The organism is Quisquiliibacterium transsilvanicum, assembly GCF_014202215.1.
GTDB lineage: Bacteria > Pseudomonadota > Gammaproteobacteria > Burkholderiales > Burkholderiaceae_E > Quisquiliibacterium > Quisquiliibacterium transsilvanicum.
The window spans coordinates 113048-225067 of record NZ_JACHGB010000001.1; the positions used below are offsets into that span (position 1 = coordinate 113048).

Consider the following 112020-nt stretch of genomic DNA (forward strand, 5'->3'; position numbering starts at 1 on the left):
CAGTGCTGCCGCCGGCCGCCGAGCACCAGCTGGCCGGGATTGTCGACCAGATGCGAGACCAGGTTCGGCGACACGTAGCGCGAGAAGGCATGGCGGATCCAGCGGTGACGCCGTTCGCTGCCCCGGTGCCGCACGAGGCTGCCGGCAACGAAGGTCAGCAGCAGCGCGATCACGGGGAGCGTCGGGTCGACGAGCTGGCGCCAGGCGATGAAGGACCACCAGGACGCGGCGGCGATCGCCAGCAGGGCCGCCAGGGTGGCGGAGGCGGAGCTCAGCGGACCGGTGCGCAGCGCCAGCGTTGCCACGAGCAGCCCGCCGATCGCGATGGCGAGTGCCTCGACCGCGGTGGCCCACGCGGGGCGCTCCAGGAAGTGCCCGGCATGGATCTGCTCCAGCAGCTGCGCGTGGGCCTCCACCCCGGGCATCGCCGCGCCCAGCGGATTGAAGCGCAGGTCCAGCAGGCCCTTGGCCGAAGTCCCGACCAGCACGATCCGCCCGCGCAGGGCGGTCTCGGGCGCGCTGCCGTCGAGGATCCGCCATGCCGGCAGGTAGCGCTGCGGCGCCGGACGGCTGTAGTGGATCCAGGCCTCGCCGTCCGGGCTGGTCGGTATCTGGTGGCGCCCGATCCGCAGGCTGCGCAGGCCGGGCCGCTCGGCCAGCCCGGTCGCCACGTAGTTGCGTTCGGCCAGGGACACCCGCAGCACCTCGGCGATCATCGACGGGACGATTTCCTGCGGCAGGCGGACCAGCATCGGAACGCGGCGCACGATTCCGTCGGGGTCCGGCTGGAAGCTGATCGAGCCGATGCCGGCCGCAGCGCTGCGCAGCGCCGGGATCGGCAGCGTCGCCGAATCGAACGCGGGCAGCGAGGACAGGGCCGCGTCGCCGCGGCTGACGATTCGATGGGTGCTCTGGCCCCCCGACGGCGCCGTGCCGCCGTTCTCGACGGTGAGACCGAGCACGACCCGCGCGCCGCGCATCGCCGCAGCGAATCGCTCGTCGGGGTCGGGCAGGGCGGCGATCCGCGCGGCGTCGGTGCCGCTGAGCCGCCATTCCGCGGCCATCGCCCGCGGTGCTGTGCGATCCGGCTCGGCGAAGACGACGTCGAACCCGATCGCGGTTGCGCCGGCCGCGTGCAGGCGCTCGACGAGGTCTGCGAGCCTCGTTCGCGTCCACGGCCACTGGCCCACGCGCGCCAGGCTCTCCTCGTCGACATCGACGATCAGCACGGGCGAATCCGAGTAGGGGCGGGGCTGCCAGCGCTGGTACTGGTCGAAGGCCGCGTTGCGCAGCGTCTGCACCGGGACCGGCGAGAGCAGGTAGAGCAGCAGCATCGCCGCGATCACCGTCAGCGGCAGCAGGAAGCCCAGCCTGGTGTTCGGCGAGCTCACCCGGCGAGCGCCGTTGCCGTCGCGGCAGGTCTTGCGGCGACGGCCGGCAGCGCCGGAGCGCAGGGTTCAACTCTCATGCGCATGCCCGATCACGCCAGCCCGCTCCGATCGGTTCGATCCTCATGCGCAAGTCCGCCCGCGCCCGCGGCGGTCGAGGCGCCGATCAGCCACGCCGGGCCATTCCAGCGATGAAGGGCCACACGAACAGGGCCACCACGCCGCCGAGGCCCGCGGCGATCGCGATCAGGTTGGCCCAGTCCACCCAGTAGCGCATGTCCGAGATGGAGGACTGCACCAGCGAAGGGAAGCCGAACAGCGCCGCGCCGGCGGCCAGGACCCAGGCCAGCAGCGCAGCGGGCAGGGCGCCGCGCCAGTTGGCGCGGCCGCGCAGGACCACGAAGGCCGTCAACGCCAGCCAGATCGCCAGGAAGAAGAGGATGAGCGGCAGGTTCGCCAGCGCGACCTCGAACAGCACGTTCAGCGCAAGCCAGATCTCGTACATGGATGATTTTTCCGGTTCGGTGCGCGGTCAGACATGGCCCTTGAGCACCGCCATGTAGGCCGGTTTCAGCAGCGCGTACTTCATCAGCCAGGCGAACCAGCTGTCCTGCAGCGGGTCGACCATCGGCAGCGAGGGCGTGAGCCGGCCCTCGTAGTCGAATTCGATCAGCAGTGCGGCGCCTTCGCGCAGCAGCAGCGGGCATGAGGTATAGCCATCGAAGCTCATCGACGGGTCGCGCTGCGCGACCGCGTCGGCCAGGTTCGCGGCCACCACCGGCGCCGATTTCTTCACCGTGGCCGCGGTCTTGCCGCGGGGGGTGCCGTTGATGTCGCCGATGCCGAAGACGTTCGGAAAGCGGCGGTGACGCAGCGTGAGCTTGTCCACCTCCAGCCAGCCTCCGGCCGCGAACGAACCGTCCTTCCAGGACAGCGCGCTGGCGCGCACCGGGTCGGGCGCGCGCATCGGCGGCACCACGTGGATGAAGTCGTAGCCACGCTCCTGGCGCTCGCCCTCGGGGGTGACGAAGGTGGCGCGCCGCGCGCCGATGTCGATCGCGGTCAGCTTGCTGTTGTACTCGACGCCGATGCCCAGGCCCTCCCAGCGCTCGAGGACGGCGGTGTTGACCGCCGGCACGCCGAACACGTTGCCCAGCGCCGAGTGGAAGCGCACCTTGGATTTGTCCCGGGTGCCGGCCTGGCGAAGCCGGTCGGCCAGCATGAAGGTCATCTTCAGCGGGGCGCCAGCGCACTTGAGCGGCGTGGCCGGCAGCGTCATCAGCGCCTCGCCGCCCTTCTGGCGGAAGGCGTCCATCGCGCGCCAGGTGGCCAGCGCGGCGTCGGGACCGTTGTAGACGCTGCCCATGCCTTCGGTGCCGATGGCCTTGGAGTCCATGCCCTCGATGCCCGCGTAATCCAGGTGCAGCCCGGTGGCGACGACCAGGAAGTCGTAGGGGATCTTCGTGCCGGCGTCGGTAGTGATCGAGTTCGACTCCGGGTCGAACTCCGTGACCATCTCGCGCACCCAATCCACGCCCGCCGGGATCAGGTCGGCGTTGCGGTCCGACACCTTGCCGATCGGCCAGATGCCGGTGGCCACCAGCGTGTAGCCGGGCTGGTAGTTATGCACTTCCTTGCGGTCGACGATGGTGATCTTCGCTCCGTCGAGTTCGCGGCGCAGCCGGCTGGCGACCGCCAGGCCGCCGGCGCCGCTGCCGGCGATCACGATGCGCGCCGAGGTCTTCATTGCCGCGCGCGCGGGTGCGCTCGCCATGCCGAGCGCGCCGGCGCTGCCGCCGGCCGCGGCGATCAGCGCTGGTGAAATCGCAGCGACCCTCAGGAAGCCGCGACGCGCCAGCGGCCCGGCGGGCCTTGCGGGATGCGGGTCATCGGGGTGTGCCCGCGCGCCGTCGCGGACCGGCTCGCTCCGGCCTGCTCCATCGTGTTGCATGGGTGCCTCCAAGGCTGGGCGCCGCCAGGCGCCGGACCGGCGCGACATCGATGCCCGAGCGCATTGTCGCCAATGCCTGCCGGGGTATCAACCTGCAGGGCGCACTCCCGCACCTTGCTAGACTGCCGGCCATGAACGATCTGATCCAGACCCTCGCGGTCTACGCCATTCCCGTCCTGTTCGCGATCACGCTGCACGAAGCCGCCCACGGCTACGTCGCGCGCATGTTCGGCGATCACACCGCAGCCATCGCCGGGCGCATCACGCTGAACCCGCTGCGCCACATCGACCCGATCGGCACGATCGTGGTGCCGCTGGGGATCCTGCTGGTGTCTTCGCTGGGCGGCGGCGGCTTCCTGTTCGGATGGGCCAAGCCGGTGCCGGTGAACTTCGGCAACCTCAGGCGCCCCAAGCAGCAGATGGTCTGGGTGGCGGCCGCGGGGCCGGGCGCGAACATCGTGATGGCGATCGGCTGGGCGCTGTTGCTGAACCTGCTCGCCACGCTCGGCGTCGACGAGCCCTTCTTCATGAAGATGGCCACCGCGGGCATCATGGTCAACATCGGCCTGATGGCGCTGAACCTGCTGCCGATCCCGCCGCTGGACGGCGGGCGCATCCTCACCGGCCTGCTGCCGGCCCGGCTCGCCTGGCGCTTCGCCCGCATCGAGCCCTACGGGCTGTTCATCGTGATCGGCCTGATGGCCACGCAGACCCTCGGCTTCTTCCTGCAGCCGTTCTACCGGCTCGGCATCACACTGGTGCGGCTCTTCGTCTGATCGCCATCAGGCGGCGGCTCGCCGAGCAGCTCGCCGATGCTGCGGTCCTTCTCGTGCCAGAGGTTCTGCAGCCAGCGCTGGACGCCTTTCCGGTAACCCGGGTCGGTGGCGTAATCGCCGTCGCTGAACTTGACCGGGATCTCGAGCGTCCGGACACGGACGATCACCTCGGGCATGCGCCCGCACAGGAAGTCCCAGAAGGTGGGCGGGCCCTTCGGGTAGACGATGGTCACGTCGACGAAGGAGCGGAAGCGGTCGCCGAGCACGCTCAGCGCCAGCGCCAGCGCGCCCGCCTTGGGCTTGAGCAGATGCCGGTAGGGTGAGCGCTGCGCGGCGTGCTTGGCCGGCGTGAAGCGCGTGCCCTCGGGGAAGTTCATCACGCTGGTCGGCACCAGGGCGAATTTCTCGCAGGCCCTGCGCGAAGTCTCCAGATCCTCGAAGCGCTTCTCGGGGTGCGCCTTCAGGTAGGCCTCGGAGTGCCTGCGCATGAAGGGGAAGTCGAGCGCCCACCAGGCCAGCCCCATCACCGGCACCCAGATCAGCTGCTGCTTCAGGAAGAACTTGAGCAGCGGGATGCGCCGGTTGAGCAGGTGCTGCAGCACGAAGATGTCGACCCAGGACTGGTGGTTGCAGTTGACCATGTACCAGCCGCGGTACTCCAGCCCCTCGATGCCTTCGACGTCCCAGCGGGCGCGCTGAGTGAGCCTCATCCAGGCGCTGTTGCCGGCGATCCAGCTGGCGGCGATCGTGTTGAGCACCGGGTCGATCGCGGTGCGGACCGCGCGCAAGGGCAGCAGCAGCTTCACCAGCGCGAAGGCGAACAGCAGCGTGCACCAGAAGATCGTGTTGATCGCCAGCAGCAGCGCGGCGAGGATGCCGCGGACGACGGAGGGGAGGAAGGCGAGCATCTGGTTCGTGGGGGGAAGGGGGAAGGGGGAAGGGGGAAGGGGGAAGGGGGAAGGGGGAAGGGGGAAGGGCAGTCAGCGTGCAACCCGCAGGCTTCGCGCCTTCTCCCCTGGCGGGTGAATTCTATTCCCCCGCTCCCGGCTGTCATTGACCTCCGTCAGGTGGGGCGGGACGGGTGCGGCGACGCTCAGGCCCGGATGCGGCGCCATTGCATGTAAGCCACGCCGCTGATCACGATCGCGCCGCCGATCACCTGCTCGGTCGTGGGAACGATGTCGAACAGCAGCGAGATCAGCACCGCGAACACCGGCACCGTGTTCTGCCAGACGGCGCCGGCGGCGATGCCGATCCGGTTGACGCCGATGTTCCAGGCGAAGCCGCCGAGCGCGGTGGCGAACACCGCGGTGACCAGCAGCCACAGGATGGCGTCGGGTCCCGGGTCGAGCTGCGGCGGGCCGACCAGGTCGGTGGCGCGGGCGAAGACCCAGAACACGAACAGCCAGAGCGCCGAGCCGACCAGTGCGGCGTAGGTGCGGCGCAGCTGCGGCACGGCCGGGTCGAACCAGCGCTGCGACCAGATCGAGTACATCGCCCAGCAGACCATCGACAGCAGGATCAGCGGCTCGCCGCCCTGCAGGGCGAGGGACTGGCCGGTGTCGCCGGCGCGGCCCCAGATGGCGATGCCGGCGCCGAGCAGGGTCAGCCCCGCGGCGACCCAGAAGCCGGGCTCGAGCGGGGTGCGAAAGAGCATGCGCAGGATCAGCGCCGTGTAGACCGGGCTGCCGGCCATGATCGCTGCAGCGGTGATCGTGTTGGTGTAGCGCAGCCCCAGGTTGTAGAGGATGTAGAAGCCCGCCATCGCCAGCGTCATCGTCGCCAGACGCCCGAGCGAGGTGCCAGCGCCCAGCGCACGCGGACCGTGAACCGCGAGGACGATCGCCAGCAGCACCAGTGCCCCGATGCTCACGCGCAACGGCGCCATGAAGATCGGGTCGAAGGTGCGGAAAAGGATCGCCGTCATCGGGATGTTCATGCCCCAGAACAGGCTGGCAAGCATGTAGCAGACGGTACCCACGAGCAGCGCCTGCGCGCTCCCGGCAGTGGCGTTCGGACCCGGTTTCATCGGCCGAGTATAGGCTGGCGCGCCCGCCGCCGGCAGCGCACCGGAGGGCCCCGCGGGAAGCCGCGTCGCCGCCGGCACGCGCCGCCCCGGTTTCCGGAATGACGCGGACGGTGCGCGCCGGTGGCCGGGGTCATCATCGCGGCCGACCCATCGTGCCCATGCCATCGCGCGCATGCGAATCCGGAGACCAAGATGATCGAATTCTTCTTCGACTGTTCCAGCCCCTGGACCTACCTCGCCTTCCACAACGTGCAGCCGCTTGCCGAGGAACTGGGCGAAGAGATCCGCTGGCGGCCGATCCTGGTCGGCGGCATCTTCAACACGGTGAATCCCAGCGTCTACGCCTCGCGCGAGCACCCGGTGCCGGTGAAGGCCGCCTGGCAGCTCAAGGACATGGGCGACTGGGCCCGTTCGGCGGGGCTCCAGATCCGCATGCCGCCGACGGTGTTCCCGGTCAACAGCGTGAAGGCGATGCGCGCCTGCCTGGTGCTCGAGCCGCAGGGCCGGCTGGTGCCCTTCGCGCGGGCGGTGTTCGAGGCCTATTGGGGCCGCGACGAGGACATTTCGAAGGACGAGGTGCTGGAGGGCATCTGCCGGCAGGTGGGCGTGGATGCGGCCTGGCTGTTCGGGGAAATCGCGCGGCCCGAGGTCAAGGACGCGCTGCGCGCCAACGCCGAGGAACTGATGCGTCGGGGAGGCTTCGGCTCCCCGACGATCTTCGTCAACGGCGACGACATGTACTTCGGCAACGACCGCCTGCCGCTGGTGCGCGAGGCGGTGCTCAGGCGCCGCCGCTGACCACCAGCGTCTGGCCGCTGACGTAGTCGCTGTCCGGGCTGCAGAACAGGTAGACCGATCCGGCGGCCTCCTCGGGCAGGCCGCCGCGCCCCATCGGGATCATCTGGTCGGCGACGGCCAGGCGCCCGGCCTGGATTCCCACCTTGATCTCCCGGCCCTGGACGTCGATGGTGCCGCCTTCGCCCTCGGCCAGCGCCCGGGTCAGGCGGGTCTGGATCAGGCCGAAGGCCAGCGCGTTGACCGTCACGTCGTAGCGGCCCCATTCGCGCGCCAGGGCCTTGGTCAGGCCGATCACGCCCGCCTTGCCGGACGAGTAGTTGGCTTGGCCCGCGTTGCCGTCGACGCCGGAGGTCGACGAGATGTTGACCACCTTGCGCACGATGCGCAGGCCTTCCTTGCGCTCGGCCTCCACCTGCGCCTTCAGGTGCGGGAAGAACGCGCGCAGCAAGCGGAACGGCGCGGTGAGGTGGACGTCGAGGATGGTGTGCCACTGCTCGTCGGTCATCTTCTGGATCACGCTGTCCCAGGTGAAGCCGGCGTTGTTGACGATGATGTGGCAGCCGCCGAAGCGCTCCATCGCGGTGCCCACGATCCGCTCGCCGAAGTCGGCGGCGGCGACGTCGCCGTTGCAGGCCACCGCCTGCCCGCCCATCGCCTCCACCAGCGCGATGGTCTCGCTGGCCGGCGCTTCGTCCAGGTCATTGACCACGATGCGCGCGCCGTCGCGCGCCAGGCGCAGCGCGATCTGCTGGCCGATTCCGCGGCCGGAGCCGGTGACGATCGCCACGCGTCCGTCGAGTTGCCCCATGGGTGCTCCCGTCAGGCGTTGCAGTGCAGCCGCAGTCCCGGCACCGGCCAGTCGTCGATCGCGACCAGCCTGCCCGAGCCGGACAGCGTCAGGTACGCGGTGCGCATGTCCGGTCCGCCGAAGCAGATGTTGGTGGTGTAGCGGTCGGGCACGGGCACGTGGCTGACCAGGCCGCCGTCGGGCGAGATCACCGTGATGCCGCCGTGCAGGATGGTGGCGACGCACACGTTGCCCAGCGCATCCACCGCCATCGAGTCGAAATACTGGTGGTGGCCGCCGGGCGAGGCGGTCAGCACGCGCATGCCGGGGGGTGCGGGCGGCTTGCGGCGGTCCACCATGCCGGGCCCGGCCAGGTCCAGCGCCCAGAGGCGCGCGCCCTCGGTCTCGGCGTAGTAGAGGGTCTTGCCGTCGGGCGAGAGGCCGATGCCGTTGGGCGTCATCACTCCAGGGGCCACGGTGCGGATCGAGCTGCCGTCGGGCTTCGCGTAGTGGATCGCGCCGCGGTCCAGTTCGCGCGCCCGGCCCTTGCCCAGATCGCTGAAGTAGAAACTGCCGTGCGCGTCGAAGACCAGGTCGTTCGGCCCGCGCAGCGCCTCGCCGTCGCAGGCCTCGTAGACGCGCTCGGCCTTGCCGGTGGCGAGGTTCACCCGCTCGATGCGTCCGCCGGAGTAGTCGTCGCCCTGGTGGCCGGGGCGCAGCTGGCCGTCGGGGCGGCGGTGCCAGTGGAAGCCGCCGTTGTTGCAGACGTACACCGCGCCGTCGGGACCGATGGCCGCGCCGTTGGGCCCGCCGCCGAGCTGCGCGACGACGCTCGCGCGGCCGTCGGGCGTCACGCGGGTCAGCGTGCCGCGCGCGATTTCGACCAGCAGCACCGACCCGTCGTCCATGGCGATCGGGCCCTCGGGAAACTCGAGTCCCGAAGCAATCTCGCGGATGCGCATCCTCGTTCTCCTCCTATGCCGGTGCAAGGGCGCGCAGCGGAGGAAGCCTCCGAACGAGACGCGCCCGGTCGCGGGACGGCGCGCCCCGCATCGCGGCTGACTATACTCGACGGGATGGAAACCGGACCCGGCGGCGCGCCGAGAATGCACAGATTTGGACCGGGTTCTCCCGGCGTGGCGACGCGGGTCGAACGAGGATGAAGGCGATGCTTGCGCGGGCGCGGGGGCTCAGGGAGCGCGCCCGCCAGATGAGTCCTGCAATGCAGAGCCTGTGCTGGGCTCTTGCCGCGGGCATCCAGTTCAGTCTTCTCAACACCATCGCCCGCAAGATGACCCTGGAGCTGCCGCCGATGCAGGCGCAGTTCCTGCGATATCTGATGGGCCTGCTGGTGATGCTGCCGCTGGTCTGGCGGGCAGGCATGAGGGCCTTCACGCCGAACGGCCTGGGCGGCCAGCTCTGGCGCGGCGTCGTGCACACCGCCGGCCTCATGCTGTGGTTCTCGGCCCTGCCGCACATCCCGCTGGCGACGATGACCGCGCTCGGGTTCACCACGCCGATCTTCATCATGGTGGGCGCGGCCTGGCTGCTGCACGAGAAGATTTCCGGCGCGCGCTGGGTTGCCGCGCTGATCGGATTCTCCGGGGTGCTGGTGGTCGTCGCGCCGCGGCTCACCCTGGACGGGGGCTTCTACACGCTGGTGATGCTTGCGTCCTCGCCGGTATTCGCGGCCTCCTTCCTGATCACAAAGGCGCTCACGAAGCGGGACAACTCCGAAGTGATCGTCGTCTGGCAGTCGATCACGGTGAGCCTGTTCACGCTGCCGCTCGCGCTCTACCAGTGGCAGTGGCCGACGCCCGTGCAATGGATGTGGTTCGCGATCGCCGGGGTGTTCGGCAGCGCCGGTCACTACAGCCTGACGCAGTCCTACCGGATGGCGGACATCTCGGCCACGCAGTCGGTGCGCTTCCTCGACCTGATCTGGGCCTCGCTGCTCGGGCTGATGGTGTTCGGCGACGTGCCAAGCGAGTGGTCGCTGGCCGGGGGGCTGATCATCTTCGCGTCGACGTTCTGGATCACGAGGCGCGAGGCCAGGCCGAAGCGCTGAGCCCGAGAAGGGCGGATCCGTTGTTGCGGCTCTCCCGCATGGACAACCGGTTGTCAACTCTGGTGAGCGGGCGCGCGGTAGTCGAGCGCCCGGCAGTCGAGCGCCCAGCAGTCGAGCGCCCAGCGGTCGAACTCCCGGTGGCCGTGCGCCAGCCAGGTGGCGGGCCCGGCTCCTCAGTTGCCCCCGCCGAAGAGCCGGCGCAGTGCCGCCCAGAGCCGCGCGAAGAAGCCTGGCGCGGCAACGGCGGCAGGCGCCGCCGCGGGGGGCGCGGCCTCCACGGCCTCCACCGCGGGCGGGTATTTCTCCTCGAGCACCTTCCTGAAGTTCTCGAAGAACTCGCCGGCCATCTTCTGGGCGGCCATGTCCACCAGGCGCGAGCCCACCTGCGCGATCTTTCCGCCCACCTGCGCGTGCACCGCGTAGTCGAGCATCGTTCCGCCCTCGGCGATCGGGGAGAGGCTCACCTTGGCGGTGCCCTTGCCAAAGCCGGCGGCGCCGCCCTGGCCGTCGAACTGCATCGTGTAGGAGGTGGGCGCAACCACGTCGAGCAGCCTGAGCTTGCCCTTGAACTTCGCCTTGACCGGGCCGATGGCGGCGGCCACCAGCACGTCGAAGCTGTCCTCACCGGTGGCGGTGATGCTCTCGCATCCGGGGATGGAGCGGCGCAGCAGTTCGATGTCGTTCAGGGCATCCCAGGCCTGCTGGGGAGTGACGGGGAGGGCTTGCTGGCTGGAGAGGTCCATATCTTGTCGTTCCGTGTTTCGGGTCTGGGACGGCGGCCGAAGGCCGACAGTGCCGACGCGAGTCCTTCGAGGCTGTCGAGATTGTGCACCGGCAGGTGCGCATCGACATGAGGGAGGATGGCGCGCACGCCGGCGGCCTTCGGTTCGAAGCCCCGGTAGCGCAGCAGCGGGTTGAGCCAGAGCAGGCGGCGGCAGGAGCGGGCCAGGCGCTCGACCTCGACGCCGAGCTGGCCGCCTTCGTCGCGCTCCAGCCCGTCGGTGACCAGCAGCACCATGGCGTTGCCGCCGAGCATGCGCCTGGCCCACTGCCGGTTGAATTCATGCAGGCAGCCTGCGATGCGGGTGCCGCCGGACCAGTCGTCCACCGTGCGCACGCAGGCCTCGATCGCGCGGTCGGGGTCGCGCTGGCGCAGCATGCGGGTGATCGGGGTCAGGCGCGTGCCGAACAGGAAGCTCTGGGTGCGCCGCTCGGCGCCGGTCAGCGCATGCAGGAAGTGCAGGAACATCCGGGCGTAGCTGCTCATCGAGCCCGAGATGTCGACCAGCGCGACCAGCGGCGCGGTCTCCTCACGCGGCTGGCGCCAGCGCAGTTCCGCGATCTCGCCGCCGCGGCGCGCACTGCGCGCAGCGAGGCGGCGCCAGTCGAGCCGGCGCCCGCCCGGGGAGGGCTCGAAGCGCCGGGTGAGCAGGGCGGGGAGTTCGTGGCGCCACTGCGCGATCAGCTTCTTCGCCGCCAGCCACTCCTGCGCGCTCATCGTCTCGAAGTCGGCCTTGCGCAGGATCTCCCGGCCCGAGAACGAAAGCGTGGCCTCGATCTCGAGCCGGCGCTTCGCGTCGTCCGGCGGCGCGTATCCAGGGCTTTCTGGGAACAGGGCGTCCGCGAGCCGCCGGTTCTCGCGCGGCTGCCGGGCGTGGGCCTGCGGTCCCTCGATTTTCGGCAGCATCATCGCCATCATGCGGCCCAGGATGTCCGGGTCGCGCCAGAAGATCTCGAATGCCTGGTCGAACAGGTCCAGGTGCTCGGCGCGGTCGACGAGGCAGGCGGCGAGCACCGCGCGGAAGTCGCGACGGCTCTCCAGCCCGGCGAGCTCCAGCGCGCGCAGCGCCAGCAGGATGCGGTCGGTGCCCACCGGGACGCCCGCGGCGCGCAGCACGCGGCCGAAGTGCATGACGTTCTCGGCGAGCCGGCCGCTGCGGGCCGGCGGCGTCTGCTCGCGCGGCGCGGCCATCAGCTGCCTGCGGCGCGGGCGCCCGCGGGGGGTGTGCCGGCCGCGGGCGCCGCCGGCGGCACGGAGGGCGCGCAGCGCATCCCGGTCATCCGAGTCAGCCCGTCGTCATCGCCGAGCGCACCTCGGCCAGCAGCCGCGCCGCCTCGGAGCCCTGCATCCGGGCGATGTCGTCCTGGTACTTGAGGATCACGCCCAGCGTGTTGTTCAGCGTCTCGGGGTCGAGGACGATGGCGTCGAGTTCGAGCAGGGCGCGCGTCCATTCGATCGACTCGGCCACCCCGGGGAGCTTGAACAGGTCCTCGCCGCGCAGCCGCTGCACGAAGGCGACCACCTGGCGCGCAAGCTCCTCGCTGACGCCGGGCACGCGGCGGCGGACGATGTCGAGCTCGCGGCGCGCATCCGGGAAGCCCACCCAGTGGTAGATGCAGCGCCGCTTGACCGCGTCATGGATCTCGCGGGTGCGGTTCGAGGTGAGGATGACGATCGGCGCCTGCTGCGCGCGCACCGTTCCCAGTTCGGGGATGGTGACCTGGAAGTCGGACAGCACCTCGAGCAGAAAGGCTTCGAAGGGCTCGTCGGCGCGGTCGAGTTCGTCGATCAGCAGCACCGGCGGTCCGGCCTCGGAGGGCTCCAGCGCGCGCAGCAGCGGCCGGCGGATCAGGAAGCGCTCGGCGAACAGGTCACGCGCGAGCGACTCCCGGTCCGCCTGCTCGCCCGCCGACGCTTCGGCAAGCCGGATCTCGAGCAGCTGGCGCGCGTAGTTCCACTCGTAGGCCGCGCTGGCGAGGTCCAGGCCCTCGTAGCATTGCAGCCGGATCAGCTCGCGGCCGAGCGCGGTGGCGAGCGCCTTGGCGACCTCGGTCTTGCCGGTGCCGGGCTCGCCCTCCAGCAGCAGCGGGCGCCCCAGCCGGAGCGCCAGGAAGATCGCCGTCGCCAGCTGCCGGTCGGGCAGGTAGTTGGCCTGGTCGAGGAGGGTGGCGGTGTCCTCGATGTTTCCCGGAAGCTCGCGCACCGGCGCTCAGCCCGCCTGCGTGACAGCGCGTCCGGCGAGCACCGGGATCAGGTGGGCCCGGTAGTCGGCGCTGGCGTGGAGGTCCGAATTCAGGCCCTCGGCCGGCACGCTGACCCCGGCGCAGGCCGCGGCCGACCAGTTGGCCGACAGCGCCTGCTCCAGCGCAGTCACCCGGAACACGCTGGGGCCGGCGCCGGTGACCGCAACCCGGACCCCGGCAGGGCCCTGGCTGACGAACACGCCCACCAGCGCGAAGCGCGACGCCGGCTGGCGGAATTTCACGTAGGCGGCCTTGGCCGGCAGGGGGAAGCTGATCGCGGTGACGATCTCGTTGGGCTCGAGGGCGGTCTCGTAGAGCCCCTTGAAGAAGTCGTCGGCGGCGATGGTGCGCTTCTCGGTGTGCACCGTGGCTCCGAGGCCGAGCACCGCTGCCGGATAGCAGGCGGCGGGGTCGTTGTTGGCGAGGCTGCCGCCGATGGTGCCCAGGGTGCGCACCGCGCGGTCGCCGATGCCGGCAGCCAGCGCGGCCAGCGCGGGGAGGGCGCGCTGCACTTCGGTGGAGGCGGCCACGGCGGCATGGCTGGTCATCGCGCCGATGCGGACGCTGCCGCCCTCGACGCGGATGCCCTTGAGCTCGCCCACCTGCGACAGGTCGACCAGGTCGCTCGGCGCGGCCAGGCCGAGCTTCATCGACGCGAGCAGCGACTGGCCCCCGCCCAGCAGCTTGCCGTCGGGCGCGCCCGAGATCAGCCTGGCAGCGTCGGCGACCGTGGCGGGGCGGTGAAAGTCGAAGTTGTTCATTCCGAAGGTCTCCAGGATCTCAGCGGCCGGCGCCGCGGATGACGTTCCAGACTACATGCGGCGTCGCCGGCATCGGCACCTCGCGCACCCCCAGGTGCGCAAGCGCGTCGACGACGGCGTTGATCAGCGCCGGCGGCGAGCCGATGGCGCCCGCCTCCCCGCAGCCCTTCACGCCCAGAGGATTGTGGGTGCAGGGCGTGCCCTTGATGGTCTCCACGGTGAAGCTGGGGAGATCGTCGGCACGGGGCATCGCGTAGTCCATGTACGACCCGGTGAGCAGCTGACCGGACTCCGAATCGTACACGCCGTGCTCGAGCAGCGCCTGCCCCAGGCCCTGCGCAAGGCCGCCGTGGACCTGCCCTTCCACGATCATCGGATTGATGACGTTTCCGAAATCGTCCACCGCGGTGAAGCGGTCGACGCGGACCACCCCGGTTTCCGGATCGATCTCGACCTCGCAGACGTAGGAGCCGGCGGGGTAGGTGAAGTTGGTGGGGTCGTAGAAGGCGTTCTCGTTGAGGCCCGGTTCGAGCTTGTCGAGCGGGTAGTTGTGCGGCACGTAGGCGGTGAGCGCCACCTGCGCGAAGGGCACCTCCTTGTCGGTGCCGGCCACCTTGAAGACGCCCTGCTCGAACTCGATGTCGGTGTCGGCGGCCTCCAGCAGGTGGGCAGCGATCTTGCGGCCCTTGGCGATCACCTTGTCCACCGCCTTGACGATCGCGGTGCCGCCCACCGCGATCGAGCGCGAGCCGTAGGTGCCCATGCCGAACAGGATCTTGCCGGTGTCGCCGTGGACGATGTCGATGTCCTCCAGCGGGATGCCGAGCTTGTCGGCGACCACCTGGGCGAAGGTGGTCTCGTGGCCCTGGCCGTGGCTGTGCGAGCCGGTGAACACGGTGACCTTGCCGGTGGGATGCACGCGCACCTCGCCGGCCTCGAACAGGCCCGCCCGCGCGCCCAGCGCGCCGGCGATGTTCGACGGCGCCAGCCCGCAGGCCTCGATGTAGCAGGAGTAGCCCATGCCGCGCAGCAGTCCCTTGCCCGCCGATTCGGCCTTGCGCGCGGCGAAGCCGGCCACGTCGGCGAGTTCGATGGCGCGGGCCAGGTGGGCCTCGTAGTCGCCGGTGTCGTAGGTGAGGCCGACCGGCGTCGGGTAGGGGAAGCTGCGGATGAAGTTGCGCCGGCGGATCTCGGCCGGGTCGAGCTTCATTTCGCGGGCGGCGGTTTCCACCAGCCGCTCGACGACGTAAGTGGCCTCCGGCCGGCCCGCACCGCGGTAGGCATCGACCGGCGCGGTGTTGGTGAACACCCCGGTGACCTCGCAGAAGATGCTCGGCGTGGTGTACTGGCCGGCCAGCAGCGTGGCGTACAGGATGGTGGGCACCGACGACGCGAAGGTGGACAGGTAGGCGCCCAGGTTGGCGGTGGTGTGCACCCGCATGCCGACGAAGCGGCCGTCCTGGTCCATCGCCAGTTCGGCGGTGGTGACGTGGTCGCGGCCATGGGCGTCGGCCAGGAAGGATTCGCTGCGTTCGGCGGTCCACTTGATCGGGCGGTTGACCTTCTTCGAGGCCCAGACCAGCACGGTTTCCTCGGCATAGAGGAAGATCTTGGAGCCGAAGCCGCCGCCGACGTCCGGCGCCACCACGCGCAGCTTGTGCTCGGGGATGCCGAGCACGAAGGCCGCCATCAGCAGCCGCTCGACGTGCGGGTTCTGGTTGGCGACGTAGACCGTGTAACTCTCGTCCGAGCGGCTGTAGACCGCATTGGCCGCGCGCGGCTCGATCGCGTTGGGGATCAGCCGGTTGTTGCGGAACTCCAGCTTCGTCACGTGGTGCGCGCCGGAGAAGGCGGCATCGGTGGCGGCCCGGTCGCCCACGGCCCAGGTGTAGCAGACGTTGTCCTCGGCGATGTCATGCACCGCAGAGCCCGCGCTGCGGGCCGCGGCCGGATCGACCACCGGCGGAAGTTCCTCGTAGTCCACCTCGATCAGCGCAGCCGCGTCCTTCGCCTGCTGCAGCGTCTCGGCGATCACCACCGCGAGCTGATCGCCGACGTGGCGCACCTTCTCCTCGGCCAGCAGCGGATGCTTGGGCTCCTTCATCGGGGTGCCGTCGACGCTGGTGATCAGCCAGCCGCAGGGCAGCCCGCCCACCGACGCGGTGTCCGCTCCGGTGAACACGTCGACGACGCCCGGGGCCGCCTTCGCGGCGGCAGTGTCGATCGAGCGGATGCGGGCATGCGCGTAGGGCGAGCGCAGGAAGTACGCGTAGGTCTGGCCCTGCAAGGTGATGTCGTCGGTGTACTGGCCGTTCCCGGTCAGGAAGCGGTAGTCCTCACGGCGCCTGACCGGCTGGCCGATGAAGCCTGCGGCGGGTGCGTTCATGTGCGTGTCCCTTCGAGATTCGCGTTGACCTGGCGGCGGGCGCTCAGAGGCCCATGTCCTGCGCGCCCTTCTGGACGGCGCGCACGATGTTCTGGTAGCCGGTGCAGCGGCAGAAGTTGCCGTCGAGCAGCTCGCGCACCTCGCGCTCGCTGCCGTGCGGATGGTTCTGCACCAGGTCGACCGACGTCATCACCATTCCGGGAGTGCAGAAGCCGCACTGCAGGCCATGGCACTCCTTGAAGGCGGCCTGCATCGGATGCATGGTGCCGTCCGGCGCGGCCAGGCCTTCGATGGTGGTGACCTCGGCACCGTGCAGCTGTGCGACCAGCACGTTGCAGGCCTTGGTGGCGCGCCCCCCGACCAGCACGGTGCAGGCGCCGCACTGCGCGGTGTCGCAGCCGACGTGGGTGCCGGTCAGGCGCAGGTGCTCGCGGATGAACTCGACGAGCAGGGTTTCGGGCGGGACGTCCGCGGTGACGGCCTTGCCGTTCACGCGCAGCGAAACGGGAATTCCCATGAGGTCTCCTTTGGGGGTGCGTGCTTACGCCTGTATCGGCCTGTACCGGCCTTTATCGGTCCGTACCGCGGCGCTGGCCGTATGCGATGGCCCTGCCGTCGTTTTCGGATGAAAATACCCGCCATCCCGGGCTTCCGCAAGCAAGGGGAAGCCCCGCCAGCGGAAGCCTCAACGACACATTGGACCAGGCATGGACAACATCGACATCCAGGTGCTGAAGGCGGCAGTGGACTGGGCCGCGCAGGGGCACCGTGCGGTGCTGGGCACCATCGTGCGCACCTGGGGCTCGGCGCCGCGCCCGGTGGGCTCCAACGTCGTGATCCGCGACGACGGCCTGGTGATGGGGTCGGTCTCCGGCGGCTGCATCGAAGACGACCTGATCGCGCGGGTGCGCCAGAAGGGCGTTGCCGCCGATGCGCCGGAGCTGCTCCGCTACGGGGTGTCGGCCGAGGAGGCCACCCGCTTCGGGCTGCCCTGCGGCGGCACCATCGAGCTGCTGCTCGAACCGGTGGCCGCGCATTCGCGCCTGCCGGAGCTGCTGGCGCGGCTGGAGGCCGGCCGCGCCACGCGGCGCATCGTCGCCCGCGCCAGTGGCGAGGTCACGCTGGAGGACGCCTCGGGCGCCGACGAACTGCAACTCGACGAGGAGCGGCTGGTTGCGGTGTTCGGCCCCAGCTGGCGGATGCTGCTGATCGGCGCGGGGCAGCTCAGCCAGTACCTGGCCGGCATGGCCGGCTCGCTGGGTTATGTGGTGACGGTCTGCGATCCGCGCGAGGAGTACGCGGACACCTGGCAGGCGGAGCTGGGGACGCTGGTGCGGACCATGCCGGACGACACTGTGCTGGAGTTCCGCCCGGATCGCCACACCGCGATCATCGCGCTCACGCACGACCCCAAGCTCGACGACATGGCGCTGCTCGAGGCGCTGCGCTCGCAGGCCTTCTACGTGGGCGCCATCGGCTCGTACGCGAACCAGCGCAAGCGCCGCGAGCGGCTGATCGAGCACTTCGAGATGACCACCGAGGAGCTGGACCGGCTGCACGGTCCGGTGGGCATCAAGAACGGCGCCCGCACGCCGCCCGAGATCGCGGTGTCGATCCTGGCGGAGCTCACCGCGGTGCGCTACGGCTACTGGATCCCGGCTCCGGTGAAGATGGACGGGGCGCAGCCGGCCGCGGCGGCGGCGGGTTGCGTGGCCTGAAAGCCCGCCGGCTGCGCGGCGGATCCGTCAGCGTCGCGCGATCACGATCTCCAGGTATTCGCCAGGCACCACCATCGTGTGGTCGCCCGAGCGGTTGAACTTCCCGGCGAGCTCGACGAGGTCTTTCCCGAGCGCCTCCTGCGCCGGCCCGTCGAGCGCGGCGAAGGCCTTGAGGACCGGTCCGTACCAGGTCCGGAAATAGTCGACCCAGTGCTGCGGCGACGGATATCGGAAGACGAACTGGCGCGGCGCCGCCTGGATCGAGCTGGCCTGCGCCTCGAACATCTCGGCAATGCGCGCAGGGGTGCCCCACAAGGCTGGCGAACGCGCCCCCGCCGCAGGCGGCACATGCCTGCCGATGGTCTTGAAGAGCTGGCCGATGAAGCCGTCGGGGGTCCAGTTCGCAAGCCCGATCCGGCCCCCTGGGCGGCAGACGCGCAGCATTTCGGCTGCGGCCCGGTCCTGGTCGGGGGTGAACATCACGCCGAAGGTGGAGACGACGACGTCGAAACGGGCGTCGGCGAAGGGCAGCGCTTCGGCGTCGGCTTCCTGGAACGAGAGCTCGAGTCCGTCCGCGGCGGCGCGCGCGCGGGCGCGTTCCAGCAGGGCGGGCACGTAGTCGGTGGCGACGACGTCGCACCAGCGTCGCGCGGCCGCGAGTGAGGCGTTGCCGTTGCCGGCAGCGACGTCGAGCACCTTCTCTCCCGGGCGCAGGTCGAGCGCCTCGCAGAGACTCTCGCCGACGATCTGCAGGGTGGTTCCGATCCGCGCATAATCGCCCGAGGACCATGCCAGTTGCTGACGGGCCTTGATCGCGGCCAGGTCGGGCTGGGCGGCTGCGGGTCGATCCTGGGTGCTGCTGGTGATGACGGTATCCATGGCGTTGGCTCCGTTGGGTCCTGGGGGTTGCCGCTCCGCTTGCCTGGGAGCGGTCACTTCGAGGTCCAGTCCTTTGAACGGATCGCGACCTCGGTGTTCAACGTAAGCCCCGAACGTGGAGGCGAGCGTGGTAAGCGGCGTGGAATCGAAGGCGGTCTGCGCAGCGGCTGACCCTGCGGGCGCAAGCGCCGTCGGCATCCGCCTGCGGATGCTCGGCCCGCTGGAAGTGTGGCGCGACGCCAGGCGTGTCACGCTGCCAGCGTCTCGCAAGGTCCGCGCGCTCCTGTGCTGGCTCGCGCTCTCCCCGCGGCCGGTCGCGCGCGGCCAGTTGTGCGAGCTGTTCTGGGAAGGGCCCAGCGATCCGCGGGGCGAGCTTCGCTGGTGTCTGAGCAAGATCCGGAGCGTCGTCGACACCCCGGGACGGTCCCGTGTCCAGGGCCTGGACGACGCGGTCGCTCTCGACCTGGCTGACTGCTTCGTCGACGCGATCGACGTCGCGCGAGAACTCGAGCACGGCGTCGCTGCGATCGACCGCGTGCGGCAGCGGGAGCTCCTGGCGCTCTTCCAGGGCGAGTTCCTCGAGGGACTCGAACTCGGTCGGAATCCGGGCTTCGATGCGTGGCTGACCGCACAGCGGCGTCGGTTCCGTTCCCTCCAGGCCGCCCTGCTGGATCGGATCGTCGGGCAGGCCGGCGACGACGAGGTGTTCGGGTACCTGGAGCAGTGGCTCAGGCTGTGTCCCTTCGAGGCGCGGGCGCATCGCATTCTTCTGGACACGCTCGCGCGGCTTGGGCGGGTGCGTGAAGGCGACGAGCACATGGCGGTGAGCGCGCGGCTGTTCGAGGCCGAAGGGATGGACTTCGGCCCCGTGCGCGACGCCTGGCGCTCGGCAAGGGGATCTTGCATCGAAGCTGGCATGGAATCCGGCCTGGAACCGGCCCCTGCACCGGTCCCCTGGCGGGAATCGGCCGACAGCATCGACGAAGGCGTGGCGCTCGCAACGCGTCGCGCGTCACTGGCGGTGATGCCGTTTCACGACGGCTCCGCTGTCGCCGGCGCCTTTCGCGGCGTCGGCGACGCGCTGGTCCACGACACGATCACCCGGCTCGCCAAGCTGCGCAGCCTGTTCGTGATTGCCGACGGTACTGTGTTCGCCCTGCATGAGCGAGGCGTCGCCGCACATGAGGCGGCGCGATTGCTGGACGTCGATTATTTCGTCGGCGGATCGGTCGGCTGGGCGGGCGATCGCCTGCGGGTTTCGGTGGAACTGGTCGAGACCGGAAGCGCCCGCATCGTCTGGTCGGAAACCTTCGTCCGGCGGGCGCAGGACGCCTTTTCGGTGCTGGACGAGATCAGCGACATGATCGTCTCCTCGGTGGCCGGCGAGATCGAGACCCTGGAGCGCAATCGCGCAATCCTTCTGCCGCCGGATTCCCTGGACGCATGGGAGGCGCACCACCGCGGCCTCTGGCACATGTACCGCTTCACGAAGGACGACAACGCCCTTGCCCGCCACTTCTTCGAGGTGGCGCTGCGGCTGGACCCGAGCTTTTCGCGTGCCTGGGCGGGACTGTCCTTCACGCATTTCCAGGACGCGTTCCAGGGCTGGTCGTCACGCGCGCCGGGAACGACGCGAGCGCTCGAGGCTGCCGCCCAGGGACTGCTGGCCGACGACCACGATCCGGCGGCGCACTGGGCGATGGGGCGCGCGCTCTGGCTGCGCGGCGAGCACGCGCCGTCGGTGCTCGAACTCGAGCGGGCGGTCGACCTGAGCCCCAACTTCGCGCTCGGCCACTACACCCTGGCCTTCGTTCACTCGCAGGCGGGCGACCCGCTCGCTGCGATCGCCAGCGCGGACCTGTCGCGGCACCTGAGCCCGTTCGACCCGCTGCTGTTCGGGATGCTCGGCGCGCGCGCAATGGCGCACGTGCGGCTTGGTCAGTTCGAGGAGGCGGCACGCTGGGCGGTCAAGGCGGCCGCCCGCCCCAACGCGCATCCGCACATCCTCGCGATCGCGGCGTTCAGCCTGGCGCTGGCGGGCACGCTCGGCGACGCCCGCGCGCAGGCCGCCGCGATCCGCCGCGCGCTGCCCCGTTACTCCTTCGCCGACTTCGAGGAGGCATTCCGCTTCGACGAGCCGGGCGCTGAGCTGTTCCGGGAAGGCGCCCGACGGATCGGGATGGCCTGACTCAGGCGCCGCTCAGCGCGCGCCAGACCTTCTCGGGCGTAAGCGGCATCTGCATCGCATAGGCCCGCTCGCCGGCGCCGGCGCGGGCCACCGCGTCGATCACCGCGTTGACCACCGCCGGCGTGGCGCCGATGGTGCCCAGCTCGCCCACGCCCTTGACGCCCAGCGGGTTGGTCAGGCAGGGCGTGGACTGGTCGAGTTCGGTGCGGAAGCCCTTGACCATGTCGGCGCGCGGCATCGCGTAATCGAGGAAGCTCGCGTTCAGCGGCTGGCCGCTCTCACGGTCGTAGACCAGGTGCTCGCAGAGCGCCTGGCCCAGGCCCTGGACCGCGCCGCCGTCGAGCTGGCCGCGCACGATCATCGGGTTGACCACGCGACCCACGTCGTTGACTGACGCGTAGGACGCGACCTCGACGACGCCGGTGTCGGGGTCGATCTCGACTTCGCAGACGTGGCAGCCGTTGGGCCAGCTGGGGCCTTCGACGCTGCTGGTCGAGTCGATGAAGACCTGCCGGTCGGGCTGGCGTTTCGCGAGCTCGAACAGCTCGATCGAGCGGTCGGTGCCGGCGATGCGGAACACGCCTGCCTCGTATTCGATGTCGCCGGGCGCGGCTTCGAGCGCGTCCGCGGCCAGGTCGGTCGCCTTGTCGACGGTCTTGCGCGAGGCCACCTGCACCGCCGAGCCGCCGGTGAACAGCGAGCGCGAACCGGCGCTGCCGAAGCCGGTGCCGCGGTCGGTGTCGCCCTGGACGATGCGGATCCTGTCGATGGAAACTCCGAAGACGTCGACTGCCAGCTGGGCGTAGCTGGTGGCGATGCCCTGGCCCATCGCCTGGGTGGCGGAGAAGATCTCGATGTAGCCGTCGCCCGAGACCTGGACGGTGACCCGCTCCTCGAATGCGTTGCCGCCGGTCCATTCGAGGAAGGTGGCCAGGCCCAGCCCGCGCAGCCGGCCGCGGGCGCGCGACTGCGCTTCGCGGGCGGCGAAGCCCGTCCATTCGGCCAGCGCCAGGCCCTGGTCCATCACCGACTCGAAGCTGCCGCTGTCGTAGGTCTGGCCCATCGCGTTCTTGTAGGGCATCTGCGCGGGCCGGATCATGTTGCGCCGGCGGATCTCGGTGCGGTCGATGCCGGTCTTGGCGGCGGCCGCGTCCATCAGCCGCTCGACGATGTAGATGTTCTCGGGCCGGCCGGCGCCGCGGTAGGCGCCGGTGGGCGCGCAGTTGGTGAGCACCGCGCGCAGGTCGAAGTCGATCACCGGGATGTCGTAGATGCTGGTGGCCACCCAGGGGCCGATCAGCAGCTGGATCGCCACGCCGGTGGCGGTGGCGTAGGCGCCGACGTTGGCCAGCGACTTCACGCGCATCGCCAGCACGCGGCCGTTGGCATCGAGCGCAAGCTCGGCGGTGCTGAGCACGTCGCGGCCATGGACCGCCGCGAGGAAATCGTCGCTGCGCTCGGCGATCCACTTGACCGGTCGCTGCAGCGAGCGCGCGGCCCAGGCGACCACCGCATCCTCGGGGTAGACGCCGGTCTTCATGCCGAAGCCGCCGCCGACGTCGCCGACGGTGACGCGGATCCTCTCCTTCGGGATGCCGAGCACATCGTCGGCCAGCGTGTTGCGCACCGCGGTGGGCATCTGGCTGCTCAGGCGGATGTCGATCCGCTCGGTGGCCGGGTCGAAGCTCGCCAGCACGCCGCGGGTCTCCATCGGGGAGGGGGCGAGCCGCTGGTTCTCGAGCTCGAGCGACACCCGGTGCGCGGCGGAAGCGAAGGCGGCTTCGGCCTTGGCCGCGTCGCCATGGCGCATGCCGGCGGCGAAGTTGTCCGGGATCTCGGGCCAGATCAGAGGAGCGCCCTCTGCGGTGGCGTCGCGCAGGTCGACCACGGCCGGCAGGTCCTCGTAATCGACGAACACCGCGTCGCGCGCGTCGCGGGCCTGGTCGCGCGTCTCGGCCACGATTGCCGCGACCGCCTCGCCGGCGAAGCGCGCGATCTCGTGCGCGAGCACGTGGCGCGGCGGCGAGGCGCCCGGCGAGCCGTCGGGACGCGGGAAGCCGGCCGACACCGGCAGCGGGCGCACACCGGCGGCGACCAGGTCGGCGCCGGTGATCACGGCGAGCACGCCCGGCATCGCGAGCGCTGCGGAGACGTCGATCGAGGCGATCCTGGCGTGCGCGTAGGGAGAACGCAGGAAGATGAGGTGGGTCTGGCCGTCGAGGCTCACGTCGTCGGCGAAGCGGCCTGCGCCGCTGACGAGCGCGGGATCTTCGATGCGGCGGACGGCATGGCCGCTGCCGAAGCGGCCGTAGTTGGCGTCTTTGCTCACGCGATGTCTCCGGGCGGGGTCAGCGGGGGCGGGCGACGGACTTGCCGGCCATCGTGGCCGACGCCTGGCGCACCGCCTCGACGATGTTGGTGTAGCCGGTGCAGCGGCACAGGTTGCCGTCGAGGGCTTCGCGGATCGTGTCGTCGTCCGGCTCGGGCGTCTCGGCGAGCAGCGCCGCGGTGGTCATGATCATTCCGGGCGTGCAGAACCCGCATTGCAGGCCGTGGCAGTCGACGAAGGCCTGCTGGATCGGATGCAGCGCCTGCATGCTGCCCAGGCCCTCGATCGTGGTGACCGAGCAGCCTTCGGCCTGCACCGCAAGCATGGTGCAGCTCTTGACGGCGCGGCCGTCGACCAGGACGGTGCAGCAGCCGCACTGGCTGGTGTCGCAGCCCTGGTGGGTTCCGGTGAGTCCCAGGCCGTCGCGCAGGACCTCGACGAGCAGCTGGCGGTTCTCGACATCGCGGGTGACGGCCTGGCCGTTCACTGTCATCTTGACTGTGGTCATGGCGGATCGCTGGAACGAAGGGTGGACGATGTTAACCCGGAAGGAGCGGGCGCCCGCATGCCCGCGGGGCGCCCCGTGGAATGCGCCCCGCCTCGGTTCCGTCGCAATCGCACGGCAGAATGGCGGCTTGCGGCGGGCGCCGGCGACCAGGGCCAACGCCGGCGGGCCCGGCAATCATCGAGGACGATCGAAGGCATGACATATCAGGCGAGGCGGATCGGGGTGCTGACCGGCGGGGGCGACTGCCCCGGGCTCAACGGGGTGATCCGCGCGGTGACCAAGACCGCACAGAACGACTACGGCGCGACCGTCATCGGCATCGAGGACGGCTTCGAGGGCCTGGTGGAGGGCCGGATGCGCGAGCTCACCCACCAGGAGGTGTCGGGAATCCTCGGTCACGGCGGCACCATCCTCGGTTCGTCCAACAAGGGCGATCCCTGGCACTACCCTGTCGAGGTGTCCGAGGGGCGCATCGAAGTGCAGGATCTCTCCTACCGCGCGCTGCGCAACGTCGAGCGCTGGGGGCTGGACGCGCTGGTGGCGATCGGCGGCGACGGCACGATGCACATCGCCAGCCGGATGATGGACGCCGGGGTCAACATGGTCGGGGTGCCCAAGACGATCGACAACGACGTGCCCGGCACCGACGTCACCTTCGGTTTCGACACCGCGGTCACGGTGGTCTGCGAGGCGATCGACCGGCTTGCCACCACCGCCTCCTCGCACCACCGCGTGATGGTCGTCGAGGTAATGGGGCGCTACGCCGGCTGGATCGCGCTGATGGGCGGCGTGGCCGGCGGCGCCGACGTGATCCTGCTGCCGGAGATTCCGTTCTCCTGGGAGCCGGTGTTCGGCAAGGTGCACGAGCGGCAGAGCCTGCACAAGCGCTTCACGATCGTCTGCGTGGCCGAGGGCGCGCGCCTCCCCGATGGCGACGAGGTGGTCGCCGAGATGGACAAGAAGCGCACCGACCCCAAGCGGCTGGGCGGGATCGGCGCGATGGTGGCGCGCGCGATCGAGGAGGGCACCGGGCACGAGACCCGGGCCACGGTGCTGGGACACCTGCAGCGCGGCGGCGCGCCTACGGTGGCCGACCGGGTGCTCGCCACCGGCTTCGGCGCGGCCGCTGCGCACTGCGCGGCACGCGGCGAGTTCGGCGTGATGGTGGCTTCCCGCAACGGGATCATCCTGCCGGTGCCGATCGCGGAGGCCGTCGCCGGCCAGCGCCGCGTGCCGCCGGACCACCACCTGGTCGCAGCCGCGCGCTCGGTGGGCACCTGCTTCGGGGACCGTTAGGGCCGCGGATCGCGTATCGTCCCGGTGTTGGCGGCGCCTCGCCGCCCTTCGAATGAGGAATGCACTTGGCAGCGAACCGGGACGACACGCAGAACATGGCCGTGTTCTGCGACTTCGAGAACGTGGCCCTCGGCGTCAAGGACGCCCGCTACAGCCAGTTCGACATCAGCAAGGTGCTCGAACGCCTGCTGCTCAAGGGCAGCATCGTGGTGAAGAAGGCCTATTGCGACTGGGAGCGCTACCGCGAGTTCAAGGCAGCGATGCACCAGGCATCCTTCGAACTGATCGAGATCCCGCACCTGCGGATGTCCGGCAAGAACTCCGCTGACATCCGCATGGTCGTGGACGCGCTGGACCTCTGCTACACGAAGTCGCACGTCGACACCTTCGTGATCATCAGCGGCGACTCCGACTTCTCGCCGCTGGTCAGCAAGCTGAGGGAGAACGCGAAGACCGTGATCGGGGTGGGCGTGAAGAACTCCACCTCGGACCTGCTGATCGCCAACTGCGACGAGTTCATCTACTACGACGACCTGGTGCGCGGCCAGCCGTCCGCCAGCCGCACGCGTGCGGCCGCCCGAGGCGCAGCGGTGCGGGCCCGTCCCGAGGCAGCGAAGGCCGTGGCCGGCAAGCCGGAAGCGGCCAGGGGCGATGCTCAGAAGGGTGATGCTGCCAAGGGCGATTCCGTCAAGGGCGATGCCGTGAAGGCCGACGCCCCCCGGCGTCGCGGCGCCAAGGGCACAGCCAGCAAGGCATCAGCGCGCAACGGAGCCGCAGCCGATCAGCCCGAGATCGAGAACGAACCCGAGGCCGCCGCCACGGTGCCGGCCTGGTATCCGACCATCGTGGAGGAGTCGCCAGACGCCGAAGCGCAGGGCGCCGAGGGCATGGCGGCCGGTGCCGAGTCCGGTACCGCATCCGGGACCGCATCCGGGACCGCATCCGGGACCGAGCCCGGGATCGAGCCCGGGACCGAGTCCGGGACCGAGTCCGAGCCCGGCGCATCGCATGAGTCCTCGCCCGAAGAGCGCGCGCAGCAGGCGCTCGACCTGGTGGTCGACACCATCGAGGCGCTCGCCGAGGAACGCGGCGAGGACGAGAAGATCTGGGGATCGATGGTCAAGCAGACCCTCAAGCGCAGGCGGCCCGGCTTCAACGAGACCTACTACGGCTACCGCTCCTTCAACCGTCTGCTCGAGGAGGCGCGCGAGCGCGGGCTGATCGAGCTGGAGCGCGACGAGAAGTCCGGCGGCTACACGGTGCGAAGCCTCGCCTGAACGGGCCGCGGCGCAGGCCGCGGCAATTCGAGACAGGGAGGCGCAGCCGGCAGGAGGCGCCCCGGGCCGTTGCCGGCGAGTGCGTTAGCATCGCACTCCTGTCCACTGCAAGAAGCTTCCAGCCATGCTGCCTGCACTCGAGATCGAGCGCATCCCCGACGAGGACGAGGCGCTGCGGCCCGCCATCCGGGCCTTCCTCGACGCGGAACTGCCCGGGACGTCCGCCGCCCAGCGCTCGCGTTCCTGGATGGGATACGACGAGGAATTCAGCCGCAAGCTCGCCCGCGCGGGCTTTGTCGGGATGATGCTGCCGCGCGAATACGGCGGCGCAGCGCGCTCGCCCTTCGCGCGCTTCGTGGTCGTGGAGGAACTGCTCGCACGCGGCGCTCCTGTCGCGGCGCACTGGATCGCCGACCGCCAGAGCGGTCCACTGATCAACCGCTTCGGCACCGAGTCCCAGCGCCAGTTCTACCTGCCGCGGATCTGCCGTGGCGAGGCCTTCTTCTGCATCGGCATGAGCGAGCCCGACTCCGGCTCCGACCTGGCCAGCGTGCGCACGCGCGCGGTGCCCGTGGACGGCGGCTGGAAGCTGAACGGCAGCAAGATATGGACGACCATCGCCCACCATGCGCATTACATGATCGCGCTGGTGCGCACCTCGGGCACGCCGGAGGACCGGCAGAAGGGGCTGTCGCAGCTGGTCATCGACCTGAAGGCGCCCGGTGTGAAGGTGCGGCCGATCTGCGACCTGGCCGGCGACGAGCACTTCAACGAGGTGCACTTCGAGGACGTGATGCTGCCGGCCGACGCGCTTGTGGGCGCTGAGGGTGCCGGCTGGGCCCAGGTAAACGCCGAGCTCGCGTTCGAGCGCAGCGGTCCCGAGCGGCTGCAGTCGAGCATCGTGCTGTTCGACGAGCTGATCGCATGGCAGCGCGCTCGCGGCGCGATCGACGCCGTGGCGGCGGCCGAGATCGGCGCCATCCAGGCGCGCCTGGTGGCATTGCGGGCGATGTGCCTGGCGGTCAACGGCAAGGTTGCGCGTGGCGAGCAGCCGCTGCTCGAAGCGGCAGTGGTGAAGGACCTGGGGACCGAAGTGGAACAGGCGATCGGCACGATTGCCGCGCGCCTGTGCGGCGCCGATCCGACCGATCCGCCGCCCGCATCGCTGATGGCGGCGCTGGCCTACGTGCTGCAACTGGCGCCCACCTTCTCGCTGCGCGGCGGCACTCGTGAAATTCTGCGCGGGATGATCGCCCGCGGGCTGGGGCTGCGATGAACCAACTGAACTCTCGACCGGACGACGAAACCCGGGACATGCTCGCCGGCTCGGCCGAGCGCCTCCTGACCGATCTCTGCACGCCTGCGCTGCTGCGCGCGGTCGACGCCGGCAGCGATCCAGAGCATCGGCGGCAGGCGTCGGCCGCGGGCCTGGGCGCCGCCGCACCGCTGTGGAACGCGATCGTCGACGCGGGCCTGCACCTTGCCACTGCGCCGGAAGCGGCCGGCGGGACGGAGCTGGGCTGGCGCGACGTGGAGCCGCTGGTGCGGCTGGCAGGACGCTTCGGCGCGCCGGTGCCGCTGGCGGAGATGCTTGCCGCGCATGCGCTTGCACGACTGGCGGGCGTGGAGTTGCCGGAGGGCATCGCCACGCTGGGCGTGGTGCAGGGCAAGGGCACGGCGTCGGGGGCGATCGTTGCCAACGGAGTTGCGTTCGCCGGCGCCGCCCGGACGGTGCTGGTTTCGGTGCCCGTTGGGGCCTCCGGAGCCCACAGGCTTCTCGTGCTCGAGCGCACTGCCGCTGCGGTGGAGCAGGGTCTGAACGTCGCCGGGGAGGAGCGTTCGCGACTGAGCTGGGAGCGCCCGGAGCCGCTGGCGTCCGGCCTGTTGCCCGAGGGCGTCACGGTGCTGCTGGCCGGAGCCGCGATCCGCGCGGCTCAACTCGCTGGCGCCTGCGAGCAGGTACTGCTGATGTCGACCCGCTACGCCAACGACCGCATCCAGTTCGGCCGTCCGATCGGGAAGTTCCAGGCGATCCAGCAGCAGCTGGCGTTTGCGGGTTCGTGGACCGGGCTGGCGGCGATCGCTTCGCAGCTTGCGCTAGCAGACCGATCGGTGAGCCTGGACGCGACCAGGGTGGCCAGCGCCAAGCATGTTGCGGCCAGCGCGGCAGAGTTGTGCGCAGGCATCGCCCATGCGGTGCACGGCGCGATCGGCGTCACCTCGGAATACGACCTGCAGCTGCATTCGCGTCGTCTTTACAGCTGGGCAGGCGAGCACGGCTCGGCGCTCTACTGGAGCCGCGTGCTGGGCGAGGCGACGCTTGCTGGCGACGCTGAGCGCAGCTGGGACGGGATCGTCGCCGCCACCACGGTCTAGGGCCGGGCGGCGGCGCGGCCCGCGTCAGTCGGAGAACTGCAGGCCGATTCGGCTTGCGGCGATGACCGCCTGGGTGCGGTTGCTCACGCCCAGCGCGCGCAGCACCGCGCTCACGTGGACCTTGACCGTGCCTTCAGCAAGGGCGAGCTGCCGGCAGATCAGCTTGTTGGGCAGCCCGCGCAGGATGAGGCGCAGCACGTCGACCTGACGCTCGGTGAGGCCCAGCCGGCGGGGATCGGCGCTGCGCATTGCCGCGTTGTGGTCGCCACGCAGGCGCAGCGGCTGCTCGCCGGCGAGGATCTGGGGCGGAACGTAGGCGCAGCCCGATGCCACCAGCCGCAGCGCGCTGCGCATCTCCGGGTCCGGCAGGATCTTGGGGATGTAGCCGGCGGCGCCGAGGTCCAGGCAGCGCACGATCATCGGGGCATCGGATTCGGCCGAGACGACCACGACGCGCGAATCGGGGTGCTGGCGGCGCAGCGACACCAGGCCTTCCACCCCCGCGGTGTCCGGCAGGCGGAGATCGAGCAGGATGAGATCGACCTTCTGCTCGCCGCGCAGCAGCCGAAGCGCGTCGTCGAGGCGGCTGGCCGACAGCACCTGGCAGCCGGGATCGAACTCGGCGAGATCCTGCGCGATGGCGCGGTGGATGATGGGATGGTCGTCGACGATCAGGAACTTCCTGGGCATGAGTGTTTCTCCCCGAGTGGTCCGGCCATGCCGGTGATTGTGTTTGTCCATGAAAATTATTCCCGCCCACCAACGAAGTAAAGTCTGCCGAATGGATGACCCCAAGCCGCTCGACCCCGCGCAGGACGGTGCGCACCGCTTCAGCGTTGCGCCGATGCTCGACTGGACCGATCGGCACTGCCGCTTCTTTCACCGGCAGCTGACCGGGCGCGCGCTGCTCTACACCGAGATGGTGACCACCGGCGCGCTGCTCCATGGCGACCAGCCGCGGCACCTCGATTTCGACGCTGCCGAGCATCCGGTGGCGCTGCAGCTCGGCGGCAGCGAGCCCGCGGACCTGGCGCGCTGCGCGCGCCTCGGCGAGCAATGGGGCTACGACGAAATCAACCTGAACTGCGGCTGCCCGAGCGAGCGCGTGCAGCGGGGCGCTTTCGGGGCCTGCCTGATGGCGGAGCCGGCGCTGGTGCGCGACTGCGTGCGGGCGATGTGCGACGCCGTGGCGATCCCGGTGAGCGTCAAGCACCGGATCGGCATCGACCGGGTGGAGGACTACGGTTTCGTGCGCGACTTCGTCGGCACCGTGGCCGAGGGCGGGGCGCGCACCTTCATCGTGCATGCCCGCAATGCCTGGCTTGCCGGACTGAGCCCGAAGGAGAACCGGGAGATTCCGCCGCTGCGCTACGAATTCGCGACCGCGCTCAAGCGCGACTTTCCCCACCTGTGCATCGTGCTCAACGGCGGGCTGCACACGCCCGGCGAGGCGCTCGCGCACCTGGGGCAATTGGACGGGGTGATGCTCGGTCGCGCCGCCTACCACGAGCCCTGGCTGCTGGCCGGGGTGGATCCGCTCTTCTTCGGGGCCCCGGCGCCTGCGACGGACCGCTTCGACGTCATCGACCCGATGATCGCTTACGCGCGTCGCCACGTAGCATCGGGCGGACGGCTGCGCGAAGTCACCCGCCATCTGCTGGGCCTGTTCAACGGCCTGCCGGGCGCCCGGCGCTGGCGGCAGCTGCTGTCAGACGCGCGCCGGCTTGCTGCCGACGATCCGGCGCTGATCGCAGAGGCGGCCGACTGCGTGGCGTCGCCGCGCCTGGCGACGTCGTAGCGGGGCTCCCTGGCGGGCGCTCCGGGCAGCCAGTCGCGGCAGGCGACCGCGTCAGGCGCGCCGAGCGCCGCTAGTCCCGGGGCAGTGCCGCGTGGGAAGGCACGGGGATGGCCGCCATCCGCAAGGCCCGCTGCTGGTCGAGGAGGACCTGGACCGCCTCGCGCGGGATGCCGCAGTGCTCGGTGACCGCGCCGGCCAGCTGCAGGCCGGCTTCGAGGGTCTCGGGAATCACGGTGGTCGCGCCGGCTTCGATCAGCGCCCCGGCGTGCGCTTCATCGCGGGCGCGGGCCAGGATGGGCAGGTCCGGCGCCGCCGCGCGGATCGCCCGTACCGCGCGCAACGCGGCCGGCGCATCGTCCATCGTGAGCACAGCTGCGCTGGCCGACTGCACGCGGAGCGCCTTGAGGAGCTCGGCGCGACCGGCATCGCCGACGAAGACCGGCAGACCGCGGCGGTGATGTTCGCCGGCAGCCGCGGCGTCGTTGTCGAGCGCAGCCCAGGGGATCTGGCGCTGCTCGAGGATTTCGGCCACCAGGCGCCCGACGCGGCCGAAGCCGGCGATCACGACGTGGTCCTGCAGGCTGGGCAGGTCCGGCATGGCGTCGGCGACGGCGGCCTGTCCGCGCGCGCTGAGGCGGCCCGCCAGCGTCCGGCCCAGGCTCGCCGCGAGCGGGGTGATCATCATCGAGAGTCCGACGACCAGCATCATGAAACGCGCAGTGGGGTCGGGCAGCAGGCCGCTCGCCAGCGCCACGCCGATCACGATGAACGCGAACTCGCCGCCCTGGCCGAGCATCAGCCCGGCCTCGAGCGCGGTGGCCCGCGGCAGCCCGTGCAGGACCAGCACGCCGGCAGTCAGCAGCGCCTTGATCGCGAACAGCCCGAGCACCGAGAGCGGCAGCCAGACCGGATCGCGGACGATCGCCATCAGATCGATGTTCATGCCGACCGACAGGAAGAAGAGCCCCATCAGCAGCTGCCGGAAGGGCTCGATCATCACCTCGATCTCGTGCCGGTACTCGGTCTCGGCGAGCACCAGGCCGGCGAGCAGCGCGCCCAGCGCCATCGACAGGCCGGCGAGCTGCGTCAGGCTGGCGATGCCGAGGGCGCACAGCACGGTGAGCGCCATCAGCACGTCGGGCTGGCGGCCGGATGCCATCTGCCGGAACACCGGCCGAACCACCCGGCTGCCCACGCCGTAGATGATCACGATCGCCGCGACTGCCTTCAGCAGCGACAGGCCCAGCGCCGGCAGCAGCGCGTCGGTTCCCTTGCCCAGCGCCTGGGCGAGAATCATCACCGGCACCACGGCCAGGTCCTGGAACAGCAGCACGGAGAAGGTCGCCCTGCCGAGCTGGGTGCCGAGCTGGCGCTGGCTGGCCAGCAGCTGGATCACGATCGCAGTCGACGAGAACGAGAGCACGAGGCCGAGCATCACCGCGGTCTGCGGCGGATTGCCGAACAGCCAGGCGACGAGGCCGACGGCGAGGCTGCACACCACGACCTGGGCGGTGCCGGCGCCGAACACCCAGCGGCGCATCGCCCACATTCGCCCCACCGACAGGTCGAGGCCGATCGCGAACATCAGGAACAGGACGCCGACCTCGGCGAGCGCCAGTGCGCCTTCCTCCCGCGGGATGGTGAACCAGCCGATCCAGGGGGCCTGCTGCGCGAAGGCGCCGAGTCCGAAGGGTCCGAGCGCCGCGCCGACCACCAGGAAGCCGAGCACCGCATGGACGCGCAGGCGCTGCAGCAGCGGGATGAGCAGCCCCGCCAGTGCCAGGAAGACGAGGGTTTCGCGCAGGTGGGGGAGGGTGGTGGCGTGCTCGGTCATCGCGGCGGCGTGGCCTGCGTGCCGGAGGCCGCCGCCCGCGCGGCCCGCACGAAGGCGAGGATGGCGCCGAAGGCCAGGCAGGACAGCGCGATCTCGCCGCCGGCCAGCAGCGCGCTTGCGCCGCCGTCGCTGGTGGCGCGCACCAGGCCCTCGGCGAGGTAGGCAAGGATGGCCATCGACCACCACTGATAGGCCCGGACCCGGCCGCGCGCGATGGCCGGGAGCGCGAGCAGCAGCGGCAGCACCTTGAGCGCGAGCATCGATCCGCCGGGGCGCAGCGGCGCCAGCCAGAGCTCCCATGCGAGGCCAAGCGCGACGAGCCCAGCGAAGGCGGCAACGGTGAGACGGCGGGCGGATTCCATTGAGTGGCGAGGCTATCATAGGCGCGCATGTCCCCTGCGCCCGCCACCTTTGTCCGTCGAGCGCGCGTCCTGGCGCTCGCCCTGGCGCGCCAGGGCGCCCGGCTGCAACTGCCCGAGACCGCCGCCAGCCTGGTGCTGCTCACGCTGCTCGCCCTGGTTCCGGTGATCACGATCGCGGTGTCGCTGCTCGGGGCGCTGCCGCTGTTCTCACCCTTCAGGGATGCGGTGCTCCGCTTCCTCGCAGCCAACTTTCTGCTGCCTTCGTTCAGCGACACGCTGGTGCGGCTGCTCGACCAGTTCTCGGCGAAGGCGAGCGAGCTTTCGGCGGTGGGCGCCGTGGTGTTCTTCGCCACCGCCTTCACTGCGCTGCTCACGCTGGACCGCACGATGAACAGGATCTGGGCGACGCCGCATCCGAAGTCGTTCTCGCGCCGCCTCAGCGTCTACTGGACCTTCCTCACCCTGGGCCCCTTGCTGCTGGCCGCCAGCATCGCGGTCAACGGGATGATCGTGAGCGAGCTGCTGGTGCCGGCCGGGATGCCCGGCGCCGAGCGCGCCTGGCTGCACGTGCTGCCCTGGCTGACCACCCTGGTGGGACTGACGCTGCTGTACCGGCTGGTGCCGAACGCGCCGGTGCGCTGGGGCGAGGCCTTTGCCGGGGCGCTGGCCGCGGCGATCGTGCTGGAGCTGCTCAAGCGCGGGCTCGCGTTCCAGGTGGCGCGGCTGCCGACCTACACGGTGGTCTACGGAACCTTCGCGGCGCTGCCGCTGTTCCTGATCTGGCTCTACCTGCTGTGGCTGACCATCCTCGCCGGGGCGCTGCTCGCGGCCAGCATCCCCTACTGGGGCGCCGGCATGACGGTGCACCTGGCGTCGAGCGTGGCCGACCGGTTCCAGATGGCCGAGGGCGCGCTCGATGCGCTGGCGCGGGCCGCGCGCGAAGGGCGTCCGTCGGTCTCGGTGGGCGAACTGCGCGAGCTGTTCGATGGCGATCCGGCGCGGGCCGTGGAGACGGCGCGGATGCTCGCCCGGCTGGGCTACATCGACCGCTACTGGCGGCTTGTCGAGACCTCCGGCGATGCCGAACGCGCCATCTGGGAGGAGCGCTGGGCGCTGGCGCCCGGGGCTGGCCAGCGCACCCTCAGGCCATTGTTCGAGTGGCTGTGGCGGGGGGAGCCCTCGGGCCGGGCCTCGCTTGCGGTGGAGGACTTCGACCTGGCGCGCATCGATCTGCCGCTGGCCGAGACGGCGAAGCCCGGCTGACCGGCGCTGGAGCCAGACGAACGGCGCTGGAGCTCAGGCCCCGACGGGCGCGGGCCGCTCCATCCCGGCGAGGAAGCCGCGCAGCGCGGCCAGCACTGCGTCGGGTCGCTCGTCTGTCATCGCGTGGCCGCAGCCCGGGATCTCGACGATGCTGGCGTCGGGCATCGCGTCGATCAGGCTGCGCGCTCCGCGCAGCGGCGTCATCATGTCGCGCGCGCCGAGCACGAACAGCGCGGGGCAGCTCATCGCCCCGGCGCGCTCCAGGCCGCCTTCGTAGGCGTTGCAGGCGTTGAAGTCGTTGAACAGCACGCCCGGCTTCTGGCGCTCCATCAGCCGCCGCCCCTGGTTCAGCACCGAGAAGCCGGGACCTGGAGACCCCGGCCGGTGCGTGATGCCGGTTCTCGACCACATGTTGATCATGTCGAATGCGCTGGCCTCGTCCTCGCGCGCCGCGGCGAGCAGCGCGTCGGACACCTTCATCGGGAAGGCGGTGCCCACCAGGGCGACGCGATCGACGCGCGAGGGCTCGCTGCCCGCGGCCTCGATCGCGATCAGCGAGCCCATGCTGTGGCCGACGATGGCCGCGCGCCGGACGCCGGCGGCGTCGAGCAGCCGCAGCACCCAGTCGCTCATCGCTTCGATGGTGGTCAGCAGGGGTCCTTCGCTGCGCCCGTGGCCGGGCAGGTCGACGGCCAGCACCGAATACCCGTGATGGGCGAGGTAGCGCGTCTGCAGGATCCAGATGCTGTGGTCCTGCTGTCCGCCGTGGACGAAGACGACGGTGGGTAGGGCAGGGTCGAAGATCCTGCCGCCCGTATAGGCATAGGCCTTGCGGCCCGCGACGTCGAGGAGCATCGGTTCAGTCTCCGGTGGCAGCGCCGGGAGGAGAGGGGGCGCGCGGCGCGCTCGCAGTCATCGCTTACCCGCCGCCTTGAAGGCCCGCTTGAGGTCGTCGACCAGGTCGTCCGGATCTTCCAGGCCGACCGACAGGCGCAGCGTGCCTTCGCCGATGCCGGCTGCGGCCAGCGCCGCCGCGTCCATCCTGAAGTGGGTGGTCGAAGCCGGATGGATCACCAGGGAGCGCGCGTCGCCGACATTGGCCAGGTGCGAAAAGATCTGCAGCGACTCGACGAAGCGCCTGCCGGCCGCTCGGTCGCCCGCGAGGTCGAAGCTGAAGACGGCCCCCGCGCCGCGCGGCAGCAAGCGCTTCGCGAGCGCATGGTCCGGGTGGGACTCGAGCATCGGGTGGGACACTTTCGAGACCATCGGATGGCCGGCGAGGAACTCGGCCAGGCGCATCGCGTTATCGACGTGGCGCGCCATCCGCAGCGGCAGCGTCTCGATCCCCTGCAGGATCTGGAAGGCGTTCATCGGACTGAGGCAGGCGCCGAAGTCGCGCAGGCCCTCGCGGCGGGCACGCAGCAGGAAGGGCGCGACCGTCGATTCCTCGGCGAACACCATGCCGTGGAAGCCCTCGTAGGGTTCGGTTAGCTCGGGGAACTTGCCCGACGCCAGCCAGTCGAACTGGCCGGAGTCCACCAGCAGGCCGCCGACCACCGTGCCGTGGCCGCAGAGGAACTTGGTGGCCGAGTGATAGACGAGGTCGGCGCCGTGATCGAAAGGGCGGATCAGCCACGGGGTGGTGAAGGTGGAATCGACCAGCAGCGGCACGCCGTGCCCGTGGGCGATTTCGGCCACGCGCGCGATGTCGAGAACGTCGAGCCCGGGGTTGCCCAGCGTCTCGCCGAACAGCAGCCGGGTTTCGGGTCGCAGCGCGGCGCGCCAGGCGTCGACATCGCGCGGGTCGACGAAGGTGGTGTCGATGCCGAAGCGGCGCAGCGTGTAGTCGAGCAGGTTGTGCGAGCCGCCGTACAGCGCCCTGGAGGCGACGATGTGCGAACCGGCGCCGGCCAGCGTCGCGATCGCCAGGTGCAGCGCCGCCTGTCCGCTGGCCGTTGCGATCGCGCCGACGCCCCGCTCCAGCGCCGAGATGCGCTCTTCGAGCACCGCCACCGTCGGGTTCGTGATCCGGGAGTAGACGTGGCCGGACTGTTCCATGTTGAACAGTGCGGCCGCCTGGTCCGAATCCTTGAAGACGAAGGCGGTGGACAGGTATATGGGGGTGGCGCGGGCGCCGTGGTCGGAGTCGGGCAGGGCGCCGGCATGCAGCGCGAGCGTGTCGAAACCGTGGTAATCGCGTTGGCTCATGCGGCGATCCTAGCATGGGGGGGGCGGGGTCCGAGGGGTCTGAGCCCCGGTCAGTGGCTCGGCTGGTGTGCCTCCGTCGGGGGGGCTGGCCGGCGCCGATCGTCGGGCGCGCACCGCCCCGATTGGCCAAACGCGACGGGAAGCCTTACCCTCCCCGGCCGACGCTGGGACAATACGGTCAGGTTGCGCGCAGTGCGTTCGCGTCGCCGCCGCCAGCCGCCCAAGCGAAGCAGGAGCGTAGGAAGATGAGCGAGAAACCGGTGTACAGGGTGGGGGCCGCGGGCCTCGATCCCCGCGACTGGCGGCTGATCGAGATCGTGTTCCGGCATAGCCAGTACAACCGGTTCGAGTTTCGGCTGGCCGCGCGGATCGATGCCGAGACGATCGACGTGCTGATCGCGAATCCCGCCGACCCGGATGGGGTGGAGGCCCTGGCCTGCATTGGCGAGGCGTCGCGGCGGATTCCCTTCGTCGAGGCGGTGCCGCGCGGCGCGTCGGCCTCGTCGCCGCACGCGATCTCGATCGAGCGCCTCACCCTCCAACTGCTGCCGGTTTTGAACCGGGTGGTCGAACTCGAACTGCAGGGTGCGGTGGCGGGTGCATCCGTGGATGCGGTGTCGACGGATGTCGGCGCGGTACCGGAGTCGGTCGCAAAGGCCGGGGTTCCAGCCGACGCCGGGGCCCTTGCCGGGACGGTTGCCGACCGCGGGACGGTCGCCGATTCCGGGACGGTCGCCGATTCCGGGACGGTCGCCGATGCCGGGACGGTCGCCCATGCCGGGACGGTCGCCGATGCCGGGACGGTCGCCGATGCCGGGACGGTCGCCCATGCCGGGACGGTCGCCGATGCCGGGACGGTCGCCGATGCCGGGGGCGACGCAGCCGCGGCATCGGAGCCGTTGCCGGAGCCCGCTGGGCCGTGGACCCCGGGCCGTCTGGAAGGCTCCCTTGCCGCGCCGCTGCTGCAGCGGTCCGCGAATCCGCTGGCGCCGCACGGATCGCTGCCACTGCGCGGTGAGGCGCCAGCCCCCTCCGAGCCCAACGTCGCCCGGCAAACCGCCACTGGCGAGCCCGCCCATCCGGCGCGGGACGCTGCGGTTCGCGCAGGAATGCACGCTTCCCGGCCGGCGCCTGCGGTCGCAACGGCCTCGGCAGCGCCCGCTGTGCCCTCGGCCGTGGCACCGCCGCCGGGCCGGCTCGCCGAGCAGCCGGCGCAGTCCCTCAACCCGCTTGCGCCGCGCCCCGATCAGCTCATGCCGGACACCGCAGCCCGTCCGCCCGCCGGGAGCTCGCCGGCTCCCCGGCAGCCGGTCCAGCGGCCGCAGCCCTCCAGGGGGGATGCCGCGGCGGCCGCGGCGCGCTCCAACCTGGTGAGCTTCCCGCGCCAGGGCGCCGGCGAGCGCGGCGCCACGACGCGGCTGCGCGTGCTGGTGGTCGACGACAGTCCGACAGTGCGCCGCCAGCTCGGGCTCGCCTTCGATCGTCTGGGGCTCGAGTGCGAAGCAGCGTCCAGCGCCGCGGAGGCTCTGCGCAGCCTGGACGAAGGCCATTTCGACCTGATCCTGGTCGACGTGGTAATGCCCGACATGGACGGCTACCGGCTCACGCGGGAGATCAAGCGCAACCGGCGGCTTCGCGGCCTGCCTGTGATCATCCTGACCAGCCGCTCCTCGCCTTTCGATCTTGCCCGCGGCGCCCTGGCCGGCTGCGACACCTACCTGACCAAACCGGTGCCGTTCCGGGCGCTGGAAAAGGCGGTGCTCAGGCAGTTGCGACGCTCGCTTGCGATCGACGATCTCGGCGCCTTGGTGCGCAGCGCCGCCGAGCCGGCTGCGCCGGAGCCCCCGGCGTCGACGGCAGCGCAGACGCTGGGGCGCGTCGCGCGCCTGTTCGGCCGCTGATGCCGCACTGCGGAGCGGCATGGTGACGCAGGCCCGGCTGGCGCTGGTAGTCGACGATTTCGCGCCCGAGCGCGAGCGGATCGGCGGAATTCTTGCCGGTGCCGGCTGGCGGGTGAGCGTGGCGGCGAGCGGCGAGGACGCGCTCGCGCGGGCTCGCCGGGAGCGGCCCGAGATCATCTTCATGGACATCGTGATGCCCGGCATGGACGGCTTCGAAGCCTGTCGGCGGCTTGCCGACGACCCCCACACCCGCGCGATCCCGGTCGTGTTCGTCTCCACCAAGTGCCAGCGTGCCGATCAGGTCTGGGCGCGAATGCAGGGCGGCAGGGAACTGATCGGCAAGCCGTATTCACCGTCGCAACTGGTCGGGGCGCTCCGGCATGCCGGCTGAGCGGCAGGCTGCGGCAGGCGCGCAGGCGCCCGAGCGCTTCGGCGTGCTGGTCGCCGGCGTTCCCCTGCTGCTGCCCGCGGTGGCGCTGGAGCACGTCGCGGCGGCCACGGTGTTCCCGCTGCCCGGCGCGGGCGAGCATGTCCTCGGGCTCATGCAGTTGCGCGGCCATCCGGTGGTGGTCCTGGACGCGGGGCCGGCTGCCGAGCAGCGCAGGGCGCCCGCGCACCGTGCGTCCCTGCTGGTGATCGGCACGCCGCCCGAGGCGGGCGCGCTGGTGGTCGACGGGGCGCCACGGGCGGTGCGCGTCGCAGCGGGCTGTCCGCAGGCGGGCCGGCCGCAGGCGTCCTTTGCCGACGCGCTCGGCGAGGCGCTTCAGGATGCGGACGACGGATCGACGCTCTGGTGGCATTTCGATCCCAGGAAGCTGTTCGAACTCCTGGCGGGGCGCTGAATGGGGCGGCCGCAGGCTCGAATCCGGACGGGGCCGATCGCGCTGCGGCTGGGCCTGCTCGTGCTCGGGGCGGCGCTCGCTCCGGTACTGCTGATGGCGGCCGTGCTGGCTGCCTCCGGCGCGGCGGCAGGGGGCGCGCTCTGGGTCGCCGTCGCCGCGGCGGCGCTGGCCGGCGCGGGTCTTGCGCTGGCGGTGGCGGGCTGGTTTTCGCGGCGCGTCGGCGCGCGGCTGGCGCGGGTGGGCGACGTTCTGCATGAGCTCTCCGCCGGTGTTTCCTCGGCGCGCACCGGGCTGGCCGACGATGACGAGGTCGGCGCGGTCGGCCAGGCCCTCGACCGGCTGTTCGACCGGCGCATCGAGGCCTTGCAGCGGGCGGCGCGCGACAGCGAGGAGCTCAACGATTCGGTGATCGAGATCATGCAGGCGGTCGGCACCATCGCGAGCCGCAAGGACCTGACGATCCGCGTGCCGGTGACCGAGAACGTGACGGGGGCGATCGCCGACGCGCTGAATCTGCTCACCGATGAGACGCGGCGGCTGCTGCTGAGCGTGCGCTCGGTGTCGCAGGACGTTGCGCGGGCGACCGTGGCGGTGAAATCGCAGTCCGACACGGCGGCTCGCGCGGCAGCGCGCGAGCAGCGCGAGGTGGAGTTCGCCGCCCGCGAACTGGCGGCAGCGGCCCAGGCGCTCGACGCGATCGCGGCGCGTGCGCGCGCCTGCAACGATGCGGCCGGCCGCGCGGTCGAAGCCGCAGGGGAGGCGATGCGGACGGTGGAAGGAACGGTTCAGGGGATCGCGCACTCCCGTTCGCTGATCCGTGAGACCGAGAAGCGCATCAAGCGCCTGGGCGAGCGCTCGCAGGAGGTGGGGCAGGTGGTGGGAATCATCCGGGACATCGCGGAGCGGACCGGCATCCTGGCGCTGAACGCGTCGATGCAGGCGGCAGCGGCAGGGCCGGCGGGGCGCAGCTTCGCGGTGGTGGCGGACGAGGTCAAGCGGCTGTCGGAGTCCGCGCGGTCGGCCACCGTCGAGATCGGCGACCTGGTCGGCGCGATCCAGTCCGAGACGGGCGAAACCACGGTGGCGATGAACCAGGCGATCTCGCGGATCGTCCAGGTGAGCAGGCTGGCCGAGGAAGCCGGCGCCGGGATGCTGCGCACCCGCGAGCAGACCGACGCGCTGGCGGCGACCGTGCGCGACATCGCCCGAACCTCGTCGGAGCAGGCCAAGGTGGGGGCTGCGCTCCAGGAGCGGGCGCGCATCATCCAGGAGGCCAGCAACGAGACCGCGCGGCAGCTTTCCCTGCAGGCGGCGGAAACCCTGCGGCTGGTCGAAAGCGCGAAGGCGCTGATGCGCGAGGTCAGCGTGTTCCGGTTGAGCGAGCGATGAGCGCCGGATCGATGCGCCCGGACGACGCAGCCGCCATTCCCTTCGAGCGCCTGAACGAGGCCTCGGTGGCGCTGCTCGACCCCTTGTTCGAGCCGCTTGCCGAGGCCGAGCCGCAGCGCACCGCTGCGCGTCTGGGCGACGCGATCATGCATTGCGCGCAGGTGGCCGATTCGCTGGGGCTGCGCAGCCTGAACTACCTCGCGACGCTGATGGTTCCCTACCTGCAGCGCGAGGCCGGCGGAGACGGGTGGCCAGGGACCCGGGATCGGATCGAAGGCTGGATCGGCCGGATCATCGCCTTCTGCGCCGGGCATGCGTCGCCGGAGGAGGCCACCCTGCTGGTCAACGACCTGCACTCCTGGCCGTCCTTTCCGGAGGTGCCCGAGCAGTTCGTGAACCTGATCGCAGCGCGGCTGCGCCAGGACTGCGCGCTGGTGGCGGAGCTGGTGGCGGAGCTGGCCAGTGCGCCTCCGATGGCCTCGGTGGCGCGCGACGAGCTCGAAATGCTGCTGGAGGCGGTCGAGGGCCTGGAGGCCGAGGTGATCGGGCCGCTGGCGGGCATCGGGCTGCCGCCGCCGCCGGCTGCGCTCGGCGCAGTGTCCGATCTCGTCGACCTCTGCCGCGAGCGGCTCGGCAATCTTGCCGGCGCGATGCGCTACGTCGGCCTGGCGCCTGCGGCGGACCTGCTTGAGCCGTGCCGGGAGAGCCTGGCGGCCTGGCGCGATGCCCCGGCCTCCGCCAGCCCCGAGGCCCCGGAGCTGCTGCACGGGCTGACCCAGGCCCTGGCGGCCTTCCTGCGCGATCCCGCCGGGCCTGCGCTCATGGCCCTCGAGGGCGCGTGCACCGACGCGCGCTGGCCGGTGCGCGGCGAGGGGGTCGGCGCGCAAGCACGGGCGGCGCTGCTCGGCCTGGAGGTGGTCGGGTCGCGCAGGATCGAGGCGCCATCCGGACAGCTCGACGCCGACGACGTTTCACTGGAGCTTGCGCCGGATGCCGACGCTTCGGTCCTGGGCCACCTTCTGCCCGAGCTGGCGGCGCTTTCGGCAGGGTTCTCCGAACAGATCGACCGGCTCGTTGCTGCGGCAGCGTCCGCGCAGGGCCGGTCCTGGCCTTCGGCCGAAAAGGTGGGCGAGGATGCGTGCGAAGAGGTGCCCGAAGAGGTGCCCGAAGAGGTGGCCGAGCCGCTGGCCGAAGCCCGGCGGATCGCGCACACGCTGAAGGGCGCTGCGAACACCGTCGGCATCCGCGGAATCGCGTTGCTGACCCACCGGCTCGAGGACCTGCTGCAGCTGCTCGGTGAGCGCAGCGGCACGCCGGATGCCGCCACCCGGAACGCGCTGACGGAGGCGGCCGACTGCCTCGCCGAGATGGCCGACGCAGTCGCTGGACTGGGCGAGGGCCCGGCGGATGCCCTCGGAGTGTGCCGCTCCCTCGGGGCGCACATCGACGCGCTGCTGTCTGCGGGGGCGCCACCAGACCGGCCAGAGGAGGCGCAGCCGCTGCCCGGCTTGCAGTCGGAGTCGTCCGGGCCGTCGCAGCAGGCGGGGCCCTCGTCTTCGCTCGAACCGCCGTCGACGCTGCCCGATGCCTGGGAGAGCGAGCCTTCCGCACCGTCGCCGGAGAGCGCGGCCTCTGCGCCGGCTCCCGCGCCGGCTCCCGCGCCGGCGCAGGTCGGCGAGCTGCTGCGCGTGCCGGCTTCGCTGCTGGACCGGATCCTCGATCTCGCCGGGGAGGCGGGCATCCTGCTCGCACGGGTCCAGGAGCAGGTCGATCAGCTGGGCGAAGTGCGCCAGGCCTTCCGCACCGACAGCGACCGCCTGCGGGTCCTGGCAGGGGAACTCGAGGGGCTGGTCGACATCCGCGGCGTGAGCCTGTCCGGCCGGCGCCCGGGCAGCGATTTCGACCCGCTCGAGCTCGACGACTTCAACGAACTCCACACCGTGTCCCGGCGCATCGCCGAAGCGGGCGCCGACGCCCGTGTGCTGGACCATCAGCTCGACCGGCAGGGGGCGGATCTTGCCGAGGCAGTGGGCCAGCTGGAGCGGGTGCAGACGGACCTGCGCGAGGCGGTGATGCAGTCTAGGCTGGTGCCGGTGCGGTCGGTTTTGCCGCGCCTGCAGCGGGTGGCCAGGCAGGCCGCGCGAATGGCCGGCAAGACGGTGGAGCTGACTGTTGCCGGCGAGGACACCGCAGTCGACGCGCGGCTGCTCCAGGGGCTCCTCGAGCCGATCGGCCACCTGCTGCGCAACGCGATCGACCACGGCATCGAGCCCGCGGCGGAACGCGAGCGCGCCGGCAAGGCGGCCGCCGGGCGCGTTTCGCTGCGCTTTGGACGCGACGGGCGCCGCCTGATCGTGCATTGCACCGACGACGGGCGCGGGCTCGATCTCGATGCGATCCGGGCGCGGGCGCAGGAGGCCGGGCTGATCGATCCCGCTGCGGCCCCGGGGCCGGAGGCGCTCGCCCGGCTGGTGCTGGAGCCCGGCTTCTCCACGCGCCGTCAGGCAACCCAGCTCTCGGGGCGCGGCATCGGGCTGGACGTGGTGCAGCGCGCGGTGCGGGCGCTGCGCGGCGAGATCGAACTAGCTGCGGCCGACGGCGCAGGCCTGGAAGTCCGGATCGAGGTTCCCGAAGGCATGGTTGCGATCCCGGTCGTGCTGGTGCGCACGCCCAGCCACGTGCTGGCGCTGTCGATCAGGGGCGTTGAGCGGATCCTCCCGGCAGACGGTGCGGTGCGCGACGACGCCGGCGCACTGCGCTTTGTCGGCGCCCACGGACTGGTGCCCGCGGTGCGGCTCGACGAGCTGCTCGGCCTTCCCGAAGGGTTCTTCGCGCGCGAGGCCGAGGCGGCGCGGCTGTCGGGGCGGCAGCACGCGGCGGCTGCGCCCGATCCGGGCGCGGGCGAGGTGGCGATGCTGGTGCGGGGCCTGGATGGGAGCAGGGTGGCGGTGCTCTCTCCGCCGCCCGGCCAGACCCGCAACGTGGTGGTGCGGCCGCTGCCGCCGTGGCTGCCGTCGACCTCCGCGGTCGAGGGCGCGACGGTGCTGGGCGATGGCGCGGTGGCGACGGTGCTCGACCTGCCGGCACTGGTGGCGCCCGGGGCTTCGCTGGCCGCCTCGCGTTTTCCGGAGCAGCAGATCCAGCGCCTGCCGGTGTGCCTCGTGGCGGACGATTCGGTCAGCGTGCGGCGCTCGCTGCAGCTGTTCCTCGAGGATCTCGGTTTCGAGGTGGATTCGGCGGCCGATGGCGTCGATGCGCTCGCGCTGGCCGCGCGCAGGGTGCCGGCGCTGGCGATCGTGGACCTGGAGATGCCGAGGATGAACGGGGTGGAGCTGTGCCGGGCGCTGCGCGCGGATCCGCGCACCCGCGAGGTGCCGGTGCTGATGATCACCTCGCGCAGCTCGGAGCGTCACCGGGCGCTGGCGCGGGAGGCCGGAGTCGACGTCTTCCTGACCAAGCCCTACGGCGAGGACGAACTGGCATCGGAGATCCGCCGCTGCCTTGTGGGCCGCACTGCACTGGGCTAGCATGGTCCGACGAGGCGCGTCGCGGGGAGGCGATCATGCAGGTCAGCGAGATTCTTCGGGTCAAGGGCAGCAAGCTGTTCACCGTGTCTCCGGACACCGCGCTGTCGGAATGCGTGGTCACCATGGCCGACCACGACATCGGCTCGCTCGTGGTGATGGAGCAGGGCAAGCTTGCCGGGATGCTCACCTTCCGCGAGGTGCTTCGGGTGCTTGCGGCGCGCCAGCGCGAGCAGCGCGCGGGGCCCACGCCGCCGGTGGCCGAGATCGTCGTGCGCAGCGTGATGAACCCGCAGCCGATGGTCGCAACCCCGCAGATGGAGGTCAACGAGCTGCGCCGGGCCATGCTGGAGACCCGCCAGCGATATCTTCCGGTGATGGACGGAACGACGCTGCTCGGCGTGATCTCCTTCCACGACGTCGCCCGGGCGATGCTCGAGGAGCAGGGCTTCGAGAACCGCATGCTGAAAGCCTACATCCGCGACTGGCCCGCGGAAGCCTGAGCCGGACAGCCTTCCGTGCCTGCGCACGGAAGGCTGCCTGCGAAGGGGCGAGCGCCTGCAGGCGCGAGCGCGGGCTGCAAGCCTGAAGCCCTGCGGCGCGGCGGGTCGGGCGGCCGGGATTCGTTAGAATCCGGGCATGAGAATCCTGGTCAGCAACGACGACGGCTATTTTTCACCGGGCATCGAGGCGCTCGTGCGGCGGCTCGAGGCTTTCGCTGACGTGACGGTGGTGGCTCCAGAGCGGGATCGCAGTGCCGCGTCCAACTCGCTGACCCTCGATCGGCCGCTGTCGGTGCGCCGTGCGGCAAACGGTTTCCACTACGTCAACGGCACGCCCACCGACTGCGTCCACGTGGCGATCACCGGGTTGCTCGAGAAGCGTCCCGACCTGGTCGTGTCCGGCATCAACGATGGCGCCAACATGGGCGACGATACTCTGTACTCCGGGACCGTCGCCGCGGCCACCGAGGGCTTCCTGCTCGGCGTTCCGGCGATCGCCTTCTCGCTGGCAGAGCGGGGCTATGCGCATCTTGACGCTGCCGCCGCGGCTGCGGGCGAGCTCGTCCGCAGGCTCGCAGGGCGGCTCGTCGAGCAGCCGATGCTGCTGAACGTGAACCTGCCGAGCCGGCCCGCTTCGGCGATGGGCGGGATCGAGGTCACGCGGCTGGGCCGCAGGCACGTTGCGGAACCGGTCATCCGCGGCCTGAATCCGCGCGGCGAGACCGTCTACTGGATCGGTCCCGCCGGCGCTGCGCGTGAAGCCGGGCCGGGAACAGATTTCCATGCGGTCGCGGAGGGCCGGGTCTCGGTGACCCCGCTCGACGTCGACCTCACCGGCGGGCGCTGGATCGAACCGGTCCGCGCATGGCTGGCCGATTGAAGTGGCGGGGCAGCCCGCCTTTCCCCATCCCGAACGCGCGCCCATGAACATCCGACGTACCGGCCCAACTCCTGCCTCGCCCGCCCGGCCGGCCGAGCTGCCCCCGGTGCCGGCCGGCGTCGGCCTGGCCTCCGACCGGGCGCGCAAGCGTATGGTCGACGCGCTTCGCGCCGCGGGCATCAGGGACGAGGGGGTGCTCGCAGCGATGGACCGGGTGCCGAGGCACCAGTTCATCGAGCCCGGGCTCGCCAGCCGCGCCTATGAGGACGTGGCGCTGCCCATCGGACACGGCCAGACGATCTCCAAGCCGAGCACGGTGGCGCGGATGATCGAGATCCTGGCCGCGCCGATTCTGCCGGCGCAGCGGCGGCAGGCGCGGGTGCTCGAGGTGGGGACCGGCTGCGGCTACCAGGCCGCAGTGCTGGCGGCAGTGTTCGGCGAGGTGGTCTCGATCGAGCGGGTGCGTGGCCTTCACGAGGCGGCCCGGACCAACCTGCGCACGATGCGTCTGCCCAACCTGCGCCTGGTGTTCGGCGACGGCAGGCTCGGTGCGCCGACCGCGGCGCCCTTCGACGCGATCATCGTCGCCGCTGCCGGCGACGCCATTCCCGACGAGCTGCTGACGCAGATGAGGGCGCCTTCCCGCCTGCTGGCGCCGATCGAGGAGGGTGGACGCCAGGCGCTGCACCTCGTCGAGCGCACCGGCCGCGACGTCTGGCAGCTGACCATCCTCGATTCGGTGCGCTTCGTTCCGCTGCGCACCGGCACGACCTGAAGGAGCGACCCCACACGATGCCGATGTTCGATCGACGTCTCGCCGCGTTCGTCACCGCCGCGCTGCTCGCCGGCTGTGCAGCGCCCGGACCTGCCCCGGTCGAGAGCCGCACGCGTCCGCCAGCCGTTGCAGCGCGATCGGCTCAGCCGAAGCCCGTGGCGCCAGTTTCCGCTGCCCCCGCGGCCCAGGCGGTGGCGGTCGAAGTCGAGTCCGCGCCGGTCCGGTCGTCCGGGCTGCAGGTGCGCCCGCTGGACCCGGCGCCGACGGGCCCCGCGCCGCGTGGCGGCCCGGCGGGCGTCAAGCGGCCGTACGCGGACACGGCAATGGCCGAGCCGAGCAGTCCGCCGGCGGAGCAGGCGCCTGCGCCGGCTCCTGCCGCGCCCGATGCCGCACCGCCGTCCGCGGCGGATCCCGCACCGAAGCCGGCCGAGCCGGCTGCGGTGTCGTCCTCCGGATTCGCATGGCCGGCGCGGGGGCGGGTGGTCCAGGGCTTCTCCGCGCCGCGCAGCATGGGCATCTCAATCGCTGGCTCGCCGGGCGATCCGGTGAGCGCAGCGGCAGACGGCAGGGTCATTTTCAGCGGACCCGGGCCGCGCGGCTACGGCAACCTCGTGATCGTCAAGCATGACGGCGAGACGCTCTCGGTCTATGCGCACAACCGCGCGCTGTCGGTGAAGGAAGGACAGAGCGTCAAGCGCGGCCAGAAGGTGGCGGAGCTCGGCTCCTCGGGAACCGATGCGCCGAAGCTTCACTTCGAGATCCGCAAGTCGGGCAAGCCCGTGGATCCGCAAAAGATTCTGCCGCCCCGCTGATGGCGCCGATCCTCGTCTTCGACCTCGAGACCGCCCCGGATGTCGCCGGGATCCGGCGATTGCACGACCTGCCGGCCGAAATGCCTGACACTGAGGTCGCCGAGCTTGCGTTCGCGAAGCGCCGCGAGAAGACCGGCAGCGATTTCCTGCCGCTGCATCTGCACCGGGTGATTGCGATTGGCTGCCTGTTCCGCGACGCTGACGGCGTCCGGGTGCGCTGCCTTGGGCAGCCGGACGAGCCGAATGAGGCGCGCCTGATCCAGGACTTCTTTCGCGTGGTGGACCGGCACACGCCGCAGCTGGTTTCCTGGAACGGCAGCGGATTCGACCTGCAGGTGCTGCACTACCGCGGACTGATCCACGGCGTGCAGGCGCCGCGCTACTGGGAGCAGGGCGAGGACGACCGCGAGTTCCGCTACAACAATTACATCAGCCGCTACCACGCGCGCCACACCGACCTGATGGACCTGCTCGCGCTGTACAACGGCAGGGCCAACGCGCCGCTCGACGAGCTCGCCAGGCTGTGCGGTTTCCCCGGCAAGCTGGGGATGGACGGATCGCAGGTCTGGCCCGCCTTCCAGGCGGGGCGCCTGCGCGAGATCCGCGACTACTGCGAAACCGACGTCGCCAACACCTGGCTCGTCTACTGCCGGTTCCAGAAGATGCGCGGCGCCTGGACCGACGAACACTACCGGACCGAGCTCGGGCTGCTGCGCGCCGCCCTCTCGGCGCTGCCCGGCGAACACTGGAGGCAATTCCTCGATGCGTGGCAGGACGACCCCGCAGCCTGAAGTCGTTCTCGACATCGAATCGCTCGATCTCGAGGCCAACGGCATTGCGCGGCTCGACGGCAAAGTCGTGTTCGTGCGCGACGCGCTGCCCGGCGAGCGGGTGCGCGCCGCCGTGGTGCGGCGCAAGCCCAAGTACGACGTTGCCCAGACCCTTGAGGTGCTGCGGCCCAGCAGCATGCGCGCAGTGCCGCGCTGTCCGCATTTCGGCGTCTGCGGCGGCTGCTCGATGCAGCACCTGGACGCGCGCACCCAGCTCGCGATCAAGCAGCGCGCACTGGAGGATCAGCTCTGGCACATCGGCAGGGTCCGGGCCGGCACCATGCTGCGTCCGATCGCAGGCCCTGCCTGGGGCTACCGCTACCGCGCGCGCCTTTCGGTGCGGCACGTGCCCAAGAAGGGCGGGGTGCTGGTGGGCTTCCACGAGCGTGGTTCGAGCTACGTCGCCGACATGCGCGAGTGCCATGTTCTGGATCCGCGCGCAGCGGCGCTGCTGCTCCCGCTGCGCGACCTCATCGGCGGGCTGGACATGCGCGACCGCATGCCGCAGATCGAGGTCGCCTCCAGCGCTGACGCGCTCGCGCTGGTGTTCCGCGTGCTCGATACGCCGACGCCCGGCGACCGCGACCGGCTGGTGGCCTTCGCTCGCGAACATCGGTTCGAGCTCTGGTTCCAGTCGAAGGGGCCGGAAACCATCGAGCTGATCCACGCGCCGGATTCGCCTCCGGATGCGCCGGTCTCGCGGCTGGCCTACGCGCTTCCCGAGTTCTCGGTGGTCATGCCCTTCCGGCCAACCGATTTCACCCAGGTCAATCATCGGATCAATGAGGTGCTGGTGTCGCGGGCGGTTCGCCTGCTCGACCCGCAGGCCGACGATCGTGTCGCCGATCTGTTCTGCGGGCTCGGAAATTTCTCGCTGCCGCTGGCGCGCCGCGCGCGGGAGGTGATGGGCATCGAGGGCAGCACGACGCTGGTCGCGCGAGCGCGAGAGGCTGCCGAGGCCAATGGCATCGGCGAGGATCGCACCCGCTTCGAGGCGGCGAACCTGTTCGAGCTCACGCCGGAGAACTGGCAGGCCCTGGGGCCCTTCGACCGGGTGCTGATCGATCCGCCCCGCGAGGGCGCGCTGGAGGTCTGCAAGGCGCTGGCGGCCGATCCCCGCAAGCCTGCAAGGATCGTCTACGTCTCCTGCAATCCGGCGACGCTGGCGCGCGATGCCGGGGTGCTGGTGAACACCGGCGGGTTCCGGCTGGTGGCTGCCGGGGCGGTGAACATGTTTCCGCACACCTCCCACGTGGAGTCGATGGCGGTGTTCGAGCCCGATCCGGATGCGCCGCTGGGCGACGCAATGGCCTCCGAGGCAACGGCGGCTGACGCAACGGCGGCTGACGCAACGGCGGCTGACGAGGCGTCGGCAGACGCAGGAAGGACTGACGATGAATGACGCAGCAGGCGATTTCCGCGAACTGCTGCCGCTGGCGCGGCAGCTTGGCGAGACCCTCAGGGCCCGCGGTGAGACGGTGGCGGTCGGCGAGTCCTCCGCAGGCGGGCTGATCTCCGCCGCGCTGCTCTCGGTGCCGGGGGCGTCGGCCTATTTCCTGGGCGGAGGGGTGGTCTACACCCGGCGCGCGCGCAGCCGCATCGCCGGCATCGCCCGCGAGGAAGTCGAGGGGATGCGCTCGTCGAGCGAGCCCTATGCGGCCCTGCTGGCGCGCCGCTCGCGCGAGCGGCTGTCGGCCACCTGGGGTCTTTCGGAGACCGGGGCAGCAGGGCCCGAGGGAAATTCCTACGGAGACCCGGCGGGCCACAGCTGCATTGCGGTTGCGGGCCCGTCCGAGCGGGTGATCACGCTGCGCACCGGCAGCGCCGACCGCGTCGCCAACATGCACGCGTTCGCGCGGCGCTCGCTGGAACTGCTGGCCGAGGCCATCGCGTCGGCGCCGCGCTGACTACGCCGCGCTGCGCCGCGCTGAACGCGGCAGCTGCGGCGGCGCAAGACGGACGCAAACAAGACGCAAACAAGACGCAAAAAAGAAGGGCCGCCCGAAGGCGGCCCGACGCTGCGTGCTGCGGGCTCGCGCCCGCCTGCTGCGGCCAGGGCGGCCCGTGGGCCGCCAGCCGCATCTCCCGATCTACTCGCGATCGCCGCCGAAGATTCCCAGCAGCATCAGCAGGTTGCTGAACACGTTGTAGACGCTCAGGTAGATCCCCAGCGTGGCGGTCACGTAGTTGGTTTCGCCGCCGTTGACCACCCGCTGCAGGTCCACCAGGATGAAGGCGGAGAAGATCAGGATGGCCAGAGCGGAGATCGTCAGCATCAGCGCCGGCATCTGCAGCCAGATGTTGGCGATGGCTGCGACAAAGATCACCATGAAGCCGATGAACAGCCAGCGGCCCATGCCGGAGAAGTCCCGCTTGGAGACGCTGGCCACGGTTGCCATCACCGCGAAGATGGTGGCGGTGCCGCCGAAGGCCATCATGATCAGCTGAGCGCCGTTGCCGAAGCCCAGCACGTGCCCTACGAGCCGCGAGAGCATCAGGCCCATGAAGAAGGTGAAGCCCAGCAGCAGCGCGACGCCGACGGCGCTGTTCTTGAACTTCTCGATCGCGAAGAAGAAGCCGAAGGCGATTGCGAGGAACGCGATCAGCCCCATGAACGGGCTGCCGGCGAAGAACGAGAAGCCGGTGCTGACGCCGACCCACGCCCCGATCACGGTGGGGACCATCGAGAGGGCCAGCAGCCAGTAGGTGTTGCGCAGCACGCGATTGCGCTGCGCGGCGCTGACCAGGCCTCCGAAAGCGCCGGGGGGGCGGGGCGCCAGCCGATCTTGTCCGAATGCCATCTGTATTTCTCCTGAAACGGTAAACAATGGGTTGCGCAAGGGGACAGAGCGCCGGTGACCTGACCCTGCAGCGTGGGGCCCGGGCCGTACCACCCGCACAGTCGGCGCTGCGCGCTCAACCTTTCATCCGCGGGGACGGAGCCGGAATCAGACGGCTATGTTAGAATCACCTGTTCAGAAAATCGCTGAATTACTCTTCTAAGCTTTTCTTTTTACACGACTTTTTCACCGAAGCCAATTCCTTCCGCCCGGGCCCTGCCCGGGGGCGGCCGGGCGGCGGTGAAACCGATCCAAGGATTCCGCCGCCATGGCCATCGAACGTACCCTGTCCATCATCAAGCCCGACGCAGTCGCCAAGAACGTCATCGGCCAGATCTATTCGCGCTTCGAGGGCGCCGGCCTGAAGGTCATCGCCGCGCGAATGATGCATCTGTCGCGCAACGACGCCGAGGCTTTCTATGGCGTGCACCGCGAGCGCCCGTTCTTCAAGGACCTCGTCGAGTTCATGATCTCGGGTCCGGTGATGGTCCAGGCCCTCGAGGGCGAGGGCGCAATCCTGAAGAACCGCGACCTGATGGGCGCCACCGATCCCAAGAAGGCGGCGGCCGGCACCATCCGCGCCGACTTCGCCGACAGCATCGACGCGAACGCGGTGCACGGCTCGGACGCGCCCGAGACCGCGGCAGTCGAGATCGCGTTCTTCTTTCCCGGCATGAGCATCCACTCCCGCTGAGGGAGTCTCGCCCCGGTGCAGGAACGATCTACAGCGCTGGTCAACCTCCTCGGTCTCGATGCCGAGGGCTTGGCGCGGCTGTGCGCCGACTGGGGTGAGAAGCCGTTTCGCGCCCGGCAGTTGATGCGCTGGGTGCACCAGCGCGGCGTGGCCGACTTCGCGGAGATGACCGATCTCGCGAAGGACTTCCGCGCCAGGTTGCCCGGCCGCGCCGAGGTGCGTGCGCCGGCGGTCGTAGCAGACCATGTCTCCGCCGACGGCACCCGCAAGTGGCTGTTGGACGTCGGACAGGGCAATGCGGTGGAGTCGGTGTTCATCCCCGAGGCCAACCGCGGCACGCTGTGCATTTCCACGCAGGCCGGATGCGCGGTCAATTGTCTGTTCTGCTCCACCGGCAAGCAGGGTTTCAGCCGCAACCTCGATGCCGCCGAGATCGTCGGGCAGCTCTGGTGGGCCAACCGGGCGCTCGGCGCCTCGCCCGAGGGTGAGCGCATCATCGGCAACGTGGTGTTCATGGGCATGGGCGAGCCCCTGCAGAACTACGCGGCCACGCTGACCGCGCTGCGCATCCTGCTCGACGACAACGCCTATGGGCTGTCGCGGCGGCGCGTCACGGTCTCCACGTCGGGCGTGGTCCCGATGATGGATCGGCTGCGCGACGATTGCCCGGTGGCGCTGGCGGTGTCGCTTCATGCGCCCAACGACGCGTTGCGCGACGAGCTGGTGCCGCTGAACCGGAAGTACCCGCTCAGCGAACTGATGCAGGCCTGCCGGCGCTATCTCGAGCGGGCGCCGCGCGATTTCATCACCTTCGAGTACGTGATGCTGGACGGCGTCAACGACTCGGACGCCCACGTCAGGGAACTGATCGCGCTGGTGCGCGACGTGCCCTGCAAGTTCAACCTGATCCCGTTCAATCCCTTCCCCGATGCAGGGCTGCGCCGCTCGCCCGACGAGCGGATCCGCCGCTTCGGGCAGATCCTGGTCGACGCGGGCATCGTGACCACGGTCAGGCGCACCCGCGGCGACGACATCGATGCGGCCTGCGGGCAGCTGGCCGGAGAGGTGCAGGACCGCACGCGCCTGCAGGAGCGCAGCAGCCGGATTCCCAAGCTGGTGGAGCTGCGCCGATGACGCCCGAGCGCGCCGGTTTCCCCGGCGGCCGCTGGGCGGTCCGCGCGGGCATGATGCTGGCCGCCGCCTTGCTGTGGGGGTGCGCTGCGCCCACCGGCGGCACGACGGATTACGGCGCGGCCACGAACTCGGCGCTGCCCGAGAGCTCCCAGGAGTCGGACATCCGCCGCCGGGCGCGGATCCGTCTGGAGCTCGCTGCCGGTTACTACCAGCAGGGCAACTACAACGTCGCGATCGACGAGCTCCGCCAGTCGCTGACCATCGACCCCGAGTTCGCTGCGGCCCACGGCATGCTCGGGCTGGTGTACATGGACCTGGGCGACCGCGTGCGCGCCGAGGAGAGCTTCCGCAAGGCGCTGCGCCTGGCGCCGGACGATTCCGAGCTTCACAACAACTTCGGCTGGTTCCTCTGCCAGACCGGGCGCGAACAGGCGTCGCTCGAGCATTTCCAGCTTGCCCTGCGCAATCCGCTGTATCCGACGCCGGCCAGGCCGATGCACAACGCCGGCATCTGCTCGCTGCGGGCGGGCGACGCCGCCGGCGCGGAGGCCTGGTTCCAGCGCTCGTTCCAGGTCGACCCGCGCAACCCGGTGGCCATGTATCACCTGGCCGACATCTACCTGAAGCGGCGCGACGCCGAGCGGGCGCGCTTCTACAGCCAGCGCCTGCTGGCCGGTTTCGAGCCCAGCGCCGAGGTCCTCTGGCTGGCGCTGCGCATCGAGCGCCTCGCGGGAGATCGCGACTCCGAGGCGAGTCTCGGGTCGCAGCTGCGCCGCCGTTTCCCCGCATCGCCACAGGCCGCGCTGCTGGCGGCTGGCAAGTACGGAGACTGATCTTGTCCGAACGCATCGCCACCGTCGAGGACCTGGTCGCCGCCCGCGAGGCGCGCGGACTGGGCGCCGACGACGTCATGCGTCAGCTCAAGCTGGCGCCGAGGCAGTTGCAGGCGCTCGAGCACGGCGACTGGGGCGCGCTGCCCGGCCACGCGTTCGTGCGCGGGATGCTGCGCGCCTATGGCCGCATGCTCGAAGTCGACGTGGAGCCGCTCGTCGAGGCGATGTCGTCGACGGTGCGCGCGGCCGACCTGAGGCCTGCGGCGTCGCTGGACGAGCCGCTGCCCAGCCGCAGCATGATGGGTTTCGGCAGCGGCGGGTCCGGCAGCCGTGTCGCCTGGACCGTTCTGCTGGCGGTCGGCGTGCTGGCCCTGGCCCTGTTCTTCGGCGGCGCGAACTTGGGCAGCGTGGGCTCCTGGCTGGCCCGCGACGCCGCTCAGGGAACCGATTCCGCCACCGGCCAGGACGCACCTGCCGATGCCGGTCCGGCCGGGACGACCACTGAAACCGTTCCGCTCGGACCGCTGACGCCGGCGCCGACCGACTCCGCGCCCGCCGAAGGTGCGCCGCCGGCCGCGCCCGTGTCGCCCTCCAGCGGGGCGCCCGGGTCCGGGTCGGCCGCGAATCTGGCGGCGGCTGCTGCTCCGACGGGGACGCTGGCCTCCATGTCGATGGTGGCCCAGCCCGCGGCCGGGCAGGGCGCAGCTCCGGACGGAACAGCCTCGGCCGATGCTGGCGCCAGCGCATCGCCGCCGACGCTGCGTCTCGTCTTCGAGCGTGACGCCTGGATCGAAGCCAGGCGTGATGGCAAGGTCATCCTCTCGGGCACCCAGGCTGCAGGCTCCGCCAGAGAAGTGCCGATCGACGGCCGGACCGCGCTCGTGATCGGCAATGCCGCCAGTGTCCGCGCGGAGTTCGCCGGCAAGCCGCTGGACCTGGCGACCCATACGCGCGGCAGCATCGCCCGGCTGTCGCTGCCCTGATCCGGAGCCTTTTGAGATGAGTTCGAATTCGATCGGCATGGCTGTCGTCGACCCGTTGCGCCCGGACGCAGCACTGGCGCTGCCGTGCCGCGCCGGGCCCCTGGGCCGCCGCGCCACGCGCGGCGTCGCGGTGCGCGCAGGCGAACGGACGGTGACCATCGGCGCTTCGGCCCCGGTGGTGGTGCAGTCGATGACGAACACCGACACGGCCGATGCCATTGGCACGGCGATCCAGGTGAAGGCGCTGGCCCAGGCCGGCTCGGAACTCGTGCGGATCACCGTGAATTCACCGGAAGCCGCCGCCGCAGTGCCTGCGATCCGCGAGCAGCTGGACCGGATGGGCGTCGACGTCCCGCTGGTGGGCGACTTCCACTACAACGGCCACAAGCTGCTGAGCCAGCATCCCGAGTGCGCGCAGGCGCTGGCCAAGTACCGGATCAACCCCGGCAACGTCGGCAGCGGCAAGCGGCGCGACGACAATTTCGCGCAGATGATCGAGGTGGCATGCCGCTGGGGCAAGCCGGTGCGCATCGGCGTCAACTGGGGCAGTCTCGACCAGGAAGTGCTGGCGCGGATGATGGATGCCAACGCGGCCCGTGCGCGGCCCTGGGAGGCCGCCGAGGTGATGCGCGAGGCGCTGGTGGTTTCCGCGATCGAGAGCGCGCAGCGCGCCGAGGAACTCGGCCTGCCGGGCAATGCGATCGTGCTGTCGGCGAAGGTCTCCAACGTCCAGGACCTGGTCGCCGTCTATCGCGATCTTTCCGCCCGCTGCGACTACCCGCTGCACCTCGGGCTCACCGAGGCCGGGATGGGCAGCAAGGGCATCGTCGCCTCGACGGCCGCGCTCGCGGTGCTGCTGCAGGAGGGCATCGGCGACACCATCCGGATTTCGCTGACCCCTGAACCCAACGGCGACCGCACCCGCGAGGTGGTGGTGGGCCAGGAGATCCTGCAGACGATGGGCCTGCGCGCCTTCACGCCGCAGGTCATCGCCTGCCCGGGCTGCGGGCGCACCAGCAGCACCTACTTCCAGGAACTCGCCGACCGCATCCAGCGCCACTTGCGCGAGCGGATGCCGGCATGGCGCGAGCGCTATCCCGGCGTCGAGTCGATGCAGGTGGCGGTGATGGGCTGCGTGGTCAACGGGCCCGGCGAAAGCCGGCACGCGGACATCGGCATCTCGCTGCCGGGATCGGGCGAGGCGCCGGTGGCGCCGGTGTTCGTCGACGGCGAGCGCAGCGTCACGCTGAAGGGCGATCGCATCGCGGAGGAGTTCCAGGCGATCGTCGACGACTACGTGGTCCGCCGCTACGGCGCGGCCGGACAGACAGGCCCCAGATGAGCAAGACCGACAAGATCCAGGGCGTGCGCGGCATGAACGACGTGCTGCCCGCCGACGAAGCCTACTGGCGCCGCCTGGAAGACGTGGTCGCCGACTCGATGCGCGGCTACGGCTACCAGCGCATCCGCACCCCGATCGTCGAGCAGACGCGGCTGTTCGTGCGCGGCATCGGCGAGGTCACCGACATCGTCGAGAAGGAGATGTATTCCTTCACCGACGCGCTCAATGGCGAGCAGCTCACGCTGCGCCCGGAGTGCACTGCGGGCGTGGTGCGCGCGGCGATCGAGCACAACCTGACCTACGACGGTCCCAGGCGCCTCTGGTACAGCGGCCCGATGTTCCGCCACGAGCGGCCGCAGAAGGGCCGGTACCGGCAGTTCCACCAGGTGGGCGCCGAGGCGATGGGCTTCACAGGGCCGGACGCGGATGCCGAGGTGATCCTGCTGTGCCAGCGGCTGTGGGACGACCTGGGGCTGGTCGGCGTGCAGCTCGAGATCAACTCGCTGGGCCAGGCGCATGAGCGGCGCGCGCATCGCGACGCGCTGATCGCCTATCTCGAGGCCAATGCCGGCCAGCTCGACGAGGATGCGCGCCGGCGGCTGCACAGCAATCCGCTGCGCATCCTGGACACCAAGAACCCGGCGATGCAGGCGCTGGTCGAGGGCGCGCCGAAGCTGATCGGCTTCCTCGGCGAGGAATCGCTGGCGCACTTCGACGGCCTGCAGGCGCTGCTGCGCGCGCAGAACCTTCCGTACCGGATCAACCCGCGGCTGGTGCGCGGGCTCGACTACTACAACCTGAGCGTGTTCGAGTGGGTGGTCGACGGGCTGACGATCTGCGGCGGCGGCCGCTATGATCCGCTGGTGGAGATGCTGGGCGGCAAGCCGACGCCGGCCTGCGGCTTCGCGCTCGGCGTGGAGCGCGTGATCGAGCTGATGCGGCGCGCCGAGCCGGAGCTCGCCGAGTCGCTGTGCGACGTTTATGTGGTGCACCAGGGCGCGCAGGCTGGCGTGGCGGCGCTGCAAGCGGCCGAGCGCCTGCGCGACAGCGGGCTGGACGTGGTGATGCATTGCGGGGGCGGCAGCTTCAAGTCCCAGTTCCGCAAGGCGGATGCCAGCGGGGCGTTCGCGGCAGTGGTGCTGGGCGACGACGAAGTCGCCGCCGGCGAGGCCACCGTGAAGTGGCTGCGCGCGGACGACGGCGCGGCAGGGAGCGGTCAGCAGCAGCGCGTGCCGCTCGAGCGGGTCGCCGAAGTCATCATCGGGTTCGTCCAGGACGAGGGCTGAGCCCCGGCGCGGGAATCCGCGCCGGGCGGCTTGCCGGACGCGCAGTCAAACAACAGGGGAGCGTTGGGCAATGGCCTACGACTTGCAGGAACAGGAACAGATCGACGAGCTGAAGGCCTTCTGGAACCGCTACGGGAACTTCATCCTGACGGTGCTGACGGTGGTCCTTCTCGCAATCGCGGGCTACCGCGGCTGGGGCTGGTACGAGGCGCGCCAGGCGGCCGCGGCGTCGGCGCTCTACGACGAGCTGCGCGTCGCTGCGGCAGCGAAAGATCCGGCCAAGGTCGGCCAGGCGGCCGGCACCCTCTTCGAGGACTACAGCCGCACGGTCTACGCCCGGATGGGCGCGCTGGTCGCCGCGCGCGCGCACGTCGAGGCGGGCGACCTGAAGGCCGCCAAGGCGCCCTTGCAGTGGGCGATCGACAAGGGCGGCGACGAATTCGCGCAGATGGCACGCGTCCGGCTGGCCGGCATCCTCCTCGATGAGAAGGCCTACGACGAGGGCCTGAAGCTGCTGCCGATGGAGTCGGCTGGCGCGTACGCAGGCGCCTACGCCGACCGCCGCGGCGACCTGCTGCTGGCGCAGGGCAAGGCCGACGAGGCGCGCGCTTCCTGGCGCCAGGCGCTCGAGAAGCTGCCGCAGCGCAGCCCGCTGCGGCCGCTGGTCGAGGTCAAGCTCGACTCGCTGGGCGGAGCCGGCGCATGAACGCCCGCCGCCTTGCAGGCGCATGGCAACCCGGGCCGGTCGCGCGCCGCGCGCGCCGCCTGCTCGTCCTGGCCGGCCTGGCCGGCCTGGCGGGATGCGGCAGCTTCAGCTTCAGCATCTGGCCCTGGTCCGGCGGTTCGGCGAAGATCCCCGATCCGCCCGCGGTCACCGCGCCGGTCGCGGCGAGCCAGGCATGGATCCAGCGGCTCGGACCTGCCGGGCCGGGCTTCGCGCCGGTGTTCGCGGCCGGCAGTGTCTTCGCCGCCTCGTCCAACGGCACGGTGGCGCGCGTCGATGCGGCCAGCGGCCGGATCGTCTGGCGCGTCGAGGCCGGCAAGCGGCTCAGCAGCGGCGTGGGCAGCGATGGCGACACCACGGTGGTCGCCGCCCGCGACGGCAACCTGCTCGCCTTCGACGCCCAGGGCCGCCAGCGCTGGAGCGCCCAGCTGGGCGGCGAAGCGGTCACGGTGCCCGCGGTCGGCATGGGCCTGGTGGTGGTCCGTTCCAGCGACAACCGGGTCAGCGCCTTCGAGAGCGACACCGGCAAGCGGCGCTGGTCCTTCCAGCGGCAGAACCCCACGCTGGTGCTGCGGCAGACCGCCGGCATCGCGATTGCGCCGGATGCGGTCTATGTGGGGATGCCCGGCGGACGCCTGGTGTCGCTCGGAATCGAGTCCGGAGCCCTGCGCTGGGAGGGCAGCATCTCCCAGCCGCGTGGCGCCACCGAGATCGAACGCATCGCCGACGTGGTCGGCACGCCCCTGCTGAGCGGGCGCGACGTGTGCGCGGCCACCTTCCAGGGACGGGTCGGCTGCTTCGATGCGCCTTCGGGGCGCCCGGGCTGGTCGCGCGACGTTTCCTCGTCGGCGGGCATCGACCTCGACGCGAGCCTGCTCGCAGTGGTCGACGACCGCGATCGCATCCACGCCTTTTCCCGCAGCGGCGCCAGTCTCTGGCGCCAGGAAGGGCTGTCGCGGCGCGGCCTGGCGGCGCCGCTGTCGCTCGGCCCGGTGCTGGTCGTCGGCGATTCGCTCGGCCTGGTGCACCTGGTGTCGCGCTCCGACGGCGCGATCGCCGGCCGCTTCCCCACCGACGGCAGCGCGATCGTCTCGCCTGCGGTCGCAGCCGGCCGGATCGCGGCGCTCCAGACCAGCGCTGGTGCGCTGGTCGGCATCTCCATCGACTAGCGCGCTGCCCGGCCTGGCCGGGCGCGCACTCCTGAACCCATCATCATCGAAGCCGTCCAACCGTGAGCAGCCTGCCAGTTGTAGCCCTCGTGGGCCGCCCCAACGTCGGCAAATCGACGCTGTTCAATCGCCTCACCCGAAGCCGCGCGGCGCTGGTCGCCGACCGGCCCGGGCTGACGCGCGACCGGCACTACGGTCGCGGCCGGACGGGGGAGATTCCCTACATCGTCATCGACACCGGCGGTTTCGAGCCGGTCGCCAAGCAGGGCATCGAGGTCGAGATGGCGCGGCAGGCCCGCCAGGCGGTCCTCGAGGCCGACGTGGTCCTGTTCATCGTCGACGGCCGCCAGGGCCTCACCGCGCACGATCGCGAGATCGCCGTCGAGCTCAGGCGCAATGCGCGCCGGATCATCCTCGCGGTGAACAAGGCCGAGGGCATGCAGCGCGAGGCGGTCGCGGCCGAGTTCCACGAGCTGGGCCTTGGCGACCCGCTGGCCATTTCCGCGGCGCATGGCGACGGGGTGCGCGAGCTGGCCGAACTGGCGCTGGCGCCGTATGCCGAGGAGTTCGAGCGCGAAGCGCAGCGGGCCCGGACGGAGGCCGAAGTCGAAGCCGAGCTGGCCGAGGCGGCGCGTGCGGTCCAGCAGGCGAGGGCGGCCGGGCTGACGAAGGGCGCGGGGACCGGCGCGGCGAAGGCGCCGGCAGGCAAGGCGGGCACGCCCGATGGCGGCGCACCGGATGACGCGGCCGTCCCGGAAGCCGAACCCGCCGATCCGCGCGGCCCGCGCCGTGTGAAGGTGGCGGTGGTCGGGCGCCCCAACGCCGGCAAGTCCACGCTGATCAACGCGCTGCTGGGCGAGGAGCGGCTGATCGCCTTCGACCAGCCGGGAACGACCCGCGATTCGGTCGCGATCGACTTCGAGCGCGGCCGCAAGCCATACACGCTGATAGACACCGCCGGCGTTCGCCGCCGCGGCAAGGTCACCGACATGATCGAGAAGTTCTCGGTGGTCAAGACGCTGCAGGCGATCGAGGACTGCAACGTCTGCGTCCTGATGCTCGACGCGCGCGAGGGCGTCGCCGACCAGGACGCCAACATCGCCGGCTACATCCTGGAGGCAGGGCGCGCGCTGGTGGTGGTGGTCAACAAGTGGGACGCGATCGACGAGTCCGAGCGCGAGCGCCTTAAGTCCGAGCTCGACCGCCGGCTGCACTTCCTGAGCTTCGCGCGGACTCACTACATCTCCGCGCTGAAGGGCAAGGGCCTGGGCGCGGTGATGCGCTCGGTCGACGACGCCTTCTCGGCGGCCACGCGCAAGCTGTCCACGCCCAAGCTCACCCGCGCGCTGCAGGAGGCGGTGGAGCGCCAGCAGCCGCCGCGCAAGGGGCCGCTGCGGCCCAAGCTGCGCTACGCGCACCAGGGCGGGCAGAACCCGCCGATCGTGATCATCCACGGCACGTCGCTGGACTCCGTTCCCGAGACCTATCGGCGCTACCTGGAGTCCTGGTTCCGCGATCAGTTCAAGCTCGAGGGCACGCCGCTGCGCATCGAATTCCGCACCGGGGCGAATCCCTACGCCCCCTGAACCCGGCCGGGAATCCTGATTTCCGCGCCTGCGCGCGAGCCCTCCGGAGCCTCGCCGCCGGCGCGCGATTGCGCGTATATTGGGCCGCGCAGGGGCCCGCTGGCCCTTGTGAATCCCGGCATCGCCCCAACAACACCTACATCGATCACCGGAGCTGAAATGAGCAACAAAGGGCAGCAGCTACAAGACCCATTCCTGAACCTGCTTCGCAAGGAGCACGTCCCCGTTTCCGTCTACCTGGTCAACGGCATCAAGCTGCAAGGCCAGATCGAATCCTTCGACCAATACGTTGTACTGCTGCGCAACACGGTCACGCAGATGGTCTACAAGCACGCCATCTCCACCGTGGTGCCGGCTCGTCCGGTCAACTTCCAGCAAGAAAGTCCCGAAAGCTGAGCGACACTCCTACCATCTTCCGCGCCCTCATCGTCGGCGTCACCTTCGGGTCGGCGCCGGCCAGCGAGCAGGCGCTCGACGAGGCCTGCGCACTTGCGGCATCGGCGGGGTACCTGCCCGTCGACCGTGTCGCGGTGCGCCGTCCCCGGCCCGATGCAGCGCTCTCCATGGGCAGCGGCAAGGCCGAAGAGATCAAGGCGCGGATCGAGGCCGAGGACATCGGCTTCGTCATCTTCGACAATCCGCTGTCCCCGGTGCAGCAGCGCAACCTGAATCGCCTATGGGGCGTTCCGGTGCTCGACCGCACCGAGCTCATCCTCGACATCTTCGCCCAGCGCGCGCGCAGCAACGAGGGCAAGCTGCAGGTCGAGCTCGCGCGCATCGAGCACCAGCTCACCCGCCTGGTGCGGGGCTGGACTCACCTCGAACGTCAGCGCGGCGGCATCGGCCAGCGCGGCGGTCCGGGGGAGAAGCAGATCGAACTTGACCGCCGGATGCTGGATGGCAAGGCGCGGCGGCTTCGCGAGCGGCTGCATCGCCTCGCGCGCCAGCGGCGCACCCGGCGCAGGGCGCGCGGGCGCAACGATGCCTACATGGTCTCGCTGGTCGGCTACACCAATGCCGGCAAGTCGACGCTGTTCAACGCGCTGACCGGGGCGGGCACCTACGAAGCCGACCAGCTCTTCGCCACCCTCGACACCCTGACGCGCCGCCTGCGGCTGCCCAACGGCGAGATGGTGGTGCTGTCAGACACGGTGGGCTTCGTGCGCGACCTGCCGCACCAGCTCGTCGAGGCGTTCCGCGCGACGCTCGAGGAAACCGCCCAGGCCGACCTGCTGCTGCACGTGGTCGACGTCTCCGCGGCGGATCGCGACGAGCAGGTCGAGCAGGTCGAGCGGGTGCTTGCCGAGATCGGCGCAGCCGAGGTCCCGACGATTGTCGTTTTCAACAAGATCGACGCCGCTGGCCTCACGCCGGAAGTGGGGCGCGACCCCTGTGGTAGCATCGACCGCTTGTGGGTAAGCTCCCGCACCGGCGAAGGGCTCGACCGGTTGCGCGCGGTCCTTGCGGAGCGGGCGGCGGCGAGCCGGACTGTCGGGCAGGCTGATGCCGGGCAGGCCGACGCCGGGTCGCAATCGCAGTTGCAGCACATCGACGGCGGCGCTCCAGAAGCCGAGCCCGCCGATCATCAACCCGTCGTGGTTCCCATGGCCGCAAGCGGCCCCTCCGGGGCTCGCGCCTGACCTGACCCCTCGTGGTTTCCGACATGTGGCATTCAATTCGCAGGATGTTCTCGCTGAACGACCCCGGCTGGGGGCGTGGCCAAGGGTCGGGCGGCGGCAACGACGACGACCGCCGGCCGCGTCCGAAATCCGGTGACGGCCCTCCCGATCTCGACGAGCTCTGGCGCGACTTCAATCGCCGCCTGAACGGCATGTTCGGCGGCCGCCGGGGCGGCGGGCCTTCGCCCTCCGGTTCCTCCGGCGGAGGCTCCTCTTCCGAGGGCGGGCCTTCGTTTAAGGGCGCAGGCAAGGGGGCGGGCGTGCTGGCGGTGGTCGCCGTCCTGCTCTGGCTGGCCAGCGGCTTCTACATCGTGCCAGAGGGCCAGGCGGCGGCCGTCCTGCGCTTCGGCGAGTTCAAGTACGTCAACGATCGCGCCGGCTTCACCTGGCGGGTGCCGTATCCGGTCGAAACGCACGAGCTGGTCAACGTCCAGCAGCTGCGCCAGATCGAGGTCGGTTACCGCGGCAACGTGCGCAACAAGTCGCTGCGCGAGGCGCTGATGCTGACGCAGGACCAGAGCATCGTCGACATGCAGTACGCCGTGCAGTACCGGCTCGCCGATCCGGTCGCCTGGCTGTTCAACAACAATCCCGGTCCGGCGCCCGAGGAAATGGTCCGCCAGGCCGCCGAGACCGCGATGCGCGAAATCGTCGGACGGCGGGGCATCGACCAGGTCCTGTACGAGCAGAAGGAAGCGGTCGCCACGGACGCGCGGGACCTGATGCAGGCCAACCTGGATCGCTACAAGCCGGGCGTCACCATCGTCGACGTCACCATCCAGCAGGCGCAGCCGCCAGAGGAAGTGCAGGCGGCCTTCGAGGATGCGAACAAGGCGGCGCAGGATCGCGAGCGGCTGATCAATGAAGGCCGTGCCTATGCCAACGACGTCATTCCCCGCGCAAGCGGTACTGCGGCCCGCCTGATGCAGGAGTCCGAGGGCTATCGCGAGCGCGTCGTCGCCACCGCCGAGGGCGATGCGTCGCGCTTCAGCCAGATCCTGGTCGAGTACAGCAAGGCGCCTAAGGTCACCCGCGACCGGATGTACCTCGAGACGATGCAGCAGGTGTTCTCGAACACCAGCAAGGTCTACGTGGACTCCCGCTCGGGCAGCAACCTGCTCTACCTGCCGCTCGACAAGCTGATGCAGCAGGGGGCCGCGGGCGCTTCAGACGCGTCCCGCAGTGCCGCACCCGCTGCGCAGACCCCGGCGCCTGCCGCCGCGCCTGCCGCAGCCGCCGATGCATCGCGCGCCCAGGAAATGCGCTCGCGCGACCGCGACGCGGCGCGCTGAGGAGACTGACCCATGCAGAAACTCGCACCCATCCTCCTGTTGGTGGTCGTGGCGCTCGCGCTGCTCTCCGGCACCATTTTCGTGGTCGACCAGCGGCAGTACGCAGTCGTCTATGCGCTCGGCGAGATCCGCCAGGTCATCGACAAGCCCGGCCTGCACTTCAAGCTGCCGCCGCCGTTCCAGAACGTCCAGTACTTCGACCGCCGCATCCTGACGATCGACACCGCTGACATCGACCGGTTCATCACCTCGGAGAAGCTGAACATCCAGGTGGACACCTTCGTGAAGTGGCGGATCTCCGATCCCCGATCCTTCGTGCGTTCCGTCCAGGGCAGCGAGCTGATCGCCGCCGACCGGATCACGCGCAGCCTGCGCGACGCGCTGAACAACGAGATCGCCAAGCGCACCGTGGCGGACGTGATCTCGGGCGAGCGCGCGCAGCTGATCGAGGGCGTGCGTGCCAAGGTCAGCGAGGACGCGCGCACGATCGGCGCCGAGGTGATCGACGTGCAGATGAAGCGCGTCGATTTCGCGCCCGAGGTCGCCGAGCGCGTGTACGACCGGATGCAGTCGGAGCGCAAGCAGGTGGCCAACGAGCGCCGCGCGATGGGCTCGGCCGAGTCGGAGAAGATCCGCGCCGACGCCGACCGCCAGCGTGAGGTGATCCTCGCCAACGCCTACCGCGATGCGCAGAAGGTCAAGGGCGATGGGGATGCCCGCGCGGCGGCGACCTACGCGTCGGCCTTCGGCCAGAACCCGGAGTTCGCCGAGTTCTACCGCAGCCTCGAGGCCTACCGCGCAAGCTTCCGCAGCCGCACCGACGTGCTCGTCGTCGATCCGTCGGCCGAGTTCTTCCGATACTTCAAGGGGTCGTCGGCGCAGGGCAAGTGAGCGGGTCCGATGGGGTCGGTGCTGCTGGCCATCGGCCTGGTGCTGCTCATCGAGGGGCTGTTGCCCTTCCTGGCGCCCAGGCAGTGGCGCAGCGCGATGCTGCGCATCGCCGAGCTGCGCGACGGTCAGCTGCGCTTCCTCGGGCTGGCCTCGATCGCCATCGGGCTCTTGCTGATCGTCCTCTGATTGGCCGAAAATAGCGGGTTTGCGCGCCGCAGTGCGGCGCGCGCACGCGCGTTGCACCCGCCGACGCGGGCCCCGCCCTCGACCACCGAACAAACGAACCAGGAACGCGACATGCCGCGCTGGCTTCTTCCCGAGAACATCGCCGATGCCCTGCCTTCCGAGGCCCGGGCGATCGAGGAACTGCGCCGGCGGCTGCTCGATCTGTACCGCTCCTATGGCTACGAGCTGGTGATGCCGCCGATGCTCGAGCACATCGAGTCGCTGCTGATCGGTTCCGGCCGCGATCTGGGCCTGAGGACCTTCCAGCTGGTCGACCAGCTCTCCGGGCGCACCCTCGGGCTGCGCGCCGACATGACGCCGCAGGTGGCGAGGATCGACGCCCACCTGTTGAACCGCACGGGCGTGGCGCGCCTCTGTTACGCCGGATCCGTGCTGCATGCGCGGGCCGCGGGCCTGTTCGCGACCCGCGAGCCGTTGCAGGTGGGCGCCGAGATCTACGGCCACGCCGGGATGGAGGCCGACGTCGAGGTGATCGAACTGATGCTCGCCTCGCTGGCCGCTGCCGGCGTCGAGCGCGTGCGTCTGGACCTGTGCCACGTCGGCATCGTTCCGGCGCTGCTGGCGATGGACCCTTCGATCGAGGAAGCGGAGGTCTACGCGGGCCTGCAGAAAAAGGATCGCCCCGGGCTCGAGGAAGTGCTGGTCGGCGTGGAGCCGAAGGCGCGCGACGCGCTGCTGGCGCTGGTGGACCTGTATGGCGCGGCGCGCGGACCCGCCTCAGTGATCGCTCGTGCGCGCGCGGTGCTGCCGGCGGTGTCGCCGATCACCGCGGCGCTGGAGGCGCTGGAGCGCCTGGTGGCATCGCCGATGTGGGCGCGGTTCCCCCAGGTGGAACTTTCGGTGGACCTCGCCGACCTGAGGGGGTACCGCTACCACACCGGAGTGACCTTCGCCGCCTATGTCGACGCGATTCCCAATGCGGTCGGCAGGGGCGGGCGCTACGATGACATCGGCCAGGCCTTCGGCCGGGCGCGACCGGCCACCGGCTTCTCGCTCGAACTGCGCGAGCTCGCCTCGCTGGCGGAGCCGGAACAGCCCGGGCGCGCCATCTGCGCACCCTGGTCTGACGACCCGGCGCTGGCCCGTCGTGTGGCGGAGCTGCGTGCCGCCGGCGAGATCGTCGTCCGGGCGCTGCCGGGACATGAACACGAGCAGCAGGAGTACGCCTGCGACCGCGAACTTGCGGCCGACGGGCAGGACTGGAACCTGCGGCCGATCTGAGCTGACGCCGCCCGCCGGGCGGCGTCCGCATTGACACTTGCATGGCCGGGATCAACCCGGCATCGTTCACGAGCGCGGTCAGTGCCGCGCGGGGATGGAGAGAAATGGGAAAGAACGTCGTTGTCATCGGCACGCAGTGGGGCGATGAAGGCAAGGGCAAGCTAGTCGACTGGCTCACCGAGTCTGCCCACGGCGTTGTCCGCTTCCAGGGCGGCCACAATGCCGGGCACACGCTGGTGATCGGCGACCGCAAGCAGGTGCTGCGGCTGATCCCGTCGGGCATCCTCCGCGCCAATGTCACCTGCTACATCGGCAACGGCGTGGTGCTCTCGCCCGAGGCCCTGTTCACCGAGATCGAGGAGCTCGAGCGCGCCGGCGTGTCCGTGCGCGACCGGCTGCGCATCAGCGAGGCCTGTCCGCTGATCCTGCCCTACCACGTTGCGCTGGACCAGGCGCGCGAGGCGAAGCGCGGCGAGGCGAAGATCGGCACCACCGGGCGCGGCATCGGCCCGGCCTACGAGGACAAGGTGGCGCGGCGGGCGCTGCGCGTGCAGGACCTGTTCTCGCCCGAGCGCTTCCGGACCCAGGTCGCCGAGGTGCTCGACCTGCACAACTTCGTGCTCGAGCACTATCTCGGCGCCAAGCCCCTCGACCCCGATCAGGTGACCGACGGCGCGCTGGCGCTGGCCGAGCGCATCGCGCCGATGATGGCCGACGTGCCCTCGCTGCTGGCAAAGGCGATGGCGCGCGGCGACAACCTGCTCTTCGAGGGAGCGCAGGGCGCCCTGCTCGACGTCGACCACGGTACCTATCCCTACGTGACCAGCAGCAACACGGTCGCCGGAGCGGCCGCCGCAGGCGCCGGCGTCGGCCCGCAGGCGCTGCAGTACGTGCTGGGCATCACCAAGGCCTACACCACACGCGTGGGCTCCGGGCCGTTCCCCACCGAGCTGTTCGACGACACCGGCAGGCACCTGGCCACGAAGGGCAACGAGTTCGGCTCGGTGACCGGTCGTCCGCGGCGCACCGGGTGGTTCGACGCCCCGGCGCTCAAGCGCTCAATCCAGCTCAACGGCGTGAGCGGCCTGTGCCTGACCAAGCTCGACGTCCTCGACGGGCTGTCCACCGTGAAGATCTGCACCGGCTATCGCGAGCGCGGCTCGGGCTCCGCCGAGGTCCACGACGTGCTGCCCTTCGGCGCGGATGCGGTCGAGTCGCTCGAGCCGGTCTACGAGGAAATGCCGGGCTGGACCGAGTCCACCTTCGGCGTGCGGACCTGGGAAGGGCTGCCGGCGAGCGCGCGCCGTTATCTCGAGCGGCTCTCCGCGCTGGTCGGGGCGCCGATCGACATGGTGTCCACCGGTCCGGACCGCGACGAGACCATCCTGGTGCGTCATCCCTTCGCCTGAACTGGCGCCGATGGGCGACCTGCGCGTCTCCTGGGACGAATACCACCGGCTCGTCGAGCGGCTCGCCGTGCGCATCGACGAGTCGGGCTGGTCCTTCGATGCCATCGTCTGCCTGGCGCGCGGCGGGCTGCGGGTGGGAGACGTGCTGTCGCGGGTGTTCCAGCGGCCGCTGGGCGTGCTGTTCGCCAGCTCCTACCGGGAGGACGGCGGCACGCGTCAGAGCACGCTGCAGATCTCGGATTGCCTGTCGAGTGCCCGGCCGCTGCCGGGCAGCCGCTGGCTGCTGGCCGACGATCTCGCGGACTCCGGCGAGACGCTGCTGCAGGTTCCGCCGCTGCTGCGAGCGCGCAATCCGCAGATCGCCGAACTGCGCACCGCAGTGATCTGGCGCAAGGGCTGTTCGGCCGCCGTGCCGGACTACTGGGTGGAGTCGCTGCCGACGAACCCCTGGATCTACCAGCCCTTCGAGGAATACGAGCAGCTGCGTCCGGCGGATCTCAGGGCGCGTCTTGGATGAGGAAGCCGGCGAAGCACGCGGGTGCTTCGCCTGCCTGCGTCGATTGCGCTGCTTGACGGCCGGGAACCCGGCCTGGAAACGAAGAAGGCCTGCTTTCGCAGGCCTTCTAAACTTGGTGCCCAGAAGAGGACTCGAACCTCCACAGTGTTGCCACCGCCAGGACCTGAACCTGGTGCGTCTACCAATTCCGCCATCTGGGCTGCGGTCTGCGCGAATAAGCGTGCAGTGCAGAAGCGCGAATTCTAGTGAACCGGTAGGATTTGTCAAATCGGCTTGTTGCACAATTCGCATCGTGCTGCTCCGGCCCGCGCGTCGAAGCCCCTGCAGGCCCCTGAACTCAAACCAAGTGGATCCCCATACGTGACCCAAAAAACCTGGGTGCTCCCCACCCGAGAGGAAATTCTCGGGGCCCTGCGCGAAGCGGATGGACCGTTGACGCCGCAGGAACTCGCGCTGCTGCTCGAAGTGCCGGCGGATCAGTTCGACATCCTGGGCAAGCGGCTCGGCGCGATGGAACGCGACGGACAGCTGATGCCCAACCGCAAGGGGGTGCTGCTGCTGGCGAGCAAGCTCGACTTCGTGGCTGGCCGCATCCAGGGCCATCGCGACGGCTTCGGCTTCCTCATCCCGGACGCGGGTGGCGCCGACATGTTCCTGCCGCCTCGCGAGATGCAGAAGGCGATGCATGGCGATCGCGTGCTGGTCAAGCGCGTGGGCTTCGATTCGCGCGGCCGGCCCGAGGGCAAGATCGTCGAGGTCACCGAGCGCGCGCACCCGAAGCTGGTGGGGCGCTTCCTCTCGGAGCGCGGCGTCACCATCGTGGTGCCCGAGGACCAGAGGATCAAGCACGACATCCTGATCCCGCCCGGCGAGTCGCGCCACGCGCAGCCAGGGCAGGTGGTCACCGTGGAGATCACCGATCCGCCGTCGCGTCACGCGGCGCCGATCGGCCGCGTGGTCGAAGTGCTCGGCGCGATCGACGACCCCGGCATGGAGATCGAGATCGCGGTGCGCAAGTTCGCCGTGCCGCACGAGTTCGGCGAGGCGGCGCTGGAAGTCGCGGAGAAGCTGCCTGCGACGGTGCGTCCGGCGGACCTGAAGGGCAGAGTGGACTTGCGCGACGTGCCGCTGGTCACCATCGACGGTGAGGATGCGCGCGACTTCGACGACGCGGTCTACTGCGAGCCTTTCGGCGAAGGGCGCGGTGCGGGCTTCCGGCTGATCGTCGCGATCGCCGATGTGTCGCACTACGTGCGCCCGCGCGATCCGATCGACCGCGAGGCCACGCTGCGCTCCACCTCCGTCTACTTTCCGCGCCGCGTCATTCCGATGCTGCCGGAGAAGCTCTCCAACGGGCTGTGTTCGCTGAACCCGCATGTCGACCGCCTGGTGCTCGTCTGCGACCTGATCATCAACGGACGCGGCCAGATCAAGGCCTACCAGTTCTACGAGGCGGTGATGCACTCCGCCGCGCGTCTCACCTACGAGGAGGTCTGGGGCATTCTGTCCGGCCGCGATGCGCTCGCCATCCGCAACCGGGCAGCGCTGGTGCCGCAGCTGCAGCACCTGCACGACGCCTACCGGGTGCTGGCGAAGGCGCGCGAAGGCCGGGGCGCGATGGACTTCGACACCGTCGAGACGAAGATCGTCTGCGACGCCGCGGGCCGCATCGAGCGCATCGAGCCGCGCACCCGCAACGAGGCGCACCGGCTGATCGAGGAGTGCATGCTGGCGGCGAACGTCTGCGCCGGCGACTTCATGAAGCGCAGCCGCCACCCCGGCCTGTACCGGGTCCACGAAGGCCCCACGGTCGACCGCTTGCGCAACCTGCGCGAGTTCCTGCGCTCGGTGGCGCTGTCGCTGGGCGGCGGCGAGGATCCGACCCCGCGCGACTACGCCGTGCTGGCAGCGCAGGTGAAGGGACGCCCGGACGCGCAGCTGCTTCAGACCATGATGCTGCGCTCGATGCAGCAGGCGGTGTACTCGCCGCACAACGCGGGCCACTTCGGGCTGGCCTACGAGGTCTACACGCACTTCACCTCGCCGATCCGGCGCTACCCGGACCTGCTCACGCATCGCGTCATCAAGGCGCTGCTGCTCGGCGAGCGCTTCCTGGTTCCGCCGGTGCGGCCGCCCGAGGACGATTTCGACGCGGTGCCGCCGGCGCGCTCGCGGGCGCGCCCTGCGGAGGCGACCGTCGCAGCGGTGCAGGCGTCGATCGAGACCTGGGAGCAGTACGGCATCCTCTGCTCGGCGAACGAGCGCCGCGCGGACGACGCCTCGCGCGACGTCGAGGCCTGGCTCAAGTGCCAGTTCATGCGCGAGCGGGTCGGCGAGCAGTTCGCTGGCCGGGTGACCGGGGTTGCGCCGTTCGGCGTGTTCGTCACGCTCGACGATCTGTACGTGGATGGGCTGGTGCACGTCTCCGAGCTTGGCAGCGAGTACTTCCAGTACAGCGAATCGGCGCACGAGCTGCGCGGCGAGCGCACCGGCCGCCGCTTCCGCCTCACCGACGAGCTCCACGTGCAGGTTTCCAGGGTCGACCTGGAGGCCAGGCGCATCGAGTTCCGGCCGGTGCAGCGCCTCGGTTACCGCGAGGTGGTCGCGGCCGGCGCCGGCGCCAAGGGCGGTGCGCCGACGCCGCCGCGGAAGGCGGCAGCGCCGAAGACCGATGAAGCCCGCCGGGCGAGCGAGTCGCGCCACGAGGGCCGCAAGACCAAGCCCGCGCCTGCCGAGGCTCAGAAACGTGGTGGCGCGGCCAAGCGCAAGCGCCGCCGCCAGGGATGAAACGACAAGGACCTCAATGCTGATCCATGGTTTCCACGCCGTAGCCGCGCGCCTGAAGCGCGGCGCCGAAGGCATCACCGAGCTTTACGTCGCCGTCGGCCGCGATGATCCGCGGCTGCGCGACCTCATCCGGGTGGCCGAGCGCCTGGGCATCCGGCCAAGCCAGGTCGACATGGCCAGGCTCGAGCGGCTGGCCCCCGGTCGCCGTCACCAGGGCGTCGTGATGTTCGCCGAGGGGTCCGCGCCGGTGGTCGACCTCGACGAGCTGCTCGACAGCGTCGACAAGCCGCTGCTGCTGCTGCTCGACGGAGTCACTGATCCCCGCAACCTTGGCGCCTGCCTGCGGGTGGCCGACGGCGCGGGTGCGCATGCGGTGGTGGCGCCCAAGGACCATTCCTGTCCGCTCACCGAGGTGGCGATCCAGACCTCCTCGGGCGCTGCGGAGAGCATTCCCTACGTGCTGGTCACCAATCTCGCGCGCACCATCGAGGAGCTGCAGGAACGCGGCGTCTGGGTGATCGGCACCGCCGACGAGGCCACGTCCACGTTGTACGAAGAGCCGATCCCCGAATCGGTGGCCTGGGTGCTGGGCGCCGAGGGCAAGGGCCTGCGCCGTCTGGTGCGCGAGCGCTGCGACGCGCTGGTGAAGATCCCGATGGCCGGGCAGGTCAGCAGCCTGAACGTGTCGGTGGCGGCCGGGGTGGTGCTGTACGAGACCGTTCGCCAGACGCGGCTGCAGCGGCCGCAGCCGGCCGGCTAAGGCTTAGCGCTGGCGCTGGCGCCGGCGCTGCTCCCAGGGCGGCAGGGGCTCTTCTTCGCGCCACAGGCCGAGCGCAGCTTCGCGAGCCCTGGCCTCGGCGCGCGAGTATGCGCGGCGGACCGCGGGTTCCTGCTCGGACTGGTAGCGGCGGAAGAACCAGGCCAGCCCGGCCTGCAGCTGCGCCAGTGCGATGTCCGTGTCGCCGTCGAGCACCCGCGCGACCCGGCGCCCGTAGCGGTCGATCTTGCGCACCTCGAGCCTGAGGCTGCGCTCGCGCAGCAGGCCGGCGAGATGCCGCCTGGAGACGTCGGCGAAGGGCTGTCCCTTCTCGGGCGCATCGATGCCTTCGATGCGGATGCGCAGCTTCTGTCCGTCGCCGGTGCGCAGGATGAAGGAGTCGCCGTCCTGCACGGCGATCGATTCGCCTTCGAGCACGGCTTCGACCCGGGCGACGCGGGAAAGGTCGACGCCCGGCGCTTCGGTGGCGAACGCTTCGATCGGGATCGGCGCCTCGATGCGGGCGGGGGCGCCGAGGCGGACGGGCGAGTCCGCGAGGGCCGCTGCGAGCGGTGCCAGGGCGCCGGCCAGCGCAATGGCGCCAGCCAGCAGGATGGGCAGCACCGGCCGCGTGGCGACCGCGGGAAGCGTGTCGATCGCCGACGCGATCCCGTTCACGGCGCGGTTGCGCGCGGGCCGGCGCATCAGCCGTGCGAGCAGCGCAGCACTGCGGCGCCCACCTGCCGCCCTGCGCGCAGGTCGTCCAGCGCCTGCCTTGCAGCGGCCAGCGGCACTTCGGTGAGCTCGGTGCGCAGCTTCGCCTGGCCGGCAATGCGCAGGAACTCCTCGCCGTCGGCGCGCGTGAGGTTCGCCACCGAGCGCACGCAGCGCTCGCCCCAGAGCAGGGCGTAGGGGAAGGACGGAATGTCGCTCATGTGGATGCCGGCGCACACCACCGTGCCGCCGGGCGCAAGCACGCGCAGCGCGGCGGGCACCAGCGAACCGACGGGCGCGAAGATGATCGCTGCGTCCAACGGCTGCGGGCCGGACTCGTCCGAACCTCCGGCCCAGGCGGCGCCGAGCCGGCGCGCGAAGGCCTGGGCGGCGGTGTCGCCGGGGCGGGTGTAGGCGTACACCTCGCGGCCCTGGCGCCCGGCCACCTGGGCGACCAGGTGGGCCGCTGCGCCGAAGCCATAGATGCCGAGCCGGCGCGCCTCGCCGGCCATCTTCAGCGCGCGGTAGCCGATCAGTCCGGCGCACAGCAGGGGCGCGGCCTCGAGGTCGTCGTAGAGCGCGGGCAGCACGAAGCAGAAGCGCTCGTCGGCCACCGCCTGCTCGGCGTAGCCGCCGTCGAGCTGGTAGCCGGTGAAACGCGCCTGCGGGCAGAGATTCTCGCGGCCCGACCGGCACCACGCGCACTCGCCGCAGGTCATCCCCAGCCAGGGCACGCCGACCCGCTGCCCGATCGCGAAGCGCGTGGCGCCCGGGCCGAGCGCCTCGACGATTCCGACGATCTCGTGACCGGGAACCACGGGGCGCTTCGGGGACTCGAGCTCGCCGTCGACGACGTGCAAATCGGTGCGGCAGACGCCGCAGGTGCGCACTGCAAGGCGCAGCTGGCCGGGCCCGGGGACGGGCGCCGGGAGCTCGCGCGCGGCCAACTCCCCGGGCCGGCCCTCGAAGAGCATCGCTCGCATCGTCGTTCTCCAGTGCTGCGCCACCTCGTCCTCGCAGCGGCCGACTATAGCGGATCGGGGGCGCGTGGCCCGCGGCCTAAGGCGTGGGGACGAGGGCGCACGAATCCAGGCTGTGGCACAGTCCATCGCATCGGGAACCACGGAGCCAAGGAGCGGAAATGCGGGATCGGCATGCGGCGCGTGCTGGCAGCGGGGCGCAGGCGCGCCGATGACCGGCCTGCTGCTGGGCGTGGATCTGGGCGGCACCAAGGGGCTGCTCGCACTGTTCGAGCCGGGCGCATCGCGGCCGCTGCTGCAGCAGCGCTACGCATGCGCGGAATTCGACGGTTTCGAGCCGATGCTGGGGCGCTTCCTGGACGAGGCCGCAGCTCAGCTCGGGCCGCTGGCGGCGCGGCCGGCAGCGGCCTGCATCGGCCTGGCCGGGCCGGTGGCCGGGCGACGGGCGACGCTGACCAACCTGCCTTGGACGCTGGACGCCGAGGGCCTGCGGCGGCGCTTCGCGCTCGGGCCGGTCCGGCTCGTCAACGACTTCGCCGCTGCCGCTGCCGGCGTCGCCAGCCTCGACGCGGATGGCGTGCGCACTCTGCAGGCTGGCGCGCCGATTGCCGATGCGCCGCGGGTGATCCTCGGGCCAGGCACCGGCTTGGGCGCAGCGACGATGTTCCCGGTGGGCAGCCGCTGGCGGATCGCCGGCGGCGAGGGCGGGCACCTGGGGCTCGCCCCGCGCAGCGAGCTCGAGGTAGAGCTGTGGCGCTGGCTGCATGCCCGGCATCGCGGCCGCGTGAGCGCCGAGCGGGTGCTCTGCGGCCCCGGCCTGGCGGATCTCTACCGATTCCTGGCCGAGCGAAGCGGCAGCGGCGCGCACGACCCGCTGCTGGCCGCGGACGATCCGGCGGCGGCGGTCTCGACTGCGGCGCTGGCGTCTTCGCCGGGAGCCGAGCCGGGAGCCATGCCGGGAGCCATGCCGGGAGCCATGCCGGGAGCCGCTTCCGCCGCGCGTCCGGTTGCGCAGCCGAGCGAGGACGCCTGCGCGGACGCCGCCCCCGTGCGCGCCCGCGCGACCCAGGCGTTGGACCTGTTCGCTTCGATGCTCGGCGCCTTCGCGGGCGACCTGGCGCTGCTGAGCTTGCCGCGGGCCGGTCTCTACCTGGCCGGCGGCGTTGCGCCACGGATCATGGACGCGCGGCGCGGCGCGTGCTTCCTGGCGGGCTTCGGCGACAAGGGCCGGCACGCGGGGCTGATGGCGGGCGTGCCGGTGCGGCTGGTCACCGATCCCGCGCTCGGAGTGCTGGGCGCGGGCGTACTGGCTTCCGGGCAGGCGAGGGTGCTGGGCAGCGGGCGCTGAGCCGCGGCCGCGCGTGCTTTTCTCAACGCTGCCGTCATCCGGATCGGGTACGCTCCGAAATGGAGGAGGGCGCGCGAGCTTCCGCGCATCCGGATCGCGGCTGCGCGCCGCTGCACGCTTCGGAGAACCGTCGGATGGACGAAGGCATGCGGGTCAGGCGCGGCGGACGCGCCGACGAAGGGGTGCGTTTCGCAAGCGAGCTGACGCGCGACGCTTACGCGATGGTGCTGGCCGGGGGACGGGGCAGCCGCCTGCATCAGCTCACCGACTGGCGGGCGAAGCCGGCCGTGCCCTTCGCCGGCAAGTTCAGGATCATCGACTTCACGCTGTCGAACTGCGTCAACTCCGGCGTGCGGCAGATCGGCGTGGCCACCCAGTACAAGGCGCAGAGCCTGATCCGCCACCTGCAGCGCGCCTGGAGCTTCCTCGACGGCCGCTTCGGCGATTTCGTCGACATCATGCCGGCCCAGCAGCAGGTCGAGCAGAACTGGTACCAGGGCACTGCCGATGCGGTCTACCAGAACCTGGGCGCGATCCGCGAGGCGCGGCCGCGCCGCGTGCTGGTGCTGTCGGGCGATCACGTCTACAAGATGAACTACGAGAAGCTGCTCGCCTTCCACGACCGCAAGTGCGCGGACATCACGGTGGCCTGCGTCGAGGTGCCGCTGGCGCAGGCGAGCGCCTTCGGCGTGATGAGCGTCGGCGCCGACTGGCGGATCGACGCGTTCACCGAAAAGCCGGCATCGCCCGCGCCGATGCCCGGCCGGCCGGACACCGCGCTGGTCAACATGGGTGTGTACGTGTTCAGCGCCGACTTCCTGTACGAGCAGCTCGAGCGCGACGCCGCCGATCCCGGCTCTTCGCACGACTTCGGCCACGATCTCATCCCGCATGCGGTGCGCCACCATCGCGCCTACGCGCAGCCCTTCTCCGAGAGCTTCGCCGGCGCGCCGGGCTCGCTTCCCTACTGGCGCGACGTGGGCACCATTGACGCCTTCTGGAGCGCGAACATGGAGCTCACCGGCATCACGCCCGAGTTGAACCTGTACGACGAGGACTGGCCGGTCTGGACCTACCAGGAGCAGACGCCGCCGGCGAAGTTCGTGTTCGACGACGAGAATCGTCGCGGCATGGCGATCGACTCGATGGTGGCGGGGGGAACCATCATCAGCGGCGCGATCGTGCGGCGGTCGATGCTGTTCACGCGGGTCCGGGTGCACAGCTTCGCGAAGGTCGAGGATTCGGTGCTGCTGCCCAAGGTGGAGGTCGGGCGCAGCTGCGTGGTGCGCAAGGCAGTGATCGATCGCGGCTGCGTGATCCCCGAGGGCATGCGCATCGGCGTCGATCCGGATGCGGACCGGGCCCGCTTCCGTGTCAGCGAGGGGGGCGTGGTTCTGGTCACCCCGGAGATGCTGGGCCAGGCCCGCGCGCCCGGAGGCTACTAGAGCATGGCCATCGCACGAGCGCGGCTCGACCTGGTGCTGCTGTGGCACATGCACCAGCCCGACTACCGGGACGCAGCCAGCGGCCGCTACCTGCTGCCCTGGGTCTACCTGCACGCGATGAAGGACTACACGGACATGGCGGCGCACGTCGAGCGCCATCCGGGAATCCGCTGCACCTTCAACTTCGTTCCGGTGCTGCTGGAGCAGCTCGAGGACTACGTCGTCCAGTTCGACGTGGGCCGCATCCGCGATCCGTTGCTGCGCCTGCTGGAGGTCGCCGACCTGGACCGGATCGAGCCGCAGGACCGGGCGCTGATCCTGGACAGCTGCTTCCACTCGAACCACGAGTCGATGCTGCAGCCCTACGTCCATTATCGCCGTCTGCACGATCTGTTCCGGCAGGTCGACACCGCCGACCGGCGCGGTTTCGACTACCTGTCGGGCGCCTACCTGGCCGACCTGCTCACCTGGTATCACCTGGTCTGGGTCGGCGAGACCGAGCGGCGCAGCGATCCGATCTTCGGCCGGCTGATGAGCAAGGGCACGGGCTTCAGCCACGGCGACCGCCTGCAGCTCTTCGACGCGATCGGCATCGCGATGCGCCGGCTCGTCGGGCGCTACCGGGCGCTCGCCGCCGAGGGACGCATCGAGCTTTCGACCACGCCCTACGCGCATCCGCTGGCGCCGCTGATGCTCAACTTCGGCGCCAGCCGCGAGGCGCTGCCGGAGTCGCCGCTGCCAGCCGAGCCCGGCTATCCCGGCGGCGCCGAGCGGGTGCGCTGGCATCTCAAGGAGGCCATCGAAGGACACCGCAAGCGCTTCGGCCTGGCCCCAGAGGGGCTGTGGCCGGCCGAGGGCGCGGTGTCGGAGCCGCTGCTCGACGAGGTGGCCGCGGCCGGCATCGGCTGGACGGCCAGCAGCGAGAGCGTGCTCGCCAACAGTCTCGGGCAGCCCGGCTGGCGGGACCAGGCGGCTCGCCGCAGCGCGCTCTACCGCCCCTGGTCGCATCCGCGGGCCCCGGACGTGAAGCTGCTGTTCCGGGATGAGCGGCTCTCCGACCTGATCGGCTTCGAGTACTCGAAGTGGCACGGGCGGGACGCCGCGGCACACCTGATCGCCGAGCTGGAGTCGATCGCGGCAGAGGCGCCCGAGGGCGAGCGGCCGCTGGTGCTGGTGGCGCTCGACGGCGAAAACGCCTGGGAGTACTACCCCTACAACGGGTTCTACTTCTTCGAGGAGCTCTACTCGGCGCTCGAGGCGCATCCCTTCATCCGCACCCGCACCGCAAGCGAGGCGCTCGCCGATGCCGGCGGCGCGACCGGCACGCTGCCGCGGCTGGTGGCCGGCAGCTGGGTGATGGGGACGCTGTCGACCTGGATGGGCGATGCCGACAAGAACCGCGCCTGGGACCTCCTGGCGCAGGCCAAGACCGCCTGGGACGAGGCGATGGCCGCCAACGCGTTCACGCCCGAGCGCCGCTTCGAGGCGGAGCGCCAGCTCGCGGCCTGCGAGGGGTCGGACTGGTTCTGGTGGCTGGGTTCCTACAACCCCGCGCATGCGGTGGAGCGTTTCGAGCGCGTCTTCCGCCACAACCTGCGCAGGCTCTACGAGCTGATCGGGCGCAGCCCGCCGGCCTCGCTCGACCAGCCGCTGGGACATGGCGGCGGCCGACCGGAGTCGGGCGGGACGATGCGCCGCGCCGCACCCTGAGACCTTAGCGAACCCCGACCCGGGCCCGCCCGGACCCGAGCCCTCCGAAATGACCGGCACTCCCTTTCGATGACCAGCTCCGAGCCCCTGCAATTCCTGTTCGGCGTCCATGCCCACCAGCCCGTGGGCAACTTCCCTTCGGTGATCGACGACGCGGTCGAGCGCTGCTACCGGCCCTTCCTCGAGACGCTCTCGCGCTATCCCGGGTTCCGCTTCGCGCTGCACCTGTCGGGCTGGCTGCTCGGCGACCTCGCAGCGCGCCATCCTGCGCTGGTCGAGCAGATCGCGCAGATGGTGTCGCGCGGGCAGCTCGAACTGTTCGGCGCCGGCGACTGCGAGCCAGTGCTGGCGGCGATTCCCGAGCGGGACCGGATCTCGCAGCTGGAGGCGATGAACGCGCGCCTGGAGCGCCACTTCGGCCTGCGGCCCGCAGGCGCCTGGCTGACCGAGCGGGTCTGGGAGTCCTCGGTGGTGCCCTCGCTGGTGCGGAGCGGGGTGCGTTACGTGCTGGTGGACGACTATCACTTCCTCTGCGCGGGCGTTCCTGCCGACGCGCTGGACCGCCATTTCGCCACCGAGGAGGACGGGCTGCGGCTGGACGTCTTCCCGATCTCGGAGGCGCTTCGCTACCGGCTGCCCTTCGCGCCCGCCGCCGACGCGCTCGGCCACCTGGAGTCGCTCGCCGCCCAGGGCCACGCCGCGGCGATCCATTTCGACGACCTGGAGAAGTTCGGCATCTGGCCCGAGACCCACGAGTGGGTCTACGGCCGCGGCTGGCTGGCCGCCTTCGTCGAGGCGGTGCTGGCGTCTCCGACGGTGCGCGCAGAGTCCTTCTCCGCCTTCCACGCGGGCCGGCGGGCGCGCGGGCTGGTCTACCTGCCGACCACCTCGTACATCGAGATGAACGAATGGACGCTGCCCCCGGCGGCGGCCAGGCGTTTCGCAGAACTGCAGCAGCGCGAGCGCGCGGCCGGCAGCTTCGAGGAGAGCAAGGCCTTCGTGCGCGGCGGCATCTGGCGCAACTTCCTCAGCCGCTATCCCGAGAGCAATTGGCTGCACAAGCGGATGCTGCGGGCCTCCGCCCGGCTCGATGCGCAGGGTGCGGCGGCCGCGCTGCTGCGTCCGCTGCTGCACGAGGCGCAGTCCAACGACGCCTACTGGCACGGACTGTTCGGCGGGCTCTACCTGCCGCACCTGCGACGCGCGGCCTGGAGCAGCCTGTGCGCGCTCGAGGCAGGGCTGGAGCGGCTGTCGCCGCGCGCGCCGCTGGAGCGCGTCGATCTCGACCTGGACGGCCGCGACGAGTGGCTGATCGGCGCAGGCGGGCTGCAGGCCGCGCTGCGTGACGACGGCCGCGCCGCGCTGCACGAGCTCTCGTCGCTGCCGCTGCTGCACAACTTCGGCGACACGCTGGCGCGGCGCGAGGAGGCCTACCATGAGCGCATCGGCGCCGGGTCCGGGCAGACCGCGCAGGGCGAGGGTATCGCGTCGGCGCACGACCGGATCGCCAGCAAGCACGCGATCGAACCCGAGGACCTCGAGCCGGATCTCGCGCCGCGGGCGATCTGCGTGGACCGCATCGTCGATCCCCAGGGCGCGGCCGCCCCGCTCGACGGTTACCGGATCATCGAAGAGGGCGCCGGAGTCGGAGAGGGCGCTGGCGCTGGCGCGCCCAGCCTGCTGTTCGAAACGGCGCTGGACGGCGCGCGGGTCGCCAAGCGGATCGCGGTGGGCGGCGACGGGGTGCGCATCGAATGGCGCTGCCAGGGCCTGGCCGGCAGACGGCTGGTCACCCAGCTCAACCTGGCGATGCCGAGCTGCGATGGCTATGGCGGCCGCTATGTGCTCGCCGACGGCTCGATTCCCGCAGGATTCGGGCAGCCGCTCGCGATCGAGGCGATGGAGCTGCTGACGCTGGACGACCGTGCGCTCGACGGGGCGTTGCGGCTGGAATGCCGCCCCGCCTGCCGGATGGCCGGCGCGCCGCTGCACACTGTCTCGCTCTCCGAAGGGGGATTTGAGAAAATCATGCAGGCGGCAGTCGTGGAGCTGACCTTCGAACTGAAGTCCGACTACGAAACCGTGAGGCTCGCGATGCTGCCGTCGCGCTGACAATTGCCCGCTGCAGGCGCTGCGCACCGCAGCCCCGCCCAACACCGTCCGCCCGACATAGTCCGCCCCGCGCCGCCCCGACCAACGCAGCCCCCGGAGTACCAATGCCCGGCACCGCATTCCAGCTGGAGGTCAGTCCGACACTGCCCGACCGGCTTTCCCGCCTCGAAGAGCTCGCCAACAACCTCTGGTACAGCTGGGACCGCCCCACGCGCACGCTGTTCGCCCGAATGAACAGCCGGGTCTGGGACGCGGTGGGGCACAGTCCCAAGGCCTTCCTCAAGCGCATCGACCAGCGCCAGCTCGATGCCGCCGCCGATGACCGCCCCTTCCTCAGCAACTACCTGAAGGTGCTGTCCGCCTACGACAGCTACCACGACAGCAAGGTGGGCATCAACGGCAACCGCCTGCTCGGCGACCAGGACCTGGTCGCCTATTTCTGCGCGGAGTTCGGCTTCCACGAGAGCCTGCCCATCTATTCCGGCGGGCTCGGCATCCTGGCGGGCGACCACTGCAAGGCGGCCAGCGACATGCGGCTGCCCTTCGTCGGCGTGGGCCTGCTGTACCGGCAGGGCTACTTCTTCCAGACCATCGACAGCCACGGCCACCAGCAGGCTGCCTACGCCGATTCCGACTTCACCGACCTGCCGGTGTCGCCGGTGCTCGACGCGCGCGGCGCGCCGCTGTGCGTGAACGTCGGCCTGCCGGGACGCGACGTGCGGGTCAAGGTCTGGGAGGCGCGCGCCGGGCACGTGCGGCTCTTCCTGCTCGATGCCGACCTGCCGGAGAACGGGCCGGCCGACCGCGACATCACCCACCGGCTGTATGGCGGCGACCGCACCACGCGGATCGAGCAGGAGATCCTGCTGGGCATCGGCGGCGGGCGCGCGCTGGCGGCGATGGGGCTCAAGCCGACCGTCTGGCACATCAACGAGGGACACGCGGCCTTCCTGGTGCTGGAGCGCGTGCGCCGGATGATCCACGACGGGCTGCCCTTCGGCGCTGCGCTGGAGGCGGTTGCCGCCAACACAGTGTTCACCACGCACACCGCGGTGCCGGCCGGGCACGACCACTTCTCGCGCGAGATGATCGAGCGCTACTTCACCGGGTGGTGCTCCGAGACCGGCGTGCCGCCGACGCATCTGTGCGCGCTAGGCGAGGCCGTGGGCTCGCACGACTTCAACATGACCGCGCTGGCCATCCGCGGCTCGCGTTTCCACAACGGGGTCTCGCAGATCCACCGCGGCGTGTCGGCGCGGATGCTCGCGCCGCTGTGGCCGCAGATCGAACCCGACGAGAACCCGATCGACGGCATCACGAACGGTGTGCACATCCCCACCTTCCTGGCCGACGAATGGGGCGAGCTGTTCTCGCGCCAGCTGGGTTCCGGCTGGACGGCGCGGGTCACCGATCCGGCCTCCTGGTCCGGCGTCCACGAGATCCCCGACCAGCAGTTCTGGAGCGTGCGGCAGTCGCTCAAGTCGCAGATGCTGCACCTGGTGCGCCACCGGATCGCACGGGCGCATTCCCGCAACCTCGGCTCGGACGCCCACCTCGACCGGCTGCTGCGCCACGCCGATCCCGATAATCCCAACGTGCTGACGGTCGGGTTCGCGCGCCGTTTCGCCACCTACAAGCGGGCGATGCTGATGATGGAGGACCTCGACTGGCTGCGCGAGATCGTCTCCGATCCCGCCCGCCCGGTGGTCTTCATCTTCGCGGGCAAGGCGCATCCGGCCGACGAGCCCGGGCGCGAGATGATCCGGCGCATCCATGAGGTGGCCGCGATGCGCGAGTTCGAGGGTCACATCCTGCTGGTGGAGGGCTACGACCTGCGGCTTGGCCGGCGGCTGGTGCAGGGCGTGGACGTCTGGCTGAACAACCCGATCTATCCGCTGGAGGCCTCCGGCACCTCGGGCATGAAGGCGGCGCTGAATGGAGTGATCAACCTGTCGGTGCTCGACGGCTGGTGGGACGAGGGCTACGACGGCGACAACGGCTGGGCGATCAAGCCGGTGCACGACGGGCTCGACGAGGCCGAGCGTTCGCGCGACGAGGCGCGCACCCTCTACGAGATCCTGCAGGACAAGGTGGCGCCGCTCTACTACGCGCGCGGGCCGATGGGCTACTCGCCGGGCTGGGTGGCGATGGCCAAGCGTTCGATGGCGACGATCGCGCCGCAGTTCAACGCCGAACGCATGCTGCGCCAGTACCTCACCCGCTTCTACGCGCCGGCGGCCGAGCAATGGCGCCAGCATTCGGTGGACGGCTTCGCCCTGTCGCGCAGGCTGGGCGAATGGAAGGCCCGGGTCCATGCAGCCTGGAACGGCGTGCGGCTGCGCCGCGTCGACAGCGCAGCGCAGCGCATCCGCTTCGGCGAGGGAATGCGCTTCGAGGTGGCGCTGCAGCTCAACGGACTCGACCCTGCCGACGTGGCCGTCGAGGTGGTCTTCGACCGCCGCGAGTTGACCGGCGACCCCCAGGAGCGCCGGCTGATGGGGCTCAAGCCCCAGCACGCGCTGGACACCGGCGAGCACCTGTACGCGATCGAGCTGGACCCCGACTGGTGCGGGCGCATGGACTACCGCTTCCGTGCCTATCCGTTCAGCGCCAGGCTCACCCACCGCTTCGAGATGGGACTGATGTGCTGGCTGTGACGGACGGGGCGCGACGGTTGCGGGAGCCGGCGTGATGCGGGTGCTGTTCGCCGCCTCGGAGATCGCGCCCTGGGTGAAGACCGGCGGGCTGGGCGACGTGGCAGCGGCGCTGCCCCGTGCGCTCGCAGCCGAGGGCTGCGACGTGAAGCTGCTGCTGCCGGGCTGGCCCGCGCTGCTGCAGGCCTTCGAAGATCGCCTGGAGGTCGCGGCGCGGCTCGATCCGCCGGGCGGGGCGCTGCCCGGCGCGACGCTGCTGCGCGCGCGGCTGGAGGCCGGACCCGAGGCTCGCGCCAAGGCCGCCTCCAGGCCCGCCTCCAGGCCCGCGTCCAAGCCCGCGTCCAAGGCCGCGTCCAAGGCCCGCCGGGACACCGGCCCCGGCACCGCCCCCGCCCCCGGCCCCGAGCTGCTGCTGCTCGATGCCCCCACGCTCTACGGCCAGCCGGGCAACCCCTACCTGGACGCCTCCGGACGCGACCACCCCGACAACCTGCGCCGCTTCGGGCTGCTGTCCCGGGTTGCGGCGCTGCTGTCCGCACAGGGATCGCCGCTGGCCTGGCGACCGCAGGTCCTGCACTGCAACGACTGGCAGACCGCGCTCGCGCCGGCGTTCCTCCACTTCCTGCACGCGGGCCAGGGCGCGGCCAGCCTGGTCACGATCCACAACCTGGCCTTCCATGGCGTGTTCGGGCACGAGGCGCTCGCGGTGCTCGGCCTGCCGGAGCAGGCCTTCCGCTTCGACGGCGTCGAGTTCCACGGCCAGCTGTCCTGCCTGAAGGCGGGGCTGCAGTTCGCTGACCGCATCGCCACGGTCAGCCCGAGCTACGCGCGCGAAATCCTCACGCCGGAGGCCGGCTTCGGCCTTGACGGGCTGCTGCGCCATCGCGCCGACAGCTTGCGCGGCATCCTCAACGGCATCGACACCGAGGCATGGAACCCGGCGAACGATCCCGCTATCGCCAGCCCCTATGACGTCGCTTCGCTCGAGCGCAAGGCGGACAACCGCCGCGACCTGCAGCGGCGCCTGGGCCTGGTCCAGGACGGGGCGGCGCCGCTGCTGGGCGTGGTCAGCCGCCTGACCGGGCAGAAGGGGCTGGACCTGCTGCTCGAACTGGCCGACCGGCTGTGCGGCCGAGGCGTGCAGATCGCGCTGCTCGGCTCCGGCGAGCGCTCGCTGGAGCAGGGCTGGCAGGCGGTCGCCGCGCGCCATCCGGGCCGCTGCTCGGTGCGGATCGGCTTCGACGAGACGCTGGCCCACCGCATCGAGGCGGGCGCCGACCTGTTCGTGATGCCCTCGCGCTTCGAGCCTTGCGGGCTCAACCAGATGTACAGCCTGCGCTACGGCACGCCTCCGGTGGTGCGGCGCACCGGCGGCCTGGCCGACACGGTCGTCGACGCCGACGAGGCTGCCGCGCGCGGCATCCAGGGCAACGGCTTCGTGTTCGACGCGCCGCAGGCCGACGCGCTGGCGCGGACGCTGGAGCGCGCCTTCGCGGCCTTCAGAGACCCGGTCCGCTGGCGCGCGATCCAGCGCGCAGGCATGTCCGCGGATCTCGGCTGGACCTCGGCGGCGCGTGCCTATCGGGCGCTGCTCGAGGAGGCAGTGGTGCAGGCAAGGTCGCGGACGCCGTGACGCCGCATCATTTCCGCTGCCCGTCCACCGCGTGAAGGGAGGAAACGAATGGCCGTCGAGAAGCCCAATTCCTGGTCGAACCCCGGCCAGTGGAACCTCTGGTACCTGGCGCTCGCGCTGCTGGCGATCACGCTTATCAACGACGCCTGGCAGTCCTGGCGCACCGTGGGCCCGCTCGCCTGGAGCGAGTTCGTCCAGCAGCTCGACGCCGGCAACGTGGCCGAGGTGGTGGTCTACCCGGACCGCCTGCATGGCGAGCTGCGCCAGCCGCTGCCCGGCGGCCGCCGCCAGTTCGTCACGCTGCGCGTCGAGCCCGACCTGGCGGGCAAGCTCACCGAGCGGGGCGTCAAAGTCACCGGCGGCGTGCAGAACACCTTCCTGCGCGACGTGCTCGGCTGGGTGCTGCCGGCGCTGATCTTCGTCAGCCTCTGGCTGTTCCTGTCGCGCCGGCTCGCCGAGCGCGGCGGCTTGGGCGGCGGAATGATGTCGATCGGCAAGAGCAAGGCGCGCGTCTACATGGAGACCGACATCAAGGTCACCTTCGAAGACGTCGCCGGGGTCGACGAGGCCAAGGAAGAGCTCGAGGAGATCGTGGGTTTCCTGAAGGACCCGCGCAGTCACAGCCGGCTCGGCGCGCGCATCCCCAAGGGCATCCTGCTGGTGGGTCCGCCGGGCACCGGCAAGACGCTGCTGGCGCGCGCGATGGCGGGCGAGGCGGGCGTGCCCTTCTTCTCGATCAACGGCTCCGAGTTCGTCGAGATGTTCGTCGGCGTTGGCGCGGCGCGGGTGCGCGACCTCTTCGAGCAGGCGCGGGCGCGCGCGCCGGCGATCATCTTCATCGACGAGATCGACGCGCTGGGCCGCGCCCGCGGCGCGTCCGGGCTGGGCGGCGGGCACGACGAAAAGGAACAGACGCTCAACCAGCTGCTCGCCGAACTAGACGGCTTCGACCCGAGCGTCGGGCTGGTGCTGCTGGCCGCCACCAACCGGCCCGAGATCCTGGATCCGGCGCTGCTGCGCGCCGGACGCTTCGACCGCCAGGTGCTGGTCGACCGTCCCGACAAGCGGGGCAGGGTGCAGATCCTCAACGTCCACCTGCGCAAGATCCAGCTCGCGCGGGACGCCGATCCCGAGAAGATCGCCGAGCTCACTCCCGGCTTCTCCGGGGCGGATCTCGCCAACCTGGTCAACGAGGCGGCGCTGCTGGCCACGCGGCGCAGCGCCGATGCCGTGGGCCTGGCCGACTTCACCGGCGCGGTCGAGCGCATCGTCGCGGGCCTCGAGAAGAAGAACCGGCTGCTCAACCCGATGGAGCGGCGCACGGTGGCCCACCACGAGATGGGCCATGCGCTGGTGGCGCTGGAGCTGCAGCCGCACGAGAAGGTGCACAAGGTGTCGATCATCCCGCGCGGAATCGGCGCGCTCGGCTACACCATCCAGCGCCCCACCGAGGACCGCTTCCTGATGACCCGGCGCGAGCTCGAGAACAAGATGGCGGTGCTGCTGGGCGGACGCGCCGCGGAGGCCATCATGTTCGGCGAGGTGTCGACCGGCGCGGCCGACGACCTGGCCCGCGTCACCGACATCGCGCGCAGCATGGTGATGCGCTTCGGCATGGACCCTGGCCTGGGCAACGTCGCCTACGAGCATGAGCGCGCGCCGATGCTGGGCACGCAGTTCATCGGCGCCGAGGCGCGCGAGTATTCGGAGGACACGGCACGGCGCATCGACAGCGCCGTGCGCGAGCTGGTCGCGCAGGCCTTCGAGCGCGCCCGCGCGCTGCTGCTGACCCAGCGCGCACGCCTGGAGACCGGCGCGCGCTGGCTGCTGGAGCGCGAGACGCTCGGCGAGGAAGACCTGCGCAGGCTGCTGGACGAGCTTGCGGTGAACGGCGCGCAGGCGCCGGCACAAGACTGACGGAATCCGCAGCGGCGGCCAGCATGGGCCGCCGCCGGTAGAACCAGGAGGAGACAGGATGAAGATTTCGATGGAAGGGCGGCGCGTGGTCGTCGCCGGGGGCAGCCGCGGCATCGGGCTGGCGATCGCCAAGGCATTCGCTGACGCCGGGGCGAGCGTTGCGATCTGCGCCCGTGGCGAGAGTGGCCTGCGTGACGCCGAGCGCGAACTGCAGGGGCGCGGCGGCGCAGTGCATGCAGCGGTCTGCGACCTCGCCGACCGCGCAGCGGTGGCGCACTACGTTGGAGAGGCTGCACGCGTGCTCGGCGGAATCGAAGTGCTGGTGAACAACGCTTCGGGCTTCGGACGCACCGACGACGAGACCGGCTGGGCCGCCAGCATCGACATCGACCTGATGGCCACGGTGCGCGCCTCGCAGGCCGCGCTGCCCCATCTGCAGCGCGGCGCCTCGATCATCCACATCTCTTCGATTTCGGGCCTGCAGCCGAGTGTGCGCACGCCCCCATACGGCGCGATCAAGGCCGCGCTGATCCAGTACACGACCACCCAGGCCCTGGCGCTGGCGCCGCGCGGCGTTCGCGTCAACTGCATCGCCCCCGGCTCGATCGAGTTCCCCGGCGGTGTGTGGGACGAGGCGCGCAAGAACAACCCGACGCTCTATCAGGGCATCGTCCAGTCGATCCCGTCCGCGCGCATGGGCCGCCCCGAGGAGGTGGCCTCGGTGGCGCTGTTCCTCGCGAGCGACATGGCGAGCTGGGTGACCGGGCAGACCATCGCGGTAGACGGCGGGCAGATGCTTTCCTGAGGATGGCGCAGCGCGCTAGCCGGCGGGCAGATTTCCGTCAGGCTGCGGTCCGGGCGGTCCGGGCGGTCCGGGCGGTCCGGGTGGTCCGGGCTATTCAGCGCGCTGGCATCATCGGTGGCGAGGCCACGAGGAGAATCCGATGACTGCCTGGCGCGCAGCCCTGCTGGGCTTCGATGAAGAAGGCCAGCCCTGGCGGATCGATGACGGCCTGCTGCTGGTGGAGCAGGGCCGCATCATCGACCTGGGGCCCTTTGCCGAGGCGACGGCGCGCCATCCCGGCGTGGCGATCGTCGACCGGCGCGGCCTCACGCTTGCGCCCGGCTTCATCGATGCCCACGTCCACTACCTGCAGATCGACATGATCGGCGCGCCCGCGCCCGGCCTGCTGCCCTGGCTACAGCGTCATACCTTCCCGCTCGAAGCCAGGTTCGACGACCCCGCACTGGCGGCGCGCACCGCCGACTTCTTCCTCGACGAGCTGCTGCGCAACGGCGTCACCACCGCGCTGGCCTGGGGCAGCGTCCATCCCCAGTCGGCCGAGGCCCTGCTGGCGCAGAGCCGGGCGCGGCGCATGAGGATGATCGTCGGCAAGTGCCTGATGGACACCGACGTGCCCGAAAGCGTGCGCGACGACGCCCGCGGCGGGCTGGAAGACACCGCCGCGCTGATCGCACGCTGGCACGGCGTCGACCGGCTGGGCTGCGCGATCACCCCGCGCTTCGCCCCGAGCTGTTCGCCAGCGCAGATCGCCGGCGCCGGAGAACTGGCGCGCGCCCACCCCACGGTCTGGGTGCAGTCGCATGCCGCCGAGAACCCGGACGAGTTCGCACTGGTGCGGCGACTGCATCCCCGCGCCCGCAGCTACCTGGACGTCTACGACGCCGCCGGCCTGCTGCGCCCGCGCAGCGTCTACGCCCACTGCATCCACATCGACGACCACGACCGGCGCAGGCTGGCGGACAGCGGGGCCGCCGTGGCGGTCTGCCCGAGCTCCAACCTGTTCCTGGGCAGCGGGCTGTTCGACTTCGACGCGGCCGGGCAGGCCGGCATGCGCTGGGCGCTGGCGAGCGACGTCGGCGCCGGCACCTCGCTATGCCCGCTGCGCACCATGCTCGCCGCCTTCGAAGTGGCGCGGCTGCGCGGCGCCACGCCCACCGCGGCGCAGCTCTGGTGGCACCACACCGCCGGGGCGGCCCGCGCGGTGGGACTCGAAGGCCTGGTGGGCAATCTCGAGGTGGGGCTGGAGGCGGACTTCATCGTGCTGGATCCGCAGGCCACCCCCTTGCTGGCGCGTCGCACCGCGATGGCGGACAGCCTGGAGGAGTGGCTGTTCGCGATGATGGCGCTGGGGGACGATCGGGCGGTTCGCGAGGTGGTGGTGCTGGGGGAGGGCGCGGTGGGGTCCAGGTGATCCCGGCGCGGGCGAAGGCGCGGGCGTCCCCTTGGGGGCGGCGGCGGGTGCTTGCCCCTGCTGCGCAGGGGTGCCCTGTGGTGCTCGGATTGCCGGCCTGCGCGGCGAACTCACTGCGCGCGCGTTGCGCGCTCCGTTCAAACAGGCGTCGCGAGCTTGATGAACGAAGCGCGCTTCGCGCGCAGGCCGGCAACCCTGCGCTCCCCGGCTGCGCACACGCCCCCGCCCCCAAGGGGCCGCCCGCGCCTTCGCCGGGACGGTGGCCGCGTGCGCAGGACGCGCACGCGGCGCAAGCGTGGTGAACGGACATCGATTCGCTGCGAACGCGAGTTGATCGAACTCGACATGGCCGGCGAACCCCTCACGAGCGTCACCGCACTTTCGAGGAGTGGACGCCTGCCGCTCCGCGCTGCGCCGCGCAGCACCACCTCACGTCGGGCTCAAGCGATGAGCCCGCCTCCCTTCAGTCCTCGCCTGCAGCGGCGAAGCCGTGTCGAAGCCCGGCGCCGCCACGCCCGTTAACCCGACGAAGCCGCCGACGCGTGCAGCCATGCCTCCAGCCCCGCCGCGTTGAGCACGATGTCGCCGGAGAAGAGCTCGAGCACCTGATCCTCCGGCAATGCCCATCGCTGCCGCGCGGCCTCGTCCAGCACCAGCCCCCGCACCCCGCCGCGCAAGCCTGCGGAGCGCTCCTCGGGTCCGGCGCCGCGCCAGCGCTCGGCGAGCGCGGCGTGCGCATCGACCAGCCGGTGCAGGTCCGCGCCCAGCCGCGGGATGTCGCGCACCTGCCCGAAGTGGGTCAGGTAGAGCGCATCGGGACGCAGCGCGAGCAGGCGGTCGATCGAGCGGTGCAGCGCGGGCGGATCGAACTGCACCGGCGTGGTCGACGGGAAGACGAAATTGCGCCCGCCGTCATCCAGCTCCCGGTACGAAAGGCCGAAGGTGTCGCCGGTGAAGGCGTGGCCGGTGCGCGTGTCCAGGTAGCAGACGTGGTGCCGCGCGTGACCCGGGGTGTCGAGCACGCCGATGGCGCGGCCGGCGAGGGCGATCTCCGCGCCGTCGCCCACCTCGACGATGCGCTCCGCAGGCACGGGAACCAGCTCGCCGTACATCGCGCGCGCCTGCGCTTCGCCGTAGACCTCGATGGTCCCCTGCATCAGGCGTGCGGGATCGATCATGTGGCGCGCGCCGCGCGGATGCACGGCGATGCGGGCCTCGGGAAGCTGCGAGAGCAGCAGGCCTGCGCCGCCGGCGTGGTCGAGGTGAACGTGGGTGAGCAGCACCCAGTCCACACGATCCAGGGGGATGCCGCGCACGTGCAGCGCCTGCACGATGCGCGGGACTGAGTCGTTGCAGCCGGTGTCAATGACAGCGGCGCGCCCGTCCTCGATCATCAGGTGCACGGCGTCCAGCATCGGGCGGCCGTAGCCGGAGTCGATCGCGCTGATGCCGTGCTCGTAGTCGATCGCGGTGTGCTGCATCTGCTGGGCTCTCTTGGGCGGCGGTCGTTCAGGGGTGGGTTGAGTCGATTCTTTCATGCCTGTGCTGGCGCGGGCGAAGGCGCGGACGGCCCGTTGGGGGCGGGGGCGGGTGCTTGCCCCTGCTGCGCAGGGGTGCCCTGTGGTGCTCGGATTGCCGGCCTGCGCGGCGAACTCACTGCGCGCGCGTTGCGCGCTCCGTTCAAACAGGCGCCGCGAGTTTGATGAACGAAGCGCGCTTCGCGCGCAGGCCGGCAACCCTGCGCTCCTCGGCTGCGCACACGCCCCCGCCCCCAACGGGCCGCCCGCACCTTCGCCGGGACGGTGGTGATGTGCGTTGGACGCGCACGCGACGCAAGCGTGGTGAATGGACATCGATCCGTTGCGAACGGCCAGCGACGGTTTGAGCGAATCGAAGCTGGGTGAATCGAGGTCGATCAAGCGGTGCCGAATCAATCGACTTCGATATGGCCGGTGAACGTCTCCCGAGCGCCACCGCTACCGCGAGGAGGGGCAGACATCCTTTCGGCGCGCGATGTCCGCGGCGCCGAGCAGCGCAGGGGAGTCGGCCCGCAGGGCCGACCGCCGCAGCCATCGCGCGCCGAAAGGGTGTCTGCCCCTCCCCGCCGGGCGCAAGCATTGAGCCTCGCCGAGAAATCAGCCGATCAGGCGAACAGCCCCTCGAACCCCGACACCGGCTCGAACCTCCCCTCACGATGCCGCAGCCGCGTCGGCCCCGGCATCGCCCGAACCTGCACCGAATGCAGCGGATCCCCCGGATACACGATCACCCGCTGCCCGTCCTCCTCGAACGACTCGGGCTCGATCAGCGGCGGCAGCCGCCCGCGCGCCTCCTCGAGGACGTCCGCCGCGCGGGCATGCCGCGCCAGGTGCGCCAGGCTCTGGATCTGCGGCGGCGCAAGCACGATCTCCCGCTTCCAGTAGCGCTCCAGCGCCGCGCGCGGGCGCAGCCACACCGCCTCGGTGGCCTCGTGGTCGTCATGCTGCGCGGCGATGCCTTCCGGCACCTCAGCCACGAAGAAGCGCGTGTCGAAGCGCTTGGTCATCACTGCGGCCATGCGCGGCGTGATCCAGCGGGTCCAGGGGACGAGGCCGCTGGTGCGAATCCGCAGCTGCAGTTCGTCGATGATCTGCGCGAAGCTGGCGCCCTCGCGGGCCCGCTTGAGCGCAAGCTCCACGCCCTCCTGGCCGATGCCGTGCGCCATCAGGATGCCGCACTCCTCGAAGGTCTCGCGGGCAGCGGCGACGAACAGTGCCGCGGCGGTGGCCGTGTCCAGGTAGGGCTCGCCCAGCGCCAGGTGCAGATCGTCGGCGAGGGCGTCGATGCGCTGCGTGATCGCGATCTCGGTGTCGGCCGGGTCCAGCTTGCCGCCGGGGAACACGTACGCGCCGCCCAGCACGTCGGACTGCGCGTGCCTGCGGATCATCAGCACCTCGATGCCCTCGTCGCCGTCGCGCAGCAGCAGGACGGTGGCGGCGGGCCGCGGCGGGGTGGTGATCTCGGTCTTGTTCAGTTCCATCGGGTCGTGCTCCTGGCCGGAGCGGCTGGGAGGGCCCCGGGGTTCGTGAGGGCCGCCGGGGCGGCGCGCCGCGCTCAGCCGCGGGCGTGCCCGCTGTCGGGGTGGCGGGCCAGAAAGGCCTTGTAGCTGGCGAAGCCGGGCTGGTCGACCGCGAGCTTGTCCAGCGTCACGGTCCAGAGGTGATCGGCGAAACCGGGGGCTTCTTCGTCGATCTCGCCGCTGGCGATGCGCTCGCACAGGCGGCGGTTGAGGGTCTCGAGGTCACCGGTCTCGCCGAGCAGCTTCTCGAGCCGTTCCTTCTCGGCCGCCAGCGATTTCGGCGACAGCGCAAGCTCGCGGCGCACGATGTCCAGCGCATTGGCGGCCACGCGCGCGTGGAAGGCGGTGTGGCCGGGAAGCCGCGGCGCGGCCTCCTTGCGCATGAACTCGGCAATGATGTCGAGGAGGGCGTCGACGCTGGGCTGGTTGTGCATCGTGGGGTTCCGTTGTCGGCGACGCGCGTTCAGCGCGGCAGCAGCAGGTTCAGCAGGTCGATCTCGGTCTCGGAGGAGCGGCGGCCGATCGCGGCGCGCTCCACGTTGCGCTCGCCGGCCAGGAAGGCGGCAGCCATGCCTTCGCACATCACGCCCCACTTGAGCGTGCCGAGCACCTCCCAGAAGCGCACTTCCTCGGGGTTCACGCGCATGCCGCCGGCGGCCTCGTAGGCCTGGAACAGCTGCTCGCGGGTGCCGAAGCCGCCAACCGGCATGTCGGTGCGGCCGAAGCGCCAGGAGTTCACGCAGATCCAGCCGAGGTCTTCCATCGGGTCGCCCAGGTGGGCGAGTTCCCAGTCGAGCACGCCGCGCAGGCCGTCGGTGCCGATCATCAGGTTGCCGTGGCGGAAGTCGCCGTGGACCAGCGCCAGGCGGGCCTTGGGCGCGGGCATGTTCCGCTCGAGCCAGCGGAACGCGAGCTCGAACACCGGCTTGGGCACGCCGTAGCTGCGATGGCGTTCGCGATAGGCGGCCACTTCGCCGGCGGCCGGCGCGGTGCGCAGCGGCGGCAGCCTGTCCAGTTCGATGCCGTGGATGCGCGCCAGCGCCGCGCCGCACTGGGCCGCGAGGCCAGGCAGCATCGGCGCGAAGGCCGGATCCTTGAGGATCTTCTGGGGCAGGGTCTCGCCCGCGAGGCGGGTCATGATGAACCCGATGCCGATGTCGTCCTCGCGGGTGAGCACGTGGCCCACGCCGGGTACCGGCACGCCGGCCTCGCTGGCCAGGCCGATCAGCCTGGCCTCGACCTCCAGCCCGCATCCCATCGAGGAGCGGGTGTCGACGCCGGGCGGCGAGCGCCGCAGGATCCACTTGCTGATGGAGGTCTCGCCGGAGGCGCCAGGGGCGGCCACCTCGAAGGCCCAGGTTTCCTGGCTCGCGCCGCCGGACAGGCGGTCCAGCCTGGGCACGCCGGTGGCGCCAGGAACCAGCTTCGGAGCGATCCGGGCGAGCCCGGCGCGCAGCGCCTCGACTGCGGCCAGCGCCTGCGATTCGGTCTGTGCGCCGGCCATCACTTGATCACGATCACGTCGGCGCCCGGGGGCTCGGCGTAGAGCTGCTCCACCAGGGCCTTGCGGCGATCGAGCGACGCGCGCTGGTTGATGTAGCCCTTGTCGGTGAGCTCATGGCCGTCGATCGAGGGCGGCTCGGTCATCAGCAGCACCCGCGCGATCCGCATGCTCGAGCCGGTGGACGCGTCGTTGTGCGCCTTCAGGCCCTTGCGGATGCACTCGATGACGGCGGGCTCACGGATCAGGTCCTCGACCGGCGCATCGGGCTTGCCGACCAGCTGGCGGCAGGCCGGGATGTTGGGCCAGGCCAGCAGCGCGATGTACTCGCGGTCCTGGCCGGCCACCAGCGCATCCTGCATCACCGGCGTGGCGGCGGCGATCGCGGCCACGCGCAGCGGACCCACGTGCACGAAGGTGCCGGTCATCAGCTTGAAGTCCTCCACGACGCGGCCGGCGAAGATCAGGCCCTCGCGCGGGTCGTCGGGGTTCATGAAGGTGGCGGCATCGCCGATCTTGTAGAAGCCTTCCTCGTCGAAGGCGGCCTCGGTGAGGTCGGGGCGGCCGTGGTAGCCGGGGGTGACGATGACGCCGCGCAGCCGGCACTCGAACTTCGGGCCCACCGGCACGAGCTTGAGCTCGACGCCCGGATGTGGCAGGCCGATCAGTCCCACGCGCTCGGTCTCCCAGTAGGTGGAGGTGGCGGTGGGCGCGGTCTCGGTGGAGCCCCAGCCCGTCGTGAAGACGATGCGGTTGCCGGTGTAGCGCACGGCCAGCGCCTGCATGCGCAGGTAGAGGTCGTCCGACAGCGTGGCGCCGCCGTAGGCGAGCAGCGAAAGCTGGCGGAAGAAGCTCTGCGCCAGCGCGTCATCGTTCTCCAGCGCGGTGGCCAGCATCGCGTAGCCCGACGGGGCGTTGGCGTAGTAGGTGGGCGAGATCTCGCGCAGGTTGCGGATCGACTCGTCGAACTGGCCGGGAATCGGGCGGCCGTCGTCGATGTAGAGCGTGCCCCCGTCGGCCAGCAGCGGATTGAACAGCGCATTGCCGCCCATCGTGTGGTTCCAGGGCATCCAGTCCAGGATCACCGGCTTGGGATCGGTCGGGAAACGCTTGCGGCACTGCTGCGTCATCGCAGTGTTCGCGCACATCATTTCCTGCGTGTTGATCACCGCCTTGGGCATCCCGGTGGAGCCGGAGGTGAACAGCAGCTTGGCGACGGTTTTGGCCGTGATCGCGTCGATCGCCGCCGGCACCGCGGGCGTGGCCGGCGTGGCGACGAGATCCGACCAGGCGGTGCTCTCGAAGCCCTCGGGGGCGCGGTCGACGTGGACCAGCTTCACGCCGGTCAGGTCGAGCGCCTGCAGCGCGCGGCCGAACTGCACGCCGTCCTGGACCAGGATCACCGCGGGCTTGATCAGGTCGAAGATGTACTTCAGCTTGGCGTGGTCCTGGCTCAGCAGCGAGTAGGCCGGCGAGACCGGCGCCGCGGGCGCGCTGGCCTGCTGCGCGGCCAGGGTCATCAGCGCGTGCTCGAGCGAGTTGCCGCTGAGGATCGCCACCGGGCGGCCCGGGCCCGCGCCCATGTCGAGCAGGGCCTGGGTGATGGCGTCGACCGTGCGCTTGGCCTCGGAATAGCTCACCTTGCGCCACTGGCGCTCGGCGCCCTTGCGCTGCGCGAGCCAGACGTTGTCGGGCGTCTCGGCGGCCCATTTCGCCAGGAAGGACGGAATGTGCTTCGCGTAGGGTTGCAGCGGCACGTTCGAGCGCAGGACCATGACGCCGTCCGGCCGGCGCTCGAGCGTGACGTCGCGCTCCAGCCAGTCGATCTTCTTGAACGGTACCTTGCCCAGTGCAGCGGCGTCGGTCGATCCCATGGTGTGTCTCCTGTGACTCGAAAGCGCGGCCGCGCCGGAACCGGGCGCAGCGCCGGGCTCCCGGTCGGCCCCGGGGGAAAAGGGGAAATGATACCGGCAGGGATGACGGCGCCCGGCCGGGGGGAGACTGCCGCGTTTCGTTCCGTGGCGGGTGGCCGGGGTGCGGGCGCGGCGGCGCCGGACTCTTCAGCCGCTGTTGGGCGGCTGGGTCGAGGCCGCGCCCTGCGCGAGGTGGCGGCGGATGGTTTCGAGCAGCTCCTTGCGCTGGATCGGCTTGGCGACGTGGCCGTTCATTCCCGCGGCCAGGCAGCACGCCTGCTCGCCATCGACCGCGAACTCGACCTCCATCCCGGCCGACGAGAGCATGAGCTGCAGCACCTTGCGGTTGACCGCGTTGTCCTCGGCCACCAGCACCCGGCGACTGGGCAGCGCCTCGTCGCCCGGCGTCCCGGTCGCATCGCTCGCATCGGTGGCGGGTGCCAGGGCAGGGGCCGGGAGCAGGCGCGCCCCTGAACCGCAGCGCACGCGGAAGCTGAACGTCGCGCCCGCGCCCGGCACGCTGCTCACCCGGATATCCCCGTTCATCGCGTGGCAGAGCTCCTGCGAGATCGCAAGGCCGAGGCCGGTTCCGCCGAACCTGCGGGTAGTCGCTTCGTCGGCCTGCGTGAAGGCGGCGAAGACCATCGACTGCAGGTGGGCCGGGATTCCCGGCCCGGTGTCGGCCACCCATACGTCGACGCACAAGGAGTCGGGGTGCGCCGGGTCGATCAGGATGCGCGCGCGCACCGTGACGCCGCCCGAGCCGGTGAACTTGATGGCGTTGTCGACCAGGTTGCGCAGAATCTGCGCGATGCGGTTCGGGTCGCCGACCGCGGTCCTGTTGGGCCCGAGGAACTCGGGCAGGTCAGGCTCATGCAGAGCGCTTGAGCAGCCAGTCGCGCGCGCGGCGCATTTCCTCGCGCGCCTCATCGGCGGCGGCCTTGCCCTCGCCTGTGAGCGGCAGCCCCAGGCTGGACAGCAAGGTGAGCATCTCGGCCAGCGGCTTGTCGGCCACGCCCAACTGCTCCAGGTCGACCAGCAGCGCCTGCGGCTTGTCACGGTTCATCACCACGACCATGTCGTCCTCGTGCGCGGCGGCCAGCGCCGTGCTGGGGTTCGTCTTGAGCTGGCGGATGTTGACGGCCTTCACGATGATCCTCCGCAGAGGGCCGCATGATGTAGGAACATTGCCAGTCTAGCTGACTGTGCCGGGGAATGATTCAACGTCCTTGTATCAGTCCTCGAACAGCTCGGAGTGTGTGCCGGCCCGCACGAAGATGATGGTGCCGCCCTCGAGCCTGTAGATCAGCAGGAAGTCGCCGCCGATGTGACATTCGCGGTGGTCGACCCAATCGCCCTTCAGCGGGTGATCAAGCCCGCCTACTGCTGGCGGGCTTTTTCGAGGTCATCGATCAGGGCGTCAGCAGAGCCAAAACGGGCGGCGCGGGCCTTGGCAATGAGCAGGATGCGCACGGCATCAGACACCGACAGCCCCATGGCAGCCAGTGCCTCGGTAGCCTGCGTCTTGATTTCCTCGTCCACACGGACGTGCAGCATGGTGGAATGGGCCATGATCAGATCCTCCGCTTCCGCAAGCATGTATCTCTATTGAGATACTGGCGAGCAGTCGCTGAGCGACGCGGGGATATTGGGAAGAAAGCGGGCCCGGGGATTCTCCGAGCCCTTGTGTATGCCGGCGGACGCTTGATTCCGTACCGACTGGCCACCCGAGTTCGCGAGCCCTCGTGCCGGCTGGCCGGGGGTGAGAGGAGATCAGGCCCAGCACCGGTATCGCGCAGGCTAACCCAGCGACTGCGCCATCGAGCGCATCGGCAAGAACAGGCGGCTCGGATGGGCAACTCGTCCAGCCGCGCTAGGAGATCCCAGTCATCCAGCCAGCGGACCGCCTGTCCGGCGGGAGCCTCTTGCGGCCGGTGCCCGGGCTCGAGAAGCATAACTGCCCCTGCGCATTCGCCGCCGATGCCGTCGAGCAGGGCGAAATCGTTCTGGCGCGACACCTGCAGCGCCTGGGCGACCAGCTTGCGCATGTTGCCTTCGGGGAGCAGACCGGCGAAGAAGGGGCGCGCGGCCTTGTCGTCGATGGGCTCTGCGCGCAAGGGTTCTGCTCATTTCCCCGCCCCTGTAGCTTCGCTGCCGTCGCCCGGTCCGTCGATGCTCAGCATTGCGCCGAACAAGTGGAGAACGCTCAGGACGTTCTCCAGTCGGGAAATTCCGATGTGCTGGATCGTGCGGCGCAATTGCGATACATTGCACCCATGAAAACCGCGACCATCCCCTCGGTGCGTGTCGAGCCCGAGTTTCGGGCCGAAGTCGAGTCGGTGCTGGCCGAGGGCGAGAGCCTCTCGGAGTTCGTCGAGGCTTCGGTGCGCGCCAGCGTCGAGCGCCGGCGCGTCCAGGCCGAGTTCATCGCCCGTGGCCTTCGCTCGCGAGACCAGGCCAAGCGCACGGGCGACTATGTCGATGCCGACGATGTCGTCGCCGCGCTGCAGCGCAAGCTCGACGCCGCGCGTGCTCGCCTGGCCAAACCTCCCACGACTCGCAAGTGACCTTCAGGGTTCGACTGACCCGCGAGGCCGAAGCCGACGTCGAACGCCTGTTCGACTTCGTGCTCCAACGCGAGCTTGAGCGAGACGGCGGGGATTTGTCGTTGGCTGAGCAGGCCGTTGCCGCCATCCGCGCGGGATTCGCGACGCTGAAGACTTCGCCGTTCACGTGCCGAAAGGCCGGACCGAGCCCGTTCCTGCGCGAACTGATCATCCCCTTTGGGCGGTCGGGCTACGTCGCCCTCATCGAGATCGAGTCGGCGACCGAAGTGGTGGTTGTTGCGGTCCGCCACCAGCGCGAAGACGACTACTACTGACGCAGTGGGCTGGGGCAACTGCCTGCCAATTGCCACCCGCACCCGCGGCCTACGGGTCACGTCCCGGGACGTGACCCTGGCCGGTCTATGCCGACTCCTCCGGTGCTGAGGAATTCCGTGCGATCCAGGTCCTTGCCGACGAAGTTTCATTGATCCCGTGACGGCCATTGTCTGGCCGCATGCAGCACACGTAGCATTCGCACCAGTTCGCCGGTTACGTCATAGATCAGTACGTAGTTGTGGTGCGCTACCAGCTCGCGGGTGCCGGAGACACGACCTGGCCGGCCAAGGCCCGGGTGAGCGATCAGGTGGCCAGCCTTCTCTTCAAACAGCTCATCGAGAGCCAGAGCAGCGCTTGGGTTGTCGGCCTCAATGTAGTCGTAGATCGCTTCGCGGTCCTGGATGGCTTCGGGCGTCCAGCGCAGTTCGATCATTCAGACCCTTCAAGCCGGCGGCGAGTGGCGGCGCGACGGGCGGCGAACTTGGCTTCGACCTCGGCGCTCGGTACCAGGCGCCCGGCGTTGGCCGAATCCAGTCCGGCTTGCACCTGGCGACGGAACCAGGCGTCATGTTCGGCCGCTTCCTGCTGCTGCTGAACGAACTCACGCATGAAGTCGCGCAGAAGCTGCGCGCCGGTGCGGTCTCGGGCCTTCGCGGCCGCGGCGAACTCGTTCTTCAGGGTTTCATCCACCCGAAAGGTGAAGGTTGTTTCGCTCATGGCGCCGCCCTCGTGTGTTACAGGTTATGTATACCGTAGCACAGGGTCGCCCTCGTCGAGATCGAGTCGGCGACGGATGTGGTGTTCGTTGCCGTCCGCCACAAGCGCGAAGACGACTATTACTGACGCAGTGGGCTGGGGCAACTGCCTCCGTCCGAGCCTCAACCCGCCCCGAACACCCCCTTCATCCGCTGGTAGTCCTTTTCGTACCGCCCGGCCAGGCCCACCTTCTGCGCCTCCGTCAGGATCTTCCCCGACACCTGGAAGAACTTGGTTTCTTCCTCGCGCAGGTGGTGGTGAACCTGGTGGGACAACTCCTTCGCCTTGGCGAGCCAGCTTCCGCCCTCGTAGTCGGCCTTCTGCAGTTCCTCCACGCATTCGTCGATGTCGTGGTGCTCGGACAGGGCGTGGCGGGAGGAGTTCAGTCCCATGTCGTGCATCAGGATGGGCGCGTACAGGAAGCGCTCCTCGGCCGCCGCGTGCGCGGCCAGTTCGATGCGCAGCTCGCGGAGCACCTCCTCCCGGCGGCCGCTCTCGGGCTTCGCCCTGAGCAGACGCCGGCAGAGGCTGCGTTGAAGCTCGTGGCTCTCCCGCAGCGATTCGTAGATGTTCTTGGCCATCGATACCCTCCAGGACGTTGAGCTGACTGCCGTGACTGCATGCCTCCAAGCACTAAACCGCCGGCGGGTCTGTTTCCCGCTCCGGATGCCGGTGCTGTTCCAGCGCCTTGATGAATGCGTCGTTGCTGGCGCTGCCCGCGCTGTCGGGGAGCACCAGGCCCTTGTCCTTGCGGTCGACGGGGATGCCGGCTTCTTCGAAGAGCCGGCGGGCGTCGCCGATGGCCATCATCGGCTTGCCGTGCCTGAACTGGTCGCGCACGAATTCCAGTGCCTTGCCGTCCTTGCACAAGGCTTCGATTGCGGACTTGCCGTTCGGGACGGCCACTGCGTCGAAGAGGGGGGACGGGCTGTTCGAGAAGGATGCGTCGGCGTCGACGTGGCCGTTCCCGGCGGTGGGTATCAGGGCGATTCGCGGCCCCACCAGTCGCACGACTGCGCCCTTGGCGATCAGGGCCTGGGCGACGCTGTCGACGCTTGCGCCGTCCACCCCGGGCGCGACCATCACTGCCACCTTGCGTGTGCGGATGCCGGTCTCGCCGGGGCGAGCCGTCAGCGACAGGTGCTTCGAGCGCGTGAGCTCGGGCTTGATCGCCTTCTCGTGAGCCTTGGGCAGCGGGTCGGGCAGTTCTTCCATGCCCAGGTTGGCGGCAACCGCTGCAGCCAGGGGCTCGGACACGTTGCGCAGCATCGCAACCGTGCGCTTGCGGATGCCGGGCACGGTCACCTTGCTCAGTTCGAACGAAAACGCGTCGACGATGTGGCGCTGCTCGAACTCGGTCTGGCTCTCGTAGAACAGTGCGGCCTGGTTGTAGTGCTCGGCGAACTTCTCAGGCTTGCCCCGCAGCTCCACGTCGGACACCGGCTCGGGGAAGGGCACGTAGCCTGCCGCGCCGGCCTGGAACGGACAGCCGCCCGCCAGCGAGTTGGGCTCGTAGGCGACCCGGCCGCGATGGATCGCCTGCCGATGCATGCCGTCGCGCTGGTTGTTGTGGAGCGGGGCGAGCGGCGCATTGATGGGGATTTCGTGGAAGTTGGGCCCGCCCAGGCGCGACAGCTGCGTATCCACGTAGGAGTGGATCCTGCCGGCCAGCAGTGGATCGTTGCTGAAGTCGATGCCGGGCACCACGTGCGCCGTGCAGAAGGCGACCTGTTCGGTTTCCGCGAAGAAGTTGTCCGGGTTGCGGTTCAGCACCATGCGCCCGATCGGCCTGACCGGCACCAGTTCCTCGGGAATCAGCTTGGTGGCGTCCAGCACGTCGAAGCTGAACTGCGCCGCCTGTTCCTCGTCGAAGACCTGCACGCCCAGCTCCCATTCCGGGTGCTCGCCGGCTTCGATGGCCTCCCACAGGTCGCGGCGGTGGTAGTCGGGATCGGCGCCCGAAATCTTCACCGCTTCTTCCCAGACATGGGAGTGCGTCCCCTGCTTCGGATTCCAGTGGAACTTGACGAACCTGGCCTGTCCCTCGGCGTTGACGAAGCGGAAGGTGTGCACGCCGAAGCCCTGCATCATCCGGTAGCTGCGCGGGATGCCGCGATCCGACATCACCCACATGATGGTGTGGATGCTCTCGGGCATCAGCGAGATGAAGTCCCAGAAGGTGTCGTGCGCGGACGCCGCCTGCGGCATGCCGTGATGGGGTTCGGGCTTCACCGAATGCACCAGGTCGGGAAACTTCATCGCATCCTGGATGAAGAACACCGGGATGTTGTTGCCCACCAGGTCCCAGTTGCCCTCATCGGTGTAGAACTTCACCGCAAAGCCGCGCACGTCGCGGGCGGTGTCCTTGGAGCCGCGCTCCCCGGCCACGGTGGAGAAGCGCACGAACACCGGCGTGCGCTTGCCGGCCTCGGCGAACAGGGACGCGCAGGTCAGCTCGGTCAACGCTTCGTGGCACTCGAAGTACCCGTGCGCCGCGGACCCTCGCGCGTGGACGATGCGCTCGGGAATCCGCTCATGGTCGAAGTGGGTGATCTTCTCCCGCAGGATGAAGTCCTTCAGCAGCGCGGGACCCCTCAGCCCGGCCTTCAGGGAGCTCTGGTTGTCGGCAACCGGCACGCCCTGGTTGGTGGTCATCGCCTGGCCGCTGCCATCGGCACGGACACGCGGCAGCGTGCCGTCGGCTGCGTTGACGCCGGCGGCTGCCTTCTCGCCGGTCTTCGCCGATTCGTTCGCCTCGGACAGCGTGCTCGCCGCCACCGACTCATCGGCCGGTTCGACTGTCTGGCCCACTGGAGGATTCGCCGCGGCCTTGCCATATTCGGCGGGCTTGTTCGCGTTGGCCGGCATGCCGTCCACCGTCTCCCCGGTGGCGCGTGCCTTTTTCAGGGCGGGATGCCTGGACTTGCTCGACGGTGGCAGCGCCGGTGCGCTGTCCGTGTTGAAGTAGGCTGTATCGACCGCTGCCTGCTCCTCGGGTTTGGTACTCCGCGTCTTGCCTTTGGCCATGGCTGTCTCCTTCGGGGGCGGTTCAGTAGATCGGTGTGCGTTGCTCCGGAAACATCGGTGCTGAAAGAATTTTCAGTCGGGCTGCATGCCGGCGAGGACCATCGTCCTGCCGGCTGCGTTACCGATCTTGCACAACTATCGGCCTCGCCGCCACCCCGGCGCCATGTACGCTAACGAACAGACTTTCCATCCCGCGAGGCGTATGAAGGCGCATACGTTGCGAGAACTCGCGAGAAAAGGCAGGCCACGACACTCATGAAGATCCGAGTCGGTTTCGAGATGGAGTACCAGTGCCCCGGCCCGACGCCGATGATCCTGGCGCTCAGCATCCACTATTCGCGGGCGTCCGACCTGGTGTATCCGGATTACCTGATCACCAGCCCCGCGGTGCCGGTCACTGCCTATCGTGACCTCTTCGGTAACTGGTGCAGCCGCCTGGTCGCGCCGGCGGGGCGCTTCGTGCTGAGCACCGATGCCGTGGTGAAGGACAGCGGGCTGGTCGACGTCGTGGTGCCGGACGCCGCGCAGATTCCGGTGGAGTTCCTGCCCGAGTCGACACTGGTCTTCCTGCTGGGCAGCCGCTACTGCGAGACTGACCTGCTGTCCGACATCGCCTGGCAGCTCTTCGGCGACGGCCCCACGGGCTGGGCGCGGGTGCAGGCGATCTGCGATTTCGTCCACCAGCGCATCGAGTTCGGCTACCAGCACGCACGGCGCACTCGCACCGCATGGGAGGCCTTCAACGAGGGGCAGGGCGTCTGCCGCGACTACGCGCACCTGGCCATCGCGTTGTGCCGCTGCATGAACATTCCGGCCCGCTACTGCACCGGGTACCTGGGCGACATCGGCACCGAGCCGCCCTATGGCACGATGGATTTCGCCGGCTGGTTCGAGGCCTACCTGGGCGACCGCTGGTATACCTTCGATGCGCGCAACAACACGCCGCGCATCGGGCGCGTGCTGATCGCACGCGGCCGCGACGCCTGCGACGTCCCGCTCTCGAGCACCTTCGGGTCCAACACGCTGGAGCGGTTCAAGGTCTGGACCGACGAAGTGGCGTGACCCGGGTGCCGTCATCGACACCGGCCTGCGCCGGACCAGATTCCCTGAGGTATCCCCCATGACCTACTGCGTCGGCGTCAAGCTCGGCGAAGGACTGATCTTCGCCAGCGATTCGCGCACGCATGCGGGTGTCGACAACTACGCGAAGTTCTGCAAGATGACCGTGTTCGAGCAGCCGGGCGAGCGTGTGCTCGTGCTGCTCAGTTCCGGCGGGCTGGCCGCCACGCAGACGGTGATCAACGTGCTGCGCCAGCGCGCCACCGCCGAGCCGCACCACCTCTGGTCGGTGCCCTCGATGTTCGACGTGGCCGTCCTGGTGTCGGACGCGATGCGCGACATCGAGCGCCGCGACGGGCCTTTCCTCGAAGCGGGCGGCCTGAAGTTCAATGCGTCCTTCATCCTCGGCGGCCAGATCGCGGGCGAGGACATGCGCCTCTTCCGGCTCTATGCCGAGGGAAACTTCATCGAGGCTGGCGTGGAGACGAACTTCCTGCAGACCGGCGAGGCCAAGTACGGCAAGCCGATTCTGGACCTGGCCGTATCCTCGACCGCGACGATGGAGGACGCCACCAAGTGCGTCCTGGTGTCCTTCGATTCGACGATGCTCAGCAACCTCTCGGTCGGCATGCCGATCGACCTGCTGTGCTACGCGCGGGACAGCCTGGAGGTCACGATGAAGCGCAGGTTCGACGAAGGCGATGCCTACTTCGAAGCCTTGACTCAGCAATGGCTGAAGGGGACGCGCAGGGTGTTCCAGGAGCTGCCGCCGCTGGAGTGGTAAGCGGCTTCCTGCGTGGCCACTCGCTCATCGTGGCGAGGTTCCGGCGCAGTGATCCGAGTCGCCGAAGTTGTCGCCCGATGCGTCGAGCATGACCGTCGCCAGGGCTTCGACCAGCTGCGCCCGAAGCTCCTCCCAGGGCGCGCCGCCGCGCTCGACGAAACGCTGGTTGACCTCGAGTTCGACTCCCACGTAGCACTCGTCCGGATGGCGCCTGCGCAGCAGCGCGGTCAGCCCGTCGTCGCGGCCGCGGTACGGGTAGTTGCGCCGCACCCGCAGGTCGGGCCTGAGCCGTGCGAAGGCGGTCATCCAGTCGCGCGCAAAGGCGCGCTCGCCCGCACGCCGCGGGTCGTACAGCCAGGCGACATCGGCGCGACGCTCCTCGCCTTGCAGCGTCGGGGTGAAGCTGTGCGACGCGACGTGGATCACGCGACTGCCAGAGGCGATGCGGCGGCCGATCTCGCCTTCGACATGCTCGCGATGGGGCCGGTAGTAGCGGTCGACGATCGCGTTGCGCTCCGCGCGGGGCAGTGGTCGGGTGGCCTCTGAAAAAAGATGCGGATGGCCGATCGATCGGTTGAGGTCGACCAGCAGCCGGGACGTGGTGGCCGCGTGCAGCGGCGCGTTCAGCGCGGCGGCCAGCTGGCGCGCCAGTTGCAGCGCGCCCGGATCCCAGCCGCGATGACTCTCGAGCTGCGCCTCCAGGCCCGCGAAGAGCGGCGCATAGGGGCCGGGCACCTCGTTTCCGCCATGCTCGCAGCTGATGACGAGGAGGGGCCTGCGCGCGGCGCTCAGGGGCTCTGAAATCGGTGATCCTGCGGGTGGATTGGGGTGTGTCGATCATACCGGCGTGCCGATGATGTCGCGAAGCTGCGCGTGCGCGCAACGGAGACCGCCACCAGGGGGCGAGCACCGCGGCGGAGCTCCTCGTGGACATGACCTGTCCCCGTCATCCTCGGCCCCGAGTTCGCCGCCCGCCAATGACCCCGCAGGTAATGGCGACGGCGCCCGGCCGGCGCTAGCATCGCCTCATGAACGAATCCCGCCGCTCCGCCTCATGAACGAATCCGTCGTATGCGCAGCCGCCTTCGGTGACCAGCTTCGGCAGTGGCGCCAGCACCGCAGGCTCAGTCAGCTCGCGCTGTCGCTGGAGGCCGGAATCTCCGCGCGGCACCTCAGCTTCGTGGAGACCGGCCGCTCGCAGCCCAGCCGCGAGCTGGTGCTGCGGCTGGCCCAGCGGCTGGAAGTGCCGCTGCGCGAGCGTAACGCGATGCTGATGGCCGCGGGTTACGCCCCGATGTACCCGCAGCGTTCGCTGGACGACCCGGCGCTGTCGGTCGCGCGTGAGGCGGTGGAGCGGGTGCTCATGGCGCACGAGCCACACCCGGCGCTCGCGATCGACCGGCACTGGAACATGGTGATGGCCAACCGGATGATCGCGCCGCTGCTGGCGGGCGTGCCATCGTCGCTGCTGGTGGCGCCGGTGAACGTATTGCTGCTGAGCCTGCATCCCCAGGGGCTCGCGCCCCGCATCCTGAACCTGCCCGAGTGGCGCGCGCACCTGTTCGAGCGGCTGGGTCAGCAGATCGCGGTGACCGCCGATCCGCGGCTGCGGGACCTGCTGGCCGAGCTCGAGGCGCTGGACGCACTTGGCGGCGCACTTGGCGGCGCGCTTGCCGAGCCGCGTCCCGCCCGGCATGCGCTCGCGGTGCCGCTGCGGCTGGCCACTCCGCTGGGCGAACTCGCCCTGATCAGCACGACGACGATTTTCGGCACGCCGGTCGACGTCACCTTGTCGGAACTGGCGATCGAGTCCTTCTTCCCTGCGGACGCCGCGACCGCGCAGCGCCTGCGCGCGCTCCATGCCGGCCTGGCCGGTGAGCGCGATGCTGCCGGCGGCCGATGAGTTGGCGCAAGCGCTGGGCGCGCAACTGGGAGGAGGTGCGCTACTGCTCGGATGCCTGTCGCAGGGCAGGGCGCGCCGCCCGCTGAGCCTCTTCCCGCGCGGTGCAGTCCCGGCCCACCGCTGCCACTCCGAACACCGTGCCGTCGTCGCCGCGCAGCATCGAGAAGCTGATGTCCACGTAGAGCCTGGCGCCGCTCTTGTGCACCGCCCGGGTGGTCATCACGCGGCCTGCGTGCTTTGCGTGGCCGCTGTCCACCGCCCGCCGGAAGCCGGTGTCGTGCGCCTGCCAGAGCCGCTCCGGGACGATGGCCTCCAGCCCCCCGCCAAGCATCTCGCCCGACGAATGTCCGAACAGCGCCTCGGCGCTCGCATTCCAGATCCGCACGATTCCTTCGCGGTCGACGACGATCACCGCCTCGTTCATCTGCTCCACCACGGCGCGGTGGATGGCCGGACCATTCCAGTCGAACATGTCTTCCTCCTGCATCTTTGTGGTGCAAGTGTCCATGCACAGCGGAGAAGGAGGCGCGATGTCCCCGTCGCGGCGATGGTGTTCGGAGGCGAGGCCCCGCCGCCGCTGTCGTTCTCGCCTTGCCGCTGCTCTCGGCTCGCCCCAGAATGCCGGGCATGTCCGAGGAAAACCAGGTCGTCGTCCCCCAGTCGTTCATCGCGCTCTACGTGGAGCCCGGACGCAGCAAGCCGCGCGCCTCGCGCGCGGAGATCGCCGCCCGCTACGAGCTTTGCGAGGACCTCGCCACGATGCTCACCGAGCACGCGGCCACCCGCCGCTGGGAGCTGGGCGTGGCCGAGGACGATGTGCTCGATCGCGTCCACCAGGGGCTGCTCGGCGAGGCGTCGGGCGTCGATGCCGCGGAGGCGGAGTGGGTGATGCGCCGGCTGGCGGAGCTGCTCGACTGGCGGGATTCGCGTTTCCATCCGGGCGCCCTGCGCCCCGGGCCATAGGGTCGGCCACCACCGCGCGTCCGGGCACACATTTCCAGGGAGCCCCAAATGCAGGGATTCGTTCGTGACTGGCTGCGGCTCGCGCTCGCAGTGGTTCTCGTGGCTTTCGTCGCCGGCTGCGGAGGCGGTGGAGGAGGTGGAAGCGGGGACCCGGTGGCGGAGGAGCCGCCCGCGCTTCCCGTCGGCCCCGGGGAGCTGAAGTCGGCGGTGCAGCTGCGCACCCTCCCGGCGGCCGAGATCGCCGCTGCGCTGGCGGACCAGGGCGTGCCGCCGCAGCTGGTCGCGCCGCGCTACGACGTCGCCACCTATCGGCTGGAGCACCTGACCACCGACGCGCAGGGCAGGGAGATCCTGGCCTCGGGGCTGGTCGGAGTGCCGGTCAAGGCTGCCGGCGCGCGCAGCCCGGTGCTCGGCTGGCAGCATCCCACGCTCTTGCGCGACGCCGAGGCACCGGGCAACAACGCGGTTCCTTCGGAGCTGGCGGTGATGTTCGCCTCGCTGGGCTACGTCGTCGCGGCGCCGGACTACGTGGGCTACGGCGCCTCGCGCGGAGCGCCGCATCCCTACCTGCTGGCCGCGCCGTCGGCGGCCGCGGTCGTCGACTTCCTCACGGCAGCGGCCACCTGGCGCCGCATCAACGGCGTTGCGGACAACGGCCAGCTGTTCCTGGCGGGCTACTCGGAGGGCGCCTACGTGAGCATGGCCGCGCATCGGGCGCTGCAGGCGACGGGGTCGCCGCTGCTGGCGCAGCTGCAGGGCGTGGTGGCCGGCGGCGGGCCCTACGACGTGCACGCCGCGCTGGACGGGCTGCTGGACCTGGTGAAAGACGAGCAGCCAGTGCTGGGCGCGCTGCTGGACCCCGGGCTGCTGCGCTACCTGGGTTCGAGCCTGCGCGAGGAAGTGCGTGAGGAACTGCTCAAGCACCTGCTCCCGGACGACTCGGACGTGGTCTTCGATACCGGCTTCATCGACCGCTACCTCGCCGACGACCGGGCGGCGATCGAGCGGCTCAGCAGCGTCCACGACTGGCTGCCCGCACATCCGGTGCGCCTGTTCCACGGCCGTGACGACCGCACCGTGCCCTACCGCAGCGCGACCGGAACGCTCGAGGCGATGCGGCTGCGAGGGGCGGGCGGCCTGGTCACGCTGACCGACTGCACGGCCACGCCCTCGAGCCACCTGGGCTGCGTGCCAGAGTTCCTGGCCTTCATGCTCACCCGACTGGCCGGGGTTGCGCAGGATCTTTGAGCGCGGGCGGCAGGGCGGGCCGGACGCGGCCGGCCCCGCTGCGGCTCACTTCTTCGACGCGTTCCGCTCGTCGCGCTCCATGTTCCTGATGAAGAAGCGGATGAAGAACACCGCCATTCCGAGCATGAACAGGATGACGAACACGCTCATCAGGCCGAAGTCGGTCGAGAACAGCACATCGAAAGCGCTCACGCGATACTCCATGACGGGAAAATGGTTATCTGGAGTGTAAGTCGTGAGGAGGCTGCAGCGATAGTGCGCCGCCCGGTTTCGTCGCTTGGGGCGCGTCGAAACCGGGCGGGTGAGGGGCCAGCCGCCGCCTCAGCGAAGCGGTGGTGCCGGTCACCGGATGACCCGTTTGCAGCGGGCCCGCGCGCGGCTCACGCGGCGGCTGCGGCCCTCCTGCCGCGGTTGTCCCGCCAGACCAGCGCGATCAGTACTGCGCAGACGATGCCGGCCACGATGGTGGTCTTCAGGCCGGGGAAGCTGAAGGCGAAACCCGCAGCCACCAGCGGCAGGCGCAGCCATGGCTTCACCATTCCGACCCCGAGCAGGTAGCCCTCCAGCCCGCCCGACAGCACGGTGATGCCGATGATGATCGAGGGCAGCACGTAGATCAGCGGCGTCAGGTCGCCCTGAAGCACCAGGGCCGGCTGGAACAGGAAGAACAGCGGGACGAAGTAGATGACGATCCCCAGCCGCATCGCGGTGATCGAGGTCTGCATCGGCTTGGCGCCGGCGATGGTGGCAGCCAGGAAGGAGGCGGCCGCGACCGGTGGAGTGATCGCCGAGAGCATTGCGTAGTACAGGATGAAGAAGTGCACCGCGATGACGTTGAGCCCGCCGATTTCGATGATCGCGGGTGCCAGCGTCACCGCCAGGAAAATGTAGGCGACGATCGACAGTCCAGCCATGCCCATGACGAAGCAGGCCACCACTCCGAAGAAGATCACCAGGAAGAGGTTGCCGCCGCCGAGGCTGATAAGGCCGGAGGTGACGGAGCCGGTGACGCCGGTGATCGTGAGCGCGCTGACGACGAACGCGATCGGCAGGATGATCGCTGTCGTCTGGGTGACCAGCACGCCGATCTGCCGCACGGTTTCCACGAAGCGTCGCGGCGTCATCCGCGTCTCGGCCCGCAGGAAGGACAGTGCGATCATCAGAACGGATGCGTACCAGGGCGCGTAGTACTCCCAGCGCTTGTAGAGCAGCCCCCAGACCAGGAAGATCAGCACGAGCAGGAAGGGCCAGCCCGTCTTCAGCACGGCGAGCGCCCTGGGCAGCGTCGCGGGGTCCTCGCCCTTGAGGCCCTTGCGCGCCGCGTAGGCATCCACCTGCAGCAGCAGCCCGAAGTAGAAGAGCAGCGAGGGCAGGATGGCTGCGATCATCACGGTGGCGTAGTCGACGCCGATCGTGATCGCCATCACGAAGGCGATGGCGCCCATCACCGGCGGCATCACTACGCCTCCGGTCGACGCGCAGGCCTCGATCGCCCCGGCGTAGTGCGGCGGATAGCCGACCTTCTTCATCGTCGGGATGGTGATCGAGCCGGTGCCGGCGATGTTCGAGAAGATGCTGCCCGAAAGGCTGCCGAAGAAGGCGCTGGCCACGACGGAAACCTTGGCCGGGCCGCCGCGGTAGCGGCCGAAGCCGGCGTTGGCGAGGTTGATGAAGAAGGTGCCGGCGCCGGTGGCAAGCAGCACGCCGGCAAAGACCAGGAAGCCCAGGATGATCTCGGCCACGATCTTCGTGGTGATGCCCATCATCCCCTCGGTGCGGAAGATGTGGGCCTCGATCATCCGGTCGAAGCTGTACGGGATGCCCATCAGCAGGCCGGGCAGGTAATCGGCCACCAGCGGGTACAGGCCGAGCACGATCACGACCAGCAGGAAGGGGGTGCCGCCGCTGCGCCGGGAGAGTTCCATCATCAGCAGCCAGATCACGATCCCCAGCGGCAGGTTGAACCAGCCGGCCTGGACCATGTCCCAGGCATTGGTCGCGAAGTAGATGCTGATGGCAATCACCAGCACGGCCGCGATCAGGTCATAGAAGGGGATCTTCTTCTGTCCGGCATATGCGGGCAGCGCAATGAAGGCCGCGGCCGAGAACAGGCCGATGAAGAGCCAGTAGTACTCGCCCTCGAGCAGGCGGTCGCCACCGAGGGTGAATCCGAAGATGTACGCGAGTCCGAGCGCCAGGCCGCCGGTGCACAGGACGATGAAGACGATGCTCTGCCAGGAACCCAGCGCGCCCAGGCGCGTGGCTTCGGAGGCGGGGGTATGGTCCTCGGGCGCGGGTGCGCCGGCTGAAGTCTCGGGGGTGTTCATGGATCCGCTGCCTTTCCGATCGGGGGCGCATGGCTGCCGGACGCGTGCACTGCATGCGTCCGGCAATGCTGGGTGGCCGGCGGCCTGCGCCGGCGCAAGACAGGATCAGAGCCGGGTCTTGAAGCCCTCGAGATCCTTGGTGTGCTTGTCGTGGATCTTCATGAACGCCTCGTCGTTGAAGTCGATCTTCACGCCGGCCTTGCGGGCTTCGTCCAGCGCCGCCTTTCGCGCGCTCACCCAGCGGTCCATCTTCTCGATCGCTGCCTTGTTCCAGGCGTCGTCCTTGTCGGTCCAGGCGCCGATCTCGCGAAGGTAGCGGACGGTGCCCTCGTGGACGGGGATGGGGGTGCGGTCGAGATACCCGCGGAAGAGCTCCAGGGACATCCGCGCGGCGAGCGGATGCGTTCCCTTGTAGGCGTCAAAGGACTTGTGCATCCACTTCGCCATGTTGTAGGCGAACTCCGCGTCGGTCTCGGGCGTCACCGCGTAGATGAAGTTCGAGACCGCTCCCGGCACGTTCCGCGCCGTCGAGACCCCGAGGGCCATGGGCGCCGGAATGAGCATGGGCCGATGCACGAGGTAGCGCGCCCAGTTCTCGGTTTCGCTGGCCGGCATGGGGATCCACCGGATTCCGCCAGGCGCGCCCTCGATTTCCGAGGTCACCGAGCTGATGGGCGAGCAATAGCTGATGTCGGCCTTGCCCTCGACCACGGAACGGCAGTTCTCGGCGTAGCTGCTGGCGGGGACGAAGGTGAACTTCTTCTGGGCTTCCTCCTCGGTCATGCCGAGGTAGGCGGGCAGCGCCCTCGTCACGGTGAATACCATCGGCGGGGAAAACACTCCCTGCGTGATCCGGAAGCCGCCCTTCTTCAGGTCGTCCATCGACTTGATCTTGGAATCGCCCGAAACGACGTAGCCCCACGGGGTGTCGTTGTGATGCCAGAGCATGCGCTGCGCGGCCGGGGCGGTGGCTGCGTAGCCGCCGATCCCCTGGATCTGGAAGCGCATCTCGGCTGCGGACACCGAGGTGATCGCGATGTCCTTGCGCTCGGTGAGCCGGCGATAGCGCATCGGCTCGTTGTCCTCGGGAACGACACGGATCGTCGTGCCGACTTCCTTCTGGAGGATCGGCGCCCAGCCGTTGGTGGAGGCGAAACTGCCGGAGTTGGTGCCTGACGTGCCGATGACCAGCAGGCGGGGCCACTTGAACTCGGCGGCCTGGGCGATGCCGGCGCCGGTGGCCGCAAGCACGGCGGCTGCGGAGACGGCGGTGGCGAGGGTCTGGCGGATCGTGGGCTTCTTCACGTTTGCTCCTCCTTTGATGGTCGTCTCGCCCGGTGTGGGAGGGGGCGCGAGCGTCGTGCCGCCGGCCGGGAACCGGGGACGGCCAATGATGTGGTCTACCAAGACCGTCGCGCCTTGTAGCTGCGGTCGAGACCCTGTGCGACGGCTCAATATAGGCGGCGCCCGGACGACGTGACAAGGCGAAACGGGACGCGTTTCCTCCGGGATATCCATGAGGAGCGGGCGGGGAGGTCGGGAAAGCCCGGAGAGGGCGGGGGAGCATCGGCCGATTTCGGAACGGCCGGGGCCGCAGAGGATGGCGCGGCGTGGCAGGGCCTACCCTCGAAGCCATCCCGGACCCTGCGGGTTGCCGTTGTCGACATGAAACTTTACAAGCCGTCGAAGCGGCGCAGCATCTTCGTCGCGCGCCAGGCCGAAGCAGGCCATCGCATTGGCACCCAGCACTTTCTCCGCCGCCCCTGGGGGAGCGCTGATGCCCCGCAGCAACCCGGCAACTGCCTGGGCGTAGAGCTCCCATCCGGGAACCCTGCTCAGCATCAGCCAGTCGCTTCCGTACATCACACGGTCGGCCACCGACTCGCCGCCGGCAAGGCCAACGGCCAGAGCCCTGGTCAAACGGGACCGGGCCGCCTGCGAGCCCACGAGTTCATCCCAGTAGCCAAGGTCGCCATAGACCCGCAGGCCGCCCTGACGTCCCATCAGGTCGATGAAGCCGTCGGTCCAGTCATCGTCATTTCGCTGACGCGCGCCGCCGAAGTGGCCTGCATTCACCTTCAACCGCTCTAGCGCAGGCGCGCCGTCGAGAAGCGCGCTCCAGCCCGCCGGGCCGCCAAGGGCGTCATGCGCGAGATCTCGTCCCATCGACTCGTTCGCATGGGCCATGACGGGTGCACCGAGCTCATCGCACAGCTCGTAGAGGGTGCGAAGCTTCTTGTCCAGCTGCGCCAGATCGGGTCTTGGCTCAACCGTGTGGACTTTGAAGCCTGCATTGCCGTAGGCGAAGAACCCCATCGGCGGATAGATCTTCACGCCGACGCATCCGCGCTCCTTCAGCGCGATCTCCACCAGCCTTATCGCGGCGTCACCCTCCTTGATGTCGACCCACGGGTTGTAGGCCGCCAATGGCATCAGGAACCCGCCGGAGAGAACGGCCAACAGCTCGTGCAGGCGCAACTGGTCCTGCAGGTTCGTCGCGCGCTCGGGGCAGGCGAGCCAGTAGTTGAAGTCGACCATCGACGCAAAACATCCCGACAGTGGAAGGCCGGGCGAGTGATCGGCATATCGGCGGATGTACGTGCGCAGGTTGTGGTGCCGCGGCGAGAGCATGAAGCGCACGAACTGCAGGGCGCCGCGCATGGACGCCACCGTCGTCTCCTCGGCAGACATCCCATTGGTGGTTTGCGGCACCAGCTTGCCAGTCGCCCGCTCCCGGTAGCCGCCACCGTCCTTAAAGGCCTCGATGACCAGATCCTCGCTGAAGCGGCCGACCTGGTTGCGCAGCGCGCTGGCGCTGCGGTCTTTGGCCCGTTGGGCGGCTTCATCGAAGAGGCGGGGTATGTCGGATCCGCGCCGTAGGATTTCCCTGTAGAACTCACCGGCACGCTTGTCGCTGAGTGAATCGATTTGCTTATCCAGTTCCGCCGTGTCCTCGGCGAGGGACTTCGCGCGCTGGCCGTCCGACAGGCCGCGCTGGCACAAAGCGACGTGTTCGTCCC

General features: G+C 70.3%; 102 protein-coding genes, 1 tRNA gene and 1 pseudogene (2 of these 104 only partly in view). 59 read left to right on the top strand and 45 right to left on the bottom strand.

Translation table 11 applies throughout. The features are described from left to right. From HNQ70_RS00495 to HNQ70_RS00505, 3 genes are all read right to left on the bottom strand, one after another. A protein-coding gene (locus tag HNQ70_RS00495) for a CHASE2 domain-containing protein (protein WP_221302583.1) crosses the window boundary here: on the bottom strand, nt 1–1391 show its 5' portion. 742 nt of this gene lie to the left of the window's left edge; 1391 of the gene's 2133 nt are visible here — the first part of the coding sequence; its start codon is at nt 1389–1391; the stop codon falls past the left edge of the window. Nucleotides 1392–1554: 163 nt separating this feature from the next. Beyond that, nucleotides 1555–1893, bottom strand: a complete 339-nt coding sequence (locus HNQ70_RS00500; protein WP_183963245.1) for a hypothetical protein — start codon at nt 1891–1893, stop codon at nt 1555–1557. Nucleotides 1894–1920: 27 nt separating this feature from the next. Further along, on the bottom strand, nt 1921–3339 hold the full coding sequence (locus tag HNQ70_RS00505; RefSeq protein WP_246434512.1) for an NAD(P)/FAD-dependent oxidoreductase: 1419 nt from the start codon (nt 3337–3339) through the stop codon (nt 1921–1923). Between the two features lie 131 nt (nt 3340–3470). Here HNQ70_RS00505 and HNQ70_RS00510 point away from each other — a divergent pair, with 131 nt between their 5' ends. Further along, nucleotides 3471–4115, top strand: coding sequence for a site-2 protease family protein (locus HNQ70_RS00510; RefSeq protein WP_183963247.1), 645 nt, complete (start codon nt 3471–3473; stop codon nt 4113–4115). On the opposite strand, the gene HNQ70_RS00515 is transcribed toward HNQ70_RS00510, so the two are convergent. Both HNQ70_RS00515 and HNQ70_RS00520 read right to left on the bottom strand, forming a co-directional pair. Further along, on the bottom strand, nt 4076–5023 hold the full coding sequence (locus HNQ70_RS00515; RefSeq protein ID WP_183963249.1) for an acyltransferase: 948 nt from the start codon (nt 5021–5023) through the stop codon (nt 4076–4078). The two genes, HNQ70_RS00510 and HNQ70_RS00515, sit on opposite strands and share 40 nt — an antisense overlap. 185 nt (nt 5024–5208) lie before the next feature. Further along, nucleotides 5209–6144 (bottom strand): DMT family transporter, encoded by a 936-nt coding sequence (locus HNQ70_RS00520; RefSeq protein WP_183963251.1) that lies wholly within the window; start codon nt 6142–6144, stop codon nt 5209–5211. 192 nt (nt 6145–6336) lie between these two features. On the opposite strand from HNQ70_RS00520, the gene HNQ70_RS00525 reads away from it, so the two are divergent. Beyond that, nucleotides 6337–6942, top strand: coding sequence for a 2-hydroxychromene-2-carboxylate isomerase (locus HNQ70_RS00525; RefSeq protein WP_183963252.1), 606 nt, complete (start codon nt 6337–6339; stop codon nt 6940–6942). Here the strand turns inward: HNQ70_RS00525 and HNQ70_RS00530 are convergent. Further along, entirely contained in the window at nt 6926–7750 is an 825-nt protein-coding gene (locus tag HNQ70_RS00530; protein WP_183963254.1) for an SDR family NAD(P)-dependent oxidoreductase, read from the bottom strand. The genes HNQ70_RS00525 and HNQ70_RS00530 overlap by 17 nt on opposite strands. A gap of 11 nt (nt 7751–7761) precedes the next feature. Continuing rightward, on the bottom strand, nt 7762–8691 hold the full coding sequence (locus HNQ70_RS00535) for an SMP-30/gluconolactonase/LRE family protein (protein ID WP_183963256.1): 930 nt from the start codon (nt 8689–8691) through the stop codon (nt 7762–7764). A 248-nt stretch (nt 8692–8939) separates the two neighbouring features. Between HNQ70_RS00535 and HNQ70_RS00540 the strand changes: the two genes are divergently transcribed. Then, a complete protein-coding gene (locus HNQ70_RS00540; RefSeq protein ID WP_246434514.1) occupies nt 8940–9797 on the top strand; it encodes a DMT family transporter in 858 nt (285 codons plus the stop codon). 173 nt (nt 9798–9970) lie between these two features. Here HNQ70_RS00540 and HNQ70_RS00545 read toward each other — a convergent pair whose 3' ends face one another. From HNQ70_RS00545 to HNQ70_RS00570, 6 genes are all read right to left on the bottom strand, one after another. Continuing rightward, nucleotides 9971–10540 carry an SRPBCC family protein gene (locus HNQ70_RS00545; protein ID WP_183963260.1) on the bottom strand — a complete coding sequence of 190 codons (570 nt, stop codon included), beginning with the start codon at nt 10538–10540 and terminating at the stop codon, nt 9971–9973. Next, entirely contained in the window at nt 10480–11769 is a 1290-nt protein-coding gene (locus tag HNQ70_RS00550; protein WP_183963262.1) for a vWA domain-containing protein, read from the bottom strand. The genes HNQ70_RS00545 and HNQ70_RS00550 overlap by 61 nt, the downstream gene beginning before the upstream one ends. 94 nt (nt 11770–11863) lie before the next feature. Continuing rightward, the gene (locus tag HNQ70_RS00555; RefSeq protein ID WP_183963264.1) at nt 11864–12781 is read right to left on the bottom strand and encodes an AAA family ATPase; all 918 of its coding nucleotides are present in this window, start codon (nt 12779–12781) and stop codon (nt 11864–11866) included. Nucleotides 12782–12787: 6 nt separating this feature from the next. Beyond that, nucleotides 12788–13582 (bottom strand): FAD binding domain-containing protein, encoded by a 795-nt coding sequence (locus HNQ70_RS00560; RefSeq protein ID WP_183963266.1) that lies wholly within the window; start codon nt 13580–13582, stop codon nt 12788–12790. A 19-nt stretch (nt 13583–13601) separates the two neighbouring features. Continuing rightward, nucleotides 13602–15968, bottom strand: coding sequence for a xanthine dehydrogenase family protein molybdopterin-binding subunit (locus HNQ70_RS00565; RefSeq protein ID WP_183963268.1), 2367 nt, complete (start codon nt 15966–15968; stop codon nt 13602–13604). 43 nt (nt 15969–16011) lie between these two features. Then, on the bottom strand, nt 16012–16479 hold the full coding sequence (locus HNQ70_RS00570) for a (2Fe-2S)-binding protein (RefSeq protein WP_343060612.1): 468 nt from the start codon (nt 16477–16479) through the stop codon (nt 16012–16014). Nucleotides 16480–16675: 196 nt separating this feature from the next. On the opposite strand from HNQ70_RS00570, the gene HNQ70_RS00575 reads away from it, so the two are divergent. Beyond that, nucleotides 16676–17686 (top strand): XdhC family protein, encoded by a 1011-nt coding sequence (locus tag HNQ70_RS00575; RefSeq protein WP_183963272.1) that lies wholly within the window; start codon nt 16676–16678, stop codon nt 17684–17686. A gap of 27 nt (nt 17687–17713) precedes the next feature. Here HNQ70_RS00575 and HNQ70_RS00580 read toward each other — a convergent pair whose 3' ends face one another. Further along, nucleotides 17714–18565, bottom strand: a complete 852-nt coding sequence (locus tag HNQ70_RS00580) for a class I SAM-dependent methyltransferase (RefSeq protein WP_183963273.1) — start codon at nt 18563–18565, stop codon at nt 17714–17716. A gap of 139 nt (nt 18566–18704) precedes the next feature. Between HNQ70_RS00580 and HNQ70_RS00585 the strand changes: the two genes are divergently transcribed. Continuing rightward, entirely contained in the window at nt 18705–20753 is a 2049-nt protein-coding gene (locus HNQ70_RS00585; RefSeq protein WP_343060571.1) for a transcriptional regulator, read from the top strand. Between the two features lies 1 nt (nt 20754). Here the strand turns inward: HNQ70_RS00585 and HNQ70_RS00590 are convergent, their stop codons facing one another. Both HNQ70_RS00590 and HNQ70_RS00595 read right to left on the bottom strand, forming a co-directional pair. Further along, nucleotides 20755–23082, bottom strand: a complete 2328-nt coding sequence (locus HNQ70_RS00590) for a molybdopterin cofactor-binding domain-containing protein (protein WP_183963275.1) — start codon at nt 23080–23082, stop codon at nt 20755–20757. A 19-nt stretch (nt 23083–23101) separates the two neighbouring features. After that, nucleotides 23102–23590: a (2Fe-2S)-binding protein gene (locus HNQ70_RS00595; protein WP_183963277.1), complete on the bottom strand. Its 489-nt coding sequence runs from the start codon at nt 23588–23590 to the stop codon at nt 23102–23104. Between the two features lie 195 nt (nt 23591–23785). Here HNQ70_RS00595 and HNQ70_RS00600 point away from each other — a divergent pair, with 195 nt between their 5' ends. From HNQ70_RS00600 to HNQ70_RS00615, 4 genes are all read left to right on the top strand, one after another. Then, nucleotides 23786–24886, top strand: coding sequence for a 6-phosphofructokinase (locus tag HNQ70_RS00600; protein WP_183963279.1), 1101 nt, complete (start codon nt 23786–23788; stop codon nt 24884–24886). A gap of 95 nt (nt 24887–24981) precedes the next feature. Beyond that, nucleotides 24982–26163: an NYN domain-containing protein gene (locus HNQ70_RS20015; RefSeq protein ID WP_246434602.1), complete on the top strand. Its 1182-nt coding sequence runs from the start codon at nt 24982–24984 to the stop codon at nt 26161–26163. Nucleotides 26164–26287: 124 nt separating this feature from the next. Further along, nucleotides 26288–27439, top strand: a complete 1152-nt coding sequence (locus HNQ70_RS00610) for an acyl-CoA dehydrogenase family protein (RefSeq protein WP_183963281.1) — start codon at nt 26288–26290, stop codon at nt 27437–27439. Further along, the gene (locus HNQ70_RS00615) at nt 27436–28539 is read left to right on the top strand and encodes an acyl-CoA dehydrogenase family protein (protein ID WP_183963283.1); all 1104 of its coding nucleotides are present in this window, start codon (nt 27436–27438) and stop codon (nt 28537–28539) included. The genes HNQ70_RS00610 and HNQ70_RS00615 overlap by 4 nt, the downstream gene beginning before the upstream one ends. Nucleotides 28540–28563: 24 nt before the next feature. Here HNQ70_RS00615 and HNQ70_RS00620 read toward each other — a convergent pair whose 3' ends face one another. Next, the gene (locus HNQ70_RS00620; RefSeq protein WP_183963285.1) at nt 28564–29229 is read right to left on the bottom strand and encodes a response regulator; all 666 of its coding nucleotides are present in this window, start codon (nt 29227–29229) and stop codon (nt 28564–28566) included. Nucleotides 29230–29320: 91 nt separating this feature from the next. Between HNQ70_RS00620 and dusA the strand changes: the two genes are divergently transcribed. Further along, complete coding sequence (gene dusA / locus HNQ70_RS00625; RefSeq protein WP_183963287.1) at nt 29321–30337, top strand: tRNA dihydrouridine(20/20a) synthase DusA; 1017 nt, start codon at nt 29321–29323, stop codon at nt 30335–30337. A 70-nt stretch (nt 30338–30407) separates the two neighbouring features. Here the strand turns inward: dusA and HNQ70_RS00630 are convergent, their stop codons facing one another. Then, complete coding sequence (locus HNQ70_RS00630; protein WP_183963289.1) at nt 30408–32171, bottom strand: cation:proton antiporter domain-containing protein; 1764 nt, start codon at nt 32169–32171, stop codon at nt 30408–30410. After that, nucleotides 32168–32533, bottom strand: coding sequence for a DUF2069 domain-containing protein (locus HNQ70_RS00635; RefSeq protein ID WP_183963291.1), 366 nt, complete (start codon nt 32531–32533; stop codon nt 32168–32170). Before HNQ70_RS00635 ends, HNQ70_RS00630 begins: the two co-directional genes overlap by 4 nt. A 27-nt stretch (nt 32534–32560) precedes the next feature. Here HNQ70_RS00635 and HNQ70_RS00640 point away from each other — a divergent pair, with 27 nt between their 5' ends. Next, the gene (locus HNQ70_RS00640) at nt 32561–33796 is read left to right on the top strand and encodes a YihY family inner membrane protein (protein ID WP_183963293.1); all 1236 of its coding nucleotides are present in this window, start codon (nt 32561–32563) and stop codon (nt 33794–33796) included. A gap of 33 nt (nt 33797–33829) precedes the next feature. On the opposite strand, the gene HNQ70_RS00645 is transcribed toward HNQ70_RS00640, so the two are convergent. Together HNQ70_RS00645 and HNQ70_RS00650 are read right to left on the bottom strand one after the other, a co-directional pair. Beyond that, the gene (locus HNQ70_RS00645) at nt 33830–34651 is read right to left on the bottom strand and encodes an alpha/beta fold hydrolase (RefSeq protein WP_183963295.1); all 822 of its coding nucleotides are present in this window, start codon (nt 34649–34651) and stop codon (nt 33830–33832) included. Between the two features lie 57 nt (nt 34652–34708). After that, on the bottom strand, nt 34709–36004 hold the full coding sequence (locus HNQ70_RS00650; protein WP_183963300.1) for an O-acetylhomoserine aminocarboxypropyltransferase: 1296 nt from the start codon (nt 36002–36004) through the stop codon (nt 34709–34711). A 122-nt stretch (nt 36005–36126) separates the two neighbouring features. Here HNQ70_RS00650 and HNQ70_RS00655 point away from each other — a divergent pair, with 122 nt between their 5' ends. The 12 genes from HNQ70_RS00655 (at nt 36127) to HNQ70_RS00710 (ending at nt 49367) form a co-directional block, all read left to right on the top strand. Beyond that, nucleotides 36127–37905: a response regulator gene (locus HNQ70_RS00655; RefSeq protein WP_183963305.1), complete on the top strand. Its 1779-nt coding sequence runs from the start codon at nt 36127–36129 to the stop codon at nt 37903–37905. 22 nt (nt 37906–37927) lie between these two features. Continuing rightward, nucleotides 37928–38296 carry a response regulator gene (locus tag HNQ70_RS00660; RefSeq protein ID WP_343060572.1) on the top strand — a complete coding sequence of 123 codons (369 nt, stop codon included), beginning with the start codon at nt 37928–37930 and terminating at the stop codon, nt 38294–38296. After that, nucleotides 38286–38747, top strand: coding sequence for a chemotaxis protein CheW (locus HNQ70_RS00665; RefSeq protein ID WP_183963309.1), 462 nt, complete (start codon nt 38286–38288; stop codon nt 38745–38747). Before HNQ70_RS00660 ends, HNQ70_RS00665 begins: the two co-directional genes overlap by 11 nt. After that, nucleotides 38748–40136: a methyl-accepting chemotaxis protein gene (locus HNQ70_RS00670; RefSeq protein WP_183963311.1), complete on the top strand. Its 1389-nt coding sequence runs from the start codon at nt 38748–38750 to the stop codon at nt 40134–40136. Next, the gene (locus HNQ70_RS00675) at nt 40133–43663 is read left to right on the top strand and encodes a hybrid sensor histidine kinase/response regulator (protein ID WP_183963313.1); all 3531 of its coding nucleotides are present in this window, start codon (nt 40133–40135) and stop codon (nt 43661–43663) included. Before HNQ70_RS00670 ends, HNQ70_RS00675 begins: the two co-directional genes overlap by 4 nt. 35 nt (nt 43664–43698) lie before the next feature. After that, nucleotides 43699–44163 carry a CBS domain-containing protein gene (locus tag HNQ70_RS00680; protein ID WP_183963321.1) on the top strand — a complete coding sequence of 155 codons (465 nt, stop codon included), beginning with the start codon at nt 43699–43701 and terminating at the stop codon, nt 44161–44163. A 136-nt stretch (nt 44164–44299) separates the two neighbouring features. After that, a complete protein-coding gene (gene surE, locus HNQ70_RS00685) occupies nt 44300–45043 on the top strand; it encodes a 5'/3'-nucleotidase SurE (protein ID WP_183963323.1) in 744 nt (247 codons plus the stop codon). A gap of 43 nt (nt 45044–45086) precedes the next feature. Further along, complete coding sequence (locus HNQ70_RS00690) at nt 45087–45818, top strand: protein-L-isoaspartate(D-aspartate) O-methyltransferase (protein WP_183963325.1); 732 nt, start codon at nt 45087–45089, stop codon at nt 45816–45818. A gap of 17 nt (nt 45819–45835) precedes the next feature. Continuing rightward, a complete protein-coding gene (locus HNQ70_RS00695; protein WP_221302584.1) occupies nt 45836–46630 on the top strand; it encodes a murein hydrolase activator EnvC family protein in 795 nt (264 codons plus the stop codon). After that, nucleotides 46630–47421 (top strand): 3'-5' exonuclease, encoded by a 792-nt coding sequence (locus HNQ70_RS00700; protein WP_183963327.1) that lies wholly within the window; start codon nt 46630–46632, stop codon nt 47419–47421. Before HNQ70_RS00695 ends, HNQ70_RS00700 begins: the two co-directional genes overlap by 1 nt. Next, nucleotides 47393–48862, top strand: a complete 1470-nt coding sequence (gene rlmD / locus HNQ70_RS00705) for a 23S rRNA (uracil(1939)-C(5))-methyltransferase RlmD (RefSeq protein ID WP_183963329.1) — start codon at nt 47393–47395, stop codon at nt 48860–48862. Before HNQ70_RS00700 ends, rlmD begins: the two co-directional genes overlap by 29 nt. Beyond that, nucleotides 48855–49367, top strand: coding sequence for a CinA family protein (locus HNQ70_RS00710; RefSeq protein WP_183963331.1), 513 nt, complete (start codon nt 48855–48857; stop codon nt 49365–49367). The genes rlmD and HNQ70_RS00710 overlap by 8 nt, the downstream gene beginning before the upstream one ends. Before the next feature lie 183 nt (nt 49368–49550). Here HNQ70_RS00710 and HNQ70_RS00715 read toward each other — a convergent pair whose 3' ends face one another. Continuing rightward, the gene (locus HNQ70_RS00715; protein ID WP_183963333.1) at nt 49551–50261 is read right to left on the bottom strand and encodes a Bax inhibitor-1/YccA family protein; all 711 of its coding nucleotides are present in this window, start codon (nt 50259–50261) and stop codon (nt 49551–49553) included. A gap of 307 nt (nt 50262–50568) precedes the next feature. On the opposite strand from HNQ70_RS00715, the gene ndk reads away from it, so the two are divergent. From ndk to HNQ70_RS00800, 17 genes are all read left to right on the top strand, one after another. Continuing rightward, a complete protein-coding gene (gene ndk / locus HNQ70_RS00720) occupies nt 50569–50994 on the top strand; it encodes a nucleoside-diphosphate kinase (RefSeq protein ID WP_183963335.1) in 426 nt (141 codons plus the stop codon). A 15-nt stretch (nt 50995–51009) separates the two neighbouring features. Then, nucleotides 51010–52128 carry a dual-specificity RNA methyltransferase RlmN gene (gene rlmN, locus HNQ70_RS00725; RefSeq protein ID WP_183963337.1) on the top strand — a complete coding sequence of 373 codons (1119 nt, stop codon included), beginning with the start codon at nt 51010–51012 and terminating at the stop codon, nt 52126–52128. Next, nucleotides 52125–52961: a type IV pilus biogenesis/stability protein PilW gene (gene pilW / locus HNQ70_RS00730; RefSeq protein ID WP_183963339.1), complete on the top strand. Its 837-nt coding sequence runs from the start codon at nt 52125–52127 to the stop codon at nt 52959–52961. Before rlmN ends, pilW begins: the two co-directional genes overlap by 4 nt. 2 nt (nt 52962–52963) lie before the next feature. Then, nucleotides 52964–53944, top strand: coding sequence for a helix-turn-helix domain-containing protein (locus tag HNQ70_RS00735; RefSeq protein ID WP_183963341.1), 981 nt, complete (start codon nt 52964–52966; stop codon nt 53942–53944). 16 nt (nt 53945–53960) lie between these two features. Then, complete coding sequence (gene ispG, locus HNQ70_RS00740; RefSeq protein ID WP_246434516.1) at nt 53961–55286, top strand: flavodoxin-dependent (E)-4-hydroxy-3-methylbut-2-enyl-diphosphate synthase; 1326 nt, start codon at nt 53961–53963, stop codon at nt 55284–55286. Further along, nucleotides 55283–56572, top strand: a complete 1290-nt coding sequence (gene hisS / locus HNQ70_RS00745) for a histidine--tRNA ligase (protein ID WP_183963342.1) — start codon at nt 55283–55285, stop codon at nt 56570–56572. Before ispG ends, hisS begins: the two co-directional genes overlap by 4 nt. A gap of 70 nt (nt 56573–56642) precedes the next feature. Continuing rightward, nucleotides 56643–57278, top strand: coding sequence for a YfgM family protein (locus HNQ70_RS00750; RefSeq protein WP_183963343.1), 636 nt, complete (start codon nt 56643–56645; stop codon nt 57276–57278). After that, on the top strand, nt 57275–58465 hold the full coding sequence (gene bamB, locus HNQ70_RS00755) for an outer membrane protein assembly factor BamB (protein ID WP_183963344.1): 1191 nt from the start codon (nt 57275–57277) through the stop codon (nt 58463–58465). The genes HNQ70_RS00750 and bamB overlap by 4 nt, the downstream gene beginning before the upstream one ends. A 62-nt stretch (nt 58466–58527) precedes the next feature. Continuing rightward, a complete protein-coding gene (gene der / locus HNQ70_RS00760) occupies nt 58528–60051 on the top strand; it encodes a ribosome biogenesis GTPase Der (RefSeq protein WP_183963345.1) in 1524 nt (507 codons plus the stop codon). 159 nt (nt 60052–60210) lie between these two features. Continuing rightward, the gene (hfq, locus tag HNQ70_RS00765; RefSeq protein WP_183963346.1) at nt 60211–60447 is read left to right on the top strand and encodes an RNA chaperone Hfq; all 237 of its coding nucleotides are present in this window, start codon (nt 60211–60213) and stop codon (nt 60445–60447) included. Nucleotides 60448–60461: 14 nt separating this feature from the next. Next, nucleotides 60462–61691, top strand: a complete 1230-nt coding sequence (gene hflX / locus HNQ70_RS00770) for a GTPase HflX (protein WP_183964250.1) — start codon at nt 60462–60464, stop codon at nt 61689–61691. A gap of 23 nt (nt 61692–61714) precedes the next feature. Further along, entirely contained in the window at nt 61715–63022 is a 1308-nt protein-coding gene (gene hflK, locus HNQ70_RS00775) for an FtsH protease activity modulator HflK (protein WP_246434518.1), read from the top strand. A 12-nt stretch (nt 63023–63034) separates the two neighbouring features. Next, a complete protein-coding gene (hflC, locus tag HNQ70_RS00780; protein WP_183963347.1) occupies nt 63035–63913 on the top strand; it encodes a protease modulator HflC in 879 nt (292 codons plus the stop codon). Between the two features lie 9 nt (nt 63914–63922). Continuing rightward, nucleotides 63923–64099 carry a DUF2065 domain-containing protein gene (locus tag HNQ70_RS00785; RefSeq protein WP_183963349.1) on the top strand — a complete coding sequence of 59 codons (177 nt, stop codon included), beginning with the start codon at nt 63923–63925 and terminating at the stop codon, nt 64097–64099. Between the two features lie 111 nt (nt 64100–64210). Next, complete coding sequence (locus HNQ70_RS00790; protein ID WP_183963351.1) at nt 64211–65380, top strand: ATP phosphoribosyltransferase regulatory subunit; 1170 nt, start codon at nt 64211–64213, stop codon at nt 65378–65380. 104 nt (nt 65381–65484) lie between these two features. Continuing rightward, a complete protein-coding gene (locus tag HNQ70_RS00795) occupies nt 65485–66789 on the top strand; it encodes an adenylosuccinate synthase (RefSeq protein ID WP_183963353.1) in 1305 nt (434 codons plus the stop codon). A 10-nt stretch (nt 66790–66799) separates the two neighbouring features. Next, nucleotides 66800–67306 (top strand): phosphoribosyltransferase, encoded by a 507-nt coding sequence (locus tag HNQ70_RS00800; protein WP_183963355.1) that lies wholly within the window; start codon nt 66800–66802, stop codon nt 67304–67306. Between the two features lie 113 nt (nt 67307–67419). On the opposite strand, the gene HNQ70_RS00805 is transcribed toward HNQ70_RS00800, so the two are convergent. Beyond that, nucleotides 67420–67506: transfer RNA gene (locus tag HNQ70_RS00805), tRNA-Leu, on the bottom strand. A gap of 121 nt (nt 67507–67627) precedes the next feature. On the opposite strand from HNQ70_RS00805, the gene rnr reads away from it, so the two are divergent. Together rnr and rlmB are read left to right on the top strand one after the other, a co-directional pair. Further along, nucleotides 67628–70093 carry a ribonuclease R gene (gene rnr / locus HNQ70_RS00810; RefSeq protein WP_183964254.1) on the top strand — a complete coding sequence of 822 codons (2466 nt, stop codon included), beginning with the start codon at nt 67628–67630 and terminating at the stop codon, nt 70091–70093. 16 nt (nt 70094–70109) lie between these two features. After that, a complete protein-coding gene (gene rlmB, locus HNQ70_RS00815; RefSeq protein ID WP_183963357.1) occupies nt 70110–70853 on the top strand; it encodes a 23S rRNA (guanosine(2251)-2'-O)-methyltransferase RlmB in 744 nt (247 codons plus the stop codon). Nucleotides 70854–70856: 3 nt separating this feature from the next. Here the strand turns inward: rlmB and HNQ70_RS00820 are convergent, their stop codons facing one another. Further along, nucleotides 70857–71528, bottom strand: a complete 672-nt coding sequence (locus tag HNQ70_RS00820; protein WP_183963360.1) for a thermonuclease family protein — start codon at nt 71526–71528, stop codon at nt 70857–70859. 26 nt (nt 71529–71554) lie between these two features. Beyond that, entirely contained in the window at nt 71555–72547 is a 993-nt protein-coding gene (locus HNQ70_RS00825; RefSeq protein ID WP_183963362.1) for a zinc-dependent alcohol dehydrogenase family protein, read from the bottom strand. 208 nt (nt 72548–72755) lie between these two features. Here HNQ70_RS00825 and HNQ70_RS00830 point away from each other — a divergent pair, with 208 nt between their 5' ends. From HNQ70_RS00830 to guaD, 9 genes are all read left to right on the top strand, one after another. Then, entirely contained in the window at nt 72756–73892 is a 1137-nt protein-coding gene (locus HNQ70_RS00830) for a glucokinase (RefSeq protein WP_183963364.1), read from the top strand. A 134-nt stretch (nt 73893–74026) separates the two neighbouring features. Then, the gene (gene glgC, locus HNQ70_RS00835; RefSeq protein ID WP_246434523.1) at nt 74027–75337 is read left to right on the top strand and encodes a glucose-1-phosphate adenylyltransferase; all 1311 of its coding nucleotides are present in this window, start codon (nt 74027–74029) and stop codon (nt 75335–75337) included. A 3-nt stretch (nt 75338–75340) separates the two neighbouring features. Continuing rightward, on the top strand, nt 75341–77047 hold the full coding sequence (locus HNQ70_RS00840) for a glycoside hydrolase family 57 protein (RefSeq protein WP_183963366.1): 1707 nt from the start codon (nt 75341–75343) through the stop codon (nt 77045–77047). A 69-nt stretch (nt 77048–77116) separates the two neighbouring features. Further along, complete coding sequence (locus HNQ70_RS00845) at nt 77117–79159, top strand: alpha-amylase/4-alpha-glucanotransferase domain-containing protein (RefSeq protein WP_183963368.1); 2043 nt, start codon at nt 77117–77119, stop codon at nt 79157–79159. Between the two features lie 104 nt (nt 79160–79263). Beyond that, nucleotides 79264–81816, top strand: a complete 2553-nt coding sequence (gene glgP, locus HNQ70_RS00850) for an alpha-glucan family phosphorylase (protein ID WP_183963370.1) — start codon at nt 79264–79266, stop codon at nt 81814–81816. Nucleotides 81817–81850: 34 nt separating this feature from the next. Then, nucleotides 81851–83446, top strand: coding sequence for a glycogen synthase GlgA (glgA, locus tag HNQ70_RS00855; protein ID WP_183963372.1), 1596 nt, complete (start codon nt 81851–81853; stop codon nt 83444–83446). Between the two features lie 48 nt (nt 83447–83494). Then, a complete protein-coding gene (ftsH, locus tag HNQ70_RS00860) occupies nt 83495–85363 on the top strand; it encodes an ATP-dependent zinc metalloprotease FtsH (RefSeq protein ID WP_183963374.1) in 1869 nt (622 codons plus the stop codon). A gap of 58 nt (nt 85364–85421) precedes the next feature. Further along, nucleotides 85422–86168, top strand: a complete 747-nt coding sequence (locus tag HNQ70_RS00865; RefSeq protein WP_183963376.1) for an SDR family NAD(P)-dependent oxidoreductase — start codon at nt 85422–85424, stop codon at nt 86166–86168. 139 nt (nt 86169–86307) lie between these two features. After that, nucleotides 86308–87579 (top strand): guanine deaminase, encoded by a 1272-nt coding sequence (gene guaD, locus HNQ70_RS00870; protein ID WP_183963378.1) that lies wholly within the window; start codon nt 86308–86310, stop codon nt 87577–87579. A gap of 518 nt (nt 87580–88097) precedes the next feature. Here the strand turns inward: guaD and HNQ70_RS00875 are convergent. The 10 genes from HNQ70_RS00875 to HNQ70_RS20560 form a co-directional block, all read right to left on the bottom strand. Continuing rightward, complete coding sequence (locus HNQ70_RS00875; protein WP_183963380.1) at nt 88098–89060, bottom strand: MBL fold metallo-hydrolase; 963 nt, start codon at nt 89058–89060, stop codon at nt 88098–88100. 662 nt (nt 89061–89722) lie between these two features. Beyond that, on the bottom strand, nt 89723–90598 hold the full coding sequence (locus HNQ70_RS00880) for an NUDIX hydrolase (protein WP_183963381.1): 876 nt from the start codon (nt 90596–90598) through the stop codon (nt 89723–89725). 74 nt (nt 90599–90672) lie between these two features. Then, nucleotides 90673–91071 (bottom strand): DUF6285 domain-containing protein, encoded by a 399-nt coding sequence (locus HNQ70_RS00885; RefSeq protein ID WP_183963382.1) that lies wholly within the window; start codon nt 91069–91071, stop codon nt 90673–90675. A 29-nt stretch (nt 91072–91100) separates the two neighbouring features. Beyond that, on the bottom strand, nt 91101–92141 hold the full coding sequence (locus HNQ70_RS00890; RefSeq protein ID WP_183963383.1) for a phosphotransferase family protein: 1041 nt from the start codon (nt 92139–92141) through the stop codon (nt 91101–91103). Then, entirely contained in the window at nt 92141–94012 is a 1872-nt protein-coding gene (locus HNQ70_RS00895; protein WP_183963384.1) for an AMP-binding protein, read from the bottom strand. The genes HNQ70_RS00890 and HNQ70_RS00895 overlap by 1 nt, the downstream gene beginning before the upstream one ends. 186 nt (nt 94013–94198) lie before the next feature. Further along, a complete protein-coding gene (locus HNQ70_RS00900) occupies nt 94199–94981 on the bottom strand; it encodes an ATP-binding response regulator (RefSeq protein ID WP_183963385.1) in 783 nt (260 codons plus the stop codon). After that, nucleotides 94923–95201: a type II toxin-antitoxin system Phd/YefM family antitoxin gene (locus HNQ70_RS00905; RefSeq protein ID WP_183963387.1), complete on the bottom strand. Its 279-nt coding sequence runs from the start codon at nt 95199–95201 to the stop codon at nt 94923–94925. The genes HNQ70_RS00900 and HNQ70_RS00905 overlap by 59 nt, the downstream gene beginning before the upstream one ends. Before the next feature lie 84 nt (nt 95202–95285). Next, the gene (locus tag HNQ70_RS00910) at nt 95286–95414 is read right to left on the bottom strand and encodes a type II toxin-antitoxin system YafQ family toxin (RefSeq protein ID WP_183964258.1); all 129 of its coding nucleotides are present in this window, start codon (nt 95412–95414) and stop codon (nt 95286–95288) included. Nucleotides 95415–95431: 17 nt separating this feature from the next. Then, complete coding sequence (locus tag HNQ70_RS00915) at nt 95432–95623, bottom strand: type II toxin-antitoxin system RelB/DinJ family antitoxin (protein ID WP_183963389.1); 192 nt, start codon at nt 95621–95623, stop codon at nt 95432–95434. Between the two features lie 2 nt (nt 95624–95625). Then, nucleotides 95626–96168, bottom strand: coding sequence for a HipA N-terminal domain-containing protein (locus HNQ70_RS20560; protein ID WP_183963391.1), 543 nt, complete (start codon nt 96166–96168; stop codon nt 95626–95628). Between the two features lie 159 nt (nt 96169–96327). On the opposite strand from HNQ70_RS20560, the gene HNQ70_RS00925 reads away from it, so the two are divergent. Then, nucleotides 96328–96618 (top strand): YlcI/YnfO family protein, encoded by a 291-nt coding sequence (locus tag HNQ70_RS00925; protein ID WP_183963393.1) that lies wholly within the window; start codon nt 96328–96330, stop codon nt 96616–96618. After that, nucleotides 96615–96932 (top strand): type II toxin-antitoxin system RelE/ParE family toxin, encoded by a 318-nt coding sequence (locus tag HNQ70_RS00930; protein WP_183963395.1) that lies wholly within the window; start codon nt 96615–96617, stop codon nt 96930–96932. The genes HNQ70_RS00925 and HNQ70_RS00930 overlap by 4 nt, the downstream gene beginning before the upstream one ends. A 146-nt stretch (nt 96933–97078) precedes the next feature. Here HNQ70_RS00930 and HNQ70_RS00935 read toward each other — a convergent pair whose 3' ends face one another. From HNQ70_RS00935 to HNQ70_RS00950, 4 genes are all read right to left on the bottom strand, one after another. After that, nucleotides 97079–97366, bottom strand: a complete 288-nt coding sequence (locus HNQ70_RS00935; protein ID WP_221302585.1) for a type II toxin-antitoxin system RelE/ParE family toxin — start codon at nt 97364–97366, stop codon at nt 97079–97081. Next, nucleotides 97363–97650 (bottom strand): CopG family ribbon-helix-helix protein, encoded by a 288-nt coding sequence (locus HNQ70_RS00940; protein WP_183963397.1) that lies wholly within the window; start codon nt 97648–97650, stop codon nt 97363–97365. Before HNQ70_RS00940 ends, HNQ70_RS00935 begins: the two co-directional genes overlap by 4 nt. A 161-nt stretch (nt 97651–97811) precedes the next feature. Continuing rightward, complete coding sequence (locus tag HNQ70_RS00945; RefSeq protein ID WP_183963399.1) at nt 97812–98270, bottom strand: hemerythrin domain-containing protein; 459 nt, start codon at nt 98268–98270, stop codon at nt 97812–97814. A gap of 52 nt (nt 98271–98322) precedes the next feature. Next, the gene (locus tag HNQ70_RS00950) at nt 98323–100716 is read right to left on the bottom strand and encodes a catalase (protein ID WP_183963401.1); all 2394 of its coding nucleotides are present in this window, start codon (nt 100714–100716) and stop codon (nt 98323–98325) included. 255 nt (nt 100717–100971) lie between these two features. On the opposite strand from HNQ70_RS00950, the gene HNQ70_RS00955 reads away from it, so the two are divergent. Together HNQ70_RS00955 and HNQ70_RS00960 are read left to right on the top strand one after the other, a co-directional pair. Further along, on the top strand, nt 100972–101778 hold the full coding sequence (locus HNQ70_RS00955) for a transglutaminase-like domain-containing protein (RefSeq protein ID WP_183963403.1): 807 nt from the start codon (nt 100972–100974) through the stop codon (nt 101776–101778). A 58-nt stretch (nt 101779–101836) separates the two neighbouring features. Beyond that, nucleotides 101837–102559, top strand: a complete 723-nt coding sequence (locus HNQ70_RS00960; RefSeq protein ID WP_183963405.1) for a proteasome-type protease — start codon at nt 101837–101839, stop codon at nt 102557–102559. A gap of 24 nt (nt 102560–102583) precedes the next feature. Here HNQ70_RS00960 and HNQ70_RS00965 read toward each other — a convergent pair whose 3' ends face one another. Next, nucleotides 102584–103363 carry an N-formylglutamate amidohydrolase gene (locus HNQ70_RS00965; RefSeq protein WP_343060613.1) on the bottom strand — a complete coding sequence of 260 codons (780 nt, stop codon included), beginning with the start codon at nt 103361–103363 and terminating at the stop codon, nt 102584–102586. Between the two features lie 250 nt (nt 103364–103613). On the opposite strand from HNQ70_RS00965, the gene HNQ70_RS00970 reads away from it, so the two are divergent. Next, nucleotides 103614–104462, top strand: coding sequence for a helix-turn-helix domain-containing protein (locus HNQ70_RS00970; RefSeq protein WP_183963407.1), 849 nt, complete (start codon nt 103614–103616; stop codon nt 104460–104462). Beyond that, nucleotides 104447–104548 (top strand): annotated as a pseudogene (locus tag HNQ70_RS20565) (DUF2256 domain-containing protein); the annotation flags it as partial. The gene HNQ70_RS00970 and the pseudogene HNQ70_RS20565, both read left to right, overlap by 16 nt. On the opposite strand, the gene HNQ70_RS00975 reads toward HNQ70_RS20565, so the two are convergent. After that, nucleotides 104503–104934: a PAS domain S-box protein gene (locus HNQ70_RS00975; RefSeq protein ID WP_183963409.1), complete on the bottom strand. Its 432-nt coding sequence runs from the start codon at nt 104932–104934 to the stop codon at nt 104503–104505. The pseudogene HNQ70_RS20565 and the gene HNQ70_RS00975 sit on opposite strands and share 46 nt — an antisense overlap. Nucleotides 104935–105089: 155 nt before the next feature. On the opposite strand from HNQ70_RS00975, the gene HNQ70_RS00980 reads away from it, so the two are divergent. Next, nucleotides 105090–105425 carry an ATPase with chaperone activity gene (locus HNQ70_RS00980; protein ID WP_183963411.1) on the top strand — a complete coding sequence of 112 codons (336 nt, stop codon included), beginning with the start codon at nt 105090–105092 and terminating at the stop codon, nt 105423–105425. Between the two features lie 48 nt (nt 105426–105473). Beyond that, a complete protein-coding gene (locus tag HNQ70_RS00985) occupies nt 105474–106673 on the top strand; it encodes a lipase family protein (RefSeq protein WP_183963413.1) in 1200 nt (399 codons plus the stop codon). A 45-nt stretch (nt 106674–106718) separates the two neighbouring features. Here the strand turns inward: HNQ70_RS00985 and HNQ70_RS00990 are convergent, their stop codons facing one another. The 4 genes from HNQ70_RS00990 to HNQ70_RS01005 all read right to left on the bottom strand — a co-directional run. Beyond that, nucleotides 106719–106865 (bottom strand): DUF3149 domain-containing protein, encoded by a 147-nt coding sequence (locus HNQ70_RS00990; RefSeq protein ID WP_343060579.1) that lies wholly within the window; start codon nt 106863–106865, stop codon nt 106719–106721. 188 nt (nt 106866–107053) lie between these two features. After that, nucleotides 107054–109000, bottom strand: coding sequence for a TRAP transporter permease (locus tag HNQ70_RS00995; RefSeq protein ID WP_183963417.1), 1947 nt, complete (start codon nt 108998–109000; stop codon nt 107054–107056). Nucleotides 109001–109105: 105 nt separating this feature from the next. Continuing rightward, nucleotides 109106–110305, bottom strand: a complete 1200-nt coding sequence (locus HNQ70_RS01000; protein WP_221302586.1) for a TAXI family TRAP transporter solute-binding subunit — start codon at nt 110303–110305, stop codon at nt 109106–109108. Nucleotides 110306–110620: 315 nt separating this feature from the next. After that, a protein-coding gene (locus HNQ70_RS01005; RefSeq protein WP_183963421.1) for an amidohydrolase family protein crosses the window boundary here: on the bottom strand, nt 110621–112020 show its 3' portion. Its footprint extends 352 nt past the window's final position; 1400 of the gene's 1752 nt are visible here — the last part of the coding sequence; the start codon falls outside the window, past its right edge; the stop codon is at nt 110621–110623.

What these genes read in the sequence shown, in the direction of transcription:
- HNQ70_RS00700 (WP_183963327.1), top strand. Translation starts at nt 46,630, where the DNA reads ATGGCGCCGATCCTCGTCTTCGACCTCGAGACCGCCCCGGATGTCGCC.
- HNQ70_RS00960 (WP_183963405.1), top strand. Translation starts at nt 101,837, where the DNA reads ATGACCTACTGCGTCGGCGTCAAGCTCGGCGAAGGACTGATCTTCGCC.
- pilW (WP_183963339.1), top strand. Translation starts at nt 52,125, where the DNA reads ATGACGCCCGAGCGCGCCGGTTTCCCCGGCGGCCGCTGGGCGGTCCGC.
- HNQ70_RS00695 (WP_221302584.1), top strand. Translation starts at nt 45,836, where the DNA reads ATGCCGATGTTCGATCGACGTCTCGCCGCGTTCGTCACCGCCGCGCTG.
- HNQ70_RS00880 (WP_183963381.1), bottom strand. Translation starts at nt 90,598, where the DNA reads ATGGAACTGAACAAGACCGAGATCACCACCCCGCCGCGGCCCGCCGCC.
- HNQ70_RS00825 (WP_183963362.1), bottom strand. Translation starts at nt 72,547, where the DNA reads ATGCGAGCGATGCTCTTCGAGGGCCGGCCCGGGGAGTTGGCCGCGCGC.
- HNQ70_RS00795 (WP_183963353.1), top strand. Translation starts at nt 65,485, where the DNA reads ATGGGAAAGAACGTCGTTGTCATCGGCACGCAGTGGGGCGATGAAGGC.
- HNQ70_RS00865 (WP_183963376.1), top strand. Translation starts at nt 85,422, where the DNA reads ATGAAGATTTCGATGGAAGGGCGGCGCGTGGTCGTCGCCGGGGGCAGC.
- HNQ70_RS00640 (WP_183963293.1), top strand. Translation starts at nt 32,561, where the DNA reads ATGTCCCCTGCGCCCGCCACCTTTGTCCGTCGAGCGCGCGTCCTGGCG.
- HNQ70_RS00565 (WP_183963268.1), bottom strand. Translation starts at nt 15,968, where the DNA reads ATGAACGCACCCGCCGCAGGCTTCATCGGCCAGCCGGTCAGGCGCCGT.
- HNQ70_RS00845 (WP_183963368.1), top strand. Translation starts at nt 77,117, where the DNA reads ATGACCAGCTCCGAGCCCCTGCAATTCCTGTTCGGCGTCCATGCCCAC.
- rlmD (WP_183963329.1), top strand. Translation starts at nt 47,393, where the DNA reads ATGCGTGGCAGGACGACCCCGCAGCCTGAAGTCGTTCTCGACATCGAA.
- HNQ70_RS00950 (WP_183963401.1), bottom strand. Translation starts at nt 100,716, where the DNA reads ATGGCCAAAGGCAAGACGCGGAGTACCAAACCCGAGGAGCAGGCAGCG.
- HNQ70_RS00715 (WP_183963333.1), bottom strand. Translation starts at nt 50,261, where the DNA reads ATGGCATTCGGACAAGATCGGCTGGCGCCCCGCCCCCCCGGCGCTTTC.
- HNQ70_RS00785 (WP_183963349.1), top strand. Translation starts at nt 63,923, where the DNA reads ATGGGGTCGGTGCTGCTGGCCATCGGCCTGGTGCTGCTCATCGAGGGG.
- HNQ70_RS00550 (WP_183963262.1), bottom strand. Translation starts at nt 11,769, where the DNA reads ATGGCCGCGCCGCGCGAGCAGACGCCGCCGGCCCGCAGCGGCCGGCTC.
- HNQ70_RS00645 (WP_183963295.1), bottom strand. Translation starts at nt 34,651, where the DNA reads ATGCTCCTCGACGTCGCGGGCCGCAAGGCCTATGCCTATACGGGCGGC.
- ispG (WP_246434516.1), top strand. Translation starts at nt 53,961, where the DNA reads ATGAGTTCGAATTCGATCGGCATGGCTGTCGTCGACCCGTTGCGCCCG.
- HNQ70_RS00925 (WP_183963393.1), top strand. Translation starts at nt 96,328, where the DNA reads ATGAAAACCGCGACCATCCCCTCGGTGCGTGTCGAGCCCGAGTTTCGG.
- HNQ70_RS00675 (WP_183963313.1), top strand. Translation starts at nt 40,133, where the DNA reads ATGAGCGCCGGATCGATGCGCCCGGACGACGCAGCCGCCATTCCCTTC.
- HNQ70_RS00975 (WP_183963409.1), bottom strand. Translation starts at nt 104,934, where the DNA reads ATGTTCGACTGGAATGGTCCGGCCATCCACCGCGCCGTGGTGGAGCAG.
- HNQ70_RS00800 (WP_183963355.1), top strand. Translation starts at nt 66,800, where the DNA reads ATGGGCGACCTGCGCGTCTCCTGGGACGAATACCACCGGCTCGTCGAG.
- HNQ70_RS00895 (WP_183963384.1), bottom strand. Translation starts at nt 94,012, where the DNA reads ATGGGATCGACCGACGCCGCTGCACTGGGCAAGGTACCGTTCAAGAAG.
- glgA (WP_183963372.1), top strand. Translation starts at nt 81,851, where the DNA reads ATGCGGGTGCTGTTCGCCGCCTCGGAGATCGCGCCCTGGGTGAAGACC.
- HNQ70_RS00595 (WP_183963277.1), bottom strand. Translation starts at nt 23,590, where the DNA reads ATGACCACAGTCAAGATGACAGTGAACGGCCAGGCCGTCACCCGCGAT.
- HNQ70_RS00525 (WP_183963252.1), top strand. Translation starts at nt 6,337, where the DNA reads ATGATCGAATTCTTCTTCGACTGTTCCAGCCCCTGGACCTACCTCGCC.
- hflK (WP_246434518.1), top strand. Translation starts at nt 61,715, where the DNA reads ATGTGGCATTCAATTCGCAGGATGTTCTCGCTGAACGACCCCGGCTGG.
- surE (WP_183963323.1), top strand. Translation starts at nt 44,300, where the DNA reads ATGAGAATCCTGGTCAGCAACGACGACGGCTATTTTTCACCGGGCATC.
- HNQ70_RS00535 (WP_183963256.1), bottom strand. Translation starts at nt 8,691, where the DNA reads ATGCGCATCCGCGAGATTGCTTCGGGACTCGAGTTTCCCGAGGGCCCG.
- dusA (WP_183963287.1), top strand. Translation starts at nt 29,321, where the DNA reads ATGGATGACCCCAAGCCGCTCGACCCCGCGCAGGACGGTGCGCACCGC.
- HNQ70_RS00580 (WP_183963273.1), bottom strand. Translation starts at nt 18,565, where the DNA reads ATGGATACCGTCATCACCAGCAGCACCCAGGATCGACCCGCAGCCGCC.
- HNQ70_RS00665 (WP_183963309.1), top strand. Translation starts at nt 38,286, where the DNA reads ATGCCGGCTGAGCGGCAGGCTGCGGCAGGCGCGCAGGCGCCCGAGCGC.
- HNQ70_RS00540 (WP_246434514.1), top strand. Translation starts at nt 8,940, where the DNA reads ATGAGTCCTGCAATGCAGAGCCTGTGCTGGGCTCTTGCCGCGGGCATC.
- HNQ70_RS00970 (WP_183963407.1), top strand. Translation starts at nt 103,614, where the DNA reads ATGAACGAATCCGTCGTATGCGCAGCCGCCTTCGGTGACCAGCTTCGG.
- HNQ70_RS00635 (WP_183963291.1), bottom strand. Translation starts at nt 32,533, where the DNA reads ATGGAATCCGCCCGCCGTCTCACCGTTGCCGCCTTCGCTGGGCTCGTC.
- glgP (WP_183963370.1), top strand. Translation starts at nt 79,264, where the DNA reads ATGCCCGGCACCGCATTCCAGCTGGAGGTCAGTCCGACACTGCCCGAC.
- HNQ70_RS00710 (WP_183963331.1), top strand. Translation starts at nt 48,855, where the DNA reads ATGAATGACGCAGCAGGCGATTTCCGCGAACTGCTGCCGCTGGCGCGG.
- HNQ70_RS00885 (WP_183963382.1), bottom strand. Translation starts at nt 91,071, where the DNA reads ATGCACAACCAGCCCAGCGTCGACGCCCTCCTCGACATCATTGCCGAG.
- HNQ70_RS00940 (WP_183963397.1), bottom strand. Translation starts at nt 97,650, where the DNA reads ATGAGCGAAACAACCTTCACCTTTCGGGTGGATGAAACCCTGAAGAAC.
- HNQ70_RS00530 (WP_183963254.1), bottom strand. Translation starts at nt 7,750, where the DNA reads ATGGGGCAACTCGACGGACGCGTGGCGATCGTCACCGGCTCCGGCCGC.
- HNQ70_RS00505 (WP_246434512.1), bottom strand. Translation starts at nt 3,339, where the DNA reads ATGCAACACGATGGAGCAGGCCGGAGCGAGCCGGTCCGCGACGGCGCG.
- HNQ70_RS00510 (WP_183963247.1), top strand. Translation starts at nt 3,471, where the DNA reads ATGAACGATCTGATCCAGACCCTCGCGGTCTACGCCATTCCCGTCCTG.
- HNQ70_RS00650 (WP_183963300.1), bottom strand. Translation starts at nt 36,004, where the DNA reads ATGAGCCAACGCGATTACCACGGTTTCGACACGCTCGCGCTGCATGCC.
- HNQ70_RS00915 (WP_183963389.1), bottom strand. Translation starts at nt 95,623, where the DNA reads ATGGCCCATTCCACCATGCTGCACGTCCGTGTGGACGAGGAAATCAAG.
- HNQ70_RS00995 (WP_183963417.1), bottom strand. Translation starts at nt 109,000, where the DNA reads ATGAACACCCCCGAGACTTCAGCCGGCGCACCCGCGCCCGAGGACCAT.
- HNQ70_RS00690 (WP_183963325.1), top strand. Translation starts at nt 45,087, where the DNA reads ATGAACATCCGACGTACCGGCCCAACTCCTGCCTCGCCCGCCCGGCCG.
- HNQ70_RS00900 (WP_183963385.1), bottom strand. Translation starts at nt 94,981, where the DNA reads ATGAGGCGCGCGAGGAAATGCGCCGCGCGCGCGACTGGCTGCTCAAGC.
- HNQ70_RS00670 (WP_183963311.1), top strand. Translation starts at nt 38,748, where the DNA reads ATGGGGCGGCCGCAGGCTCGAATCCGGACGGGGCCGATCGCGCTGCGG.
- HNQ70_RS00600 (WP_183963279.1), top strand. Translation starts at nt 23,786, where the DNA reads ATGACATATCAGGCGAGGCGGATCGGGGTGCTGACCGGCGGGGGCGAC.
- HNQ70_RS00545 (WP_183963260.1), bottom strand. Translation starts at nt 10,540, where the DNA reads ATGGACCTCTCCAGCCAGCAAGCCCTCCCCGTCACTCCCCAGCAGGCC.
- HNQ70_RS00980 (WP_183963411.1), top strand. Translation starts at nt 105,090, where the DNA reads ATGTCCGAGGAAAACCAGGTCGTCGTCCCCCAGTCGTTCATCGCGCTC.
- HNQ70_RS00790 (WP_183963351.1), top strand. Translation starts at nt 64,211, where the DNA reads ATGCCGCGCTGGCTTCTTCCCGAGAACATCGCCGATGCCCTGCCTTCC.
- HNQ70_RS00830 (WP_183963364.1), top strand. Translation starts at nt 72,756, where the DNA reads ATGACCGGCCTGCTGCTGGGCGTGGATCTGGGCGGCACCAAGGGGCTG.
- HNQ70_RS00560 (WP_183963266.1), bottom strand. Translation starts at nt 13,582, where the DNA reads ATGAACAACTTCGACTTTCACCGCCCCGCCACGGTCGCCGACGCTGCC.
- HNQ70_RS00500 (WP_183963245.1), bottom strand. Translation starts at nt 1,893, where the DNA reads ATGTACGAGATCTGGCTTGCGCTGAACGTGCTGTTCGAGGTCGCGCTG.
- ndk (WP_183963335.1), top strand. Translation starts at nt 50,569, where the DNA reads ATGGCCATCGAACGTACCCTGTCCATCATCAAGCCCGACGCAGTCGCC.
- HNQ70_RS00515 (WP_183963249.1), bottom strand. Translation starts at nt 5,023, where the DNA reads ATGCTCGCCTTCCTCCCCTCCGTCGTCCGCGGCATCCTCGCCGCGCTG.
- hisS (WP_183963342.1), top strand. Translation starts at nt 55,283, where the DNA reads ATGAGCAAGACCGACAAGATCCAGGGCGTGCGCGGCATGAACGACGTG.
- HNQ70_RS00985 (WP_183963413.1), top strand. Translation starts at nt 105,474, where the DNA reads ATGCAGGGATTCGTTCGTGACTGGCTGCGGCTCGCGCTCGCAGTGGTT.
- bamB (WP_183963344.1), top strand. Translation starts at nt 57,275, where the DNA reads ATGAACGCCCGCCGCCTTGCAGGCGCATGGCAACCCGGGCCGGTCGCG.
- HNQ70_RS00840 (WP_183963366.1), top strand. Translation starts at nt 75,341, where the DNA reads ATGGCCATCGCACGAGCGCGGCTCGACCTGGTGCTGCTGTGGCACATG.
- glgC (WP_246434523.1), top strand. Translation starts at nt 74,027, where the DNA reads ATGGACGAAGGCATGCGGGTCAGGCGCGGCGGACGCGCCGACGAAGGG.
- HNQ70_RS00615 (WP_183963283.1), top strand. Translation starts at nt 27,436, where the DNA reads ATGAACCAACTGAACTCTCGACCGGACGACGAAACCCGGGACATGCTC.
- HNQ70_RS00680 (WP_183963321.1), top strand. Translation starts at nt 43,699, where the DNA reads ATGCAGGTCAGCGAGATTCTTCGGGTCAAGGGCAGCAAGCTGTTCACC.
- guaD (WP_183963378.1), top strand. Translation starts at nt 86,308, where the DNA reads ATGACTGCCTGGCGCGCAGCCCTGCTGGGCTTCGATGAAGAAGGCCAG.
- HNQ70_RS00945 (WP_183963399.1), bottom strand. Translation starts at nt 98,270, where the DNA reads ATGGCCAAGAACATCTACGAATCGCTGCGGGAGAGCCACGAGCTTCAA.
- ftsH (WP_183963374.1), top strand. Translation starts at nt 83,495, where the DNA reads ATGGCCGTCGAGAAGCCCAATTCCTGGTCGAACCCCGGCCAGTGGAAC.
- HNQ70_RS00955 (WP_183963403.1), top strand. Translation starts at nt 100,972, where the DNA reads ATGAAGATCCGAGTCGGTTTCGAGATGGAGTACCAGTGCCCCGGCCCG.
- HNQ70_RS00620 (WP_183963285.1), bottom strand. Translation starts at nt 29,229, where the DNA reads ATGCCCAGGAAGTTCCTGATCGTCGACGACCATCCCATCATCCACCGC.
- HNQ70_RS00750 (WP_183963343.1), top strand. Translation starts at nt 56,643, where the DNA reads ATGGCCTACGACTTGCAGGAACAGGAACAGATCGACGAGCTGAAGGCC.
- HNQ70_RS00520 (WP_183963251.1), bottom strand. Translation starts at nt 6,144, where the DNA reads ATGAAACCGGGTCCGAACGCCACTGCCGGGAGCGCGCAGGCGCTGCTC.
- hflC (WP_183963347.1), top strand. Translation starts at nt 63,035, where the DNA reads ATGCAGAAACTCGCACCCATCCTCCTGTTGGTGGTCGTGGCGCTCGCG.
- HNQ70_RS00935 (WP_221302585.1), bottom strand. Translation starts at nt 97,366, where the DNA reads ATGATCGAACTGCGCTGGACGCCCGAAGCCATCCAGGACCGCGAAGCG.
- HNQ70_RS00630 (WP_183963289.1), bottom strand. Translation starts at nt 32,171, where the DNA reads ATGACCGAGCACGCCACCACCCTCCCCCACCTGCGCGAAACCCTCGTC.
- HNQ70_RS00875 (WP_183963380.1), bottom strand. Translation starts at nt 89,060, where the DNA reads ATGCAGCACACCGCGATCGACTACGAGCACGGCATCAGCGCGATCGAC.
- HNQ70_RS20015 (WP_246434602.1), top strand. Translation starts at nt 24,982, where the DNA reads ATGGCCGTGTTCTGCGACTTCGAGAACGTGGCCCTCGGCGTCAAGGAC.
- rlmB (WP_183963357.1), top strand. Translation starts at nt 70,110, where the DNA reads ATGCTGATCCATGGTTTCCACGCCGTAGCCGCGCGCCTGAAGCGCGGC.
- HNQ70_RS00610 (WP_183963281.1), top strand. Translation starts at nt 26,288, where the DNA reads ATGCTGCCTGCACTCGAGATCGAGCGCATCCCCGACGAGGACGAGGCG.
- hfq (WP_183963346.1), top strand. Translation starts at nt 60,211, where the DNA reads ATGAGCAACAAAGGGCAGCAGCTACAAGACCCATTCCTGAACCTGCTT.
- HNQ70_RS00890 (WP_183963383.1), bottom strand. Translation starts at nt 92,141, where the DNA reads ATGGCCGGCGCACAGACCGAATCGCAGGCGCTGGCCGCAGTCGAGGCG.
- HNQ70_RS00575 (WP_183963272.1), top strand. Translation starts at nt 16,676, where the DNA reads ATGGACAACATCGACATCCAGGTGCTGAAGGCGGCAGTGGACTGGGCC.